The following is a 115,343-nucleotide window of genomic DNA, read 5'->3' as shown; positions in this document are numbered from 1 at the left end:
TCGCAGGTGTGAAGCCCGTGGAGTACGGTGCCCACTCCTTCTACATCGAGCGCTACCCCGAAGGCCGGGAAGCCACCGTCGCCTGGGGCACCCTCGATCTGCGCTGGGTGAACGACTCCGGCCACGCCCTCTACGTCCAGGCCCGGGCCGACGACACCTCCGTGACGATCACCCTCCTCGGCACGAAGAAGTACGAGATCCAGGCCACCCAGGGCCCGCGCACGAAGATCAAGCCGCCCGAGAAGCGGAACGACAGCGGGCCGCAGTGCGAGGTCCAGACCCCGCTGGAGGGCTTCGACGTCACCGTCGGCCGGATCTTCCTCCAGGACGGCCGCGAGGTGAAGCGGGAGAACTTCACCACCCACTACACGCCCCGCGACGAGGTCACCTGCGAGCCGGAGGAGACCGCCGCGGCGGACAGGACCACCGCGCCGGACGGGACGGCCACGCCCGAGGCGCCGGTTCCGCCCGCCTCCTGACGGAACCGGAGCCCCTGCGAGGGTGTCCCGCCGATCAGGACCGGTCGGCGGGACACCCCCTGTTTCAGCCGCGCTCCGGCAGGTCCGCCTCCGCCGGGGCCACCGCGAAGCCGCGCGCCGTGCCCGCCTTGGGAGCCGGCTTGTCCGGCTTGCCGCAGAACGCCGCCTCCAGGGTCCCGCCGAGGGCCGTGTTGGCCGTCCCCCGGTTCGAGGTGTTCGCCATGGCGGCCAGACTGCGGCTGCCGTCGCGGGTCGTGAAGGCGTACGTGTAGAAGCCCTGCACGGTGCCCGTGTGGCCGTAGACCTTGGTGCCGCAGGACAGGTCGTAGCGGCGCAGCCCCAGCCCGTAGAACCGGGTGTTGGTGGCGTCCGTCGGGGTCACCGTCGTCATCGCGTCCAGCATCTTCGGCGACAGCAGCCTGCCGCCGAGCAGCTTGGACATGAAGGTGTTCAGATCGGCCGGGTTCGAGATGACCGCCCCGGCGGACTGCGCCCAGGACACGGTCTGCTCGGTGGAGTCGACCAGCGGCGCACCGGCTTCGTCGGGGTGCAGGTAGCCGCGCGCGTGCGTGCCCTTGATGCGGACGTCGGGGTGCACGTAGGAGGTGTTCTTCAGGCCCAGCGGCTTGATGATGCGGCGCTCGTACTCCTTGGCCACCGACCGGCCGGAAGCCTTCTCGATGAGCATCCCCACGACCACGAAGTTGGTGTTGGAGTACTTGTACGCCGCTCCGGGCTCCGTCGTCCGCGGCTCCTTCAGGGAGAGGTCCACCAGCTCCCGGTAGCTGAACGTCCGGTTCCGTACGGCCTCGAAGCCGGGCACGGTCTGGTTGAACATCGCCTCCGTGTAGTCCGCCAGCCCGCTGCGGTGGCTCAGCAGATGACGCACCGTGATCCGGTCGTCGGGCAGCAGGCCCGGCAGGTGCTTGTTGACCGGGTCGTCCAGGTTCAGCTTGCCCTCGTCCACCAACTGGAGCAGCACCACGGTGGAGAAGGTCTTCGTGACGCTGCCGATGCGGAAGCGGGCCTTGGTGGTCATGGTCGCGCCGGTGGTCCGGTCGCGGACGCCCTCCGTCCGGGTCTTGACCCAGCCGGGACCGGTGAGCCGGGCCATCGCGCCCGGGGCCCCGTTCGTCATGGCGTTGCGCAACGCCTGGCTCACCCCGTCGAGATCGGGCGCGGTCTGCCCGGCGGGGGAGCCGGCCGCAGGGGCGGCTGCGGGGGCGAGCGCGGGGGCGGGCGTCGCAGGTGCGGGCGCCGGCGCGGCGTGCGCGGTGGCGGCCGGTGCGAGACCGGCCACCAGGGCGGCGGCGAGCAGGGTGGCGCTGACGGCCGGGTGTCGATGCGGCGACAGGGGCACGTGTATGTCCTCGGATCGGTCGGAACGGTTTGCAACGATCATGTCGCCTCGGCGCCTGGAATGGTTCCGTCCGAACCGCCCGATTCTCACTGTTCTTCCGGAGGCTTGCCCTCCGCCGCGGAGACTTCGACGAACTCGGCCCGGCCCTTGGCGTTCAGCCGGAGGATCGGGACCGCCTTGTTGCGGGGATTGCCGTTGTTCTGGAAGGAGATGAAGCCGCTGGCGCCGGCCACCTGCTGGCTGCCGTCCATCTGGTGGAACATCCGGGCCACGGCGTCACCGACGACCTCGCCCTTCCAGCGGGCGGCCATCTGGATGCCGTGGGCCGCGGTGAGGACCGCGTCGTGGCCCATGAGGGCCCCGCCGTCGTCGCGGGGGTCGTGCGGGAACCACTGGTCGAGCAGCCCGCCCGGCTGGAAGTTCTTCGCGGACGGGGCGGACACCGCCTGGGGCGAACTCCGGTACATGTCGGGGTGGGACAGGCCGGTGTAGAGGACCTCGAGCCCCGTCTCGGCGGCCTTGGCGAGCTGTTCCGCGGTCAGATTGGTCGTGTCGTCACCGGCGAAGACGGTGAACTTCTGTTCGGGGCAGCTGCGGTTGGAGAGGGCGTCCAGGAAGTGGGTGAGGTGCCGGCCGCGGCCCGCGAAGTAGACGAGCTGGGGCTTCTGCAGGCACAGCTGCCCGGGCAGGTAGCGGAGTTCGTTCTGCCAGGCGCTGCTGACGGAGGAGTCGTAGGTCATGCGTTCGGCGACCAGCTTGTGCTTGGTGCCGTCGTGGAAGGCCTGGGTGAAGGCCGTGCCGAGGGTGGAGGCGTACAGGTTGCCCTTGGCCACGTCCTGGATGACGACGGCGGTGCGGACGTCCCGCCGCTTGAGGAAGCCGGCCGCCGCGTACGCCTCGTCGACGTTGGTGGGTGCCACCCGTACGAAGCCGTTGATGTTCTGTATGTTCGTGGCGGTCATGGTGGCGCCGACCATGGCGATGCCGTTCTCGGACAGCCGCCGTATGGCCGCCAGGTTCTCGTCCGTGCTGGGGCCGAGGCCGGCCACCGCGACCAGCCGGTCCGGGGAGTCCTTGCGGGCGATCAGCTCGTCGACGGTGTGCTGCCAGTGCTTGGACCCGCTGCCCGAGTTGGCGATCAGCAGCCGGATCTTGGGCGTGGCGGACAGGTCGCCGCGATTGTGCCGGTGCTGGGCGAGGTAGGCGCCCTGCAGCTCGCGCCGGACGCCTTCCGCGGAGTTGCTGTCGTCGGCGGTCACGGTGAACGAGGTCAGGTAGGCGACGCTGACGTACGGTTCCTTGTCGGCGTTGTCGAGGACGCGGGCGTTCTCCTCCTGGATCTTCTTCCGGACCGCCTCGAGGTGCGGGGCGAACGAGTAGGAGCCGTCGGTCACTCCGACGCATTCATCGGCAGGACCCCGCTCGACCACCCCGTCGGCGCATCGGGACTGGCGTTCCTGGAGCCAGCCGATGCCCGTCCAGGCGCCCGCCGCGAGGACGACGGCCAGTACGGCGGCGAGGGCGACGCGGCGCACGATGTGCAGCGGCCATTCGACTCTGACCACGGGCTCAGCCCTCTCCGCCGGCCGTCAGGGGATCGCGCCAGTGGCGGTGCCGCTCCGCCTCGTTGAACAGGGCCACGATGTCGTTCCTCCGCAGTTGTGACAGCTGGGTGAAGCCGTCGGCGATCATGTCGTTGAGTCGCATGGCGGGGTCGGCGAGCGGGTCGCTCCACACCCAGCGGGCGGTGACCAGCGTGTGGATCACGGATGCGACGTCCATCACCCGCTCCGGCCGGCGCGGGGCGAGCGCCGCCAGCAGCTCCAGCGGGCCGCCCTCCGGCGGAAGGCGGTTGGGTGCGGCGGTGACCGCGTCGAACTCGGCGATCCACTGCAGGGCGGGCACTTCGGTGAAGCGCCGGGTCAGATGGGCGGTGACCTCCTCGGTCCGGCCCAGGGCGAGCCGGTGGTACATCTCCTGCACCGGTTTCGCCTCCCCCCGGTAGTACTCCGCGAGGAGTTCGTGCGCGGCGTCCCAGGCGTCGGGGGTCCGCGCCAGCCGCCACAGCAGCAGCCGGCGCAGCCACGGGTGGAGTACGGGGACCACGGCGAGCGGCCCCGACAGCAGCCAGCGGGACCTGATCTCGCCGAACAGGGCATCCCCCGGGCTGAGCAGCCGGGTGCCGACGGAGAAGTCCCGGGCCGCGGCGCATTCGGCGAGGGTCGCGCGTTCGGAGTCGTCGAAGTCGCGGAGGAAGTGGCCGAGGGCGGTGTCGGCGAGCGTGGCGGTGCGCTCACCGGAGCGCAGCGGCCGGTCGGGGAGGGTGCGCAGCCAACGGTCCTGCTGCGGGCCCGAGTCCGAGGGCGGCCCGGACTGGCGGAGTACGTCGAGCACCTGGTGGACGGCGCGCGGCAGTCCGCCGGTGAGCCGGTGCACGAACGGGGTGAGGCGGGTCAGCGGGGCCAGGTCGCTGTGCCCGCCGAGCTGTAGCTCGATGCGGATGCGCACCTCGTCCAGGTTGAGGTCGCGCAGGCGTAACGGGTACCACCAGGTGTCCTCGCTGTCGCGGGTCGGCCGGTGGGTGTTCCAGTCCTGCAGGGAGGCCCGGTCGGGGCCGCGCAGCTGCCAGGGCCAGGAGTCCCCGGTGGCCGGGCCCCAGCGGGGCAGCCAGCGGTTCGAGCTGGCGACGACGGTCAGCGGGTCGCTGTCGAGGCCGGCCACCACCGTGTTGTCGTGCCGGGCCCGCACCAGCAGGTCCAGGAAGCGGCGCCCGTACTCGGTGTGGGAGTTGTCGAGGAGCAGCAGGTAGGAGCGGGGCATGAAGCTGCGGGCGGTGTTGCGTCTCAGGTCCTCCAGGAACGCCGAGAACAGGACGAGGTCGAGCCGCTCCTGCTCGCTCTCGTCGCCCTCGTGGCGCCACAGGTTGAGCTCGACGAGGGCCTCCATGGGGTCCCCGCTGCGGATCATGGGATGCCGGCCGTACCAGTGGGCGCCCGCGGTGAGCCTGTTGCCGAACCGGCCGCCGAGCAGCCCCGGCACCCTGCGGCGGCCGCGGCGCAGGGCGTCCTGGAACACGGCGAGGGCGGCGGTGGAGGCGCCTTCGGGCATGCCGACCGCGCCCATGCCCACTTCGAAGAAGGCGGCCAGGTAGTCGCCGTGCCGGGCCTCGTTCTCCTCCTGGAACCGGTCGAGCTGCCGCTGCACCGCCCGCGTGCCCTCGGACAGGCTGCGCATCCGCAGTTCCTGGTCGGAGGCGAGCAGGCCGAGACTGAGCAGCGGGAACTGGGAGCGGCCGTAGCGGGGCAGCTTGCGTTCGAGCTGCCGGGCGAGCAGACCGAGGGCGTAGCGCGGCAGGAGCGACTGGGTCCCGCCGAAGTTGACGAAGGCGAAGGGGTACTGGGGCCCGAAGTGTTCCATGAGGGCGCTGTGCGCCTCGCTGGCGCCGCTGCCGGGCGGGCCGAGCAGCATGGTGAGGGGCCGTTCGGCCGCGGGGCTCTCCTTCAGGCACGCGTCGACCAGGGACAGGATCCCGCTGCGGCCGCGCAGGCCCATGCCCGTACCCGGCTCCATCAAGTGCCCGCCCCCCAGGGTGCCGCTTCCGAGGACACGAGAGTGCCATTGGAACGGGCTCACGGCCAGTGACTTCGGCCTAGCCGTCCGAGTCGGAAGTCAGCCGGAGGTCGGTGGGAGGCCGGTGGGAGGTCGGTTGGGGGTCGGGTTGGGGGTCAGTTGGAGGGCACGCTGGGAGTCCATCCGTGCTCCCGGGTGCCCGGGATCCGGGTGCAGAGCAGCACATGCCGCTCGGGGCTGAACCCGACCAGGTCCTGTTCCGGCCGGCAGCGGCTGTAGGCGCTGGGCCCGCCGGGTCCGGCAGTGCGGTGGCGGCGTTCGACGGCACCACCCGGGCGGGGGTGCCGCCCGCCGGCGACGGCACTGTCCGGGCGGGGGTGCTGCCGGCCGACGCCCCGTCACCCGGCGTCAGGTCAGTGCGTTGCCTGCGGCCCGGGGGTGGTCACCGGTGCCGGTGCGGGGGCAGCACCCGCAGGCGCGGCCGGTGCGGCCGCGCCGGCCTGACGTACGTCCCCGAACCGGTCCGGAACCAGGAAGGGTTGCCGCCGCGGTCACCGCCTGCTCGGCGGCCCTCGAAGCCGCCGGATACGGTGACCCGCGACGCGGGCGGAGCCGCGGCCCGGAAGCCCGGTGTCGACGTGTGCGTCAACCACCACGACCCCGGACACCCTCCAGGTCGCGATCGTCGCGCAATGACCCCCGCTCGCCGCGGGGGCACAGGGCCTACATGGGGTCCATGCCCCCGCGGCCCTGGCGGGCGACCTTCTCGCTCTCCTCCTCCAGGTGGCGCGCCTTGTCCCGGAGCCGCTGGCGCTCGACCGGATCGGCCGCCCGCTCGGAGGCCTCCTTCAGCTGCTGGGCCTTTTCGCGCAGCTGCTGGGCCCGGGCGCCGGGTTCGCCTGCAACACTCATGATCACTCCTCGGTCCTGGGTGGGTCGGACCTCACCCAGGCAACCAGCGTCCGCGCCCCCGCGCATCCCGAGCGGCCACGCTCCGCCATCCCCGCAGGTGGGCCCTGCGCCCGGCCGTCCGTCAGAGCAGGTCGTGATCGCGTGCGTAGATCGCGGCCTGGGTACGGTCCCGCAGCCCGAGCCGGCCCAGGATCCGCGAGATGTGGTTCTTGACCGTGCCCTCGCTCAGGAAGAGGCGCGCCGCGATCTCGCGGTTGGTCGCACCGCGCGCCACCAGGCGGAGCACCTCCGCCTCGCGCGAGGTCAGCGCCCCGCCGGCCGCCCCGCCCGTCGTCCCGGCGGGCCGGTCGAGCGCCGCCACCAGCCGGGCCGCCGCGGCCGGGTCGAGCTGGGTGACGCCGGCGTGGGACAGCCGTACGGCGTCGGCGAGCTCCGCCGGGGGCAGGTCCTTGAGCAGGTAGCCGCTCGCGCCCGAGCGCAGCGCCTGGACCACGTACTGCTCGTCGTCGAAGGTCGTGAGCATCACGACCCGGCAGGCCGGGGCGCGCCGGCGTACCGCGGCCACGGCCTCCATGCCGTCCATCCCGGGCATCCGTACGTCCATCAGGATCACGTCCGGAGCCAGCGCAACAGCCAGGTCCACCGCCTCCCGGCCGTCGGCCGCCGTGCCCACCACCTCGATGCCCGGCTGGATGCCCAGCAGCGAGGCGATGCCCTCGCGGATGAGCCGCTGGTCGTCGACGACCAGCACCCGGACCGGGGGCGCGCCGGTCACGAGACACTCCGCGGAGGCTGGGGCTGGGGCTGGGGCTGGGGCTGCGGCTGCGGCTGGGGCCGGCGCTCGGGCTGGGACTGGGGCTGCGGGTGGGGCACGGTCACCGTCAGCCGGGTGCCGGTTCCGGGCCCGCTGCGGACGGCGATCCGCCCGCCCGCGGCCTCGACCCGCTCCCGCATGCCGCGCAGCCCGAACCCACCTTCGCGGCGCGTGAACCCGCGCCCGTCGTCGCTGACGGTTAGCCGGGCCCCGGCACCGTCGAGGTCGACCGTCACCTCGATGCGGGAGGCGCAGGCGTGCCGGCGGGCGTTGGTGACGCCCTCCTGGGCGGCCCGGTACAGGGCCGTCAGCGCCTCCTGGCTGTGCCCGCCCTCCTCGCCCGTCACCCGCAGGGTGACATCGTCCTGACCCGCCATCAGGCCGGCCAGTGCCGGCCGCAGCCGGAACGGTTCGGCGCGCAGCGCGCCGACGGAGGTGCGTACGTCGGCCAGTGCCTGCCGGGCGGAGCGGCGGGCGTCCTCGACCGCCTGGCGGGCGGTCTCCGGATCGCGCGTGTGGAACGCGGCCGCCTTTTCCAACTGCACCACCACGGCGGTCAGATGGTGTCCGAGGCCGTCGTGGATGTCCCGGGCCACCCGGTTCCGCTCCGCGGCCGCCGACAGGTCCGCCACCTGGTCGCGGGACTTCTCCAGCCGCACCCGCAGCCGCCGCTCCTCGACGGCGACCGCCGCCACGGAGAGGGTCAGGGCCAGGCCGACCGCGAACATCAGCAGGTCCGACAGTCGTTCCACATCCGCGTACCAGCGCGGTGTGGTGAGGACGGCGAGCCCCACGCAGGCCAGGGCGAGCCCGAGCGCGGCCCGCCGTCCGAAGGCGAAGTACGCCGCGAACGGCACGAGTACGAACAGGGCCCGCGACAGCCCCGACCCGTCAGCGGCGGCGACGGCCGCGAACAGTCCCACGCGCAGGCACAGCAGGGCGACGGCCGGCCGGACCGGGGTCCGGGCGGGATAGCGGCGGTACTCGATCAGGTCGAGCGCGACCAGCAGCGCCAGACCTGTGGTGAACACCGGCAGCCTGGTCGAGCCCAGGCCCGAGGCGGCGGCGTACCAGCCCGCCACCAGCACCGCGGCATAGAGAAGCGGTGCCGTCCACGGCGCAGGTCGTGAGGAGTACACCCGCACCACGGTAGTGGGCATGTCAGCGGGCCGTGTCGCGCTTCGGCCAGACCGCCAGGGACAGCCGGACGAGGGAGGCCGCCGCCAGCACGTGCAGGACGCCGGTCCACGGGCTGTCGGGCAGCCGGGCGGCGAAGGCGAGCAGGGTGAGGAAGACCCCGTACCCCCAGGCGGCCGCCCGCGGGAAGACCCGCGCCCGCACCATGGACGCGCTGAACAGCACGGTCCCCAGTACGAAGACCAGCGCGCTGCCCAGGAACGCGGCCCGGGTCGGGCCGGGCAGGGTTTCCTCGTCCAGGAAGAAGACGACCAGGTTCAGGGCGAAGGCCACGCCGGTGAACAGCCCCAGCCCGACGAGGTTCAGCCCGTAGCCCAGCACCCCCAACCGACCGGCGGCCGCGCCCTGATGGAAGTGGAAGGCCGTCACGGCGGGCGCACCGAAGGCCGTGCCGAGGCCGATGACGATGCTCGTCGCCGCGGTTTCCCCGGTGAAGGCCTCGACGACCCCCGGCACACCGAGGCAGAGCGCGAGCAAGACGCCGGACACCGCCCCGACCAGCTGGAACGAGCGCGACGGGCGGGTGTCAGCCGCGGACGCGGACGCGGGCACTGGCATGGGCATGGGCGTGGCTGCGGACACCGGAAGCAACTCCTCAGGTGAATGGACGAGCGGGAACGCCCCGACCGTACGAGCGCCCCGCCCCGCCCGGGCAGTGCCCGGCGGCCACCCCTTCGGCCACAGGTCACGGTGCCCGGCGGCCGATGTGCACGTGCCGTACGATCGCCCGGTGCCGCCCGAACCCGAACACAATTCCGAACGCGGGCCCGAACGCGGGCCCGAACACGGACCCCGACCCGGCCCCTGGTCCCCGTATCCGAAGATTCCGGCTGGCCGCCGGCTCGGCGAGGCCCGGGGACGGCACTGGGTGGCCCACGAGAAGGTGCACGGCGCCAACTTCGCCATCGTGTGCGACGCGTCGGGCGCACACCCCGCCAAGCGGCGCGAACTGCTCGGGGACGCGGGCCTGGACGAGTTCTTCGGCGTCGGCCGGATCTGGCCCGGCCTGGCCGTGGCGGCGAGCCGCTGCGCGCAGGCCCTGCGGCAGCGGTACGGGGCCGCACCCGCGGCGCCCGTGACCGTGTACGGCGAACTCGCGGGCGGGCGCTACCCCCACCCGGACGTGCCGCCGTCGCAAGGCGTCGCACCGGTGCAGACGGGCGTCTGGTACGCCCCGGAGCTGCTCTGGCTCCCCTTCGACGCCACCGTCGCCACGCCCGGCGGACTGTGCTGGGCCGCCGACCGGGACCTGCGGGACGCGGCGGAGTCGGCGGGCCTGCACTGCGTCCCCCTGCTGGGCCAGGGCAGTCTCGCCCGGGTCCAGGAGCTGCCGGAGCTGTTCCCCACCCAGGTGCCCGCGATGCTGGGGCTGCCCGCCCTCCCCGGCAACCTGGCCGAAGGGCTGGTGGTCAAACCCGCCGGGGAATCCTGGGGAGCGGCTCGGCCCATGGCCAAGGTCAAGCAGCCGGCCTTCGCCGAGGACGAGCGGTTCGCCGGCGCCCGCCCCTACCAGGCGCCCCCGGAGGGCGCGGCCGGCGTGCCCGGCTGGCTGCTCGCCCACGGCACGGCCCTGCTCACCCCGGCCCGGGCCGCCTCGGCCGTGAGCAAGCTGGGACCTTCGGCGCCGGCGGGGGAGGTGGCCGCCGAGATCGCCCGTGACGCGGCCGAGGAGGTCTCCGAGACGGTGGGCGGGCTCGACGCGGCGGCACTCCACGCCCTGGCCGGCTCCCTCCACACCGGAGCCCTCCACCTGGCCCACTTCGACGCCACCGACCGCCGCACCTGACCCTCCCGCCCCCGCCCGGCCCGACCCTCGGCCCTGCGGTGCCCCCTGGCCTCGGCGCCTGCCGGTCCCGGCCCGGCCGGGCGGGCTCTCGCCCCCAACCACCGGCGGCCGCGGGGCTGGCGGTGCCACCCCCTGGCCTCGGCGCCTGCCGGTCCCGGCCCAGGCCGGACTGGCCTTTCGCCCGGCAACTGGCGGACGTGGCTTCGGCCGCCTGCCCTCCGTGAGCACGCCTGCGGGGCGTCAACCCGGGCCGCCTATGGGGTGCGGGGTGCCTGGGGGCCCGCTGCGCGGGGCTTTTCCCCCTCCCCGCCCCTTCCCGAAACTGGGGGCAAGCCCCCAGACCCCCGTACGTGCGCTCAAACGCCGCGCGGGCTGAATTCAGCCTCGCCGGCGTTTGAGGCGCGGGGTCTGGGGCGGAGCCCCCCACGCGGCGGAGCCGCATATCCGGCACAGCGGGAAGGGGCGGGGAGGGGAAGAGCCCCGCGCAGCGGGCCCCCAGGGCCCCCCGCACCCCGCCGGCGTGTGAGGCGCGGGTCCCGGGCCGGCTCAGGCGCCGGCCAGGACGTCCCGCAGGCGGCGGGCCTCGCGGGTTGACTGGCCCGAACCCGGGCGCTGCGCGAGGGCGGTGACCTCCGGGAGGGAGCCGCGGGCCGTGCAGGCCTGGGCGCAGTCCGCGGCGAGGGTGAGCAGGGCCGGGTGCGGCCGGGAGAGGGCGCCCGTGCGGAGCGCCGCCAGGAGCGGCGGCAGGGCCGCGGCCAGCACCGGCCACACCGCGGCCGCTCCGCCCCGCGCACCGGCCACCGCGCCCGCTCCGCCCCGCGCACCGGCCGCCGCGCCCAGGGAGGACGTCACCACCGGCAGCTTGAGCGTGCCCAGTTGCACCAGCGCGGCCAGCTCACGCCCCAGCAGCGCCCCGTCCAGCCGGTCCCGCGCCGCCAGCATCAGCAGCGCCCGTACCGCCGCCTCCCGGTCGGCCTCGTGGCCGGCGGCCAGCCCGTAGGCGAGGGCCAGGTGCACCGCGGGCCCGGTCGGGCCCTCGCTCCCGGCCAGGGCGGGCAGGAACTGCGGGCCGCCCGTGCCGTCCTGGTCGGCGGTGGCCGCCACTTCGGTCAGCAGCCGGGCCGCCACGATCTCCGGATGCCAGGGCAGCACCGCCGCCGCATGCCGTTCCCGGTGGCCGAGCAGCAGATGGTTGCAGCCGATCAGCGGCTCGAACCGGCGGAACAGCGGCCAGAACGTCCGCGGGAACTCCCCCCGCCCGTCGAGCGCTTCGGTACCCACCAGCACCCGGCGCCCCACCCGGGCCCCGCGCCGCCGGCTCGGCCGCTCCGGCATCCCGGGCTCCTGCTCCCGGGTGCCTCCGGGCTGGGGCAGCCCGCCCGCGCGCAGCCACTCGGCCACCCTCGCCCCCTCCGGGATCGTCAACTCGGCCGCCGCGCGCACCACATCGGGATCGGCCGGACCGCCACCGCCACCGCCGCCACCACCACAGCGCAGCAGCGCCTGCCCCAGATCGGCGGGCCCCGGCCGGACCCCGGACTGCTCGTACTCGGTCAGCCGCATGACCAGGTCGTACGGGTCCACCGCGCCGCTCGCCCGGCTGGGCGCCGCCAGCAGCATCGGCAGCCGCTCTCCCGCCCGCAGCCGCACGCAGAGCTCTCCGGTGCGGCTCCCCAGGACCAGGTGCACCGCCTCGTGCTGACAGGTCTCCAGCCAGCGCCGGCCACCGTCCCCCGCCGGCCGCTCCGCCTCGACCGGGCCCGCGGCGCTGCGCATCACGGCCAGCAGCCGCCGCCCGGCCTCCGAGCGGGGCCGGAAGTGCCCGTACGGCTCCAGGACCGGCCGCAGCGCCGCGCCGAGCGCCGCCCGGTCCCGGCCGCACCAGCGGACAACCGCGTCGAGCAGCCCCTCGTACGCCGGCACGCTCCCGCCGTCCCCGCCGAGCAGCTCTGCGGCCGCCTCCGCGACCGCCCCGAGCGCGGGCAGGGCGCCCTCCCCGTCCATCCGGACCGTGTCCCCTCTCCAAGGCGGCTGTCCGCCGCCCGAACGGGCGGCGTGCGAGGTTAACAGAGGCCCGTGCCTGCGCCGATCGGCCGCTGGGGTCTGTAATCCTGCACCCAGACAAGGCACCGTCAGCAGCGTGGCGAGGAGCGGAGCGGACATGGCAGGAGAGTTCGAGGCGACCGTCGAGATCGACCGGCCCGTCGAGGAGGTGTTCGCCTACCTCGCCGACGGCCGCAACGACCCCGAGTTCAGCCCCCGCGTGCAGCGGATCGAGAAGACCCCGGCAGGCCCGACGGGCGTCGGTACGGTCTTCCGGAGCACGGTGAAGGACGCCGGGATGACCACCCGGCGCGAGTTCCGCATCACTGCGTTCGTGCCGCCCACTCTGATCCGTTGGGGCGAGGTCTCCAAGAACCTGGTGACCGCCACGGAGGGCGGATACGACCTCGAGGCGCTCCCGGGCGGCCGGACCCGCGTCCGGATCCACAACGTGCTCGAAGGGCACGGCATCGGCAAGCTCCTCGTCGGCCTGGCCCTCGGCGCCGCCCGCAAGGACGCGCCCGCGTTCGGCGCCCGCATCAAGGCCGCGGTCGAGGCCTCCTGACGGACACCCGGCACCCCGTGACCCGCCCCGCCCCGCGCCCCGTGACCCGCCCCGCGCCCCACCCCGAGTTCCGCCTCGCCCCGCCGGCTCCGGTGCCGTCCCGGCGGGCGCTCGTGGCCGGATCGGTCGGCAACTTCGTCGAGTGGTACGAGTTCGGCGTGTACGGCTACTTCGCCACCGTCATCGCCGACCTCTTCTTCACCCCCGACGGCGGCGGCCGCGCCGAGGCCCTGGTCGGCGCGTACGCCGCCTTCGCCGTGGCGTTCTTCTTCCGGCCGGTCGGCGCCGTGCTCTTCGGCCGGCTCGGGGACCGGTTCGGGCGCCGCCCCGTGCTCATCGCCGTCGTCGGGCTCATGACCGCGGCCACCACCCTCATCGGGCTGCTGCCCACCCACGCCACGGCGGGCGCGGCCGCCCCCTGGCTGCTGACCGCACTCCGCGCGGTCCAAGGCCTCTCCGCGGGCGGCGAGTTCGGCGGCGCGGTCACCCTCATGACGGAGTTCGCGCCGCCGGGGCGCCGTGGCCGCTACGGAGCCTGGCAGTCCTTCACCGTGGCCCTCGGCCTCCTCGCGGGCGCGGCCGTCGCCGCGGCGCTGGCCACCGTACTGCCGGAGGACGCGCTGTACGCCTGGGGCTGGCGGGTGCCGTTCCTGCTCACCCTGCCGCTCGGCCTCGCCGCCCTCCACCTGCGCCTGACCCTGCCGGAAACCCCCGCCTTCCGCCACGCAGCCGCCACCCCGGCGGAGCCGCCACCCGACGGTGCACCCGCCGCCACCACTGACGCGGCACTTGGCGGCCCACCCGGCGCCGCACCCGCCGCCACGGCCGAGGCGCCACCCGGCGGCTCACCCGACGCCGCCGCGACCGCAGCGACCCCAGCGACCGCCGCGACGCCAGCGACGGCCGCGACCGCCACGGCCGCCGCGGCGCGAGCCGCCGCGAACTCCCCGCGCCCCACCGCCCATACCCTGCTGCTCGGCATCGGGCGGATCATGGGCTGGTCGGCGGCCGGGTACACCTTTCTCGTCGTCCTGCCCTCGTACCTCCAGGCCACCCTGAACGCCTCGTTCCGCCAGGCCCTGATCGCCACCGCCCTCGCCAATCTGGGCTTCGCCGCCTCGATCCTGCCCGCCGGCGCGCTCAGCGACCGGATCGGCCGCCGCCCGGTCATGGTCTGCGGCGCCGCCCTCGTCGTCCTGCTCGCCCTCCCGCTCCTGCACCTGCTCCGGGACCCGGCCGCTTCCACCCCCGCCAAGGCCGCCGCCCTGCTGCTCGCCGGTGCGGTCATCGGTCTGCTCGCCGGCCCCGGCCCGGCCATGCTCGCCGAGATGTTCCCGACCGGCGTCCGCTGCACCGGCCTGGGCACCGCCTACGCGCTCTCCAACGCCGTCTTCTCCGGCTGCGCCGGCCTCATCGTGACGGAACTCGTTCGCCGTACCGGCAACCCCGACGTCCCCGCCCTGTACGCGGCCACCGTCTGCGCCCTCGGGCTCCCCGCCCTGCTCAGCCTGCGGCCCGACGACCACCGCAAGGCGCTGCGATGAGGGTGGTCGGCCTGATGTCCGGAACCTCGTACGACGCGGTCGACGCCGCGGCCGCCGATCTGGCCGTCGAGGGAAGCACCCTGCGCCTCACCCCACTGGGCCTGGTCAGCGAGCCGTACGACGGGGAGCTGGCGGCCGCCCTGGGCGCCGCGCTCCCGCCGGCCCCCACCACCCTCGCGGACGTCTGCCGGCTGGACACCCGGATCGGCCAGGCCTTCGCCCGGCTCGCCGCGCGCGCCGACCGCGAACTGTGCGGCGGACGAGCCGACCTGTTCGCCTCGCACGGCCAGACCGTCTACCACTGGGCCGACGGCGGCCGCGTCCACGGCACCCTCCAGCTCGGCGAACCCGCCTGGATCGCGGAGGCGACCGGCCGGCCCGTGGTCTCCGGATTCCGGCCCCGCGACATCACCGCCGGCGGGCAGGGCGCGCCGCTGGTGAGCCTGATCGACCGGATGTGGCTGCGCGGCCGTCCGGGCGTCCCGGCGGCCCTCAACATCGGCGGCATCGCCAACCTCACCGTGCTGCCCGCAGCCGGCGACGCCGTCGCCTTCGACACCGGGCCGGGCAACGCCCTGCTGGACGCCGCCGTCCTCGAACTCACCGCCGGACGGCTCGGCTACGACGCGGACGGCGCACTCGCGGCCGCCGGCACCGTCCGGGAACCGCTCCTCGCCCGCCTCCTCGACGAGCCGTACTACGCGCTGCCCGCCCCCAAGACCACCGGCAAGGAGCTCTTCCACCGGGGCTACCTGCGCACCGCACTCGCCGCCTGCGGCCCCCTCCCGGCGCCGGACCTGCTCGCCACCCTGACCCGCCTGACGGCGCGTACGGTCGCGGACGCGCTGCGCCCGCTGGGCGCGACCGAGGTCATCGCCTCCGGCGGCGGCACCCGCAACCCCGTCCTGATGGACATGCTCCGCGCGGAACTCGGACCGGCCACCGCCCTGCGCACCTCGGACGGGCTCGGCCTGCCCGCGGCGGCCAAGGAGGCGTACGCGTTCGCGGTGCTCGGCTTCCTCACCCTGCACGGACTCCCGGGCAACGCGCCCGCCTGCACCGGCGCGGCGGGCCCGCGCATCCTCGGCTCGATCACCCCGGGCCGCACCGCGCTGCGGCTGCCCGCCCGGCCGGCCGCCGCGCCGGACACCCTGGTGGTGGACCGGCCCGCCGTCCCCGGCCGTTGACGTACACCGGCGGATCCTTCACGCGGACGGACCCACATCGCCCGGCACGATCCCGACCGCCCACCGCCTCGGCGGGTCAGGGTGCATGGTGGTGCCCATGAAGGCGACGGAGGTACTGGCCGACGGATTCGGGCGCATCCGGGAGGTGGTCCACGAGGTGGTCGAAGGCCTCTCGGCGGAGGAGCTCAATGCCCGCACCGACGCGGAGGCGAACTCGATCGCGTGGCTGGTGTGGCATCTGACCCGGATCCAGGACGACCACGTGGCCGACGCCGCGGACCGCGACCAGGTGTGGCTGTCGGAGGGCTGGGCCACCCAGTTCGACCTGCCGCTGCCCGCGCGCTCGACCGGCTACGGGCACACCGCCCGCCAGGCCGGCGCCGTCCGGGTCGAATCGGGCGAGCTGCTGCTCGGCTACCTGGACGCGGTCCACGAACAGACCACCGCCTTCGTCCGGGGCCTCGCCGCCACCGACCTGGGCCGGGTGATCGACGACAGCTGGGATCCGCCCGTCACCCTGGGCGTACGTCTGGTCAGCGTGCTGTCCGACGACCTCCAGCACGCCGGCCAGGCGGCCTTCGTCCGGGGCGTTCTGGAGCGCCGGCCCCGGTGACCCCCGCGGGTGACCGACACCTTTCCGAAGGTCCGGCGACCACCACCACCCGCAGGCTGCGCCGGCGGCTCGCGCCGCTGTACGCGGCGGCCTTCCTGCAGAACCTCGCGCTGTGGGTGCCGGTGGAGAAGCTGTTCATGACCGGGATCGGCTTCGACGCGGCCGGGGTGGGCGTCATGGCGGCCGTGTACTCGGTGGTGGTTCCGATCTTCGAGGTGCCGTCCGGCCTGCTCGCCGACCGGTGGAGCCGTCGCGGCGTGCTGGTCCTCGCCTGCGTGGCGGCCGTGGCCAGCGTCGTGATCGGCGGGTTGAGCCGGAGCGTTCCGATGTACATGGTGGCGGCGTTCTTCCTCGGGGTCTTCTTCGCCATGCAGTCCGGGACGTTCGAGTCGGTCGTCTACGACACGGTGCTCGAGGAGACCGGGTCGAGCGATGCCTTCGAACGGGTCATCGGACGGGTGCGGGTGATGGAAAGCGTCGCCCTCGTCGCGAGCGCACTGGCCGGCGGCGCCCTCGCGGAACTCCTCTCCCTGCGGGACACGTACTTCCTGACCGTGCCGCCGCTGGTCGCGGCGGGCCTCGCGCTGTACGTCTTCCGCGAACCACGGCTGCACAAGGCCGAGGAGGCCGAACCGCTCCGCCACCAGGTCGCGGCCACGTACCGCGTGCTCCTCCGGCGCGGCCGGCTCCGTGCGGTGATCGCACTGACCGTCGCCGGTGCCCTGCTGATGCAGGGCATGCTGGAGTTCGGCCCGCTGTGGCTGGTCGCCTTGGCCGTTCCGGCGTTCTGGTACGGGCCGCACTGGGCGGGCCTCACCTCCGCACTCGGCATCGGCGGGCTGCTCGGATCGCACGGCTGGATGAGGCGGAGAGTGCCGGTGGTGCTGCTGGCCGCCCTGATGGTGGGCTGCAGCTGCGTGCTGGCCACGAGCACCACCGTGGCACTGGTGATCGTCGCCCAGGTGCTCCTCACGCTCGCGGTCGTCGCGGTGAGCATTCCGGTGATGCACCAGCTGCACGACGCGGTGCCGTCGACGATCCGCGCCGGAGTCGCGTCCGGCGTCAGCACCCTCACCTGGCTCGCCTTCGTACCGTTCGCGTTGATCGTCGGGTTCGTCAGCGAGAGGGCGGGTGTCGGGGACGCGGGCCGGCTGTTCGTCGGGGTCGCGGTCGTGTCCGGAATCCTGATGATCGTGGTGCTGCCGGCGGCGCCGGTCACCCCGGCGGCCGTGCCGGTCGAGAGGGAACCGGAGCCCGCCTTCCCCGAGGACCGGTTCCTCCCCGACGACCATCCGCAATGGCCGGGCCATTGGGCGGCCCCGCCGGTCGCCTGGGAGGCGTACGGCCTCGACCCGGGCAGCGACGAGGCGCTCGCGGAAGTGCGTGCGGCAATCCTGGAGATGCCGGCCGAACTGCGGCGGGTCATCGTGCTGCGTGACGTCCAGGGGCGGTCGCCCTCCGAGGCCGCCGAGCTCATCGGCATCAGCGCCGCGGAGGAGAGCCGTCGTCTGCACCAGGCCCGCGGGCTGGTACGGGCCCGGCTGGAGCGGTACGCCGAAGGAAGGGTGCCCTGATGGCCGAGGGCGAGGGCGAGGGCGAGGCCGAGGGCGTCCCGCAGGGCGGTGCCGCCGGGGGCGACCAGCGCTGCATCGACTTCGTCGAACTGATCACCGCCTACCTGGACGGCACCCTTCCGACCCGGTCCCGCCGGCGCATCGACGCGCACCTCGAGCAGTGCGAAGGCTGCCGGACGGCGCTCGCCCAGTGGCGCACCGTGGCCGCGCTCGCCGGACGGCTGAGCCCCGCGGAGGTCGCCGATCTCGACCCCTATGTGCGCGATCGGCTCATGGCGACCTTCCGCGAGGTACGCCGACGCTAAAAGCACGTGCGGACCGGGAATCCGGTCGACAGGCTGAGCCCATGAACCACCGCCACGACTGGACCACCACGCCCGTCACCGCGGACCTGCTGCGCGGCGCGCTCGACCTGGAGCGCACCGAGCACGGGCTGCTGCCGCACCGGCTGCCCGCCCGCGCCCGAGCCCAGTGCGCCGACGGGCAGCTGGCCATGGCGGAGGCTCAGCCCTCCGGCGTACGGCTGGTGTTCCGCACCCGGGCCACTGCCGTCGAGCTGGACGCCCTCCGCACCAAGGCGGCGTACCAGGGCGCCCCGCCCCGCCCGGACGGCGTGTACGACCTGCTCGTCGACGGCCGCCTGGCCGGGCAGGCCGGTGTGACCGGTGGCAACGTCCTGATGGTGGACATGGCCACCGGGTCTGCGGAAACCCGGCCCGGCCCGGTCGGCACCGTCCGGTTCTCCGGCCTGCCCGACCGGGTGAAGGACGTCGAGATCTGGCTGCCGTACAACGAGATCACCCAGCTGGTCGCCCTGCGCACCGACGCTCCCGTCGAGGCCGTGCCGGCAGACGGCCGTAGGGTGTGGCTGCACCACGGCAGTTCGATCAGCCACGGCTCCGACGCCGCCGGCCCCAGCAGGACCTGGCCGGCGCTGGCCGCCTCGCTCGGCGGGGTGGAGCTGATCAACCTCGGTCTGGGCGGCAACGCCCTGCTCGACCCGTTCACCGCCCGCGCCCTGCGCGACACCCCCGCGGACCTGATCAGCGTCAAGATCGGCATCAACCTCGTCAACACCGACCTCATGCGCCTGCGCGCGTTCGGCCCCGCCGTACACGGCTTCCTCGACACCGTCCGCGACGGCCACCCCACCACTCCGCTGCTGGTCGTCTCGCCCATCCTGTGCCCCATCCACGAGGACACGCCCGGCCCCAGCGCCCCGGACTTCGCCGAACTCGGCCGGGGAAGGCTCCGGTTCCGGGCGGCGGGCGACCCCGCGGAACGGGCCGCCGGGAAGCTGACGCTCAACGTCATCAGGGACGAGCTGGCCCGCGTGGTGAAGCAGCGGGCCACCGAGGACCCGAACCTGCACCACCTCGACGGCCGTGAGCTGTACGGGGAGTCGGACTTCGCCGAACTCCCGCTGCCCGACCGGCTCCACCCGGACGCCGCCACCCACCACCGCATGGGCGAACGCTTCGCCGCCCTGGCCTTCGGCACCGGCGGCCCCTTCGCCACCGCGCGCACCGGAGACGTCGGCTAGGGGGTGGCCGGCGGCGGGGCTGCGGCGCTCGGCTGTGCGGCGCACGCCCGCCGAGTCCGACTTCGCGCTCCGGCGAATGGCCCAAGCGTCGTTGGGGCCGCCCTCACCTTGATCAATAACCTGACGCCGGGCGCGTGACCTCGCGCCCGTCCGACAGGGAAGGCGAGCGGCCCCGATGAAGCTCCCGACGTTGCAGCGTCGACTACGCGCCGCTGCCGGCGATCGGCGAGGCCGACGACTTCGAGAGCTTCGCACTCGTCGGCCGGAACGGGAAGCTGGCCGCCCTGTGGGCGGACCGGGGCGCCGGCGCAGACCGCCCCGCCACGCTATACGCGGCGCCCCTGACGTTCGCCTCGTGGGGGCAGCCGCTGTTCGGCACGGTCTCGCGCCGGGCCTACCGGGCGCCGTACCCGACCGGCGAGGGCACCCGGCACATCTCCGACATCTCGGTGACCGGCTCCGGCCGGATCATCGTGAGTTCGGCGGCGGACGCCGGTGACGACGGCCCGTTCGACTCCGCGGTGAGCGACGCGGGCCGGGTGACCGTGTCGGCAGCGGGCCGGGTACGGGTCACCCTCGCGGCCGCCCCGACCGCACTCGGGACCTTCCCGGGGTACAAGGCCGAGGCGGTGGAGTGCCTGCCCGGCTCCGCCGACGCCCTCCTGGGCACCGACGACGAGAACCTCGGCGGATACGTGCGCACCCTGCCGTTCTGCGGAACCTGACCCCGGCCGCGTACGCGGCCGTTCAGCGCGCTCCGCGCGGAACGGCCATGTCCGTCAGCAGGGTGGTGCCGGGGGCGAGGTCCGACCAGGTGCCGGTCCAGGTCAGTACGGCGATCGCGGAGGTCGGGAACTTGGTCCGTACCTCCTGCAGGGCGTCCCCGAGAGCCTCCCCGGCGAGCAGCAGGACCAGGTCCTCCAGGCCCGGGTTGTGCCCGACCAGCAACAACGTGCCGACCTCGGCCGGCACTTCGCGTACGACATCGAGCAGGTCCCGGCAGTCCGCCGCGTAGATGCGCCCGTCGTGGCGGACCGGTGCCGTGCTGCCCGCTTCCGCGGCGGCCAGCTCCCAGGTCTGCCGGGTACGGCGGGCGGGGGAGCACAGGACGAGGTCGGGCAGCCAGTGGGACTCCGCCAGCCGGCGGCCGGCGGCCGGGGCGTCCCGCAGGCCGCGCGGGCCGAGCGGCCGCTCGCGATCGGGCACGCCCTCCGGCCAGGCACTCTTGGCGTGCCGCAGCACGACCAGCCGCCGCAGCGGACCTCCGGCGCCCGGATCCCGCTCTTCGCCTTCCCCAAGGATGCGCACGCCCCCAGCCTAGGGGTCCTTCCGCCGATCCGGCCGGATCAGCCCATCTGCCGCCGCACCAGGTCGTGAAGATGCCCCCCGGCCACGGCCAGCAGTGCGGCCGGCGGCCCCTGTTCGACGATCCGGCCGTCCTGCATGACGATCACCCGGTCGGCGTCCATGACCGTGGACAGCCGGTGGGCGATCACGACACGGCTGGCGTTCAGCCTGCGCGTGCTGTCGATCACGATGCGCTGGGTTTCGTTGTCCAGCGCGCTGGTGGCCTCGTCGAAGAACAGCACGCGCGGACGCCGGATCAGGGCCTGCGCGATCATCAGGCGCTGCCGCTGTCCTCCCGAGACGGCGCCCCCGCCGGAGATCACGGTGTGCAGCCCCATCGGCATCCGCCGGATGTCCTCGGCCAGGCCCGCCATCTCGGCGGCCTCCCACACCTCCTCCTCGGAGAAGGCCTCGGCACCGCGGATGCAGTCCCGGATCGAACCGGTCAGCGGCTGCGCGTTCTGCAGGACGACCCCGCACTGCCGGCGCACGGCCGCCTGGTCGAGGGCGGCCAGGTCCTGGCCGTCGTAGAGCACGCTGCCGGAAGCCGGCGGATCGAAACCGATCAGCAGGCGCAGCAGCGTCGATTTGCCGCAGCCGCTCGGCCCGACGACCGCCACGAACTCGCCCGGCCGCACCTGGAGGGACACGTCGTCGAGGACCAGCGGGCCGTCGTCGGCATAACGGAAGGAGACGTTCCTGGCCTCGATCCCGCCGGCCAGCGTGCCGGGCAGCGCACCGCCGCCCCGGACCTCCGGTGCCGCGTCCAGGACCGGCTTGAGCTGCTCGAACATGGGCATCACGGCGGCGGCCGACACCAGCGCACCGGTGAGCTGGGTGACGGACGCCAGCAGCATGGTCATGGCCGTGCTGAAGGTGAGGAACGCGCCCGCCGACATACTGCCCCGGGCCGGTCCGGCCAGCAGCATGAACATGATGATCGAACAGAGCGGCAGGCAGGCCGCGTCGAGGACCGTCGTCAGGTTCCTGACCCGGCCCGCCCGCTGCTGGAGTTCGCGGGAGCGGGCGAACTCCTTGGCCCAGGCCGCGTACGCGAAGTTCTCCGCCGCCGCCACCCGCAGTTTCGGCAGCCCGCGCAGGGCCTGGAACGCCTGGTTGTTCAGCTTGTTGCCGAGCTCGACGAGCTGCCGCTGCCACCGCAGCTGCCACAGCCCCATCCCGAGGAACACCGCTCCCACGGCCGCCAGCAGAGCGAGCGCCACCAGGGCGAGCGGCACGCTGTAGCAGAACAGCAGGACGACGTTCATCACGCCGACCGTGCACGCCTGGACCACCACCGGGCCCAGCCCGGACAGCACCCGGCGGATGGCGCTGACCCCCATCGCCGCGCTCGCCAGCTCCCCGGTGGACCGCTCCGCGAAGAACGCCGTGGGCAGCCGCAGCAGCCGGTCCCACACGGCGGGCTGCAACGTGCTCTCGATACGCCCCTCCATCCGGAGGATGGTGAGGTTCTGCAGCAGCATGAAGGCCGCGGTCACCAGGCTGGTGACCATGACGGCGATCGAGATGTGGACGATCAGGCTGCGCTCGGCGTTCGGGACGTAGACGCCGAGCACCTGTCCGGTGGCGATCGGCACCAGCCCGCCGAGACCCACCGTCACCAGCCCGGCCAGGAACAGGTTCCGCAGATCCGCCCGGGTGCCGCGCAGGCTGAACCGGAGCAGCCGCCAGAGGGTCATCGGCCGCTCGGGCAGCGGGCGGTAGAACATCACCGCACGCGCCTCGAACTCCCCGGCGTTGTCCTTCCCGATGCGCAGCCGCGCCCCGGTGGCCGGGTTGACGGCCTCGTACCGCCCGCGCCGCCACAGCAGCGCCACCGGCGCCCCCGACTTGGCCCGGTGCCCCACCAGGGGGCCGCTGTCCACCCGCCACCACGGCCCGTCGAGCCGGACCGCCCGGGTGCGGATCCGCGAGCTCGACGCGATGCGTTCGACCGCGGTGACGCGATCGTCCGCCGGGCCGCCCTTCGGGGGCTCCGAGAGCGTGATGCCGGCCGCTTCGGCCACCCGGCGGCAGACGGCGTACGTCGCATCGTCCCCGGAAGCGCCGGCTCCGGCCTCGCTCCGCCCGGCCCGGTCGGGCCTGCCGATCGAGGCCAGCAGGGCCGCGTCCGCGCGGGCACGGACGGCCGCGCCCGCCCTGATGCCCGCTGCCGCACGGTCCTCGTGGGCGCGTTCGAGGCGTTCGATCCAGCGGTCCACGGCGGACAGCAGCCGGTGCTGCTGGTTCACCATGCGCTGCCACATCGCGCCGTCGACCAGCAGGTCGGCAGCCGCTTCCGCGCCGAAGGCCGCGCCGTACTGCACGCTGCCCGGGTCGACCGGCATCCACAGGACGTCCTCGTCGGCGCCGTATTCGTCACCCGGCCCGGCGCCGTGCTCGTCGGCGGACGGGCGCCCGTCCAGCGGGCCCTCGAAGAGCACCCCCAGGCCGCGGCCGATCCCGAGCGCGACGGCGTGCTCCAGCGCCGTCGGCACCGGCGGCGTCGGCGGTACGCCGTACGCCCAGGGCTCCCCGTACTGCCCGTACTGCCCTGGCTCCCCGTACTGCCCGTACTGCCCCGACTCGGCGTACTCGGGCCGGTACAGCTCCCGCAGTGCGATCCGCCGCAGCAGACAGCCCTGCGAGGGCCGGCCGACCAGCGTGTGCTGGGTGCCCTCGACCGGGCCGAGCAACAGGGTCCCCGGTTCCGAACGGCCGAGGAAGTGCCACTGCCCCTGCTGGACGGGGTCGACGGCGAACAGGTCCAGGGCCCCCGCCACGACCAGCCACAGCACCTGCGGCCCCTCCAGCGCCAGGCTCCGCAGGCCCCCGCAGTCGACGGGCGCGCCGAGGCCGCCCAGGGCGTGGATCACCGCGTCCGTCTCCTGGACGGGCGGATGCACGAAGGACACGTCAGTGCTCCCTGACCAGTTCGGCATACGCGCCCCCGGCGGCCAGCAGGTCCTCGTGACGGCCGCGCTCGACGACCGAGCCGTGGTCGAGCACCAGGATCTCGTCGCTGTCGCGGACCGTGCTCAGCCGGTGGGCGATGACCACGCACGCGCAGCCGCGCCGCCGCAGGTTGTCGATGATGGTCCGTTCGGTCTCCGCGTCCAGGGCGCTCGTCACCTCGTCGAGGACCAGGACGCTCGGCCGGCGCACCAGCGCCCGGGCGATCTCCAGCCGCTGCCGCTGGCCGCCGGAGAAGTTGTGGCCGTCCTGCTCGACCCGGCTGTGGATGCCCTCCGGACGTCGCATGACCACCTCGTGCAGCGCGGCGTCCTTGAGAGCGGCGACGACGGCCTCGTCCGGTATCGAAGGGTCCCAGAGCGCGACGTTGTCCCGGACCGTGCCTTCGAAGAGGAACACGTCCTGGTCGACGAAGGAGACCGAGGCGGCCAGGGTGCTGCGGGGGATGTCCTCCAGCCGCCGGCCGTCGATCCGGATGGTCCCCTCCCACGGCCTGTAGAGCCCGGAGATCAGCCGGGAGACGGTGGACTTGCCACTGCCGGATCCGCCGACGAGCGCGATCTGCCGGCCCGGACCGACCGTCAGCGAGAAGCCGCTGAGCAGCGGTTTGTCCAGCGGGCTGTACCCGAAGGTGATGTTCTCCAGCGCCACGTGGCCCTTGAGCCTGCGGGTACTGCCCTCCGTGCCCGTGGTGCCGGGGCCGGGGCCGCGGAACACCGCGTCGACGGGGAAGTTCTCGACGTCCTTCAGCCTGGCCACGTCCGCGGCGAAGTCCTGGATCCTGCCCGCCACCCCGTTCAGCCGGGTGATGGGCGCGGTGAAGCGCGTCACCAGTGCCTGGAAGGCGACGAGCAGACCGATCGAGATGTGGCCCTCCACCGCCCGCAGCCCGCCGATCCACAGGATCAGCCCGCTGTTGACCGTCGCGAGGGTCGGCGCGACCACGGCCAGGACCGCGCTCGGGACCCCCAGCCGCTGCTGCACCTCCAGCGTGGTGGCGTGCTGCCCCGCCCAGCGGCGGAAGAAGCCGTTCTCACCGCCGGTGGCCTTCATCGTCTCGATCAGCTGGAGGCCGGTGTACGAGGTCGTGGTCAGCCGGGCGCTGTCCGCGCGCAGCTTCTGGGTGCCGGTGGCCCGCAGCCGGATCACGATCCGCATCGCCACCACGTTGAGCAGCGCCACCAGCACGCCGATGACGGCGAGTTGGGGGTCGTACGTCCACAGCAGCACGGCGTAGAGGACCACCACCACCCCGTCCACCCCCGCCGCGGCGAGGTCCCGGGCCAGGGTCTCGGCCACGGTGTCGTTGGACTGGAGGCGCTGCACCAGATCGGCCGGGCTGCGCTGGGCGAAGAACGTGACGGGCAGCCTCATCAGGTGCCGCAGGAACCGGGCGCTGCTCAGCGTGGAGGAGATGATGCGCCCGCGCAGCAGATTGGCCTGCTGAAGGCCGGTCAGTACGGCGGTGAGCGCCACCAGGGTGGCCATCGAGGCGAACAGGGGCCCCAGCACCGACGTCTGGTTCCCGACCAGGAACAGGTCGATGTACGTCCGGCTCAGGGCGGGCAGCGCGGCGCCCACGGCGACGAGCAGGAGGCTGGCGAGCAGGGTGGCCAGCAGGGTGCCCGTGGTGCCGCGCAGCCGCGCCGGCAGGGCGCGGGTGATCCCCGGCTTGCGGCCGCCCCGGCGGAAGGCCCCGGTGGGTTCGAAGACCAGGGCGACACCGGTGAAACTGGCGTCGAACTCCTCCGCCGTCACGAAGCGGCGGCCCTTGTCCGGGTCGTTGATGTGCACACCGCGGCGGCCGAGCCTGCGGCCCCTGCCGTCGTAGACGACGTAGTGGTTGAACTCCCAGAACAGGATGGCGGGCGGCTGTACTTCGGCCAGGGCGGCCGGTTCCATCTGCATGCCCTTGGCCTGGAGTCCGTAACTGCGGGCCGCCTTCAGCAGGTTGCCGGCCCGGGAGCCGTCACGGGACACCCCGCACGCGATGCGCAGCTCCTCCAGGGGCACGTGCCGGCCGTGGTGGGCGAGCACCATGGCCAGGGCGGCGGCCCCGCACTCCACGGCCTCCATCTGGAGCACGGTGGGTGTGCGGACGGCCCTCCATCGCTTGGCCTTGGGGGCGGGGGTGGCCGCGCGGCGTCGCGTACCGCGGCCGGGCGCCGGAGCGGTGCCCGCGCGCCGCCGGGTGGTGGTCATGGAAGCAGCCAATCGATCGGATGCTGCTCGGCGAGGCGCACGGCGCCGGTGGCGAGCGTCATGGACTCGACCGGGTGCGGCGGGCCCGGTACGGAGGACCAGGTGTAGCCGGAGGCGGTGTCCGGCGAGCGGTCGAGCCGCACCAGGACGGCGAGGGGCCGGCCCGGCCGCGAGAAGTGCCCGCCCAGCTGGGAGCTGCCCAGGAAGGCCGTGATGCGCTGGGGCGACTGGCCGGTACGGCCGACGGACTCGACCCGGCCGCGCAGCACCCCGTACCGCTGCGCGGGCACGGACTGGACGGTCAGGTCCACGCGCGCACCCACGGGCACCGCCGGACCGCTGTCGGCCGGCACGTACAGCACGGCCATCAGGGGATCGTCGGCGTTGTCGATCCGCTCCACCGCCGCCACGTCGGCACCCGTGGTGACCACGGAGCCGATGCCGGCGACCAGGGCCGTCAGCCGTCCCGCGGCGAGGGTGCGTACGACGCTGGTGCCCTGCGCGGTACGGACCTTGAGCAGGGGGGCGTCGGCGGGAACCCGGCGGCCTTCCTCGGCGAGCAGCTCGGTGACCTGGCCGGCGACGGGGCTCTGCAGGACGTAGCTGCCCTGCCCGTGGGTCAGGATGCCGGGTGCGGTGAGCGTGGACGACACGGTGCCGGTCACGGCCCAGACCGATGCGGCGATGACGACGGCGAACGTGACGGTCAGGACCAGCCAGCCCTGGGGCCGGGCGAAGCGCACCGGCAGGTCGATGTCGTCGGACGACTGCAGCTTGGAAAGGGCCTGTTGGCGAAACTGCACGACACTTTCCTCAACAGACTCACGGTGGTGGAGGGGCGGCCGCGCGCCCCGGAACCGGGCAGGCTCCGGGGCGCGCGGCAGTGCCGCTACCCCTCAGCGGCACACGGACCGACTCAGACGCCGCCGACCGTGGCGGTGGCGATGCCGGCGATCGGCGCGGTGTTCAGACCGGTGAGACCCTCGACGGTGCCGATGACCGAGCCGGCCAGGGGGCCCGCGGCGGGGAAGATGCCGTCGACGGCGGCGGTGGTGTGGCTGACCACGCCACCGAAGAGACCGCCGGACACGTTGTCCAGGTCGGCGTCGGAGAGTTCCTGGGTCTGGACCTGCGGGACGAAGTTCATGAGCGGACTTCCTTTCACATGCTGATACGAAGACGGCCGCGAACGCCTCGTGGGGGACAGGCATTCGCCCCCGATGGGGACTGCCGCGGTGCGCCGGATCAAAACACGCCGCCGCGTCCGGCAGCCAATCGAACAGCGGCCCGTCAGGGCGCTGAACTGCCGTGACGTGTACGCCCGTCCACGGGTTTGCGGCAACTTCTTCACAAGATCACCCGACCCGGTGGCCGGCGCTCCCCGCCAGGCCGTAACGGAATGCGACATTCCGGTACAGACGGCCGCCCGGCCGGTGCGGGAGGTTGGGAGAGGATGTGACGTCTGCGCATTCGGTGTGCAGATTGCGCGGGCCCGGCAGTGCGTCCCATTCGCCCGGAATGCTCCTGCGGGCATACCGTCGAGGTATGAGCGGGATCGTGGTGGTGTACGAGCTCGACAAGCCGGACGGCTCGCCGGCCGGCGAGGACGGGCCCGTCCTGCGCGTGCATGCGGCGCCCGCCGCCCCGGGCATGACCTCCGTGCCCGGCCCGCGGACCTTCTGCGGCAAGGACACGTTCGCCATGAAGACGGCCTCGTGGACCCCTCCGGAGGAGCCCGACGCCCCCTGGTTCCCGCCACAGCACGCAAGCCGGGTCTGCGCCGCCTGCGAGGACGCGGCGGGCAACGGCTGAACGTGCCGGGGCGTGCGAACCGAAATACGATGGTGATGCCGAGCCACCCTGATACCGAGGTGTGTGAGGTGTGTGATGAGCCACGACTCCCGGGTGGACATCGATCGGTTGCCGGCCATGTCGCGGCCCGAGCTCGACCGACTGTTCCGCACCAGCGCCCTCGGGGAGGTACCTCGAGGCGAGGGGCGGGGCACGGTGCTCCTGGGCCGCGGCGGTGCGAGGGTGTCCAGGGCGGCGGCCGCGCTCGCGCGCGTCCTCGCATGGCAGGGCAAGGTCTTCGACTCCGAGCGCGAGGAACTGCGCAACAGGGTGTCGCCCTTCGGCGTGCGCGCGATACGGGCGAAGGTCTACCGGGGCGATAGCTGGGTCGACGGCGGCGAATGCACCGTGCTCGACTACTCCCGCACGTCCTTCCTCGCGCAGCGGATACGTGACGAGATACGCGAGATCGGGCCGGGCCGGTATCTCGGCGTCGTCTTCTGGGGACGCCGTAAAATCCTCAACTTCTCGCTGCAGTTCGGCCATCACGAGACGGGACCGGAGGACGCGGCGCACCAGTCGGCCGTCACCATCCGGGCCACCGTGCCCGCCGAACGGGTCGGCGAAGTGCGTGAGGCACTGAAGGCGGCCGGCCGGAACGGGACTCCCGGGCTTTTCCGGTTCGCCGACATGAAGGGGACCCATTTCGCGCGGCTCGTTCTGGTTCCCGCAGGCTCCGATGAGCCCGGCGGCCCGGGCGGCTCGAGCACCTCCGGCGGCGCCGGCGCGGGGATGCCGGCGAGCGTCGTCTACATGAGCGAGGTGGACGCGCCGTTGCAGGCGCACCTGGCCGATCTCGTCGGCAGCGCCCGGGACGGCCTGGACAGGGTGTTCGGATGCTGCGAGGGCTACCCGGCGGGCAACGCCCCGGACGACCTGCGGATCGCCTGGCTCAGATCCCACTGCATCCCCAGCGCGGCCTTCTACGTGAACACCGTCGGCCGAGGACTTCAGCAGATCCGGCGGGAAGCCCGGCTGCGCGAGGCGATCGAGGAGTTCCTCGACCGGCGCGGCGCCGCACTCGCGGATGAGAGCCCCGCCCGCATACGTGCCGCCGTACAGGAATACGTCACCGGCCGCGCGGACCTGGCCTGGGCGCGGTCGCGGCCCGCGCCGCCCGGCCTGCCGTGGAGGGCGAGGCAGGCAGCCCATTTCATCGGGGTCCCACTGGCCGCGCTGGTACTGCTGCCGTTCCTCGTGTTCGCGCTGCCCGTCTGGGCCGTGCTGCTGTGGTGGCACGAACACCGCGACGTGCCCAGCCGGACCCGCCCGGACCGCGAGCACGTGCGCGAGCTGGCCGCGTACGAGGACTTCGTCACGCAGAACCCCTTCACCGCCGTCGGCTGGGTCAAACCCGGCCGGTTCAGGCGGGCCACCCTGACCGCGATCCTGTTCGCCGTGGACTACGGCGCCCGCCATCTCTTCAAGCGCGGGAACCTCGCCGGGGTCAAAACCATCCACTTCGCCCGGTGGATGTTCATCGACGACAAACGGCGGGTCGTCTTCGCGAGCAACTACGACGGCAGCCTGGAAAGCTACATGGACGACTTCATCGACAAGGTCGCCTGGGGCCTCAACGCCGTCTTCAGCAACGGCCTGGGCTATCCGCGCACACGGTGGCTCGTGCGGGGCGGCGCCCGGGACGAGCTGGCCTTCAAGCACTACCTGCGCTCCCACCAGCTGCCCACGCAGGTCTGGTACTCCGCCTACGACAACCTGACCACGCACCATCTCGAGACCAACGCCCGTATCCGTGCCGGTCTGTTCGGAACCCTCAGCCCAGCCGAGACCGAGGCCTGGCTCGCCCTGCTCTGAAGGAGGGGGTGAAGTGACGGTGGCGACTCTGGAGCTCGACGACATCCAGGGCCTCATCCCCCGTGGCTACAGCACCTTGAAGGCGGCCGGCTTCCTGGTGCTCGCGATCACCGACCCGGCGACCGCGCGGCCCGCCCTGGCCCAGCTGTCGCGACGGGTGGAGAACGGCCGCTCGGAGCCCTCCGGCACCGCGGTGAACCTCGCCTTCACCTCGGACGGCCTGCGGCAGCTGGGGCTGGAGACGGCTGATCTCGGAGGCTTCTCCGAGGAATTCGTCTCCGGAATGACCGACCCCAACCGCAGCCGCTTCCTCGGCGATGTGGGGGAGGACGCACCCCAGAAATGGCGGTGGGGCGGCCCCACGACCCCGCCGGTGCACGCACTTGCCCTGCTCTACGCCCGGGACCCGCAGGCACTGGACCGGCTGGAGGCGGAAGTGCGGCAGGACGTCCTCGCCCGCGGCCTCATGGAGGTCGTCCGGCTGGGAACCACCGAACTGACCGACCGCGAACCGTTCGGCTTCCGGGACGGCATCTCCCAGCCGCTCATCGAGGGGCTGCCCAAAGCCAAGGCGGTGCGCGCCCGGGGAACGGTCGGCACGGTCGGCGAGGAAGTGGTCAAGGCCGGGGAGTTCGTCCTCGGCTACCCCAACGAGTACGGCCTGCTGACCGACCGGCCGCAATGCGGGCACAACGGGAGCTACCTGGTCTTCCGGCAGCTCCATCAGGACGTCGAGGCGTTCTGGAACTACCTCGACGAGGAGACCCGGCGCCCGGACGGTACCGCCGACCCCGCCGCCCGCGAGGCGCTCGCCGCCCGCATGGTGGGACGCTGGCCCAGCGGAGCACCACTGGTCCACGCGCCGACACAGGACGCCCCCGGCCTTGCCTCCGACAACGCCTTCGGGTACTTCGCCACCGATCCGGACGGGCTGAGCTGCCCGCTCGGGGCCCACATCCGCCGCGCCAACCCGCGGGACTCCCTGGACCCGCGCCCCGGGTCGGCCGAGTCGATCGCGATCGGCAGACGCCACCGGATCCTCCGCCGCGGACGCACCTACGGGCCGGTCGAGCCGGTCGGGCCGGTCGGGGCGAGCGAGCCGGGCGGGCCGGGCGGGCCCGGAGGGTCGGGGGACGGGAGCGAACGCGGGCTGCACTTCCTCTGCCTCAACGCGAACATCTCCCGCCAGTTCGAATTCGTACAGCACACCTGGTTGAACAATCCGGCCTTCAACGGGCTCTACGACGCCCCCGACCCCGTCGTCGCCCCACGCCAGAACCACCGCGCCACCTTCACCGAACAGGCAAGGCCCCTCCGGATCCGCCACACCGGCCTGCCGCAGTTCGTCTCCGTACAGGGGGGCGCCTACTTCTTCCTCCCCGGACTCCGGGCACTGCGCTCCCTCTGTACGGACACACGAACGGGCGAACACCGGTGACCGGCCCGCAACGCGTCAACAACGCGATCCTGGCGTGCATCCAGCTGGAACGGCACATCGACCCCTACCTCCGGCCGCTGTTCGACCGGACGCTCCACGGGCCCGTGCAGTCCCTCGTCCAGTGGTGCATCAACGTCCGCCGCCGCAACGAACATCTGCACCTCGCCGAGGAGACGCTGCTGCCGGACGAAGCGGCGACCGCAGAGGCCGTCGCACGGCAGATGGCCCGCTTCATGGAACGCACCTACACACCGGGGACCGCTCAGCGGGCCGGGAACACCAAGACCTACGGGGTCGTGCGCGGCGAGTTCACCGTGCTCGACGGCCTGCCCGACCGGCTGCGCCACGGCGTGTTCAGCCACCCCGGTGCCGGCTTCCCGGCCTGGGTGCGCTTCGCCGGACCGGGCCCCCTCTCGCCCCCCGACATCAAGGACAACGGCGTCCTCAGCATCGGCGTCAAACTGCTGGGCGTCGAAGGCGAGAAGCTGCTCGACGACGAGCGGGGAACCCAGGACTTCACCGGCATCAGCGCCCCGACCTTCACCACCCCCGACGTCGTCGAGAACCTCAGACTCCAGCAGCACGTCTTCGCCGGCACCCCGGTCCTGTACTTCATCGGACCGCGCCACCCGCACCTGTGCGACATGGTCATGCAGGGCCTGTACGCCAGGACCCACTCCAGCCCGCTGGAGTCCCGGTACTGGAGCTGTACGCCGTACCTGCTCGGCGAGGGCCAGGCCGTGCAGTACTCCGTGATCCCGCGCAACGGGTCCCACAGCCGCGTGCCGTGGAACCCGCCCGACGACTACCTCCAGCAGGCCCTGGCCAGGACCTTGCGCGAGCGTGACGTCGTCTTCGACTTCCTCGTCCAACTGCAGACCGATCCGCACCGGATGCCGATCGAGAACGCCTCCGTGGTCTGGCCCGAACGCCTCTCCCCGTTCGTCCCCGTGGCCACACTGCGCCTGCCGCGGCAGGAGTTCGATCCGGCGGAACAGTTCGCCCTCGCCGACCGGCTGTCCTTCAACCCCTGGCACGCACTGCCCGCGCACCGGCCGCTCGGAAACCAGAACCGCGCCCGCCGGACCATCTACCTGCAGCTCTCCCGGCTCAGACGAACCATGAACGGCACACCGCACGAGGAGCCTGGGCGCGCGGACCGGCCACAGATGGAATAGCGTCGTCAATAGGATGCAATTCCCCCTTGGGAAGGGCGCTGACCATGGATGCGCAAACGGGTGCGCGATACACCCTGGCGGGGATCCGGCTGGTGAACGGCGTTGCGGCACTCCTGGCCCCGCAGATGATGGCCCGCCGGCTCGGGGCCGACCCCACGCGGCCGGCACTGATCTACGCCCTCCGGATGTTCGGGGTCCGCACGGTGGTCCTCGGCGCCGAACTGCTGCTCCTCAAGGACGCGGACGCACTCCGGCGGGCGCTGCGCGTCGGCACCCTCATCCATGCGAGCGACGCGCTGTCAGCCGCCCAGGCCGGCCGCGCGGGGACCCTCCCGCCCGGGCCGGCGATGGCCGCCACGGCGATCTCGACGGTCAACGTCGCCCTCACGCTCGTGGCCCAGTGGCCCTGCTGCCGACCGTCGGCCAGGCGTCACTGACACCGCCTTCGGAAGGAACTCCACGATGCGTAGCGCTCCCGACGGCTCCGCGGGCCGCAACACGCGGCAGGACACCGGTGGCACCGGCACCCCCACCGGCACCTCGGGGTTCGTGCAGCTGCACAACAAGCTGGCGCTGGCCGCCGACCGCAGGATCGGCTGGCAGAACCTGCCGACACCGCTCGGCCTGCTGGCCCTCATCGGCCTCCGCAACAACCTGCGCCGGAAGAACCTCTTCGACACCACCGCCTACCCGGCGCAGAACCTGCCGCCGGTCGAGCCGCCCGACCCCCGGCAGCTCACCGAACGCACAGCCGACGGCACGTACAACGACCTGGCGAACCCGCGGATGGGCATGGCCGGTTCGCGCTTCGGCCGCAACGTCCCACCGGACCGGAACTTCCCCGAGCCCGAGCCCCGGATCCTGTCGCCGAACCCGCGTGAGGTGAGTCGTACCCTCCTCACCAGGACGGAGTTCATCCCCGCCGAATCCGTCAACGCCCTGGTGGCCGCATGGCTGCAGTTCATGATCCGGGACTGGGTCAACCACGGCGAGGGCAGCGCGGACCACGCCTGGAAGATCGAGCTCCTCGACGACGACCCCTGGCCCGCCCGGCCGATGCTCGTGCCGCGAACCGTCCCCGACCCGACCCGTCCCGAGGGCGCGGACGGCCTTCCGCCGACGTACATCAACGAGAAGTCGCACTGGTGGGACGCCTCCCAGCTCTACGGCGACGACCTGGCGGCCCAGCGCGAGCTGCGCGCGGGCGAGGGCGGCAAACTCCGGACCCCCCGCAACGGTGCGCTGTTCTCGGACGACCCCGAACGGGACCCGGCGAACATCCCCGGCTTCTGGGTGGGCCTCGCCCTGATGCACACCCTGTTCATCCTGGAACACAACGCCATCTGCGACCGGCTGCACGACGAATACCCGGCATGGTCGGACGAGGAACTCTTCCAGCGGGCCCGCCTGATCAACGCGGCGCTCATCGCCAAGATCCACACCATCGAGTGGACGCCCGCCGTCATCAGCCACCCGACCACCGCCACCGGAATGCGCGCCAACTGGTACGGGCTGCTGGGCCGGCGGGTGCACAGGCTCTTCGGCCGGGTCGCCGCGAGCGAGGTACTCAGCGGCATCGCGGGCGGGCGCACCGACCACTTCGGTGTCCCGTACGCCCTCACCGAGGAGTTCGTGGCCGTCTACCGGATGCATCCCCTGGTCCCCGACGACTGGAGCTTCCGCTCGGCCGCGGACGACTCCCTGCTACAGGAGACCACCTTCCGGGAGCTGACGGGCCGGCACGCCTACGAGATCATCGGCAAGCACACCCTGCCCGACCTCTTCTACTCCTTCGGCACCTCCCACCCCGGCCTGGTCACCCTGCACAACTACCCCAGGTTCCTCCAGGAGTTCCAGCGCCCGGACGGCAAGCTCATGGACCTCGGGGCCGTCGACGTCCTGCGGATCCGCGAGCTCGGCGTCCCCCGGTACAACGAGTTCAGGCGCCAACTCCACCTCGCCCCGGCGAAGGACTTCGGCTCGCTCACGGACAACCCGGTCTGGGCCGAGGAACTGCGCCGGGTGTACGAGGACGACATCGAACGCGTCGACCTCATGGTCGGGCTGTTCGCCGAACCCCGGCCGAAGGGCTTCGCCTTCAGCGACACGGCCTTCCGGATCTTCGTCCTCATGGCGTCCCGCCGGCTCAACAGCGACCGGTTCCTGACCAGGGACTACACACCCCAGGTGTACACGCAGACCGGTCTCGACTGGATCGAGAACAACAGCATGGCCAGCGTGCTGCTGCGCCACTTCCCGGAACTGCGCCCGTCCATGAAGTCGGTGGACAACGCCTTCACCCCCTGGAAGACGACCGGCCCCTCGCGCTGACCTTCCCGACGGCACAGGCGGTCAGGACGGCACAGGCGTGGTCAGGACGGCACAGGCGGTCAGGCGGCCTTCTTGGCCACGAACCGGCGCAGCCGCGTCAGCGGCCACGCGTTGATGACGTCGTCCGCCGTCAGCCAGCCGCGCTGCGCCGTCGCCACCCCGTAGCGCATGAACGGCAGGTGCGTGGTGGCGTGCGCGTCGGAGTTCACGGCGAACTTCACCCCGTACCGTTTCGCGCGCAGGATGTCCTCGTCGCACAGGTCGAGCCGTTCGGGATGCGCGTTGATCTCCAGGGCGGTGCCCGACCGTGCGCAGGCCTGGAAGACGGCGTCGAAGTCGGCATCGATGCCCGGGCGTTTGCCGATCCGGCGGGTCGTGGGATGGCCGATGACGGCGACGTGCGGGTTCTCGCAGGCGCGGATGAGCCGGCGGGTGAGGTCCCGCCTGCTCTGGTTGAAGTGGGAGTGGACCGAGGCCACGCAGATGTCGAAGTCCGCGAGGAACTCGTCGGGCCAGTCCAGGGAGCCGTCCGGGCCGATGTTGAGTTCCGTGCCGTGCAGCAGCCGCATCCTGTGGTGCGTCCCGTCGAGTGCGCGTACCCGCTCGCGCTGGGCGAGGATCTTCTCGCTGGTCATCCGCTGCATGTACAGGTTCGGGGCGTGGTCGGTGACGGCGTAGTAGGCGTATCCGCGGGCGGCAGCGGCGGCGATCATGTCCTCCAGCGGGGCCAGCCCGTCGGTGAGGTCGGTGTGGGTGTGCAGATCGCCGCGGATGTCCTTCTCCGTCAGCAGCTCGGGGAGTTCACCGCGCAGCCCGGCCGCGATCTCGCCGCGGTCCTCGCGCAGCGTCGGCGGGATCCAGGGCAGCCCGAGCCTGGCGTAGATCGCCTCTTCCGTCTCGGAAGTGATGCTCTCGCCGCTCTCCGCGTCGAAGAGCCCGTACTCGGACAGCTTGAGGCCTTGGCGCACCGCGAGTTCGCGCGTGCGGATGTTGTGCGCCTTGGAGCCGGTGAAGTACTGGAGCCCCGCGCCCCAGGAGGCCGGCGGAAGGACCCTCAGATCCACCTGGAAACCCGTGACCGTCCGTACCGAGGTCTTCTTCTCCCCGTGCGCGATGACCTCGGCCGTGTGCGGGTGGGCGGTGAGGGCGTCCATGAACGGGGCCGACCGGCGGGCCGCCACCAGGATGTCGACATCGCCGATGGTCTCCTTCATCCGGCGCAGGGACCCCGCGTACGTACACCGGACGCAGCCGCGGATGTCCGACAGCTCGGCGACGAGCTGTTCGGCGATGTCCATGGCGGCGCTGACGAGGATCCGGCCCTCACCGGCCTTCTGCAGGGCGGAGATGCCGTGCAGGATGTTGTCCTCGGTCCGCTCTCCGAAGCCCTTCAGGTCGCGCAGCCGTTCCTGGTGGATGGCGTCGAGCAGCTGGTCGACGGAGGAGATGCCCAGCTCCCCGTACAGGACCATGGCCTTGCGGGGCCCGAGCCCCGGAATCGCGATCAGCTCGCGCACTCCGGCCGGCACGGACGCCCTGGCCTCGTCGACGACGGACATGCGGCCGGTGTGCAGGTATTCCAGGATCTTGTCGGCGACCGAGGCACCGACGTTCGGGATCTCGCGCAGCTTCTTGGCGTCGAGCTTCGAGACGTCCTCCGGGTGGCCCCCCACGGCCCGGGCGGCCTTCTCGTAGGCGCGCGCCTTGAAGGCCTCCCCGCCCCGGAGCGCGATGAGGTCGGCGTACTCCTGGAGCAGCGCCTCGACCTGGTCGTTGGCTCGAGCCATATCTCCAGGGTGCCCCCAACCGCCCGGGGCATCCACTTCTCACCGACGTGCCGCGCCGACCTCCGGTGCAGGGTCCCCGGCCCCTCCCCGGCCGGGAATCCCGGCGTTGGCGATCAGCATGTCCAGGAGCGACACCAGGACGTTGCGGACGGCACCGCGGTCGCGGGCGTCGAGCATCAGGACGGGCGTGTCCGGATCGCGGAGACGCAGCGCCGCCGCGATCTCCCCGGCGGTGTAGGGCTGTTCCCCGTGGAAGCAGTTCGCGCCGACCACGAACGGCAGGCCGCGGCTCTCGAAGAAGTCGACGGCCGGGAAGCTGCGGTCCAGGCGCCGGGTGTCGACCAGCACGATCGCCCCGAGCGCCCCGTTCAACAGGTCGTCCCACATGAACCAGAACCGCTCCTGGCCCGGCGTGCCGAACAGGTACAGAACCACCCCGGCGTCGGTGAGGGTGAGGCGGCCGAAGTCCATCGCCACGGTGGTGACCGCTTTGGACTCGATGCCGTCGAGGTCGTCGACGCCCACTCCCGCGGCCGTCAGCCGCTCCTCCGTACGCAGCGGCTCGATCTCGGAGATCGTCTCGACCAGGGTGGTCTTGCCGACTCCGAACCCCCCGGCGACGAGGATCTTGACGGGGGCCGCCTGGGGGGCGGAGGTGTCATATCCGGGCAAGGTTGTCCCTGATTCTCATGAGCAGGTGGACGTTGGTGGTCTCGGCCCCCTCCAGGGGCGGCCTGTGGTGGATCAGCCCACGGTCCGCGAGTTCACCGAGGAGCAGCGTCATCGGGGTGAGGCGGATGTGCATGCGCGCCGCGATCTCGGCGACCGCCCGCCCGTCCGGTGGCGAGCACATCGCGAGGATGGCCCGCCACTCGGTGGGCAGCCCGCTGTCGGCATCCGCGTCGACCGCCGCCGTGATCGTGGTGTCCATGGTGAGGACGGTGCACGGCGCGGCGGTACGGCCGTCGGTGAGGGCGTACAGCCGCGTCCGGCGGGGCCCCCGGGGCTGCGGCTGCGGCGGATGCGGCTGTGGCTGCGACTGCGGCTCGTCGTCCGGCATCAGGAGGTGGGTGCCTGGACGCGCTCCGGGGTGCCCAGCCATTCGCCGAGCGCCTGGGCGGTCCGTACGGCCTCGCCGCCCAGCTCCCCGAGGCGGGCCTTGCGGGAGGTCACGACGATGAGCGTGCTGCCCTCCCCGCACCCGACGATGCAGAGGTACCGGTCGTCCATCTCGACCAGCTGGCGGATGACCCGGCCGCCGCCGACCTCCCTGGATATCGCCTTCATCGTCGCCGCGACTCCGGAGGACGCGGCGGCCATGCGCTCCGCCTGGTCCCGGTCGAGCAGGTAGGCGCTGAGCCTGATCCCGTCGTTGGACAGCAGCACGGCTCCCTGGATGCCGGCGATCCGGCTGAGGTTGTTGTCCAGGACGCTGTAGATCACGTCGTTGGATGCCGCGGTGTTGGGTGTCGTCGTCATGGCTGATCCTGTCGCAGTTCTTCTTCCACCGTCTGGGTCCCCTGCTCGTAGTCCGCCCAGGCGTCGGCCACCTCTTCGGGTGTCGCGGTGTCCGGGGCAGGGGCCGGCTCCGGCGCCCGGGGCCCGCGGAGCTGTTGTGTCATATGGGTCTGCGGGACGCGCTCGGGGAGGGCCGGCCGCGTTGCGCCGCCGTCCCGGCTCACGGGCCGCAGGGCAAGCGCAGGCGCAGGCGTACGCTCCCCGTCCCCCTCTGCCGCCGCCGCCGGCTCGGGCCTGCGGCGGCTCGGCAGCCCGGAGCCGGTGTGCAGCACCAGGTCGGCCGCCCGCGGTTCGGGAACGGGAACGGGGACGGGGACGGGGACCGGCACGTCCACGGGTGTGGCGGCCGGCGACGGCTCGCGGACGGGCTCGCGCTCCGGCTCCTGCGTCCCTGCCGCCGCCAGCAGCTCGCCGGGCAGGATCACCACCGCCGAGGTCCCCCCGTACACCGAGCGGCGCAGCGTGACCGTAGCCCCGAGCTGGTCGGCGAGGTGGCCGACCACGAAGAGGCCGAGCCGGTGCGCGTTCTCGGCGAGGACCGCGTACGGCGGGGCCGTGTGCAGGCGCCGGTTCATCTCTTCGTAGCTGGCGGCGGTCACCCGCGGCCCGCGGTCCTCGATCTCGACCGACAGCCCGTTCGCCACCAGTTCGGCACGGATCACCACCTTCGACCTCGGCGGGGAGAACCGGGTGGCGTTGTCCAGCAGCTCCGCGAGCAGGTGGCTGACCTGGCTGATCACCTGCGGTGCCACGCTCGCCTCGTCCAGGGCCTGCCGCTCGATCCGCCGGAAGTCCTCCACCTCCGCGGCCGCTTCGCGCAGCAGGTCGGCGACCCGCATGGGCTCGGTGTGCGGGTCGGGGACCTCGCCGCCCGACAGGATGAGCAGGTTCTCGATCTGGCGCCGCATGCCCACGGTCAGCTGGTCGGACCGCATCAACTGGGCCAGCAGCGCCTCGTTGTGTCCGAAGGCGTCCTGCAGGTCCTCGGTCAGGCTCAGCTGGCGGCTGACCAGGTTGCCGGTGCGTGCGGCGATGCCCGAGGCGAACATGCCGAAGCCGTGGCGCTCCGCCGCGAGCTGCCGGTGCCCGTCGACGGACACGGCGACGACCCGGGCGAAGGCGTCGCTGATCCGCCCGACCTCGTCCCGCTCGCCGGCCACCGCCGGGAGCGCCCCGTCGTCCACCGGGAGCCCGCGCTGGAGCCGGGCCACCACGTCGGGGAGGGTTTTCTCGGCGACGGTCACGGTGCGTTCGTGGAGGGCGTGCAGACGGCGGAGCACCGAACGCGTGGTGAACACGACCATGACCGCGACGATGAGCAGCGCGCCGCTGCTGCCGGCGATCAGCCAGGTGACTTCGGTCTGCAGCTCCGCGGCCTTGGCCTCGCCGCGCACGAGCACGGCCCGCGCCCGGTCGACGTTGAGCGTGGCCGTCTGCCGGGAGAAGTTGTCGTGCGCCGCCCGCCAGCCGCTGACCTCGGCGGGCAGTTTGATGCCGGATCCGGTGTCCTTGTGGTCGGAGACGATCGCGTTCTCGATGCGGACCTTCGTCTGCCAGTCCGGCGAAGCGACGATCCGCTCGTGGAACTGCCGGTCCCCTTCGGGCAGGTAGGGCACGATCCAGGTCTCGTACAGGTACCGCTGGGCTCCCACGGCACTGATGAACCGGTCGAAGGAGGCGGAGTCCAGTTCCCTGGACGGCCCGGCCAGGGCCAGGATCGTGTCCTCGCGCGCCACCATCTCGGTGGCGGAGAGCATGGCCACCACGGGCCGGCTCTCCTGGGTCAGCTCGGCGTCCTCGGCGTGGCTGAACTCCTCCTGGTACACCTGGATGATCTCGCCGACCGCGCCGGTGTAGTAGTTGAGGGTGGCGTCGGCGGTGCCGCTGCGGGCGTCCGCGCGCTGGCGGTACGCGGCCAGGTCGCCCAGCCGCCGCACGATGGTCCCGACGGATTCGGACGAATGGTCCGCCAGCCGGCGGAACTCGGCCGCGGCCCGGTCCGTGGCCTGCCGCCGGATCCGCAGCTCCTCCTCGGCCCCGGCGGTGCCCGCCCACCGCGAGGCGGTCGCGGTCCGCTCGGCCTGCAGGTCGACCATGAGCGTGTACAGCGGTGCGCCGACCCGCTCGGCGGCCGCGACATCGGCCCGCAGGTGCTCCGACTGGGCCAGCAACCGTTCCGCGGTCACCGCCACTTGGGCACCCATCGCCACGGTGGGAACGACCGCCAGCCAGATCAGCAGCGTACGCAGGCGCACGGTCCGCCGCAGCCGGTTCGTCAAGGGCGCTGGTGCACCTTGGTGTTCAGTGGGAGACATCGGTCCTCAGGGCGGCGGGGAACGGGCTGGCAGGGACCCGAGCAGGCGCGTGCAGGCGCGAGCGGGGGCGTACGGACAAGCGGGAGGCGCCGATCATAACCAGCCAAACCGAAGAATCGGGGAGATTGATTCCGATGCTGCTCCGTGGTACAGGCGCGGGAGTTGTTGCCAACCGGAGTCCGGATCGCAACGCAACCGCGACGCCGCGCCCCGACGCACCCCGCCGGGGCCGCCACGCCGGCCACCGACAGGCGGGCCACCTTCTCGGCTCCCACGGTGGGCGGCGGCATGGCCTGCTTGCGGACCGCGCCGGGACTCAGCCGGCCTGGACCGTGATCGTGCGGCCCGGGGCCACGACCGGGGTCACGTAGGTGTACGTCACCCCGTCCACCACCTTGGTGCGGGCCGGCCGGGGCACTCCGTTGACCTTGATCGTGGAGTACGTGCCGGGGAAGCGGGCCTCCCAGGTGTAGGGGGAGCTGCCCGAGCCGAGGGTGAGCGACGACTTCTTCGCCCCGTCGTGGCGCAGGGAGAAGACCGAGTCTCCGACCCGGAGGTCATCGATCCGCAGCCAGTCCATGCCCGACGGCAGCCGGGACTGGGTGCTCAGGGCGCGCGCGGGCGCATTGGGGACGACTCCCATCAGGCCTTCGACGGTCTGGCCGAGCAGAGTGAAGGAGACCTCGGGGTAGTCCCCGTTGCTGCCCTGCCTGGTGTTGACGTGCTGGACGTCCTTGCGGTCGTAGACGTGCTTCATCCACTTCCAGGCGGTGTCGTTGCGGTTGTTCCGGAAGAAGGTGTCCGGCAGGTAGGTGAGGGCCTCGATGTTGGTGGGCCGGTCGGCGCCCGAGGCCTGTTCGTCGATGTAGTCGAGGTAGGCGTCCCGGCGGCTGGCGCTGGAAGTCGGCCGGAGCGTGCTGGCGCTGGTCGGCAACCGTGACGTACCGGCGGGGGAGCTGCTGTTCGACCCCGAACTGGTCATCCGGGCGACCACCGGCCCGGTTCCCGCAGGGCCCGGCACCGAAGCCTGAGCCGGGCGCCCGACCCACCGCCCGACGCGGGCGCCCGACCCACCGCCCGACGCGGGCGCCCGACCCACCGCCCGACGCGGGCGCCCGACGTGCACCTGACGCGGGCGCCTCACCCGGGCGGCCGAGCTCGGCGCTCCTCGCCGGCGAAGAGGAGTGCGCCACCGGGTCCTGTCGATCCGGGGCACGGCCCGTCCGTGCCCATGTCCACCCCCAAGCCCCTCGGAGGCACACCGTGAGAAGATCCCTGCCCGCTGCCTTATGCGCCGCGGCGCTCCTGCTCGGAGCGCTCGGCGCCTCCCCGGCCGGCGCGTCCACGACGACCGGGAGCGAGGTGACGGCCGCGCACAACAGGACGGCCGGCGCACCGGCCGTCCTGTCCGACTCCTGGCGTCCGCCCCTCAGCACCCGGGGCCGCTACGTCGTCGATGCCGACGGCAACCGCTTCAAGCTCAAGTCCGCGAACTGGCACGGAGCCCAGGGCTCGTGGAACGGCTCCGGCGACATAAACGACCCGGCCAATCACCACGACGGCGAGAAGGCCGACCAGATGCCGCTCGGCCTGGACCGCGCGCCGATACCGCGGATCCTCGCCGGATTCCACGAACTCGGCATCAACAGCATCCGGCTGCCGTTCTCGAACGAGATGCTGCACGACCAGCGCCCGGTTTCCGACGCCTCGGTCGCCGCCAACCCGCACCTGCGAGGCAAGACCCCGCTCCAGGTGTTCGACGCCGTCATCGCCGCCACCACTGCCGAGGGCTTCACGGTGATCCTCAACAACCACACCATCACCTCACGCTTCTGCTGCGGTCTGGACGGCAACGAACGCTGGAACACCAGCCAGTCCACCGCACAGTGGGAGAACGACTGGATCAACCTCGCCCGCCGTTACAAGGACAACAAGCGCGTCGTCGGCGCCGACCTGTACAACGAGGTCCGCCGCACCGTCACCGACGACGCCAACTGGAACTGGGGCAACGACCACGACTGGTGGGCCGCTTCCCAGCGGCTCGGCGACCGGCTCCTCACCGAGGCCAATCCCGATCTGCTGGTGATCGTCGAAGGGATCAACTGGCAAGGCATCCCCGCCGACGGGCTGCCCCACTGGCGTCCCACGCTCGAACCGGTCCGTACCCTCTCGCACACCCTCGTCGCCTCCGACAAGCTGGTGTACGCGGCCCACTTCTACGGCTACACCGGGCCGAACCACACCGGCGCGACCGGCATGGGCGAGACGCGCGACCCGCGCTACCAGGAACTCTCCCGCGAGGACCTGTTCGCGACCCTGCAGCGCCAGGCGTTCCACGTCTCCGCCGAATCGGGCCGCCACTTCACCGCACCCCTGTGGATCAGCGAGTTCGGCATCGGAAGCGACGAGACCAACCCGCAGGCCCGCGCCTGGTTCGGCAACCTCGTGGACCATCTGATCGCCAACGACACCGATTTCGCCTACTGGCCCTTGGTCGGATGGGCCGGACACGGCATCTGGTCGATCCTCAACTTCGATGCTGCGGGCCGCCGTTCCGGCATCCTGGACGGCGGAGACTGGCGCGCCGCCGACTGGAACCGGCTGGTCACCTCGCCGCAGAAGAGCGGCCGGGTCGCAGTCTCCGGCACCTGGGACATGCTCAACCTCGATCATGCCGATGCGGTCCAGTCGGCACGCGCACGGGCCCTCGGGGACTGGGACCCGGGAGCCCGCAAGGGGGCGTGTCCCGACGGACAGCGGCTCGTCGGCCTGGCGCACCGGGACGGGCGCGGACTGTGCACCGATTCCGGGGCTGCCGGCCTGGCTGCCATCGGCCCGGTGCCGGCCGTCGTGAACGACGAACGCCACGTACAGCAGGGCGACTGGGCGAGCGGCTACACCAAGTACCAGTGCGCGCCCGACCAGTTCGTCATCGGGTACAGCGTGCGGGGCCGGGCGGTCTCCGCAGTCCTGTGCGCCAAGGCCGGCAGGACACTCGGGACGAACGGCCGTACCGTCTGGTTCGACCGGGGCGACAACCGGCCGGCCGGAGGCCCGGGGGGAGAGTTCGCGCACGGCAACTACAAGGGGCAGTGCGGAACGGACGAGTACGCCGCGGGCATCGCCTTCACCGACGCCTGGGCCAAGGGCAGGACGCCGGACGCCCTGCTGTGCCGCAAGCTGTGACGACCGACGCCCACCGGCCCGCCGGCCGGGGCCCGTCACAAGGGGCCCCGGCCGGCGGGCGGCCGCTCGCCTTCCTTCTCAGGGAGCGGCGGGACCGGACCCGGAAGTCTCCCAGAAGCCGCACTGGTGGTCTGCGGCGAAGCCGGTGGACGGGGTGAGGGCCTCCGGGCCGAGGGTGAGCGAGGTGTACGGGGCGCCGGTCGCCGGCCAGGGGGTCTGGCCCGGAACGCCGGGGTTCCCGGCGCGCGCGAAGGCGCCCCAGTACCGCTTCATCCGGTTCCCCAGGGCCAGCTGTGGGGCCGTCAGGGGACGGTCTCCCATGGTGAACTCGTACAGATAGGCCAGCTCGGCGCTGTGGCCGTTGGACTGGTCAAGCCCCGGCACCTGCGCGCCGTACAGGGTCGGTGAGTTCGGGTCGTCGAACTCATAGGCATACGTGGGTGCATGCGGCGCGAAGAGCCGGGCCGTCCAGTAGGTGTGGCAAGCGAAGGTGGAGTCGGTGAGGACGGCCGAGAGCGCGAGGTAGGGGGAGGGGAACCCGTCCACCGGATAGCGGGCGAGCACCTCCTCGGCCGCGGGCCCGTACGAGGCGCGGATCTGCTCCGTGTACTCCTGTGCGGTCAGCCGCGGCTGGGTCAGCGCGACGAAGAACCGCGCCTCGGACCGCGTGCTGCCGATCAGGACCGGCACCTTGTTCCAGGCCCCCGAGGCGATGGCCGCGACGGGCTCCAGCGGCAGCAGCCCGTCGCCGTACGCCGGCCCCTGGACCGGCAGCGTCCGTGCCGCGTTCACCAGGTCGGCGCCCCGGGCGCCGCGCAGGCAGTCCGCCGCGCGCAGCGGATCGGTGCAGCCCAGCTGCGCGGCGTAGGCGCGGGCCTGCTCCTCGGCCCGTGCCCGGTCGGGCGCACGCAGCAGGGTGCACGGCCCGCTCTGCAGCACGGCGCGCGTGAACATGCCTCCGGCCTGCGGGGACGCGAGCATGGCGCAGACCGAACCGCTGCCGGCGGACTGGCCGGCGAGGGTGATGTTGCCCGGGTCGCCGCCGAAGCCGGCGATGTTCTCCCGGGTCCACTTCAGTGCCGCGATCTGGTCCATGAGCCCGAACGAGCCGGACCGCGGCGCCTGCGCGCCGGTCACCTCCGGCAGGGCCAGATAACCCAGCTGCCCCAGCCGGTAGTTGATGCCGACCACGACGCTGCCGGTCAGGCCCGCCATGGTCCGGCCGCCGAACTGGGTTCCCGTGCCCTGGCTGTACGCGCCGCCGTGGATCCACAGGATCACCGGCAGCCGGGCTCCCGGGTGCGCGGTCCGCGGCCGATAGACGTCCAGGTAGAGGCAGTCCTCGCTGACCGCCTCCGGGTCGCGCAGCCCGTACGGCGAGAACTGCAGACATGCGGGCGCCGCGACGCTCGCATCCCGGGGCCCGCTCCACGCGGCCGGTTTCTGGGGCGGCCGGAAGCGCAACGCTCCGACCGGGGGTGCCGCATAGGGCACCCCCAGGAACTCCTGGGCCCGGTCGTGGGTCCGTCCGATCAGCGTGCCCTGAGTGGTCCGGACGGCAGGGCGCGGCTCGCTCCCGTGGGCGCCGGCCGCCGGGGCGGTGCCGAGCAGGGTCGTAGCGAGCAGTGCCGTCAGCGCGAGCAGACGGGCCACCCCGACCCGGGGTCTCGCCGTGCACAGGATTTTCATGCCTTTCCTCCCGATTTGAGTTACACGTGTTATCTTCGAGGTGAGGGCTGTGAGGCGGTGCCGCGCAGGTCGCAGGGGGGTTTCCCGGGGGCGATACTGAAGATCACGGTGCTGGAGGCGACATGCGCGAACCGGAGTCTCGCGGCCCGAGCCCGGCCTCGGCGTCCGTCAGTGGCGGAGCAGCGGTCGTGCTGGACGGCCAGGGTGTGGTCGTCGCCCGCACGGCGATGGCTGCGGCGCTGCTGGACTGCCTGCCCGGCCACGTGTGTGATCCCTTGCTGGCGCTGCTTCCGCGCAGCGGAAGCGAACCCGGCCCGGCCGGGGCTTCGGCAACCGTGTCCGGAAGGGATCAGGCAGGGCGGAAGGTCTCCCTGGCCTGCGAGGTCGTCCGGCTCGCGGCGCGCGCTCCGGGCGATGCCGATGCCAATGCCGATGCCGATGTGCCGACCGGACGGCAGTGGCTCGTGCTGCTCACGCCGGTCGAAGGCCCGGCGGGAACCGCGGCCGGAACCGCGGGCGGAGCGGGCGAGCGCGAGTGGGACGCGGAGCGCAGCCGGAGGGCGCTGGCCCAGGCCGCCGCGGCGAGCATCGGCGCCTCCCTGGACGTGGCCGAGACGGCCGAGATGCTGGTGAACCTGCTCGTCCCCGACTTCGCCGACCTGGCGACCGTGGACCTCGCCGACCCGGTACTGGTGGGTGACGAGCCGGCGCACCTCGACGTCAGCAGCGACGTCCGCCTGCGCCGGGCCGCGGCCGCGCAGAGTCCGGACATCTCCGCGGAGGACCTCCTGCCCGTGGGAGAGGTGCTCCCCCCGGTACCGGAGAGCGGGCTGATGCGCCCCCTCATGGAGGGACGGCCCGTCCTCGCGTCCGACGCTTCCGTTCTGGGCGCGACCCTCGGCGTGGATCCGGGGCAGGTGCCCCTGTTCGTCCCGCGCGGGGCACACTCGTCCGTGGCGGTGCCGCTGTTCGCGCGGGGTCTGATCCTCGGCTGCGTCACGGTCTGGCGCAGCCGGCTGCCCTCCCCGTACGGCGAGGAGGACGCCGCTCTCCTGGGGGACGTCGTCTCCCGCGCCGCGCTCGGCGTGGACAACGCCCGGCGCTACACCAGGGAACACCGGTCGGCGGTGGCCTTGCAGCGGAGTCTGCTGCCGCGCTCCGCCCTGGACATGACGGCCGCGCAAACGGTGGGGGTCTACCGGCCGGCGGGCGGCGGCGTGGGGGTCGGCGGTGACTGGTTCGACGTGATACCCCTGCCGTCGTCGCGCGTGGCGTTCGTCGTCGGCGACGTCGTCGGCCATGGACTCGATGCGACCGCCGCCATGGCACGACTGCGGACAGCGGTACGGACCCTGGCCGACCTCGACCTGGATCCCGGGGAACTCCTCACTCACCTCGACGACTTGGTGCTCGGCCTCTCCGGCGAGCAGATGGCCGGCGACTCCCGCTCGGAGCCGGCGGTGCTCGGAGCGACCTGCCTGTACGCCGTTTACGACCCGGTGACGAGGAAGTGCGCCGTGGCCAGCGCGGGACATCCGCCGCCCGTCGTCGTGCCGCCGGGCGAGGAGCCGGCCTTCGTCAACGTGGTGCCGGGTCCGCCGCTGGGAGTCGGCGGAATGCCCTTCGAGGTGACCGAGTTCGGCGTGCAGCCCGCGAGCATGCTGGCGTTCTTCACGGACGGCCTCGTGGGAGGCCGAGGGGGCGACATCGAAGAGGGGATGGAGAAACTGAGGAGCTCGCTCGCCGAAGCCGAAGCCGAAGCCGAAGCCGAAACCAAGGCCGAAGCCGAGGCCGGGCCCGACGCAGGCTCCGGCTCCGGCCGGAGCCTCGACGAGATCAGCCGCAGCCTCATCGACACCCTGTTGCCCCGGGAGCCGGCCGACGACGTGGCCTTGCTGCTCGCCCGCACCCACGCCATACCCTCCGATCGTGTCGCCGAGTGGGAATTCGAAGCCGATCTGTCGCTGGTCGGCCGTGCCCGCGAGCTGGTGGTCGGCCGGCTGTCCGAGTGGGAGCTGGACGAACTGGGCTTCGTGACGGAACTCGTGGCCAGCGAACTCGTCACGAACGCCATCCGCTATGCCGGCGGCCCGGTCCGGCTCCGGCTCATCCGCGACCGGGTGCTCGTCCTCGAGGTCTCCGACCCCAGCAGCACGCAGCCGCGCCTGCGCCGTGCACGCGAGACGGACGAGGGAGGCCGCGGCCTCTTCCTCGTCGCCCAGCTCGCCGACCGCTGGGGCAGCCGGTTCACCGGTACGGGGAAGACCATCTGGACGGAGCAGGCCATGGACGGCCCTGCCCTCGGCAACCTGTGAGCACGGCGGAGCAGCGCCCGCGGGAGGGGGCGGAGCGCAGGTGCGCTCCGCCCCTGCAGCTCGGCTGCGTGCCCGGGAGGGCAGGGGTCACGGGCGCAGCCCGGCCAGCAGGGCGCTCGTCGCGGCGAAGTGGGCCGGTCCGGTGTTCCAGTTGGCGGACATGGGGCTGATCGCGATCTTGCCGGCGCTCACGGCCTCCACGTCGCTGCCCTTGGCGGCGGGCTGCGGCTTGAACTTCACCGCGACCTTCCACGTACCGTCGCCGGAATCCGTGAAGTCCGGCTGAAGCGGCTGCTGGGGGTCCTGGATGGTGGTGGCGACGCCGGCGGCGGTCCCCTTGCCGTCCGCCCCGACGACCGGGTGGTTGATGTTCAGGCCGACACCTTCGGGCAGCAGCGGGACGGACTTCGCCTTCGCCCGGTCCTGTAGCCGGTCGATGAGCCTGACCGCGAACTCGACGGTCGGACGCATGGCGTTGACGGTGGCGACCGGGTCGGGAGCGGCGAAGCCGCCCGTGCTGAGGGCGATCGCCGGCACGCCGTATTCGAGGGCTGCGACGGCGCCGCCCACCGTGCCGGAGTGGTTCGCGAGGCCGGCGACGTTCGGCCCGAAGTTGGTGCCGGAGACGACCAGGTCGGGAGCCCGGCCCTCGAAGACCTCGGCGAGGCCGAAGGCCACCGAGTCGCCCGGAGTGCCGTCGACGGCCCAGACCTTGGGCTCGGGGTGCTCGACGTTCACGGTGGAGCCGCTGAGCATCTTGGTTCCCGTGCCGCTCTGGTTGGTGAGCGGCGCGACGATGGTGACGTCGTGCCCGGCGGCGGTCAGGAGCTGGAACGCCGTACGGATTCCCGGTGCGTTGTAGCCGTCGTCGTTGGTGAGCAGGATCCGCAGCGGGCCGGCGGGCCCGCCCTGCGGTGCCGCCGCCGCGGGTGCCGTACCGGCGAGGAGGGGCGTACACAGCAGCAGGGCAGCCATCGGCAGAACTCGCTTGCGTCTCACGGTGTGCTCCTTCGAGAGGGGAGGGTGAACGGAGGGAAACCGGCGGGCGTACGACCCTCGGCATACGCCCGCCGGAGCTGGGGCCGGACCGCAGCAGCCGCCCGGGAGGCGGCCGGGGGCGGTCAGCGCACGGTGCGGATGGGCAGGATGGCCAGTGCGCCGATCAGCGAGAGCGCGCCGCCGACCAGGAAGAGCGGGGTGTACCCGCCGAAGGCGGTGACGACCGCCGAGGCGACGAACGGGGCGATGATCTGCGGCCCGGCGTTGGCGATGTTGAGCACGCCCATGTCGCGCGCGGCATCCTCGGCGCTGGGCAGGACCAGGGTGACCAGCGCGGTGTCGACGGCCATGAAGCAGCCGAAGGCAAGGCCGTTGAGCGCGTTGAAGACGAGCATGCCGGTCCACGTGGGGCTGATCACCGGGACCGCCATGACGAGCCCGGCGAGGGCGGCCGAGACACCGACGAACACCTTCCGGCGGTTCCACCGGTCGGACAGCAGCCCGCCCACCACGGTGGACACGGCCATCGCGACCATCGTCACCGGGGTGAGTATCGCCATCGCGGCGGGCGGGGTCAGCCCGGCGGGCAGCGTGATGTGGTCGTCGAGGATGTAGAGCTGGTAGCCGATCACCGAGAAGTAGCCGAGCACCATGAGCGCGCGCCCGATGAAGGCCCAGCGGAAGTCGTGGTTGGCCAGGGCCGAGAGGAACGCGGCCATCTTCTGCCGGGCGGGAACGGCGGCGGCGGGGGTGGGGGCGGACCGGGGCACGTCCCGGAAGCAGGCGCTGAGCAGGAGCGCCGAACCGGCTGCCAGGGCGCCCAGGACGAGGTATCCCGTACGCAGCTGTCCTGCGGTCTGCGAGGCGATCAGTACGCCCACGGTGCCGCCGATCGGCAGCGCCAGGCCGACGACCGCGGATGCCGTGCCGCGCTTGGCCACGGGGATCCGGTCGGGCACGACGGCGGTGACGGCGGCCTGGTAGACGTTCATCGTGGCCTGGATCAGGCACCAGGCGATGCCGACGAGGAGTGCGGTCCGGAGGGTGCCGAGGAGGGCCAGGAGCGCCAGGGCGGCCAGGGCGCCGCCCAGCATCCAGGGATTGCGGCGGCCGGACCGGTCGGACAGGGCGCCGGCGATCGGGTTGAACGCGGTCGCGAAGACCGCGCTGATGCCGCCGATCAGCCCCAGGAGGGCGACCTTGTTCGCCGGGTCGATCGCGGCGATCTGCGTGGGCAGCAGCACCGAGCCGACACCCATGTAGACCGCCAGCATGGATGCGTTGGCGAGGAGCAGGAGCAGGAGGAGTCCGCGCTGTCGCGGGGCTCTCGGCACCGTGATCGTGGCGCAGCTGCTGGTGGGGACGGACATGCCAACTCCTGGGAGGGGGAGCGGAGAGGAGAGGGGGAGGGGAGTCGCGGGGCGGGGGAGGCGCGCGACCGGGACGCTCCCGTCAACGGGACGCATCCTTGTGGTTACACGTGTTAATCGACGTGTGAAGACTGTGTAGCACGCGGCCCGGCCGTTCGGCTAGGCCTGGAATCGATGGAGTCGCCGATCCGGTGGGCGGGTGCCGGTGGCGCCTGCCCTCGTCGCCACCTCGTGCGAATCGAGCGGCCGAGCGGACTGCGTCATACCTGTTACACGTGTAATCTGCGCCTCGGGCGGCCCGTGCGCCCGGTAAATCCGAAGGAGAATCCGATGCCACACATCCCGGCAACCCGGCCGCGCATCCTGGCCGCTCCCGACGGCACGCCGTTCCGCGATCTCAACGGCAACGGTGTGATGGAACCCTACGAAGACCCGCGGCTTCCGGTCGCCGAGCGCGTCGCGGACCTCCTGGGCCGCATGACGCTGGCAGAGAAGGCCGGCCTCCTCTTCCACACCATGGTCGCCGTCAACGCCGACGGCTCCCTGGTGGAACCGGAGCCGGGAGAGCCGGACGACGACCCCATGCGTGCCTCCACCGCCGCGATGGTCACCGGCAAGCTCATGAACCACTTCAATCTCTTCGGAGCGGCGGCGCCGCGCCGCATGGCCGAGTGGAACAACCGCCTCCAGGATCTCGCCGCCACGACGCGCCTGGGGATCCCGGTGACCCTCTCGACCGACCCCCGCAACGGATTCGTCGACAATCCGGCCGCGAGCGTGCACACGGAGGGGTTCTCCCTGTGGCCGGAACCGCCCGGCCTGGCCGCCGTCAACGACGAGGAACTCGTGCGCCGGCACGCCGACATCGTCCGGCAGGAGTACCTCGCGGTCGGCATCCGGCTCGCCCTGCACCCCACGGCCGACCTGGCCACCGAGCCCCGCTGGCCGCGCGTGCTGGGCACGTTCGGCTCCGACGCCGACGTGGCCGCCCGCATGGTCGGTGCGTACGTCCGAGGACTGCAGGGCGAGTTCCTCGGCCCCGGCAGCGTCTCGACGATGACCAAGCACTTCCCCGGTGCCGGACCGCAGCTGAACGGCGAGGACGCGCACTTCCCCTACGGGCGCGAACAGGTCTACCCCGGCGGCAACTTCGACTACCACCTGATCCCCTTCGAGGCCGCCTTCGCCGCCGGGACCTCGCAGATCATGCCGTACTACGCCATCCCCGTCGGCACTCCCTACGAAGAGGTCGGATTCGGCTTCAACAAGGGAGTCATCACCGGCCTGCTGCGCGAGAAGTACGGCTTCGACGGCATCGTCTGCACCGACTGGGGCCTGGTCACCGACACGCAGATCTTCGGGGCTCCCTTCCCGGCACGCGCCTGGGGAGTGGAGGAGCTGGACCGGCTCACCCGGGTGGAACGCATCCTCGACGCCGGAGCCGACCAGCTCGGCGGCGAGGCCGCCCCCGACCTCATCGTGGAACTCGTCCGCACCGGCAGGGTGACGCCCGAGCGCATCGATGCATCGGTCAGGCGCCTGCTGCGGGAGAAGTTCGTCCTCGGTCTCTTCGACAACCCCTACGTGGACCCCGAGGAGGCCGCCCGGATCTGCGGGAACCCCGAGTTCGCCGCGGCCGGTCTCGCCGCCCAGAGCCGCTCGATCACCATCCTCAAGGACCGCCCCCACGAGGCCGCGGAGCCTCTGCTGCCGCTCGGCCCGGACGTCCGGATCTACACGGAGGGCATCGACCCCGCCATCGCCGCGCGGTACGCGACCGTCGTGGCGGCACCCGAAGAGGCCGACGTCGCGGTGCTGCGCATCGCGGCCCCGTACGACAAGCGGCGCACCACGGGTTTCGAGTCCTTCTTCCGGGCGGGCCGCCTCGACTTCAACGAAGAAGAACTCCGGCCCGTACTGGAGGTCGCCGCCGCCGTCCCGACCGTCGTCGACATCTTCCTGGACCGAGCGGCGGTCATACCCGAGATCGCGGACCGGGCGGCAGCGCTCGTGGGGAACTTCGGCGCCTCGGACACCGCGCTCCTGGACGTGCTCTTCGGCCGGGTGCGGGCCGAAGGGCGGCTGCCCTTCGAACTGCCCCGCTCGATGGAGAGCGTCGTCGCCGGGCACGAAGACGTGCCCAACGACTCCGGGGACCCGCTGTTCCCCTACGGGCACGGTCTCCGGCTCGGCTGATCCACGGCCGCGCCGGAGGTGCGCCCGCGGCGCCGGGCCGACCCCCGCGCCGCTGCTCCTCCCCGCGGGACGGGTCGGCTCCTCCGGACGGGTCGGTCCCTACGGACGGGACCGGTCCCGTGGAGCGGGTCGGTTCCGCGGTCCGCGGGAGGGGTCAGGTCCCGCAGGACGGGTTCGGCCCCGCGGGACGGGTTCGGCCCCGCGGGGCGGGTTGGTCCCTCGGGACGGGTTCGGCCCCGCGGGGCGGGTTGGTCCCGCGGGACGGGTCCGGTCCCGCGGGACGGCTCACCAGCCGTTCATCGAGTTCCACCAGCCCCACCGCTGCGGCGCCGGGCCGCCGTCGCCCGCCCGCTCGCCCCGCCGCTTCTCCGGTACGCCCATCACCACGCGGGACGCCGGCGGGGCGGCCGCGGTGCCGGGTGCCGGTCCGAACGGGTTGAACACGACCGGCAGTTCGTCCGGGGTGCCGCACCACAGCGAAGGCCGCCGGCGCAGCGCGGTGTCGGGAACGGCGGGCCGGAGCGCGTTCAGCCGCTCGACCACCACCTCCACCGCCGTCTCGACGATCGACCGGGCCACGTCCTTGGCGGGGCACCCGTGCGAACCGGCTCCCCACGCCACATGGGCACGGCTGCCGAGGTCCTGCGCGCCGTGCCGCAAGAGCTCGCTGTTGGCGGCCGCCAGGCAGGGGATCAGCAGCTCGCCGGCGGCCACCCGGCACCCCGCGAAGAGGACATCGCTGCGGGCCCAGCGTCCGGCGATGTTGGGGACCGGTGAGCCGTCCCACAGTGCGCGGTCGGCGGCGTCCGTGACGGTCAGCCGACCGGTGGCCACGGCGGCGTGCAGGCGGGCATCGCCCAGCAGCAGGCGCAAGGTGGCGGTGATCCAGCTCATGGTGGACCGCCCTCCCGACAGCAGGACCGCCGCCAGGTTGTGGGCCACCTCTGCCTCCGTCAGGTGGGCGGAGTGGGCCAGCAGCCAGGAGGTGAGATCCGGGCCGGGCACCTCCCGCTTCCGGGCGACCAGACGGTGCAGAACCCGCATCAGTTCCGCCTCGGCGCGGGCCGCGTCGTGGGTGCCCCCGGCAAGCGCACCGAGCAGCGCGGCCGGCTCGCCCTGCGCGGACTCGGGAAGGCCGATGAGCACCGTGAAGGCATACCACGCCAAGGGGTCCCCGTACTGGGCGACGAGATCCGCAGCACCGTCCGCCGCCCACGCGTGCACCAGCGCCCCGGCCCGAGCCCTGACGGCGCTGCCCAGCCGGCGCAGGTCGATGCCGTTCAGGGTCTCGGTCACGGCGTGGCGCGCCCGTCGGTGGTCCTGGTCGTCGAGCCGGTTCAGGGCCGGACGCCAGCCCAGCACCGCAAGCAGGGGCGAGTCCTCGGGAAGCAGGCCCTCGGTGATCGCGTTCCAGCGCCGTGCGTCGCTGGAGAACGCCCGCTCGTTCCGGACGAGCTCGAGCACTTCCCGGTGCCCCATCACGAGCCACGCCGCGACCCCCGGACCGAGCTCGACGGGAGCGATCGCTCCCCAGCGCCGGTGCAGCACGTCGTAGAGGTGGCGCGGATCGCGGGCGAGGAGCCCGCCGTACAGGGGGACCGGGCTTTCCCGGAGCGGGCATGCGGCCGGGGTCTGACCGGTGCGGTCCATGAGCACCTTCCGTGCGGATCCAGAGGTATGGGGCGGACGTCGGAACACCACGGGCATCGGGTAGATCGGTAACGCGTGTAACCTGGAAGGTGCAGCGGTCAGCCGGCCGGAAATTCGAGCGGAGAAGGACGTCATGGCCAAAGAAACTTCCGGCGCCGTCTCGATCACCAGTGCGGATGTGGCCCGCCTGGCGGGCGTGTCCCGGGCCACCGTGTCCTTCGTACTCAACGACACCCAGGGCCACCGGGTCAGCGACACCACCCGAGCTCGGGTGCTGGCCGCCGCCAAGGACCTCGGGTACGTGCCGCACGCTGCCGCCCGCTCGCTGCGCGCCGGGCGCAGCAACCTGGTCCTGCTGCCCGCGTCGGTCTCCGCCATCGGCAGCCTGGTCAGCAGCTGGGTGGACGACCTGCAGAGCGAACTCGACCGGCACGGGTACACGACGGTCCTCCACACCGGCCGCTTCCCCGACGCGGCGACGGCCGCGCGCTCCTGGGCGGAACTGCGGCCCGCGGCCGTGCTCGCGATGAACGGCGACCGGCTCACCGGCGAGGCCGCCGGCATCCTGCGCCGCGCCGGTGTGCGCGGGCTCCTCGCCGTCGCCGCCCGTCCCGTGGAAGGGATCCACACGGTGGTGTTCGACCACGGGCGCATCGGCGAGGTCGCCACCGAACACCTCATCGCCCGCGGGCGGACCAGGATCGGCGTGGTCCTGCCGCAGGAGCGGGGCCTGGACGTTTTCGGACAGCCGAGGCTGGCCGGCGCCCAGCGGGTCGCCTCCCGGCACACGGCGACGGTGACGCCCGTGGAACTCGCCTACACCCGCGAGTCCGCCACGGCCCTGGCCGGGAACTGGGCGGCCCTCGGCCTGGACGGGGTCTTCGCCTTCAACGACGAGTACGCCTCGCTCCTCATGCACGCGCTGCGGAGCGAGGGCATCGGCATCCCGGACGACGTGGCCGTCGTCGGCTCCGACGACCTCGTGCTGTCCGCTCTGCAGCAGCCGCCGCTGACCACCGTCCGGCTGCGCCTGCCCGCGCCGGCGGTGATCGCCGAAACCCTCCACGCGCTGATCGAGCGGGCAACTGCAGCGCCGGTGCCGGAGGTCGAACCCGAGCTGGTTCACCGGCTGAGCTCCTGAGGCTCCTGAGCCGGCGCCCCGGCGGCGGGCGCGAAGGCGTGGGGCACCGGGCGACAGGTGGCGCCCCACGCCGCGGCGGGACCGTCGGGAACGCCGTCAGGCGCCCAGGTGCCGGGCCAGGAAGGCGACGCTCCCGGTGACGATCGGAGTGATGTCGGCGACGCCGAGGAAGATGTGGTCGGCTCCCTCCACCCGTTCGAGGGTGACCTCGCCGCCGGCGCCCTTCAGCGCCTCGGCGAGCAACTCGCTCTGGCTGTAGGGCACGAGCTGGTCCCCGGTGCCGTGGACCAGCAGGAACGGCGGGGGCTTCGCCCCGGCGGCGTAGGTGACGGGGCTGGCCGTGCGGGCCAGTTCCGGGTGCCGGTCGGGGGTGCCGCCCAGCAGCGTGGTGAACGGGTCGGGGAACTCGGCCCCGGGCATCTGCGGCAGGGGGTGCCCGAGCAGCGAGGCGATCTCGGACACGCCGTACCAGTCCACGACGGCCTGCACCCCGGTGTGCCCGCCGCGTACCCCTTCGGTGCCCTCCAGCTCCTGGCCGGCCGGGCCGTCGGGGCGGGTCAGCCCGGCGAGCGCGGCCAGATGGCCACCCGCCGATTCGCCCCAGACCCCGAGCCGCTCCGGGTCGATGCGGAAGGCGTCGGCGAACTGCCGGACGTAGCGGATGGCGGCCTTCACGTCGTGCAGCTGGGCGGGGAAGGGGGCTTCGAGGCTGTGCCGGTAGTCGATGCAGACCAGGGCCATCCCGGCCCGTAGGACCGAACGGTGGAGCAGTTCGACGGGGACCGTCGGCGGGGGATAGCGCCGGTCGCCTTCCAGCCATCCGCCGCCGTGGATCCAGATGACCGCGGGGACGGGTTCGTCGCCCGCGGGCACGTGCACGTCGAGCAGCCGGGGCCGGTAGCCGGGGGTGGTCGCGTAGGTGATCCCGTCGAAGTGACGAACGCCGTCCTCGGTCAGGACGGCGGGCACCGGAGCACGGAAGGGAGGCGGGGGCCACCCCAAGTCGAGCTCGGCCGGAAGCGATTGCGGCATGGAAGCGATCTCCCATCGGAGTCGATCGAAACTGGGCATTCGTGACGTTTGTCCGAAAGCTGGCACGTCTGCGCGCGAGATGCCTAGCATGTTACACGTGTAACAAGGCCGTCCAAGAGGTTGTTGCGCATTATTGACGATCGCAAGTTTTGCGAGATACTTGCTCCACTCCCCCCGCTGCCCCGAGATTGAGGTGCCGCCCCATGGAGCTCTCCCCGTCTGCTCATGTGGACTCGTTCTGTCGTGACCGACTGCCACCCTTCGCGCTGTGGCCCGAACTGCACTTCGATCTCCCGGAGTTGCGCTACCCCGACCGCCTCAACTGCGCCGAGCGGCTGCTCGACGACGCCGTGGGACGCTGGGGGGCCGACCGGCCCTGTCTGCTGACTCCCGCGGGCCAGTGGACCTACGGTGAGCTGCTCGAACGCGCCAACCAGGTCGCCCAGGTGCTCACCGAGGACTTCGGCCTCGTCCCCGGTAACCGGGTCCTGCTGCGCGGCCCCAACAACCCCTGGCTGGTGGCCGCTTGGTTCGGCGTCCTCAAGGCCGGCGGTGTGTGCGTCACCACCATGCCGCTGCTGCGGGCCGGCGAGCTCGCGGAGCTGTGCGAGATCAGCCGGCCGGCCGTCGCGGTGTGCGACCACCGCCATCTCGACGAGCTCACGGCCGCCGATGCGCCTGGCGTGGCCGTGCTGGCCTACGGCGGCTCCGGCGAGAAGGACCTCGTCGCGCGCTGCGCCGCCAAGGACGGGCGGATCTCCAACGTCGCCACCGCGGCCGACGACGTGGCCCTGATCGGCTTCACCTCGGGAACGACCGGCCGCCCGAAGGCGACCCTGCACTTCCACCGCGACGTCCTGGCCATCGCCGACACCTTCTCCCGCCACGTCCTGGGGCCCCGCCCGGACGACGTGTTCACCGGAACCCCGCCGCTGGCCTTCACCTTCGGGCTCGGCGGGCTGGTGGTCTTCCCCCTGCACGCGGGTGCGGCGACCTTGCTGATCGAGCAGGCCGGTCCGGAGCAACTGGCCGAGCTGGTGGCGGAGCACGGCGTCACCGTGCTCTTCACGGCCCCCACCGCCTACCGGGCGATCATGGCGGCCGGTGCGGCACGGAAACTGTCCGGGCTGCGCCGCTGCGTGTCCGCCGGCGAGGCGCTGCCGGCGGCCGTGTGGGAAGAGTTCCGTGCCGCCACCGGGCTGCGCATCATCGACGGCATCGGCGCCACCGAGATGCTCCACGTGTTCATTTCGGCGGCGGACGACGCGATGCGTCCCGGCGCCACGGGCCGGCCCGTCCCCGGGTACCGGGCCCGCGTGGTCGACGAGGCGGGCGAGCCGGTTCCCGACGGGCGGCCCGGCCTCCTCGCCGTCACGGGCCCCACGGGCTGCCGGTACATGGACGATCCGCGTCAGAGCGCGTACGTCAGGGACGGCTGGAACATCACCGGCGACACCTACATCAGGGACTCCGACGGCTACTTCTGGTATGTGGCCCGCAGTGACGACATGATCGTCTCCTCCGGGTACAACATCGCCGGCCCCGAGGTCGAGAAGGCCCTCGGCACCCACCCTTCCGTCGAGGAATGCGGTGTGGTCGGCGCCCCGGACGAGAAGCGCGGAATGCTCGTCAAGGCGTACGTGGTCCTGCGCCCCGGTGTCGCCGCCGACGGGGCCACCGTCAAGGAGCTCCAGGACCACGTCAAGCGGACCGTCGCTCCCTACAAGTACCCCCGTGCCGTCGAGTTCGTCACCGAACTGCCGCGCACGGGCACCGGGAAGCTCCGGCGCGCCGAGCTGCGCAGGCTCGCCCGCTCCGCCCCGGCCTCCCGGCCGGCCGCCGACGCGAAAGGCCCGACCGTGGACACCGCCGGCCTGCGGCGGGCGGCCCCCGCGCCCACGGACAGCTGTGCCGCCGGAAGCCCCGGGGATTGTGCCCGGAACCTGCCCAGCGTCGTCGTGGAGCGGCGCGTCGAATGGCCCGACACGGACGCGGCCGGCCACTATCACCACTCCACCGTGGTGCGCTGGGTCGAGGCGGCCGAGGCCGTCCTGCTGCGGCGGCTGGGGCTCGCGCATCTCTTCGGCAGTACGCCGCGGGTCCACTTCGAGGCCGACTACCGGGCCCGGCTCTGGTTCGGCGAGACCGTCCGTACCGAACTGAAGGTCACCAAGGTCGGGGCCAGTTCCCTCCACTACGCCTTCACCGTCCACGGCGAGGGGGAGGAGGCGGCCGCCAGCGGCCGCATGGTCGTCGCCCACTCGGCCGCCCGCGCCACCGCGACCACGGCCTGGCCCGACGACGTGCGGGAGGTCCTCACCAAGGCCGGCCCCCAGGCCCCCGAACTCTTCGCGTGACCGGGCGCGGAAGCGCCCCCTGCATGATGTGTCGCATTATTGATGATCGCCAAATCTGCGACATAGTCTGCTTCCGGAACCACTAGGAGGAACACCGTGCGTGTAGCAGTCATCGGAGGAGGGCCCGGCGGGCTGTACTTCGCGGCCCTGGCCCAGCAGCTCTCACCGGAGTGGGAGATCACGGTCTGGGAGCGCAACGCCCGCGACGACGCGTTCGGCTTCGGCGTCGTCTTCTCCGACGAGACGCTGGACGGGATCGCACAGGCCGATCCCGCCGTCTTCGCCGCCATGTCCGCGGAGTTCGCCCGGTGGAGCGACATCGACGTCCGCTACGGCGGCGAGGTCCACGTCTCCGGCGGGCACGGCTTCGCCGCCCTGGACCGCAACCGGCTGCGGGAAATCCTCCAGGAGCGCTGCGCGGAGCTAGGAGTGGACGTGCGCTACAGCACCCAGGCGCCGCCCGTCGAGGAACTCTCCGCCGACTACGACCTGGTCGTCGCCGCCGACGGGATCCGCTCGGCGACCCGCGAGACCCATGCCGCCAGCTTCCGCCCGGACCTGGACGAACGGCACTGCCGCTACATGTGGCTGTCCACCGACCGCGTCTTCGAGGCGTTCACCTTCATCGTCGAGAAGCGGGACTTCGGCAGCATCCAGGTGCACGCCTACCCGTACAACGACACGTGCAGCACGTTCATCGTGGAGATCGCCGAGGCCGACTGGCGGCGGGCGGGCTTCGCCGCCTTCGCCGACCGGGAGTTCGCACGCGGCGAGAGCGACGAGGAGAGCGTGCGGCGGTGCGAGGAGATCCTCGCCGACCACCTCGACGGCCACCGCCTGATCCCCAACCAGTCCCGCTGGATCCGCTTCACCACCGTGCGCAACGCCTCCTGGCACCACGGCAACGTCGTCCTGCTCGGGGACGCCGCGCACACCGCCCACTTCTCCATCGGCTCCGGCACCAAGCTGGCCATGGAGGACGCCCTGGCGCTGGCCGCCTGCCTGCACGAGAACCCGGACGTGCCCGCCGCCCTCGCCGCGTACGAGAGCGAGCGCAGACCGGTCGTCGAATCCACCCAGCGCGCGGCCCAGGCAAGCCTCGAATGGTTCGAGAACATCGGCCTCTACACCGCCCAGCAGCCCCCTCAGTTCGCCTTCAACCTCCTCACCCGCAGCCGCCGCGTCACCTACGACAACCTGCGGGTGCGCGACGAGCGGTTCACCACCGCGGTCGACTCCTGGCATGCCGTCGACAGCGCTCTCGCCGCCCCCCGGCCCGGCGCCGGCGCGGCGGCCGCCCCGCCCATGTTCCGCCCGTTCCGGCTGGGCGGTCTGCGCCTGCGCAACCGCGTGGTCGCACCGCCCACCGCGCTGTACACCGCTCGGGACGGGCTCCCCGGCGACTTCGAACTCGTCCACCTGAGCACCCGGGCCATGGGCGGCTCCGGCCTGGTCCTCGCCGGAATGACCGCGGTCAGTGCGGACGGCCGGGCCACCCCCGGCTGCCCCGGCCTGTACACGGACGGGCAGGAGGCCGCCTGGCGGCGGATCACCGACTTCGTCCACGGCCAGTCGGACGCCTGCCTGGGCATCCAGCTCACCCACGCCGGCCGCCGCGCGGCCACCGGCATACCGAGGCCCGACGGCAGGTCCGTACCGCTGGACATCGGCGCATGGCCGCTGGTCGCCGCCTCCCCGATCGCCTGGGGCGAGGGCTCCGCCGTCCCGAGGGAGGCGGACCGCCGGGACATGGACGACATCGCGAGCGACTTCGTCGCCGCGGCCGAGCGCGCCCACCGGGCCGGCTTCGACGTACTGGAACTCCAGTACGGCCACGGCCACCTGATGTCCGGTTTCCTGTCGCCGCTGACCAATGTACGGACCGACGCCTACGGCGGAAGCCTGGCCGGCCGGCTGCGCTTCCCGCTGGAAGTGCTGCGGGCGGTCCGGGCCGTCTGGCCCGGGGGAAAGGCGCTCGTGGTCCGCATCTCGGCCGCGGACTGGGCCGAGGGCGGAACCGGCGAAGCCGACGCGGTGGAGATCGCCCGCGCCCTCGCCGAGGCCGGTGCCGACGCGGTCGACGTCTCCACCGGCGAGGTCGTCGCCCATGAACGGCCCCGCTACGGGCGCAGCTACCAGACGCCGTACGCCGACCTCATCCGCAACGCCACCGGCATCCCCGTGATCGCCGTCGGCGCCATATCGACGTACGACGACGTGAACTCGATCATCCTGGCCGGCCGGGCCGACCTCGTCGCCGTCGGCCGGGCCCAGCTCCACGACCCCCTGTGGACCCTGCACGCCGCGGCCGCACAGGGCTACAGCGGCCCGGCGGCGCCGTGGCCGGCCTCCTGGAAGGCGGGCAGCCGTCGCCCCCCGGGCGCGCGCACCGACCGGGTCCCGCCCCGCCTCCACCTGCTCCGCCGGCCCGCCGCACCCGTGCACCAGCGCTGGCTCCCGCACGACCGGGCCCGTGCCGCCGCATCGTCCCGCTGATCTGGAGAACCGATGGACCATCTGCCACGCTTCACCGCCGCGGCCGTGCAGGCCGCCCCCGTGTACCTGGACGCCGCGGCGACCGTCGACAAGGCGATCGGGCTGATCGCACAGGCATCGGCGGGCGGTGCCGAACTGGTCGTCTTCCCCGAGGTGTTCGTCGCCGGCTACCCCTACTGGAACTGGACGATGAACCCCGTCCAGGGCTCACCCTGGTTCGAGCGCCTCCACCGCGCGTCCATCGACGTACCGGGCCCCCACGTGGACGCGCTGCGCGCCGCCGCCCGCCAGTACGGCGTCGTCCTCGTCATGGGCGTCAACGAACGCGCCCCGCACAGTCTCGGCGTCCTCTACAACACCCTGCTCACCATCGGCGCGGACGGGGAACTCCTGGGAGTCCACCGCAAGCTGGTCCCCACATGGGCGGAGAAGCTCACCTGGACCGGCGGTGACGGCAGCTCCCTGAAGGTCCACCACACGCCCGTGGGACCGCTCGGTGTGCTCGCCTGCGGCGAGAACACCAACACGCTGGCCCGCTTCACCCTGCTCGCCCAGGGCGAGCTGGTGCACGCCTCCGCCTACATCGCCCTGCCGGTGGCGCCGGCGGACTACGACATGGCCGACGCCATCGCCCTGCGCACCGCCGCCCACAGCTTCGAGGGCAAGGTCTTCTCCGTGGTGGCCTGTTCGACGATCTCACCCGAGATGGTGGACACCATCGCCGGCGAGGACGAGGACGTACGGCGCATGCTCGCCCGCCCCCGCAGCGCCCTCTCCGGGATCTTCGGCCCCGACGGGCGGCCCGTCACCGAGCCGCTGATCGACGACGAGGGCATCGTCCTCGCCGAGATCGACCTGGCGCGCTGCATCCAGCCCAAGCAGATGCACGACATCGTCGGCCACTACAACCGCTTCGACGTCTTCCGGCTCCACGTCGACAACCGCCCCCGCACACCGGTCACCTTCACCGCTCCCGTGCACCCGGCCACTCCTGCCACCCCCGCCACCCCCGCCACCCCCGAGGAGGACTCATGACCACCGAGCACGACGACAGCCGACTGGGCCGTGCACGGGTCACCGACAGCCCCGAACTCACCGCCTACTACGGGGAACTCGCCGAGCTCGAAGCAGGCGCCCTGTGGACCGTGGCCAACGACATCGAGCCCTGGTACCCGCAGCCCAGGTCCGTACCCGTGCTGTGGCGCTACGAGGAACTGCGCCCGCTGGTCCGCAAGGCCCTCGACCTCGTCAAGGCCGACGACGCCGGCCGTCGCGTCGTGATGCTCGTCAACCCCGGCCGCAAGGACGTCAGCGCCGCCGCCGGGCTCCTCTACACCGGCCTGCAGATCATGGGCCCCGGCGAGGCCATGACCGCCCACCGCCACCAGGCCGCCGCGCTGCGCTTCGTCCAGGAGGGCACCGGCGCCTGGACCATCGTCGACGGCCAGAAGCTGAAGGTGGGCCCCGGCGACTTCGCCATCACCCCGAACGGCACCTGGCACGAGCACGGCAACGAATCCGACGACGCCCCCGTCATCTGGCAGGACGGCCTCGACATACCCCTGGTCAACGCACTGGACGCCGGGTTCTACGAGGTCCACCCCGAGCTGTACCAGACCCCCGGCAAGGTGATCAACTCCTCGCTGCTGACCTACGGGGCGAACCTCCTGCCCCACGGCGTCGAGAAGTGGACGCGGCCCTATTCGCCGCTGCTGGCCTTCCCGTGGGAGCCCACCTACGAGGCCCTGCAGAACCTGGCCGAGGCCACGGACGGATCCCCGTACGACGGCGTGATCGCCGAATACACCAACCCGGTCACCGGCGGCTCGGTCATGCCCACCATGGGCGCCCACATGCAGCTCCTGCGCCCCGGACAGGCCACCCTGGCGCACCGCCACACCGGCTCGGTCATCTACACCGCCGCCAAGGGGCGGGGTGTCTCCGTGATCGCCGGGCAGCGCTTCGAGTGGCAGAAGGGCGACATCTTCTGCGTCCCCTCCTGGGCCTGGCACGAGCACCGCAACCTCGACGGGACCGAGGACGCCTGCCTGTTCTCCTTCAACGACTTCCCCGTGATGCGCTCCCTCGGCTTCCACCGCGAAGAGGCGTACACCGACAACGGCGGGCACCAGCCCACCGCTTAGCGGTTGTCCGGCCCTGATCCGCCGGACACCCCCCGAACCGCTCCGCCGGGCCGGCGGCCGCCGGCCCTGACACCGGCGCCGGCCCGGCGGAGTGCCACACCGTTTCCGGAAGAGCCCCACCCCCATCCCCACCCAAGGAGCACCCATGCGACTGGTCACCTACACGCGCGGCGACTCGCCCCACCGCCTCGCGGCACAGGACGGGGACCACGTGGTCGACCTCGCCGTCCTCGCCGACCGGGCGGGCACCCACCTGCCCCCGGACCTGATGTCGTTCATCCGGGCGGGCGCGGCCGCCCGGACCACTGCCGCCCGCCTGCTGGCCGGCGGTCCCGCGGCCCGGCCCGCCGAAGCCGTGCACCACATTGACGACGTGTCCCTGCGGGCCCCGCTGCGCCCCGGCAAGATCATCGGTGTCGGGCTGAACTACGTCGAGCACGTGGAGGAATCCAGCCGCAGCCTCGACACCGACAAGGAGCGGCCCACCCGCCCGGTCCTCTTCAGCAAGCCCGCCACCGCGGTCACCGGCCCCGGCGCGCCGATCCTGCACAACGCGGACCTGACGGCCCAGCTGGACTGGGAGTGCGAACTCGCCGTCGTCATCGGCCGCACCGCCTTCCGGGTCAGGGAGGAGGACGCGTACGACCACGTCTTCGGCTACAGCATCGTCAACGACATCAGCGCCCGCGACCAGCGCCGCTCCGGCCAGTGGTTCTTCTCCAAGGGCCAGGACTCGTACGCGCCCTTCGGCCCCGCCGTCGTCACCGCGGACGAGATCGCCGACCCCATGGCACTCGACCTCTCGCTGCGCGTCAACGGGGTCACCAAGCAGAAGTCCAACACCCGGCACATGCTCTTCCCCATCGCCCGTCTCATCTCCGACATCTCCTCCGGTGTCACACTGGAACCGGGAGACGTCATCGCGACCGGATCGCCCGCCGGTGTCGGAGCCGGCATGGTCCCGCCGGAGTTCCTCCGGCCCGGCGACACCGTCGAGGCGACCGTCGAAGGCATCGGCACGCTGGCCAACCCCGTCGTCGACGCCCGCTGAGGAGCGACCATGTCCGACCGCACCCACCGCACCTACCGCATCGGCCAGATCGTTCCGAGCTCCAACGTCACCATGGAGACCGAGGTGCCGGCGATCCTGCGCGCCCGCGAGGCCATCGCGCCGGAACGCTTCACCTTCCACTCCAGCCGGATGCGCATGACCCACGTCACCCCCGAGCAACTCAAGGCCATGGACGCGGACTCCGACCGCTGCGCCGTCGAACTCTCCGACGCGCACGTGGACGTACTCGGCTACGCCTGCCTGGTGGCCATCATGAGCATGGGGCTCGGCTACCACCGCACCTCGGAGGAACGGCTGCACGCGCGCACCGTGGAAAACGGAGCTCCCGCCCCCGTCGTGACCAGCGCCGGCGCCCTCGTCCACGGCCTGAACACCCTCGGCGCGAAGAAGATCGCCCTGATCGCCCCCTACATGCGCCCGCTGACCGAGACGGTCGTCGACTACCTCACCCACGAGGGCATCGAGGTCCTCGACTACACGGCCCTGGAGATCCCCGACAACCTCGACGTCGCGGCCCACGACCCCGCGCGCCTCCCCGGGCTCGCCAAGGCCCTGGACCACAGCGGCGCCGAGGCCGTGGTGCTCTCCGCCTGCGTCCAGATGCCCTCCCTGGGCGCCATCGGGGAAGCGGAACAGCTCCTCGGCAAGCCCGTCGTCTCGGCAGCCGTGTGCACGGCCCACCAGATGCTGCGCACGCTGGACCTCCCGGCGGTGGCCCCCGGGGCGGGCCACCTCCTGTCCGGCGCCTACGCGTGACCCGGGCACGACCCTGAGCCGGGAGGACCCCCCGTCCGCGCCGCTGGGTAGGATCGCGACCGCATCCGACGGAAGGCGATCATGGCGGACACTCCCACCCGGCCCAGTTCTTTGATCAACACGGTCTACGGAGCGTTCCTGCGACGCCTCGGCGGATGGATCTCCGTCGCCGACCTGATCACCCTGATGTCCGAACTGGACGTCGACGGCCCGGCGGCGCGCTCTGCGATCTCCCGGCTCAAGAAGAAGGGCGTGCTCGAACCGGAGCGCCGGGACGCCACCGGCTACCGGCTCGGCGAAGCCGCGCAACCCGTCTTCGACGAGGGCGACCGGCGCATCTTCGGCAGCCTGGAACCCGCGAAGTTGAGCGACGGCTGGGCGATGGCGGTCTTCTCCGTACCGGAGTCCGAGCGGTCGTACCGCTACCAGCTGCGCACCCGGCTGGCCTGGATGGGATTCGGGAACATCGCCCCGGGGGTGTGGCTGGCGCCGGGCCGCCTCCTCGGTGACGCCCGCGACATGCTCGTCCGCCGCGGACTGAGCGACTACGTGCATCTCTTCGCCGCGGACTACGCGGCCTTCAGCGACCTGCCCGGAACGGTCAGTTCCTGGTGGGACTTCCCGGCGATCCAGGAGCAGTACGCCGCGTTCACCCGTGAGTACGGCCCCCTCGCCGCGGAATGTGCCGGGCAGCGGGAGACGGACGGCAGCGAAGCGTTCCGCCGTTACGTCCCGATGCTCACCCAGTGGCGCCGGCTGCCCTACCTGGACCCCGGCCTGCCCACCGAGCTGCTGCCCGCCGACTGGAACGCGGTCGCCGCGCGCCAGACCTTCCAGCAGCTCCACGAGGTGCTCGCCCTGCCGAGCCTGCGGCACGTACAGCAGGTCACCGGCCTGGCAGAGGCGGCGCCGGACGCGTAGAACCGCCCTTCGTCCCCGGGGGTCCCGGGGACGAAGGGCGGTTCCGTGTGGTGTCAGGGACGGGCGGTCCGTGCAGGCGAGGTCATATGCGGTGCAGGCGGCGCCAGTGGCCGGCGAGGTCGTCGGTGGCGGTGGTGACGGAATCCAGGCTCATCGTCGTACGGGAGTCCCGGTCGTAGCGGTCCCAGCGCGGCATGGCGTGGTGGTTGGGGTCGCCGGTGCGGATGAAGGAGATCCAGGAGGCGTGCACGGTCGCGGCGAGACCGTCACGGATCCGGGGGTCGAGCCCCGTCAGGAACGGCGCCCGGGACCACTTGTCGAAGTTGTCGAACGTGAACGGCAGCTCCAGGCAGTGGGCCGCACCCAGCCGGCCGTTGTGCGCGGGCGTGGGGAGGTCGAACTGGTACGCCCAGACGGGACGCCCGCGCACCGCCCGCCGCTCGGCCAGGGCCAGGGCCGGCATGCGGAACAGGTCGTCCGAGATGATGTCCATCAGCACGTCGGCCGGCCGGGCGCCCGGCCGGGCCCCTTCGTACGCGGCGTAGACCTCGGCCGCCCGGTTCCCGAAGGTGTCCCGTGCCCGTGCGAGCACCTGGTCCTTGGTCGCCGCGGCGTACGCCTCGTCGAGTCCGAAGGCGAAGTTGGCCTCTTCCCTGGTCCAGCCGATCAGGACGTCGATGTCGGCTCCGGGGCCGCTGAGCAGCAGGTCCGCGGGGTTGCGGTCCAGCGTGACCTCGTCGAGGACCGGCAGGAACGGGGTCGACCAGTAACCCCAGCGGGCGGTGCGTCCGAACATCTGGAAGGTGGCGGCGATCAGGCGCGGCCAGGGGACGGCCCGCAGCTCCGCGACGTCCTCGGCCCCGACGATCTCCAGGAAGGCGGCGGTGCGCTGGAGTGATTCGGCGCGGGTGGGGATCCGCAGACCCAGCGGCGGGCTCTGCAGGATGGCGCGCTTGAACAGCGGGCGGCCCTTGCTGCGGGCGCCGGCGAGGGCGGCCGTCGAGAACGCGCCGCCGGACTGGCCGGCCACGGTGATGTCGTCCGGATCCCCGCCGAACGCGGTGATGTTGTCCCGTACCCAGCGCAGCGCTGCGAGCTGGTCGGTCAGCCAGAAGTTTCCGTCGGCGCCGTCCTCTCCGAAGTAGAGGTAACCCAACGGTCCGAGGCGGTAGTTGACGGTCACGACGACGAGGTCGCCGTTGCGTGCGAAGGTTTCGCCGGAGTAGTTGGGCAGCGAGCCCGAACCGGAGATGAAGCCGCCGCCGTGGATCCACACCATCACCGGCCGCTTGGCCGCGTCGGGTGCCGGCGTCCAGACGTTGAGCGTGAGGCAGTCCTCGTCGAAGGGTGGCGAGCCGTGCGTTCCGAGCACCTGGTCGCCGCCTTCCCGGTAGGGCTGGGGCGCGCTCGGCCCGAATGCGGTGGCCTCGCGCGTGCCCTGCCAGCCGGGGTGGGGCTCGGCCGGCCGCCAGCGGAGGGGGCCGACCGGAGGCGCCGCGTAGGGGATGCCCTTGAACACGGCGAGCCCGCCCTCCGTGACCCCGCGCAGCCTGCCCGCGCGCAGTTCCACCACGGGTGCGGTGCCGTCCCCCTGCGGGACCGCCCGCGCGGCCGCCTGCGCCACGTGGTCGCCCGCCATACCGGCGAGGAACGCGGCACCGGCCAGCCCCCCGCCGTTCTTGAGGACTTTGCGCCGCGTCGGATCGTTCGTCATGGTGCTTCACTCCCTGACTGGTCAAGTGGCCGTCGTCCGTACGGCATCGCGTGAATTTGACGAGCGCTAGTGAAGCTCTATATTTCACCCGGGGTCAAGGGGTGAGGGGCTCGCTCTCCCGATTTTGTTGCGAACTATTGACGAGCGTCGAAACTGCGCGATAGACACGTGTCATCACCGAGCCGGCCCGCACGCGGCCAGGAGCTCGACGACGCGGTCGGCGGTCGGCGGACCCCCCTCCATGCAACCCCCATCAGCGAGATCCGGCCCTCCCGGCCGGCTGACACCGTACGGAGTCCCCATGGCAGGTCGGTTTCGTCCCGTTGGTCTGATCACCGTCACAACGGCCCTCGTGTTCGCCACCGCATGCGGTGGCGCCAGCCTCGGGACCGGCGACGGCAACCGGCAGAGCGGGCCCTTGAAGATCGGGCTCCTCGTCCCGCAGTCCGGGAGCTACAAGGCGCTCGGCGACGACCTGAAGCAGGGCTTCGAGCTCTACGTCGAACAGCACGGCGGCCGGCTCGGCGGCCGCGAGGTGCAGATCGTGGTCGCCGACGAGGGGGAGACGGCCGACTCCGGCAAGGCGGCGGCGGAGAAGCTGGTCAAGCAGGACCGGGTGCTGGCGGTGAGCGGGGTGGTGAGCTCGGCGACCATCAACGGGGTCAAGGACCTCTTCGAGACCAGCAAGGTCCCGCTCGTCGGATCGAACGCCTCGCCGACGACCCTGACCGGCTCCACGTACGTGTGGCGGACCTCGTACGTCAACGACGAACCGGGCAAGGCGCTGGGCCGGCACGTCGCCGCCGAGGCCGGCGGCCCGGTCTTCCTGATCGCCGCCGGCTACCAGGCGGGCAAGGACGAGATCGAAGGCTTCAAGTCCACCTTCCTCCCCGCGGGAGGCAAGATCGCGGGGAAGGAGGTCTACACGCCGTTCCCCGGCACCAAGAACTTCCAGCCCTACCTCGCGCAGATCCAGCGGTCCGGAGCGAAGGCCGTCTTCTGCTTCTACGCCGGCGGCGCGGCCGTCGACTTCGTCAAGCAGTACCGGGACTTCGGACTGGCCGGCAAGGTCCCGCTCTACGCGCCCGGCTTCCTCACCGAGGGCGGCGTGCTCAAGGGGCAGGGCGAGGCCGCCGACGGCATCCTCACCGCGCTCAACTACAGCGCCGACCTGGACAACCCGGCCAACAAGGCGTTCGCGCCGGCGTACCGCTCGGCCTACGGAACGGACCCGACCACCTATGCGATGGCCTCATGGGACGCGGCGCAGGTCCTCGACAAGGCGATCAAGGCGGCCGGCACGGAGGTGACCGCGGAATCGGTCAACGCCGCCATCGCCGAGGTGGGGAACATCGACAGCCCGCGTGGCAGCTGGCGGTTCAACGACGAGGGCACCCCGGTCCAGCCCTGGTACCTGCGCGAGGTCAAGCAGGGGGCCAACACCGTCACCTCCGAGCTCGGCCGGCTGGGAGGCTGAGATGACCGGATGGTTGGACGGCAACCTCGTCAGCGTCATCGACGGGATCGCCTTCGGTCTGCTGCTGTTCACGATCGCCGTCGGCCTCTCCCTGGTCTTCGGCATGATGGACGTGCTCAACCTGGCCCACGGCAGCCTCTACCTCGGCGGCGCCTACCTCGCCTACGCGCTGTCCGACGGAAGCCTGCCCGGCCTGCTTCTCGCCCTGGCGGCCGGGGCCCTGGTGGGCACCCTGGGCGGAGCGGCACTGACGTTCCTCACCCAGCCCCTGGCCCGGCGCGGACACCTCGACCAGGCCGTGCTGACGCTCGGCATCTCGTTCATCGTCGCCGACCTCCTCGCCGCGGCATTCGGCGGCGAGGTGCTGCCCACCGACCCGCCGGCCTCCCTCCGCGGCACGGCGAACCTCCTGGGCCACGCGTATCCGGTGTACCGGCTGGTGTTCATCGCCGTCGCGGCCGGCCTCGCGATCCTCGTGTACCTCGTGTTCGAACGCAGCCCGCTCGGGGCGCTGGTACGGGCCACCGTCGCGGACCGGGACATGGTCCGGGCCCAGGGCGTCGACGTCCGCAAGGTGCTCTACGGAGTCTTCGCGGCCGGCGCCGCCCTGGCCGCGGTCGGCGGAGTCCTCGGGGCCCCGATCCTGGGCCCCGGGCCCGGCGTCGACGAGACCGTGCTCGTCCTCTCGCTCGTCGTCGTGGTCGTCGGCGGCCTCGGATCGGTGCGCGGCGCGCTCGCCGGAGCGCTGCTCATCGGCCAGGTGCAGACACTCGGGGTGGCCCTGCTCCCCGACTACGCCCCCTTCCTCCTCTTCGGCGCCATGCTGGCCGTACTCGTCATCCGCCCCCACGGCCTGGTCGCGACGGGGGTGCGCACATGAGCCCCGCACGATCCACCGCACGCCGGTCCCTGACCGCTGCTGCCGTCCTCGGGCTCGCCCTGGCGCCGTTCGTCCTCGGCCCGTACGCGGTCGGCACCCTGTCTCGGATCCTGGTCTTCGCCCTCCTCGCCGTCAGCGTGCACCTGCTCACCGGCCTGACCGGCCTCCCGACCCTCGGCCAGTCGGCCTACTTCGGCGTCGGCGCGTACACGGCGGCGATCACGGCGACACGGCTCACCGACATCGGGATACTGCAACTCCTCGTCGCCGCGGGCGTCTCCGCGCTGGTGGCCCTGCCCACCGGATGGCTGGCCGTCAGGGCCCGGGGCGTGGTGTTCCTGATGCTGACCCTGGCCATCGGCGAGATCGTCTACAGCGCCGCCGTCAACTGGAAGACCCTGACCAACGGCACCGACGGCCTCTCCGGCATCCCACCCGTCGTACCGCTGCCCGGCATGCCCGCGCTGGAGCTCGACGGACTGGTCCACTTCTACGTCCTGGCCGTGTTCCTGCTGCTCTTCGCGGCCGTCGCCCGTCTGGAATCGACACCGTTCGCCCTCGCCCTGCGCGGGATCCGCGACAACGAGGACCGCATGCGGGCCATCGGATACCCGACCCGGAGATACGCCCTGACCGTCTACTGCGGCGCGGGCGCGGTGGCCGGTGCCGCCGGTGCCCTGTGGGTGTCGGTGCAGCGGTTCGTCTCACCCGGCGACGCCGGCTTCGAGATGGCCGCCCTGGCGTTGCTGGCCGTCGTCATCGGCGGATCCGGCTCGATGAAGGGAGCCTGCACCGGCGCCGCGCTCGTCTGGCTCACCCGCGACTACCTCGGCAACCTCGAAGCCGTCGCCGGCCGCGGGCCGCTCCTGCTCGGCCTGCTCTTCGTCATCGCCGTCTACACACTGCCCCGCGGACTGGCCGGCATCCGGCTCCGCATCCGGCTCCCGCTCAGACCGATCCGAAGGAGCGCCTCGTGACCTGTCCGGACCTCCTGGAACTGCGCGGGCTTTCCCGGCAGTTCGGATCCTTCAAGGCCCTGGACGGGGTCTCCCTGTCCGTGCGGGCAGGCTCACGGCACGCGGTCATCGGCCCGAACGGGGCCGGCAAGTCGACCCTCTTCGGTCTGATCTCCGGAACCGTGCCGGCCACAGGCGGAACCATCCTCGTCGACGGGCGGGACGTCACCCGGCTGCCCGTGAACCGACGCGTCGGACTCGGAGTCGCCGCCACCTTCCAGCACTCCAGCCTCTTCCTGCGCGCATCCGTACTGGAGAACGTGCTGCTCGCCGCCCTGCGCCCGGCCGGTGCCGGCCTCGGCGGATGGCGGAAGGTGAGCGCCCGGGGCTCCGCGATCGGCCGGGCACACACCCTGCTGGAGCAGGTGGGACTGCCCGACCGGTACGAGGTCCCCGCGGCCGAACTCTCCCACGGCGAACGGCGGCAGCTCGAGGTGGCCGTCGCACTGGCCACCGAACCCCGGCTGCTGCTCCTGGACGAGCCGGCCGCCGGCATGTCCCCGGCGGAGACGGCGCGACTGACCGGACTGCTCGCCGCCCTGCCCGGCGACGTGACCGTACTCCTGATCGAACACGATCTCGACATGGTCTTCGAACTCGCCGACACGGTGACGGTCATGCACCTCGGCAGACACCTCAAGACCGGCTCCCCGGACGAGGTGCGGGCGTCCCCCGAAGTCCAGACCGCCTACCTCGGCACCATGGAGGTCTCCTCGTGAAGCCGTATCTCAGCGTGCGCGACCTGTCCTCCGGCTACGCGGGCGGAGTCGTCCTGGGCGGCGTGGACCTCGACCTCGAAGAGGGCGGCATCCTCGCACTCCTCGGCCGCAACGGGGTCGGGAAGACCACCCTCGTCTCGACCGTCATGGGATTCGTCCGGCCCTACGGAGGCAGCGTCACCGTGGGCGGCCGGGAGCTCGCCGGAGCCCGCGTCGACGTGGTCGCCCGGGCCGGGGTGGGCATCGTCCCGCAGGGCCGCCGGGTCTTCGCACCGCTCACGGTGGCCGAGCACCTGGCGATCGCCTCCCGCCGCCCGGCGGGAGCCGGTCCATGGACCCGGGACCGCGTCCTCAGCCTGCTGCCGCGGCTGGGGGAACGGCTCGGCCACCGCGGTGACCAGCTCTCCGGCGGGGAGCAGCAGATGCTCGCGATCGCCCGGGCCCTGCTGGGCAACCCGCGCCTGCTGCTCCTGGACGAACCGACCGACGGCCTCGCCCCCTCCGTCGTCGACCAGGTCGGTGAGGTGATCCGCGAGGTCGGCGCGGAAGGCATGACCGTCCTGCTCGTCGAGCAGAACCTCCGCCTGGCACTCTCCGTAGCCCAGAGCGTGGCCGTCATGCAGAAGGGCCGCGTGGTCCACCAGGCGGACGCCGTGGAATTCGCATCCAGCCCCGAAGACCGACGGCGTCTGCTGGGCGTCGACTGACCGGCGCCCTGCCGGGCGCCCAGCGCCGTGCGAAGGCGGCATCACGCCGACGGGCAGACGATGGATTCGTGGAGACACGGTTCCCGGACGGTCCGCCCGAGCGACTCGGGGCCCGACGGTGACCGCAAAACGCACGGCAAGGACGCTGCGGCGTTGGGTACAGGTGCCAGATGAACGAGCACATTCCGGTCGACGAGCTGATCAGCGGCGCCGCACAGGCTGCCGGCGGATGGCTGGGCGCGCTGCCGGTCGCCCTGGTGGCCACCAGCGCCGACGGGACGATCGTGCGCTGGAACCAGGTCGCCCAGGAATTGCTGGGCTATGCCCCGCCGCAGATACTGGGCCGCAACATCGCAGACCTGCTCCATCCGGGAGCCGACCGCAGCCTGGGGCGCTCCCTCTGGGAAGCCGCGGCCACGGGGCGGGGCGTGATGGGCACGGTCACCGCCTGGCACCGCGACGGGCACCCGCTGGAGGTGGAGATCTGGGCCTCTCCGGTGTCCGACCGCCAGCACGGCCCGGCCACGGTGCTGGTCTTCGCCGCCGACGCCCACGCCGCACGGCGCATCCGGGGGTCCTCGGCGGTATGGGACGGCCTGTTCGCCCGATCCCCGGTCGGCATCGCCATCCTCGACACGCAGCTGCGGTTCCTCCAGGTCAACGCCGCGCTCGAAGCCATGAACGGCCTGCCGGAGTCGGCGCACGTGGGACGCCGCCTGGCCGAGCTCCTCCCGGAGGTCAACGCCCACGAGATGGAGGAGGCCATGCGGCAGGTACTGGAGACCGGCCGGCCGCTCCTGGACCGTCGGCGGGTCGGACGGACACCGGCCGAACCGGACCACGACCGGGTGTGGTCGTGCTCCTACGTCCGGGTGGAGGATCCCGCCCGGATGCCGATCGGTGTCATCGCCTCGCTCGTCGACATCACCGAGCAGCAGCGCGACCACGTGGAAGCCGAAGCGGGCCGGCGCAGGCTCGCCATGCTCAGCGAGGCCAGCATCCGCGTCGGCTCCAGTCTCGACCTGGAGCGCACCGCGCAGGAACTCGCCGATCTCGCCGTGCCGCGCCTCGCCGATGCCGTCACCGTGGACGTGCTGGACGCGCTGGCGCGCGGGGACGAGCCCGGCATGGGGCTGACCGGCGGGGTCGCCCTGCGGCGCCTCGGCAAGGCCCCGCTGTCCGGATCCAAGGTGACCGACATCCTCGCCCCCCTCGGCCGGACGCTCACCTTCCCCGCAACCGCCCCCTACACCCAGGCCCTCGCGGCCCGGCAGCCCTTCCTGATCGCCCGCCTCGACGACCAGACCATCGCCCCCGCCGCCCGGCACTCGGTCAAACCCGCCCAACTGGTCGAGGTGGGAGTGCACTCGTTCGTCATGGCACCCCTGGTGGCCCGGGACACGGTGCTCGGCGTCGCCACCTTCTACCGCACCCGCCCCATGGCACCCTTCGGCTCCGAAGACGTCACCCTCGCCGCCGAACTCACCGCCCGCGCCGCGCTCAGCATCGACAACGCCCGGCTCTACCACCACGAGCACGAGACCGCGGTCATCCTCCAGCGCAGCATGCTCCCCCAGCACATCCCCCTGCCCTCGGGCATCGAGATCAGTCACCGCTACCTCCCCGCGAGCGACGTCAACGAAGTCGGCGGCGACTGGTACGACGTCCTCCCCCTGGCCGGCCGCAAGGCGGCCCTGCTCATCGGCGACGTCATGGGGCACGGCATCGCCGCGGCCGCGGTCATGGGCCGGCTGTCCGCCTCCGTACGGGCCCTCGCACGCCTGGACCTTTCGCCCGTGCGGCTGTTGCACCAGCTGGAAGCCGCCCTCACCGATCTCGCCGAGCCGATGCTGGCCACCTTCCTGTACATCGTCTGCGAGCCGGCCACCGGACGCTGCACCGTCACCCGGGCCGGGCACCCGCCGCCCGCACTCGTGCTCCCCGACGGCACGGTCCGGCTCCTGGACACCCCGCCCGGCGTCCCCCTGGGGGTCGGGGGCATCGCCTTCACTCCCACCGAGTTCGCGGTGCCTCCCGGCAGCCTCCTCGTGCTCTACACCGACGGCCTGATCGAAGCCCGCGGCTCCGACCTCGACGAGCGGCTGGCCGAACTGACGCGACTGCTCGCGGATCCGCAGCGGCAGCTGGACCACCTGTGCGACTCGCTGATCACCCACCTCGTTCCGGCGGCGGCCGACGACGACGTCGCGCTCCTGGTCGCCCGCATCGGCGGCTAGGCAGTCTTGGTGTCTTGGCTACGAAACGCCGGGAGCGTGCAGCTCACCCGTCCGCGCCAGCCGCGCGTACCAGTGCGCGCTCGACTTGGGCGTGCGCTTCAGGGTGGCGTAGTCGACGTGGATCGCGCCGAACCGCTTGGCGTAGCCGTACGCCCACTCGAAATTGTCGAGCAGCGACCAGAGGAAGTAGCCGCGCACGTCCACCCCGGCGGCGATCGCCCGGTGCACGGCTTCGAGGTGCGCGTGGACGTACGCGGCGCGCTCCGGGTCGTGGACCGTGCCGTCCGGGCCGATCTCGTCCTCGTACGCCGCACCGTTCTCGCTGATGAGGAGAGGCAGGCCGGGATACCGGGCGGCGGTCCGGGTCAGCAGGTCGTACAGCGCGCTCGGGTCCACCGGCCAGCCCATCGCCGTACGTTCGCCCGGAGCCCGGTGGAAGGCGACGCGGTCCGCGCCGGGCCAGGGCGAGTGCTCGCTGTTGCCGTGGCCGTCGTCCTGCGGCTTCTGCGCGCCCTCCGCGACGTGCGAGACGACCGTCGGGGTGTAGTAGTTGACGGCCAGCAGGTCCAGGGGCTGGTGGATGGCGGCGGTGTCGCCGCCCCGGACGAAGGACCAGTCGGTCACGTGGGCGGTGTCCGCGAAGAGATCCTCGGGGTAGGCGCCCTCCAGCATCGGGCCGAGCCAGACCCGGTTGCCGACGGCGTCGATGCGGCGGGCCGCTTCCCGGTCCTCGGGCGAGGGCGTCAGGGGGCGGACCTCGTGGAGGTTGAGGGAGACCGCGAGCTGACCGTCCCGGGGCAGCGCGGCCCGCAGGGCCTGGACGGCGAGGCCGTGACCGAGGTTGAGGTGGTGGGCAGCGCGCAGGGCGGCGACCGGGTCGGTGCGGCCCGGGGCGTGGACCCCGGAACCGTAGCCGAGGAACGCACTGCACCAGGGCTCGTTGAGCGTGATCCAGCGCTTCACCCGGTCTCCCAGGGCGTCCGCGACGATTCCCGCGTACTCGGCGAACCGCCCGGCGGTCGGGCGCTCCGGCCAGCCGCCCGCGTCCTCCAGTTCCTGGGGCAGGTCCCAGTGGTAGAGGGTGAGGGCGGGCTCGATGCCGGCGGCGAGCAGCTCGTCGACGAGCCGGCGGTAGAAGTCCAGTCCCTGCTGGACGGCCGGACCCCGGCCGGTCGGCTGGACGCGGGACCAGGACACGGAGAACCGGTAGGCGCCCAGGCCGAGTTCGGACATCAGCCGGACGTCCTCGCGGAACCGGTGGTAGTGGTCCACCGCCACATCGCCGGTGTGGCCTTCGAAGACCTTCCCCGGGGTGTGCGAGAAGGTGTCCCAGATGGACGGGGTCCGGCCGCCCTCACGGGCGGCTCCCTCGATCTGGTACGCGGCGGTGGCCGTGCCCCACAGGAAGCCGGGCGGGAAAGAGCGGACGGCGGTGAGCGGCCGGGTCTCGGACGCGGTCATAGGAGAGCGCTCCCAACGCGAAGTGCGGATGCGGTGCGGACAGGGGGGTGAGCCGGTCAGTTCTTGACGGCGCCGGCCGTGATGCCGCCGACGATGTGCTTGCCGAGCACGGCGAAGACCAGCAGCAGCGGCAGCGTGGAGATGAGCGCGCCGGTCAGCACGACGGCCTGGTCGACGGTGTGATTGCCGGCGCCGAGGCCGGCCAGGGCGACCTGGAGGGTCGGGTTCCCGTCGGGGGTCAGCGCGATGAACGGCCAGAAGAAGTCGTTCCAGGCCTGGACGAAGACGAGCATCCCGAGGACCGCCATCGCGGGCCGGGCCACCGGGAACACCACGTGCCAGATGATGCGCAGACTGTGCGCGCCGTCCATGCGGGCCGCCTCCACCAGCTCCACCGGCAGTGCCTCGATGAGGTACTGGCGCATGAAGAACACGCCGAAGGCCGCGACCAGCGAGGGCAGGACGACCGACTGGAGCTGGTCGACCCAGCCGAGGCCGGTGATGATCTGGTAGAGCGGGATCACGCTGAGCTGCGGCGGGATCGTCATGGTCGCCACCACCAGCGCCAGCATGGCGCTCCGCCCCTTGAAGGGCAGCTTGGCGAAGGCGAAGCCGGCCAGGGTGGAGAACAGGACGGTGGACAGGGCCACGAGCCCGGCCACGATCGTGGTGTTGACCAGTGCCTCGCCCATGTCGACCTGGTTCCAGGCGAAGGACAGGTTGTCGAAGAGCCGGGGGCCGGGCAGCAGCGGGGCCGGGGCCTCGACCACGCGCTCGCCCGAATGGGAGGCGGCGACGAGGTTCCAGTACAGCGGGAAGAGCGAGACCAGCGCGGCCAGGACCAGCAGGACGTAGGTCAGCGGTCCCGCGTGGTGCTGACGGCCTGCCGCCGGGCGGAGCCGCCCGGCGCGCGGCACCCTGGCGGTGGTCGTGTCGAGTGTGCGGGCCATGAGGTCAGCTCCCCGGCTTCTTGCGGTTCCGGTTGCGGCCCCGGTCGCCGTTTCGGTTGCGGCTGCGGTTGCGGCCGCGGGAGATCAACGCCTGGACGCCGCCGATGAGCAGAAGGAGCAGCAGCATGACCCAGGCGATGGCGGAGGCCTGGCCCAGCGCGCCGGTGACCCACCCCTTCTCGTACATCAGCAGGCTCAGCGTCTGGAACTGGTTGCCGCTGCCACCGCTGATGCCGACGCTGCCGCCGAACAGCATCGGCTCGCCGAACAGCTGGGTGGCACCGATGGTGGAGACGACGATCGTGAAGAGGATCGTCGGCCGGATGGAGGGGATGGTGACGCTGAGGAACTGGCGCCAACGTGATGCCCCGTCCAGCGCCGCGGCCTCGTAGAGGTCCTGCGGTACGGCCTGCATCGCCGCCAGGTAGATGAGCGCGTTGTAGCCCGTCCAGCGCCACGTCACGATCGTCGAAATCGCGATCTGCGCGGGCCACTTGGAGGACTCCCAGGCGACCGGCTCGAAGCCGGACCAGCCCAGGGCCGTGTTGATCAGGCCGTAGTCCGTGTTGAACAGCTGGGCGAAGACGAGCGTCGCCGCCGCGATGGAGGTGGCGTACGGGGCGAGGACCGCGACCCGGAAGAACCCCCGGCCGCGGAGCTTGTAATTGAGCAGGTGCGCCAGGCCCAGGGCCATCAGCAGCTGGGGAACGGTCGAGATCACACCGATGGTGAAGGTGTTGGCGAGGGCGTTCCAGAAGAACTCGCTGGTCGCCAGGGAGCCGTAGTTCTCCAGCCCCTTCCACTGCGCGCTGCCGCCGAGCTCGACCCGGTGGAGGGAGAGCCAGCCCGTGTAGATCAGCGGGAAGAGGCCGAAGGCCGCGAAGGTGAGGAAGAAGGGGGCGATGAAGACGTACGGGACCGCCTTCAGGTCCAGGCGGTACAGCGCGCTGCGCCGGCTGCCGCCGCGGCCGGAAGGGTGCTTGCGGGAGCCGGGGGTGGAGGGCGGTGCGGTGGGCGGCGGGGGGCCGCCACCGGTCGCCCGTACGGAGGTGGCCACGGGGGCGGTCCTTCCGGGTCGATGCGTGACGTGGTGCGGACGGTGACGGCCCGCCACCCGAAGGCGGCGACGGGCCGGCACGGGCCCCCGCTACTGATCGATCTTGTCGTCGACCAGCTTCCTGACGTTCTCCCAGGCCTTTGCCGGGTCGGTGCCGCGCTGCTCGATGTCGAGGATGCCGTTGTCGGTGAGGAAGGTCTTCACCTGCCCGTCCCAGCGGCTGATCGGGGCGGGCGTGATGCCGGCCGCCGCCTCCGAGTAGATCCTGCCGACCGGGGTGTCGCCGAAGAACGGAAGCTTGGCGTCCTGCACCGCCGGGGAGGTGAGGGTGTCCTTGGAGGACGGGATGTTGCCGTTCACGCCGAAGACCTTGGCGTGCTGCGCCGGTGCGGTCAGCCAGGCGGCGAGCTCGGCCGCCTCCTTGGCGTGCTTGCCGGACTTCGGTACGGCGAGGAACGCGCCGCCCCAGTTCCCGGCCACGGGCGGCGCGGCGATGTCCCACTTCCCCTGGTTCTCGGCGCCCGCCTGGTCCTTGATGATGCCCGTCATCCAGCTCGGGCAGGCGACCGTGGCGAACGTCGAGTTCTTGAAGGCCGCGTTCCAGCTGCCCTTCTCGTCGAACTGCCGGAGCTTCGCGGTCAGTCCGCCCGTCGTCGCCGCCACGGCGGTAGCCCACGCCTTCTTCACACCGGGGCTGTTCTCGTAGTCCAGCTCGCCCTTGGCGTTGGCGTACTGCACCGGCTCGCTGGAGACCACGGCGTTGAACAGTCCGCTGGCCGAGTCGTGGAAGGCGGTCCCGGCCGGAGCGTTCTCCTTGTACGTCTCGCCGGCCTGCAGGAACTTCGCCCAGTCGCCCGCCCAGAGCTTGGCGACCTCGGTGCGATCGGTCGGCAGGCCGGCCTTGGCGAACAGGTCCTTGTTGTAGCAGATGGCCATCGGGCCGATGTCCGTGCCGAGGCCGATGACCTTGCCGTCGTCCGTGGTGGCCTGCTTGACCTTCCAGTCGAGGAACGCGCCGAGGTCGGCACCGCCCGTGGTGCCGAGGTCGACCCACTTGCCCGCCATGGCCGGCCCGGTCGCCTCCGCGATGTAGCCCACCTCCAGGGCCTGGATGTCCGCCAGGCCGCTGTTGCGGGAGAGGCGCAGTTTGAGCGTGTCCCAGTACTTCTGGCCGTCGGCGACGTTCGACTCTTCGATCTTGATGTGGGGGTGGGTCTTCTCGTATTCGGCGTAGAGCTTGGCCCCGGTCGTGTTGTCGTAGCCGAAGGAACCGAAGGTTCCGATCCGCAGCGTGATCTTCTCGCCGCCGGCCGCGTCGCCGGCCGCGCCGTCGTCGCCGTCACCGCCGCAGCCGGTGAGCAGGGCCGTACCGGTCGCGAAGACGGCGACCACGGCGATCGCGGTGCGGCGACTGCGTCTGCTGCTGGAAGTGCGCATTCCACTCTCCTCGTCCAAGGTGCGATGGGAGCGCTCCCACGTCGTTGCCGGAAGGTTGCTGCCTGGCGGGTGCGAGTGTCAAGAGATGAACGCGGATTCATTACGGGAAGGAGTTCGGCGGATATCGAGTCCCCGCTTTCCCGGGACTCCCGTCAGGTTCTGAAGGCGGCCATGGCATCGGGAGGCGGTCACGAGTAGTGTGGGAGCGCTCCCACTCCTCGGATCGGCGTACCGTAGTTCCGCGTGGGCCGGGGAGCGGATCCTCTGTCTTACCTGATCAGCCGCGACCTGGACCGGCGCGGAGCGCGATGTCGCACGAGGGGAGTTCGAGAGTCGTGACCGGACGGCACAACGGCAGACCCACCCTGGAAGAGGTCGCGGCCCTGGCCGGCGTCGGCCGGGGCACGGTCTCCCGGGTGATCAACGGTTCGCCACGGGTGAGTGAGCAGGCCAGAGACGCCGTCGCCCGCGCCGTCGCCGAGCTGGGATACGTACCCAATCAGGCGGCCAGGGCGCTGGCCGGCAGCCGTACCGACGCGGTCGCCCTCGTCATCCCGGAGACCGAGGCCCGGCTGTTCGCGGAGCCGTACTTCCTCGACCTCATCCGCGGGGTGAGCGCCGAGCTCGCCGAAGCGGACAAGCAGTTGCTGCTCACCCTGGTACGGACCGAGCCGGAGCGGCGGCGGTTCGAACAGTACCTGGCCACCCAGCGGGTCGACGGCGTGCTGCTGGCATCCGTCCACGGCGACGATCCGCTGCCCGACCGGATACGGGAGCTGGGGCTGCCGGTCGTCATGAACGGGCGGCGCTCGGAGGCCGAACCCATTGCGTACGTGGACTCCGACAACATCGGCGCGGGGCGGGCGGCCGTCGCCCACCTCGGGGGGCGCGGCCGGAGCAGGATCGCGACCATCAGCGGGCCGCTGGACATGTACGTGGCCCGCGCGCGGCTGGGCGGGTACCGCGCGGGCCTCACCGAGGCCGGACTCGTCCCCGACGAGTCGCTCGTGGCGACCGGGGACTTCACCGAGGACGGCGGCAGACGGGCGATGCGCGAGCTCCTGGAGCGCAGCCCCGACCTGGACGCGGTCTTCGCCGCCTCCGACGTGATGGCGGCCGGCGCCCGCGGTGTGCTGCGCGAGGCCGGGCGACGGGTCCCCGAGGACGTCGCCCTCGTCGGCGTCGACGACTCGGCGGTGGCCCGGCTGATGGATCCGCCCCTGACGAGCGTGCGCCAGCCGATCGAGGAGATGGGCCGCACGATGACCCGGCTGCTGCTCCAGAAGATCGCGGACACGTCCGGGGCCGGTTCCGCGGTGGCGGAGGAGCCGCGCCGGGTCCTTCCGACGGAGCTGGTCGTACGGGAATCCTCCTGAGGCACACGGCCGGAGCCGTACGGAACCCGCAGGCTCCGTACGGCTCACGTCCTCAAGCGCGGTGCGTCACAGTGCCGGGTGGGCGTTCTTCAGGAGTTCCTGGAACTGGGCCGGGAACCACTGGCCGGACAGGGGTGCGTTCGGGAGGGAGCCCGACATGCTGTTGCCGTTGCGGGGGTTCCCGGTGTAGGTCGGGTCGCACATCCGGTCGAAGCCCTTGCCCTCGTCGTTCGGGATCTCCCTGCTGGAGCCGTCGGACTCGCCCGGCGGCTTCATCCACACGTAGGCGTCGATGCCCGCGGCCGGAGCGGCCTGGGGCCGTTCGCCGAGACCGGCGCCGGACTGGTTGCACCAGTTGCCGAGGTGGATGCGCCGGTCGTAGCGGCCGCCGTTGACGTACGTGTCGACGTTGGTCGGCGCGCCGGGTCCGGTCGGCCGGGCCGTGCCGCCCCAGCCGTTGCGGGAGGTGTCGATCAGCATGCCGAGGCTCGGGTCGAAGCCCAGTGAGACCAGCTTGGCCCGCATGGCCCGGGCGTACGACAGTTCGTCCGTGTACCGGTTCCAGTCGACCCACTTCGACTGGCGTACGGACGTGCCGTTGACGGAGTCCTCGATCTTGAAGTGGTCCTCCTTGAGCGCGCTGTAGTTGGCGGTGTTGACGATGAAGCCGTGGACCTTGGAGACCGTGGAGCCCTCGGCGGTGGCGGCCTGCTTGAACAGCTCGGCGGATGCGCCGAAGTTGTCGTCCCAGCCGAGCCAGCCGTGGTGGCCGGCGTCCACGTAGTTGTAGACGTTGCCGATCGAGCCGAGCTTGTTCAGCGCGTAGCCGACGCCGGTGATGTAGTTGCCGTTCGCCTTCATCACGTCGCAGTCGGCGGTGGCCGTGGGGCGGCCGGAGACGTTGGTGACCAGGTTGGGGAGCGAGTCGATCTCGACGGTGGTGACGATCCTGAGTCCGGCGTACTTGGGGTCGGCGAGGATCGCGGCGATGGGGTCGATGTACTCGGTCTTGTAGCGGCCGATCTCGGTCGGGCCGAGTTCGCCGTTGGAGGCGAGCGCGGCACAGTCCCGCCCCGGCAGGTTGTAGATCACCAGCTGTACGACGAGCTCGCCGCTGCCCTTCTGTGCCAGGGCCGCGTCGAGGTGGGCGCGCAGACCCATGCCGCCGTTCACGCCCCGGATGGCGGCGATGCGGTCCAGCCAGACGCCGGTGGGCTGGTTCGACACCTTGGTGCCGCCCGCCTCGGCGGCGGCCTTCGCGGACCACTCGGGGTTCACGTACACCTTGGCGCCGGCGTACGGGTTGTCGGCCTTGCTGCCGGACGGCGGCGGGGTCGTCGGTGGCGTGGTGGGCGGTGTCGTCGGGGGAGTGGTCGGCGGATCGGTCGGCTGGGTGGCACCGTTGCAGGTGACGCCGTTGAGCTTGAAGGTCGCGGGGACGGCGTTCGTTCCGCTGTACGAGCCGTTGAAGCCGAAGGACGTCGAACCGCCCGTGGCCAGCGACCCGTTGTAGGACACGTTCCTGGCGGTGACGGCCGTACCGGACTGGGTGATGGCGGCGTTCCAGCCCTGGGTGACCTTCTGGTCGCCCCCGTAGGACCACTCCAGGGCCCAGGAGGCCACGGGGTCACCGGTGTTGGTGACGGTCACATTGGCACCGAACCCGGTGCTCCACTGGCTGGTGACCCGGTACTCGACTGTGCAGCCGGCGGTTGCGGCACCGGCGGCGGTGCCGAACACGGTGGCGGTGGCGCCGGCGGCCGTGACGAGACCGAGGGCCGCCAGCAGGGCCGTGCGGCTGGTGGTGCGGCTGGTGTTGCGGTTGGTCGTGCGGGGGATTGCGCGGGGAGTTGTGCGGCTCATTTCGTGGGGCCTTTCAGTTCAGGGCGCGCAGGTGGTCGCGCAGCCCGACGCCGAATGAGGTGGGGGTGCCGTCGTAGGAGGTGATCAGAGCCGGACCGGAGTTGCAGTTCCAGGTGTTCCAGGTCCAGCCCAGATACGAGAGGGCGCGGGCGTCGAACCACGCCATGACGCGGTCGATGAACGCGTGTCCGCAGGTGTTCTCGCCGATCTCGCCCGCCACCAGCGGGACCCGGGCGGCGACCGGTGCGAGGGTCGAGTCCCAACACGCCTCGTTGGAACAGGTGTTGAAGTTGTAGACGTGCCAGGCCGCGGCCAGATTGCCCGTCGGGTCGGTGGGGGAGTGGGTGAGCCACTGGCTCAGGTCGTTGGAGTACGCGATGCCTGGGACGAGTACGAGATTGCGGGCGCCGGTCGCACGGACGGCGTCCAGCAGGTCCTGCATGCCGGCGACCTCGTAGCCGATGCCGGGGCACGTGCCGCCGTCGCGCCAGCAGGTCCACGCCTGCGCGGTGGTGGGGGTCGCCCGGTCCGGATAGGGCTCGTTGAACAGGTCGAAGACGACCCGACGGTCGTTCTTGAAGGTGTTCGCCACCGAGGTCCAGAACGCCGGGGTGTACCGGGCGTTCGGCATCGGCTTCTGGCAGGACGCGTGGACATCGGCGCAACCCGAGGAGTTGCCGGTGTACTGGCCGTACGTCCAGTGCAGTTCGACGACCGGGGTCATGCCGTGCGCGAGAACCCGGTCGACCAGGCCCTTGACCGCGTGGACGTAGTTCGCGCCCCGGTACTCGGGTTTGATGTTGTCGAGGCCGAGCCAGCACTCCTCGTTGAGGGGGACGCGGACGGTGTTGGCCTTCCAGTCGGCGATGGCGCGCACCGAGGCGTCGTCGACGGGACCGTCGAAGATGCCGTGGCCCTGGACGCACATGAACTCGCCCCCGGAGCGGTTGACGCCGAGGAGGCGCCGGGTGGCGCCCTTTTGGTCGGTCAGACGGTTGCCGATGACGCTCAGTTCGGGCGCCCCGGAGACGGGGTCGGGGGGACCGGTCGGGTCGGTGGGTGTGGGCGTGGGTGTGGGCGTCGGGGTCGAGGTCGGATTGGTGGGACCCGGCTCCTGGTTGCAGGCCGCGCCGTTGAGCGTGAAGGTGCTGGGGGTGCTGTTGCTGCCCGACCAGGACGCGAGGAAGCCGGCGGTGACGCTCGCACCCGTGCCGACCGACCCGTTCCAGTTCTCGTTCACCGCCGTGGCGGTCGTCCCGGACTGGGACCACTTGGCGCCCCAGCCCTGACTGATCTTCTGGCCGTCGGGTAAGTCGAAGCCCAGGCTCCAACCACTCAACGCGGCACTGTTGTTGGTGACGGTGACGGACCCCTGGAAGCCGCCGGCCCAGGAGCCGACGACGGAGTACTGCACGGTGCAGACGGGTGCGGCCGCGGATCCTGAGGCCGTACCGACCACGGCGAGAGCGGTGCTCGCAAAGGTGAGCGCTGCTCCGGCGAGCAGCGCGGACAGGCGTGGGGGATGTCGCATGAGCGACTCCTTGCAGCGAGGGCGCGCTCTGACGGCGCGCCGACTGACGGAATCGCTCCCACTGGTTGGGCCAGACCGTAGCGGCAACCGACGCCAAGCAAAAGAGGAGTTGGCCAAATTGGCCACGGGAATGCCTTCGACTCTTCGCGCACTTGACGCCGTTGGATCCCGTCTGCACAGTGGGAGCGCTCCCACTGGTTCAGAGCTTGTGCTCACGCCCTTCGCACGCCCCACCTCCCCGAGCCGCGAGGAGAACCATCGGCATGCCGGAACGCCCACCACCGGATCGATCCGCGAGGGCCTTCACCGGGCCGGTCCGTGGACCTCCTCCGGTGGCGCCGCCGTGCGTGTAGCCGCCAGGAGGCGGGGAGTCGCCCCGCCCGGAGCCGGTGGAGGCGACGGTTGGGAGCGGTGAACACCGGGCAGTCGCCGACCATGAGCGTTGCAGAGGCCGCCGTGGAACGCGGGAGGATGCCCGGACAGGACGCGCTGGCCGACCCGGCGCATGGGGTGGGCGTCGCGTCCGTATCGTCCGACGCGGACCGGGCGGATGACGTACGACGGTCCGCCCGGTGGCTGGCGGACACCCTGCGCCGGACCGGCTTCCCGCGGGCGGAGGTCTGGGAAACGGATGGCCTTCCGGCCGTCTTCGGCTGTTGGCCGGCCGCCGATCCGGGCGCACCGGTCCTGCTCGTCTCCAGCCACCACGACGTGCATGCGGCCGATCCCTGACCCGCCCTTCCGTCGAGGTCGCCCGGCTCACGTCCGGCCGTACCGATGCTCCCGCGCTCGGCGGGGCCGCCCCCGCCGCGCAACTCGCCCGGGCTTGCGACGCGCCCGTGCTCTTCTTCGGGACGGGACTCCCCGGGGACCGCTGGCACGGCCCCGAGGAGAGGACGGAGATCCGAGCCCTTCGCCTCGGTGTCCGTGTGCTGGCCCGGTTCCTCGGGGAACTGGCATCGGAGCCCGGCCGCTGACGGGGCGTCGGTGCCCTCGCCGAGTGCCTGAAGCCGGGGGACCGGGTCCCCACCACCGCCGCGGAGACGGGTGAGAAACACCCGGGCTCCGTTTGAGAACGGAGGCCGCCCGGTCATGGCTGAAGCGTTCAACAGACCGTCCCCTGGGAGAGAAGATGACCACGAAGCACACCACCCCGGCCCCGGAGCCGGGCGAAGGCGGCCTGCCGGGCAAGCCGGGCCCGGTGTCCCCGCCCGTGGCCGAGCCGACACAGCCCGCGGAGCCCCTCCCGCCGAAGGCGGACCAGGAAGGGCCGGAGACCGTGAGTCCCACCGGTCAGGCCACCGGGGCGGAGCAGGCGCGCATGGCGCAGAGCGGCGCGCACCTCACCACCGCCCAGGGGGCACGGCTCTACGACAGCGACCACTCCCTCAAGGCGGGGGCCCGGGGGCCGGTCCTGCTCCAGGACCACCATTTGCGCGAGAAGATCACCCACTTCGACCACGAACGGATCCCGGAGCGGGTGGTCCACGCCCGCGGTGCGGCGGCCCACGGCATCTTCCAGGGTTACGGCACCGCCGGAGAGGTGACGCGGGCCGCCTTCCTCGCGAAGGACGTGGAGACGCCCGTCTTCGTGCGGTTCTCCACCGTCCTCGGCTCGCGCGGTTCGTCGGACACGGTGCGCGACACACGGGGCTTCGCGACGAAGTTCTACACCGACGAGGGCACCTTCGACCTGGTGGGGAACAACATCCCGGTGTTCTTCATCCAGGACGCGATCAAGTTCCCCGACATCATCCACGCCGGCAAGCCGCACCCCGACCGGGAGGTGCCCCAGGCCCAGAGCGCGCACGACACGTTCTGGGACTTCGTGTCCCTGCACACCGAGGCCACCCACCACACCCTCTGGAACATGTCCGACCGCGGGATCCCCCGCTCCTACCGGATGATGGAGGGCTTCGGCGTCCACACCTTCCGCCTGGTCAACACGGCCGGTGACACCACTCTGGTGAAGTTCCACTGGAAGCCGAAGCTGGGCGTGCACTCCCTGGTCTGGGAGGAGGCCCAGCTGATCAACGGGATGGACCCCGACTTCCACCGACGGGACCTCTACGACGCCATCGAATCCGGCGCGTACCCGCAGTGGGAACTGGGCATCCAGGTCTTCCCCGACACCGCCGACCAGACGTTCGAGGGCATCGACCTCCTCGACCCGACGAAGATCGTCCCGGAGGAGCTCGCTCCCGTGCAGCCCATCGGGCTCATGACCCTGAACGCGAACACCAAGAACTACTTCGCCGAAACGGAACAGGTCGCCTTCCACCCCGGCCACCTCGTGCCCGGCATCGACGTCACCGACGACCCGCTCCTCGCCGGCCGGCTCTTCTCCTACCTCGACACCCAGATCAGCCGGCTGGGCGGCCCGAACTTCGCCCAGATTCCCATCAACCGGCCGCACGCCCCCGTCAACGACATGTTCCGCGACGGCATGCACCAGACCGCCGTACACACCGGCGTGTCTCCCTACCGGCCCAACAGCCTCGACGGAGGCTGCCCCTTCCTCGCCGGCGCCGACACGAGCGCCTTCATCGAGACACCCGTGAAGGTCCCGGCGGCGAGCAAGGTCCGTGAGGCGCCCACCTCGTTCTCGGACCACTTCACTCAGCCCCGGCTGTTCTGGCTCAGCCTGACCCCGCCGGAGCGCGAGCACGTCATCGCGGCCTATACCTTCGAACTGGGCAAGTGCTACGAGCAGGCCATCAAGGAACGCACCCTGAAGGTCCTGGCCAACATCGACCCGCAGCTGTGCGAAAAGGTCGCCGAAGGCCTCGGCCTGCCGGCACCGGCCCCCACCGTCCCCCTCGACGCGGTCGATCCCAGCCCTGCCCTCTCGCAGCTGGGGCAGACCTGGCCCGTCGACGGACGGGTGGTCGGCATCGTCGCCGATGCCGCAGCCGACCTGGACGGCGTCCGGAACGTGCGACAAGCCGTCCTGGACGCGGGCATGGTGCCGCTCGTCATCGCCCCGACCGGCGGCACCCTGAGTCCCGACGGTGACCCGATCCCCGTCCAGCGGACCTTCGCCACCGCCCGCTCCGTCGAATTCGACGCCCTCCTGTTCGCCGGCGCGCCCGGGCCGGGCTCCGACGCCAACGGCGCCCGGGACGCGAAAGCCGGCGTGCCCGCGCCGCAGGGACCCGATCCCCGCGTCGTGCTCCTGCTGACCGAGGCCTACCGCCATGGCAAGGCCCTCGGCGGCTGGAACGGCGCGGACCGGCTGTTGGGGGTCGTCGGCGTCGGCGCGGACGGCCCTGGCATCGCCCTCGGCGAGGACGGTACGACGGTCGTGGGGGCCGTCGCCGCCGCCCTGGCCGAGCACCGGGCCTGGGACAGGTTCCCGCCCGGCGCCTGATCCCGGCAAGGACGCCGGGAAACGGGCCCACCCCGACCGTGGCGGTGGGCCCGGTCGCCCTGCTGCGCCGGGCGCCGGGACCGCCCCCGGTGCTCAGCCCGAGACGGCCTCGGCCCAGCCGCGGTTGACGGTCCCTCGCGCCTTCTCCGTCTGCGCCTCCGTCGGAAACGTCGGAGTGCCCTCGACCGTCGGCAGTTTCTCCGCGGCGGCCTTGTCGAGGGTGCCGTCCTTCTCCATGGCGTCCATGAGGACGGGGCGGGCGTAGGCGCCGAGCCGGATGTTCTGGCCTTCCGGGCTGAAGAGGTACTCCTGCCACAGGCGTGCCGCCGCGGGGTGCGGGGCGTCCTTGTTCACCGCGCTCGCGTAGTACTGGGCGAAGCTGCCGTCGAAGGGGATGGCGGTCCGCCAGTCGACGTCCGTGCCCTTCGCGCGGAATTCGTCGGCGTATCCGAGGTTGAGGAAGTCCCAGTCGATGCTGATCGGCGTCCGGCCCTCCGCGATCGTGGCCGGGGTGGATTCGACCGGGATGAAGTTGCCGTTCCTGCTGAGCTCGGCGAAGAAGTCGATGCCGGGCTGGATGTCGTCGAAGGAACCCCCGTTCGCCAGGGCCGCCGCGTACACCCCGGCGAAGGCGGAGCCGGACTTGGTGGGGTTGCCGTTGAGCGCGACCTTGCCCTTGTACTCGGGTTTGCGCAGGTCGGCGAAGGTCGCGGGGCAGGGCCTGACGCGCTTGGCGTCACAGCCGATCGAGATGTAACCGCCGTAGTTGTTGTACCAGCGGGCCCGGTGGTCCTTCTGCTCCTCGGGGATCTCGTCGTACGCGGCGACCTCGTACGGAGCGAGCAGGCCCTGCCGGGCAGCGGACTGCGCGAACGAGCCCCCCACGTCGATCACGTCGGGGGCCCGGCCTCCGCCCCGGTGCTCCTTCAGGGCGTTGATCTCGTCCTGGCTGGTGCCTTCCGGGTTCTCCACCACGACCTTGATCCCGTACTTCTTCTCGAATCCGTCGATCAGTGCGCCGTAGTTGGCCCAGTCGCGCGGGAGCGCGATCGTGTTGAGCGTGCCCTCCTCCTTCGCCGCCGTGGTCAGTGCCGCCATGCCGCCGGCGTCCGCGGCGGAGGTGGCCACCGCGGGTGCTCTGGGGGCGGCGGTGGGCTTGTCTCCGCAGGCGCCGAGGGGCGCCGCCGCGAGGGCCAGGCAGGCGGCGACGGAGGCTGTCCGGAGACGGGGTACGGGCACAAAGGCTCCATAACGGGCGGTCGCGTACTGATCGAGGCCAGCGTACGTTCGGCGGCCTCGGCGGCGCAGTCCCAGACACGGTGGTGTCCGCGGTCTTCCCCGCGGCTGCCGTACCGGCGCGTTCTCAGAACCCCTCGTCGTCCCACCCGGCCAGGAGTGCCTCCCCGAGATCCATCGCGGGCGGTGCGGCCCCGTCGTGGAGGGCCTGCTCACTCCAGATGATCTTGCCGCGGGCGGTGTAGCGGGTGCCCCAGCGCTCGGCGAACTGCGCGACGAGGAACAGGCCGCGGCCGCCCTCGTCGGTGGCCTCGGCCCGGCGCATGTGCGGGGAGGTGCTGGACCCGTCGGAGACCTCGCAGATCAGGCTGCGGTCGTACAGCAGCCTCACCCGGATGGGCTCGGTGCCGTAGCGGATGGCGTTGGTTATCAGCTCGCTGAGGATGAGTTCCGTGGTGAAGGCGATGTCCTCCAGGCCCCAGTCCGCCAGCCGGCGGGCGCAGGCGTTGCGCACCGGGGACACCGCCGCAGGGTCGGGGGGCACGTCCCACTCGGCGATCCGAGAGGGGTCCAGTCGGCGGGTGCGCGCCACCAGCAGCGCGACGTCGTCGCCGGGCCTGGTGGGCAGCATCGCGTCGATCACCACGGTGCAGGTTTCCTCCGGGGTGCGGGCGGGCCCGGTCAGGGCGGCGCGCAGCGTTGCCAGGCCCGTGTCCGGATCGCGGTCGCGGCTCTCGATCAGCCCGTCGGTGAAGAGTGCCAGCCGGGAGCCTTCGGGCAGGGTGACCGTCATGGTCTCCATGGGCAGGCCCTCGCCCAGGCCCAGCGGCGGGGAGACCGGCACTTCGGGGAAGGACACCGTTCCGTCGGGGAGGATCAGAGCGGGGCCCGGATGCCCGGCGGTGGCGGCCGTCACCTGCCCCGAGACGGGATCGTAGATGGCGCACAGGCAGGTGGCCCCGGTGATCCCCTGCCACTCCTGCTCGTCGGTGTCGATGTGGGCGACCAGCTCGTCCAGGTGGCTCAGGAGTTCGTCCGGGGGCAGGTCGAGGGTGGAGAAGTTGTACACGGCGGTGCGCAGGCGGCCCATGGTGGCGGCGGCGTGGAGACCGTGGCCGACGACGTCGCCGACCACCAGGGCCACCCGGGCGCCGGGCAGCGGGATGACATCGAACCAGTCACCGCCCACCCCGGCCTGGGCGGCCAGGTAGCGGTGCGCGACCTCGACGGCGGACTGCTCCGGTACGCCCCGGGGCAGCAGGCTGCGCTGCAGGGTGACGGCCATGGTGTGCTCGCGGGTGTAGCGGCGGGCGTTGTCGACGGACAGTGCCGCCCGGGCGGTCAGCTCCTCGGCGAAAGACACGTCTTCCTCGTCGAACGGCGGGGAGTCCTGCCCCCGCCAGTAGCCGGCCATCCCCAGCACCACGCCACGGGCCCGCAGGGGCACGACGATCAGGGAGTGGATGCCGCGGTCCAGGATCTGCAGGGCGTTGGCCTGGTCCTGGGCCCGCCAGCGGTGGGTGGCGTGCAGGTCGGCCTCCAGGACCGCATGGCCGCCGGCCAGCCCGGCGGCCATGGGACCGGTGGGGGCGAACCGGATCAGCTCGCCGACGGGGGTGAGCGGGTGGTCGCCCTGGAGGCCGACGACGGCGGTGCGTCGCATCTCGGTGCTCGTTTCGGGCGGCTCCTCGCCGCGGAGCACCGGGTCCAGCAGGTCGATCGTGACCACGTCGGCGAATCGTGGGACCGCCACCTCCGCCAGTTCCTCCGCGGTGCGCTCCACGTTCAGCGTGGTTCCGACCTGCACCCCCGCGTCGTAGAGCAATTTCAGCCGCTCGCGGGCCACCTCGGCCCGGCCGGAGAGTGCCCGCAGCTCGGTGGTGTCCCGCAGCGTGACGACGGTCCCGGCCTGCCCGTAGGGGGCGGTGGGCCGGATGTTCACCGCCAGCAGCCGGTCGCCTGCCATGTGCAGCTCGTCGGTCGCGGAACGGCCCGATGCGATCGGGTCGGCGATCCCCTCCTCCAGTCCCAGGTCCGTGACGGGGAGCCCTTCCGCGTCCACCGGCAGATCCAGCAGCCGCCGCGCCTCGTCATTGGCCAGCAGCAGCCGTCCGCCGCCGCCGACGATCAGTACGCCCTCTCGCACCGCGTGCAGCACCGCGTCGTGGTGCTCGTACATCCTCGTCATCTCGGCCGGTCCCAGGCCGTGGGTCCGGCGCAGCAGCCGACGGCTCACCAGAGCCGTCCCGCCCGCGGACACGGCCAGCACCGCGGCCGCGCTGCCGAGGACGACCGGCAGCTGCCGGTTCACCATGCTCTGGACGTTCTGGACCGTGACCGGGGCCGAGACGACGGCGATGACGGAGCCGTCGGAGTCCTTGACCGGGACCACCGAGACCACGGACCGCCCCAGGGACCCTTCGAACGTCTCGGTGAAGGACTTGCCGGCCGCCGCCCCGGCGAACGGACCGACCACGTGTTTCCCGATCTGCTCCGGGTCGCTGTGGGTGAGGGTGACCCCGTCGAGGGTGTACACGTTGATGCCGTCGACCCCGGCGATCTTCCGGGCCGCCTCGGCGCTCGGCTGGAGCACCGCGCTCGGATCGGGGCTGCGCAGGGCCGCGACGATTCCCGGGGATTGCGCGAACGTTCCGGCGGCGGCGAGCGTACGGTGCCGGGCGTCCAGCATGCCGGCGCTCCGCGCCTGCACCACGAGGGCCACCACCGCTGCGGCGACGAGAAGCACCACGACGGCCAGCTGAAGGAGGAACACCTCGCCGGCCACGCTGCGCACGCTCAGCAGGGAGGACAGACGCTGGGGCCGCCGTCCACGGAGGTCGCCCATACCTCATTTTCTAACGTCCGTGGGCCGTCGGCAGCGGGGAGCGACGGTCGCCGGGCAGTGGCGGTCACCGGTGCCGGCAGCGACCGGACGCCCGCGGGAGCGGTGACCGCAGTGGCGGCCAGGCGTCCGGGCGAGGCAGGCTGTACTCATGAGAGCGCCTTGGCGCTCGCCCCCGGGACCGGGAGCCGGCGGCCACCACCAGGTCCTTTTCACCCTCGCGGAGTGCCTGCCCTTCGCGGTCGCCCTGCTGGTGCTCCTCGTCGAGCTCACGCCGGCGCACGTCGTGTACACCGGCCCCCTGCTGGTTGCGACACCCGCTCTGGCAGCGGTGACGATGGGTCCCGGCGGCACGCTCGCGGCGACGGGAGTGGCCGTCGGAGTCAGCGTGATCACCGCCACCCACAACCAGGCCTGGGGAGGTCAGCAGGTCTACACGAACTTCCTCGCCCTGTTCCTGGTCTCGGTGGCGAGCTTCGTGATGAGCCGCACCGCGCGCACGCGCCGGGAGAACGAGCTCAACCAGGTCCGCCGGATCGCCACGGCCGCCCAGGAGGTCCTGCTGCGGCCCGTGCCCGCCCGGCTGGGCCCCGTAAGCGCGGCCAGCATGTACCTGGCGGCCGAGACGGGAGCGCAGATCGGCGGCGATCTGTACGACGCGGTCCAGACCCGGTACGGGGTCCGGATGATCGTCGGGGATGTCCGGGGCAAGGGACTGCCGGCCGTACGGGCCGCCGCGGTCGTGCTGGGCGCATTCCGGGAGTCCGTGCACTACGAGGACGACCTGGTGGAGGTCGTCAGCCACTGCGAAGCGGCCCTGCGGCGGGACGCCGCCGTCGCGGGCGCGGGCGCGGGCGTGGGAGTGGGAGTGGCCGGCGGTGACGACGCCCTCCTGGAGGGATTCGTCACCGCGCTCGTGGCCCAGATCCCCGACAGCCACCACATCGAGGTGATCAACCGGGGCCACCCGCCCCCGCTGCTGCTGCGCAACCGCACGGTCCGGTCCCTCTCGCCCACCGCCCCCTTGCCGCCGCTCGGTCTCGGGGAATTCATCAGCGGCCCTCCCGGGCGGACGGACAGCTATCCGTTCGCACCGGGGGACCGGCTGCTGTTGTGCACCGACGGCGTCGTCGAGGCCCGCGACCGGGACAGCACCTTCTTCGACCTGCCCGAGGCCATGCTGACCATGCGCGACCACACCCGGCAGGCGTTCCTGGAGGGCCTGCGCCGGGCATTGGTCCGCCACACCCAGGGCCGCCTGGCGGACGATGTGGCGGTGATCCTTCTCGACCGGCGCGAAGACGAGGGACACGGGCGTTGACCAGCACGGAGCCGTTGTCCTCGCCGGCGGCGACCGACCGCTGTTGCGGTACGAAACATGCACCGGTCCTTCACCGGCAGTGGCAATCAGCAGTCGTGAAGCCCTTTCAGCAGATGCGCACGCACACGCAGGTTGAGTTGGAGGACAGCCGGAAGTGGCCGTCAACACGCGCCGCCGCCATGGCCGTTGTCAGCGAAGGCCGGCCGGCGCGGTCGCCGTCATCCTGCCGCCGCCGAGAGGGGCGGGGTGTGCCGGTGGCCGCCGCCCGTCCGTGTGCGGGTCGCCGGACCGACTGGTAGCGTCGATTGCGTGCGTTCCACCCATACCGCTGCGGCGTAGCACTGCGGGGCAGCCGTTGATCGGCAGAGGAACGGGATCACATGGCAAAGCCCAGCTTCCGTATCGGGGCAGCAGCGGCCGGGATCGCTCTGGGCCTCCTGACAACACCAGCCCCGAGTGCGGCGGGCGCCGCACCACCCCACACCGGTACCACCGAAATCACCGGGCCCGACAAGGTCGCCGCGTCACGCTTCGTGCCGGGTCCCTGCCCCAGGACGCCTGAGCCGATCGAAGCGCTGGCCACCGCCCGGTGCGGATTCCTGGAGGTCCCGGAGAACCGCACCCGTCCCGACGGCCGGACCATCCGGCTGGCCGCGGCGGTCATCCCGGCCACCTCGGCGAAGCCGGCCCGGGACCCCGTGGTGTTCATGTCGGGCGGCCCCGGTGGCGAGACCTTCGACGACATCCCGTTCCTGGTCTCCTCCGGCCTGAACCGGGACCGCGAACTGATCATCATGGCCCAGCGCGGCAATCTCTACGACGAACCCAACCTCGCCTGTCCGGAGCTGGACCGCTTCTACGCCACGTCCGTGGGCCTCCCCTCCTACGCACCGCAGACGGAACGGCTCATGCTCGACGCGGTGAAGCGGTGCCGGGACCGCCTGACGGCCGACGGGACCGACCTCGGCGCCTACAACAGCACCGAGAACGCCGCCGACTTCGCCGACCTGCGCACGGCGCTCGGCATCAAGCAGTGGAACGTCTACGGCCACTCCTACGGCAGCAACCTGGCCATGACCTACCTGCGCCTGCACCCCCAGGGGATCCGCGCGGTGGCGCTCGACTCCTTCACCCCTCCGCAGTCCGTCTCCCTGCCGTTCGCCTGGGCCGGCGCCCGGGAGGGCCTCGACCACCTCTACAAGGCCTGCGCGGCGGAGCCCCGCTGCAAGAGCCGCTACCCGGACCTCGCGCGCACCCTGAACGAGCAGGTGCACAAGCTGGAGGCCCAGCCGCTGACGCTGAACGCCCGGCCGCCGCAGGGCGGAGACCCGGTGAAGGTCGTCCTCGACGGCGGCGCACTGCTGAACGTGCTGGTCGCCAAGGCAATCCCGTTCGTCGACGTCCCGGCGGCCATCGAGGAACTCGGCCGCGGACGTCCGGAGCGCTTCGCCCGGGCCCGCGCCGCCGGCTCGGTCCAGGTCACCGGTCAGACCGCCCACGGTCTGACGAATTCGGTGGTCTGCAGCGAGTGGGTGCCGGGTCACTCGGCGTCCGACGTACTGAAGGCGGGCCGCGCAGCGTTCCCCGACTGGCCGGAATCGGTCCAGGCCCAGGCGCCTCAACTGGCGTTCCAGGACCGGGTGTGCCACATCTGGAACGTCCCGGACCGCACCGCCACGCAGCGGGTGGCCCCCGTCAGCTCGGTGCCGACGCTCTTCCTCAACGGGACGTTCGACATGAAGACCGGGGCGAGCTGGGCGCAGAAGACGGCCCGTACGCTGCCCCACTCGACCACCGTGCAGATCCCGGGCATCGGGCACTGGGCGGTCCCGCAGTCGCCCTGCGCCCAGAAGGTGCTGGTGTCCTTCCTCACCCGTCCGACCGCGCCCGACACCGGCTGCGTGGCGAGCCTCAGGTGGGAACCGTTCACGATCACCCCGAAGTGAGCGGGAGGGCAGTTTCAAGAAAGAAGGTGGTGTCCGTGAAACGGATGGTGTCGTCGTGCACCGCCGGGGGCGCCATGGTTGCGGTGGTTCTGGCCGGTGTCGCACACCCGCAGGCCTACGCGACCGGCGACGACCGCGAGAAGCGCAGCGCAGCCGTTCTCCAGGAGCTGGTGGCTTCTCCTGATGGCCCGGGCTGTGCGGCAGCCGTCGGCATACGGGGAAGCGTCGTCTGGGAGGCGGGGAGAGGGAAAGCCGATCTGACGACCGGGCGCGCCATCACCTCGAAGACGGTCTTCGACATGGCGTCCAACTCCAAGCAATTCACCGCAGACGCCGTTCTCTTGCTGGCCGGACGGCACCGACTCGCCCTGGACGACCCCCTGTCCGATTTCCTCGACAACCCGCCCGCCTGGACGCGGGACGTCACACTGGGCGACCTGATGCGTCACACCAGCGGCATTGCCGACTACCAGGATCTGCTGGAGGCCAAGGGCATCGAACTGACGGATCCGGCCGGCCAGAAGGAAGCGATCGCGGCCATCCTCGCCTCACAGCCGGAAGATCCGCCGGGCAAGCGCTTCTCCTACTCCAACTCCAACTACGTCCTCCTGGCACACGTCGTCGAGAGGGTCACCGGCAAGCCGTTCCCGACCTTCCTCCAACAGGAATTCTTCACCCCACTGCACCTGCGCATGACGTTGTCCCCGGCGGTGGACGTTCCCGGCAAGGCGAAGTCGTACGACGAGGAGGACGGCTCCTTCACTCCCAATTCCTCCCCCTGGAAACAGTACGGAGACGGCTCCGTCCAAACCACCACCGGGGAATTCGTCCGCTGGGCCGACAATTACCGCACCGGTCGCATCGGTGGAACGCAACTGCTCACCGGAGTCACGGAGGGAGCGGTGAGTGTGGGCGACGTCCTGCGCCAGCGCGGCATCGAAGAAGGGAGGTACGGGGCCGGAATCCTCGTTCTCCCCGACAAGAGCCTGGTGCATCGCGGCGACTGGGAGGGATTTCACAGCACCTTCAAGGTGAGCCCGGACCGCGACACTGCGGTAACCGTCGCGTGCAACGTGGATTCACCCGACAATTTCCGTGCGGCCAATCAACTGTTGGACATATGGGGCAAATAGGTCAGGTGGCCGCAGTCCCGTGTCGGTCGGCCGCGGAGTTCGGTGTGCGACGTTGTGGGTAGTCAACAAGGCGCGATGTTGAAGTCGCCGCGGTCGCGCCGAACAGGGATCCACCCCTGGCCTGGGTGTCTAGCAGGCGCCCACGCCAAGGATCGGTGCCCGGGATGGTCGGTACGCCCGTGTGGCAGCTCGGCCTACCGGCCGCCGAGCCCGGTCGACCGTCTATGAGGGTGAGCTGCCCGCGGGCAAGGGGCTGGCGCAGTCCTTCTACGGCAGCACACCGGTCCAGACGTTCGAGGATCTGTGCTTCGAGACCTTCATCCTCGGCTGTTGCAGCATTGACGTGGCCCAAGGTGCCACCGCGTACAACGTGGACGACGTCCCGGTGAAGCGGGCGGCCGTGGCCGCCGCGTCATCCTTGTGGCAACGGCCGAGAAGCTGGGCCGGACAGTGAGGGCGTCGTCGGGCTGTTCCGTTCCACCGACGACGGCTCGGCCTGGGTCCGGATCAACGACGACCAGCACCAGTTCGGTGGGAGCGCGTCAACGTCAGCAGCGGGGACCCCGACGTGTACGGGCGGGTCTACCTGGCGCAACGGCCGTGGCGTGGTGTACGGCGACCTGTCCTGATCCTCTTGGTCCGTGGCGGGCGGCGGTCCGCGCCGTCCACCCACGGGCCAGGGAAGCGGGGCCACACGGGCTCGGCGAGGGTGAGGCAGGCGGCCGCGCAGGTGCGTGGGTGGCTTCGACCCGGCTACGGGCATGGCCTCATCGTGTCGGGGTGAAGCCGCCCCAGACCGAGAGTGCGCCGCGGGGACCGTTGGCGTCGACGCGGTAGCCGTCGTGCTTGGCCTCGCGCTCGCCGGCGGCGTGGTTGTACTGGCCGGCGAAGACATGCTGTCCGGCCGGGACCGTGCGGCCCGGCTTGAGAGTCCAGCGGTAGACCACTGCTCCGCCCTCGTGCTGCACGGTGACGGTGAAGTCGTCGGCGGGCAGCGTCCGCCAGCTGCCGGTGCTCTGCACTCCGCCGGTCTGCGTGATGCGCAGTTCCATGGTGAGTGCGGTGAGCGGTTGGGTGGTCTTGAGGGTGATGTTGCTCTGGGCCCAGTAGGTGTTGCTGTTCGCGCCCAAGGAGCCGGCCGACCACAGGGGCCCGTCCTGGACGTGCGCGCTGCCGGGCCGAGTCGAGCCCGCGCCGCCTGACGCCGCAGGGCTGGGGCTGGTCGAGGGCGTAGTCGAGGGCGAGCGGTCCGGCGCGGTCGGGCCGCCGGTGGTGGGCGCCGACGGCGTCGAGTGGGGAGTCCCGGGCGCGGTCGGCGCGGCGGGGGTGGCCGGCGCGCCGGGGGTGGCCGGAATGTCCGGCCGGGCCGGCGGGGACTGGACGATGGCGGCGACGGCGAAACCACCGACCGCCAGAACGCCGGCCGTGGCGAGGGAGGCGAGCGCGACCCTGGGCCAGGGCCTCGCGCCTGACGACTCGCGGGGGCCGGCGGGGGCGCCGGACATGCCGCGTTCCACGCGTGCCAGGATCCGGGCGCGGTCGGGCTGGTGGGCCTCGGCGGCTGCGCGCAGCCGCCCGGTGAGCTCCTCGTTCAACGGCTCCTCCTCCCCGCCAACAGTTCCCCGGCTGCTCCTGTGCTGCCCAGCATCCGTTCCAGGTCGGCCATCCCCTTCGAGGTCTGGCTCTTCACCGTACCGACCGATATTCCGAGCGCCAGAGCGGTGTCCTTCTCCGACAGGTCGAAGGCGTGCCGCAGGACCACGCATGCCCGCTTCCGGAACGGCAACCGGTCGAGAGCAGTACGCACGTCCACCACGGCGGCCACGTCCGGACCGTCCAACGCCTCAGCGCCGCGGGACCAGAACAGGGCGATCCGGCGGCGCTCGCGAACCGCGCTGCGGATCCGTGACCGTGCCAGGTTGGCGACCACGCCACGCGCGTAGGCGAGTGGGTACTCGGCCTGGCGCAGCCGGTCCCAGCGTTGCCACAGTGCGATCAGGGCGTCCGCGGCCAGATCGTCGGCACCGTCCGCCTCGCCCGTCAGGAGATGGGCGAACCGGGCGAGTTCGGCGTAGTGGCGTTCGAAGAAGTCGTGGAACTCCGCGGACGCGTCATCGAGGACCACGCTGTCGGTCGCCCCTTCCGCAAATGTGTGCGTTAACATCCGGGCGGCAGCGTATCAGCGCCCGGTACGACCCAGGGCGCTCCAGTGCGGCCGTACCCCGGATCCGCCACCGGCCGCGGTGTGGTTTCAGTGCGGGGCGAACTGGACTCGGGTCGGTTGTGCGACGTTCGGCAGCAGCGCGCTCCCGTCGACCGTCAGCTGCTCTCCGTAGATGTCGGTGATCCTCATCGCGCCGCCGCACCCGCTGCCGTCGGTGGAGAGGAAGTAGTTGTAGTCGGTACGAGGCAGCCTCCGCCAGCCCTTGGTGGTGCGTACCTCCAGCTGTGCGACCGGATTGCGGTGGTCGATCACCTGGATGCCGCACCAGTGGGGGCTGGAACCAGTCTTGTACCGGACGGAGATCGTGCCGGACGTCTGGGGGCTCAGCAGGCTCCAGGTGATCGGGATACGGCCGAGCTTTGGATCGGCCAGTTTCGCGAAGGCCTGTTCGCTGAGGTCCAGTTGGCCGGGTGCGCAGGGCAGTGGGCACTCGTTGGTGATCCGGACCGTGATCGAGGCGCCGCTCGCGGCGCGGACGCGCACGTAAGCGCCGCACGCCCTGGACGACTCGTAGTCGGTGGTGTTCATCGCCGCGATCATGAGGTCGTCGCTCGGGCCGAACAGGCAGGCGCCGTTGCCGTCGCCGGCGGCGTAGGCGGTGGCGACGCCCTTGTAGGTAGTCCCGGGCTGGATGCGGCCTGCCGACGGTGCCGCGCTGGACGCCGCCTGCGGGGTTGCCTTCGCCGAAGGCTGTGGCGCCGCGGTGGTCGTACCGACGGCCGCGGTCGCGGTTGCCGCGGTATGCGAGCTGTCCGTCGGGGGCGCGGGGCTCGTCGGGGCCGAGGGCGTGGCTTCCGCCTGGGTGGCGGCGGGGGCGGCCACTTCGGCCCCGACCTCGGCCTTGGGACCGGGGAGCATGGCCGTCACCAGGCAGAGGAGGACGCCCGCGGCGGTCAGCGCCGTCGTTCCCGTCATCAGCCTGTGTCTATGCCTGCGCTGCCGCGCGGCCTGCCGTGCAGTCTGCATGTCCGTCCGTTCGAAGATTCGAGTCGAGGTGCACTGCTTGGTCGCCGCAGGATGCGTAAAGGTTGCCGACGGGGAGGAAGCGCGCGCGACGGGTGCTCCGGGGCGGCCGGGCAGCTGCGTCCCGTACCGGCCCGCTCACTGGGCGGGGGAGTGCGGGGAAATGGGCTGGGCGGCACGGATGCCGCGCGGCGTCGGACGTTTCCGCGCGACCGTGGACGAGCTGCAGACGCCCTACGTGCGCCACAGGAGAACGGCAACCGTGCGGACACCAGAGTCCTGGTGCGCCGGGTCGCTCCGTGCTCACCGTCCTGCTCGGCACTGCGGCCTCGGACTCCACCGCACGCCGCGCCTGGCCGGGCTGGACGAGCCGCAGTTGGACCGGATCGCCAAGGCCCGGTGTCCGTGGTGGCGTCGTAGTGCCTCGGTCCGTACCCGCGATGAAAGTCCACAAAAGAGAGGAACCCCAGCCGACGCACGGCTGGGGTTCCTCGAGGCGGTGAATATCGATCAGCAGGTGGAGTTGCCCGTGCCGTAAACCGCTCGTCTCCGCGCTGGCAGGCCGCCCCGAATCGCGATCACCGTGGATCGGGCAGGTTAGCGCTGCAGGGTGAGGACACCCGGCCGGTACGGCAGTTGGTCGTAGGGGCCGCCCGCGGTGGGGGACTTGCCCTGGTAGAGGAACTGCAGGTTGCAGGGGTCGATGGTCATGGTCTGGTCGGGGTTGTTGCGGACCAGGTCACCGTGGCTGATGTCGTTGGTCCAGGTGGCACCGCTGTTGGCCTTGCCGGCGAAGGGGTTGCTCTCGGTGGCGGCCTGCGGGGTCCACGAACCGCTCAGGCTGGAGGCCGTGAACGAGCGGAAGTATCGCCCGTTCGCACCCTTCGCCTCAACGATCATGAGGTACTGCTGTCGGCCCTGGACCTTGTAGACCTGGGGGGCCTCGAACAGGTTGGCCTCCGTATCGCTCATGACCGTCGTGTACGACGAGCCGAAGTTGCCCGGGAAGTTCCCGATCGGCATGCTCGCCCGGTAGATCTTGCCGTTGTCACCGGCGAAGAACAGGTACATGTTCTGGTCGTCGGCGATCAGGGTCTGGTCGATCGGGCCGGTGGGGGAGTCGGTGCGGGGGATGCTGCCGGTGAACAGCGGCTGCGGCGCGGACCAGCCGTTGGGGTCGGTGGGGTCGCTCGACGTGCGGTAGATGAAGGGCCACTGGCCCCACTGGTACGCCAGCACCCAGATCTTCTTGGGCGCGAAGTAGAACAGCGTGGGCGCGACCGCGGGCTGGCTCATCGCCTTCTGCCCGGCGGACGCCATGTCCGACCAGTTGGTGAAGGGGCTGAACGTCATCGAGCCGTACTTCGATCCGTTGAAGTTCGACCCGTAGACCAGGTGCTTGCCGTTGTGCACCACGTTGGTGAAGTCCTTCAGCGAGGCCCACCCGTTCGCAGGCTGCGCCAGGGCACCCGTCGAATTCCACTTGTACGTCGATGGAAGAGCACACGTGCCGCCGCCAGACCCGGACGGGGCGATCCACTTCTGGTTGCTGCCGGACCAGCAGGAGTGCAACTGGATCTTGGTGCCGTTGGCGGTGGCCGCGCCGACGGCGTCGAGACACAGCCTGGACTGGACACCGGCGATCGTGCCGTCGGTGTTGATGTTCCACTGCTGGTTGGTGCCGCCGTTGCAGTCCCAGATGACCACCGCGGTGCCGTTGGTGGTGCCCTTGTTCTTGGCGTCCAGGCACTTGTTGCCGTGGATCTTCAGCTGCTTGCCGTCGGTGTAGGTCCAACGCTGGTTGGCCTGTCCGCTGCAGGTCCACAGCTGGACCTGGGTGCCGTTGGCGGTGGTGGAGACGGGGACGTCGATACAGCGGCCGGAGGCCACGCCCTTGATCTCCCCCGTACCGGTACCGTCGGCCGGCTTGCTCGGGGTGGTACCCGAGCCGGAGCTGAGGGCGTTCACGACGGCGGTGTAGGCGGCCTTGGGTTTGCCGTTGTTGTCGAACAGCAGGGGGCTGTCGCCGCTGCGCCAGGAGTCGCTGTCACGGATGCCCCATACCGTGATGCCGGTGCACCGGGCCACGGACAGGCAGGCTTTGACCGTGTTGGCGTAGTGGGTGGACGACGCCCGGGCGATGTCCAGTTCGGTGATCTGGACGTCAACGCCCAGGGCGGCGAAGTTGGACAAGGTGGTCCGGAAGCTGGACGGCGGGCCGCCGACGCCGAAGTGGCTCTGGAACCCGACGCAGTCGATCGGCACGCCGCGGGACTTGAAGTCCTTGACCATGCTGTAGACGCCTTGGGTCTTGGCGTCCGACCAGTTCTCGATGTTGTAGTCGTTGTAGCAGAGCTTGGCCGAGGAGTCGGCCGCCCGGGCGGTGCGGAACGCTTCCTCGATGAAGCCGTTGCCCAGCACGTTCTGGAACACCGAGCTGCGGTGCTGGGTGGAGCCGTCGGCGAACGCCTCGTTGACCACGTCCCAGGCGTAGATCTTGCCCTTGTAGTGGGTCATCTGGGTGGTGATGTGGTTGTTCATCACGCTGCGCAGCGTGGCGGCGTCGGTGATGCCGCTGACCCACGTGGGCAACTGGGAGTGCCACACCAGAGTGTGCCCGCGCAGCCGCTGCCCGTGGGAGGTCGCGTGGCCGACGATCCGGTCGGCGGGGCCGAAGTTGAAATTGCCGCGGGACGGTTCGATGGCGTCCCACTTCATTTCGTTCTCCGGGGTGATCATGTTGAATTCCCGGTCCAGGATCGTGGCGTACGTCGAGTCGCCGAGCCTGCCAGCGGCCACAGCGGTGCCGAAGTACCTGCCCGAGGGGGCCGCCTGCGTACCCAGGGTTGTGGCTCCGGCGGAGCTGGGGAGGAGCGTCACGACACCGGCCAGCAGCGCCGCGGCCGACAGTCCTACCGTCAATGTTCGGCGACGCCGGCCGAGCCGGTGCAGGCCCTTCATGATTCTCCTCGGGGGTCGCGGGTCACCCTGGGTGCCGTGATCGTGCGCGCATCGGCCGGTACGGCCTGATCTGCCGCGGGGTGGGTGCGGTGCAGGACGTGGGGCCGTTCCTGCGTACCGGTCGCCCGGGGTTCGTAGGTGTGTCGCGTCATTGGAGAGGCTTTCTTCAGGGGATACGTCAAGGGGGGAAGTCGGGGAACCTGCCACGCCGGCACGTCATGGTGCGCGGCGGGAAGGGCACCCCACGAAGTGGAGGCCTCCCAACCCGGGGTCTCGTAACAGAAAAGTCGCGCCGTCCGGACGATTGCTCAGTGATGCATCTCGCAGGCAAAAAGCGTTATGCCAAGCCCCGCGGTCTGGTCGTCTCTGTGGAAGGGGAGCGCCGCCCTGATCATCAGTGAAGGTTTTTGGAGTGGTATCGGTGGCGGTTGCGGTGATCAGCCTTCAGGCCGGTCACGGCGAGGCAGCCGTCGATGAATGCGGATCGAAGCTGGATTCGGCGCAGCACTCGGCTCACTGCCGGGTTGAGAACGGCGTGGTGGAGGATCGTGGTGCAGGATCACCAGCTGTCACTGCGCGACTCGCTCCAAAACGCTCAAAGAGCGGTTCTCAAGACCAGGCCCTGCGCATGATGAAGGAAGCCTGGCCGGCGAAGGCCCGAGTGCCGTCGGAGCCATCGAGCCAGATGCCACCGTCGCGGTGGCGGATGACCGATCCGGGATAGTTGTGCGCGTGCAGGGTCACCGACCCGGCGACCGCCCCGGGTTGCGGACAGAAGGTGGCGTCTTCACGGAACAGTTCACTGCCGTCGTCGGTGCTCAGCCGCAGCCGCAGGTCACGATGGCGCAGATAGCGGCCGTCGGCGGCGCGGAAGGTGACGCACCGTGTGTCGGCCAGCCCCCGGACAACCGTGAAGGTGACCCGCTGCCGTGTCTGCGCGCTGCTGGACGCGGAGACTCGGCCGAGCGTCGCGAAGTCGCCGGCATACGTGAGGTACAGGGCGGGCTCGTCCACGGACTCCAGCGACTGTGCGCCCAGCGGAACAGTGCCTGCGACGGCGGACGGACTCACCGGGGACGGTCCGGCCGACGTGGTGGTGCGCGACGGGATCGGCGTGGGATTGCCGACCGTGGGAGCGGCGATGACGCCGGGCACCCGGTGCGCCGGTTCGGGCCAGGTCGCGTAGGTGGCGGTCCCGGCGATGAGCACCGCGCCGGTGGCGAGGCTCGCCACCGGATGAGCGGTGACCGCGAAGAGCTTGCCGATCAGTGAGCTGTGCAGACCGCCTCCCCCCGTCGCCGTGCCGACGGCGACGTGTGCCGTGGCCAGCCCGGCGGCGCTCGCGGCCGTACCCGACAGCAGGCCCTTGGCGGCCAGCGCGGCGATGAGTCCGGCCGGGACGGCCAGCGACGCGAGGCTGATGAGCAGTAGTTCGGCCGGAACCCGTTGTGTCGTCGTCGCCATGCAGACCGGGCAGTCGCGGGTGTGCCGCGCGATCCGCTTGCGCCACACCGATGCACGGAGACCGTCCCAGCCGACGACGGTCTCGTCCAACTGCGGACAGCGCGGGTCGGCCTCCAGCGCGGCGACGATCGTGCGGCTCAGTTCCAGCTGCTCGCGCATGCGTTGCAGGCGTACTCCGACGTGGGCGACAGTGAGCCCCGTCGCGGCGGCGATGTCGTCACGGCTCAGCGAGCCGGCGCATTCCTGCCACCACAGCGACAGCAGCACCCGATGGTCCGGGTCGAGCCACTGGCCGGCTTCGACGACTTGACGGCGCTCGTCCGACACATGCAGACGCAGGATCGTCACGTCCTCAGGTTCGGCGCCGGCGTCCGGTATCTGGAGTGCCTCGTCGATGACCGTGGTCCGGCCGGCGAAGGCGCGTTGCCGGTGCCAGTGGGTATTGATCTGGCGGAGCGTGATCGACACCAGCCAGGACCGGAAGCTCTCCGGGGCACGCAGGGCAGGCAGGTCCCGCACCACGCGCAGCAGGGTTTCCTGGACGACGTCGTCGACGTCGGCATGTCCGCTCAGCGCTCGCCCGACGATGTTGTAGAGCAACGGCAGGTACGCGGCGATCAGCTCCTCGCGCGCCCGATCGTCACCGGCCTGCGCCGCGGTAACCAGCCCTGCGTGGTCCGCATCCATGAGCCCCATTCCAACCTCCCTCAGGGAAGCGATCCGCCGAGTACGGCGCCGCACCTTAGCGTCGGCAAGGGTATGCGGCCAAAGCTGGATCACTGGACCGGCCCGCGCCGACTTGGAGGGCCCTGGCCGTTCCGACCCCCGTCCCACGCGTTTCGGCGCTGTGGACGTGGCCACGGCCTTTGCACGGCACGCCATCTCCAAGGCCGGAGCTGTCTCCCTCCGAGATCGTCGGTCTTGAATGGGCCGTCGGCGAGTTGGCCGCCGGCTACCCGAACGCACCCAGATGATCTGTGGGAGTCGGCCATGGAGGACACCAAGGGCACCAGTGTCACCCGGCCACTGATCAACGCCTACCGCACCACGAGGTGACCTGAAAAGTTCCCGGCTCAAGGCAACCCTTTGCGGGGCCTGTGACCACAAGGAGTCGGATCCGGCCGTTTCGGTAGCTGGATCCACTTTCCTCTGGTGGCATGCAAGGAGAACACCCCCCATGAAGAACCCCACGAACGGCGGGCGCCGCGGGCGTCATCGCCGTCGCTGGACCGCGACCAGTCTGCTGCTCGGCGTGCCCGCCATCGTCGTGCCGTATCTCCTGTTCGTGCAGGAGGGCTCGCAGGCCGCGACGGTCGACGGCGATGCCTACTACCGGCTGGTTTCCGTACGCAGCGGCAAGGCGCTTGACGTCAACGCCTTCTCCACCGCCGACGGCACCCGCATCCAGCAGTGGACCGACCAGAACACCGCCAACCAGCAGTGGAGGCTGAGACCCACCGGGGACGGCTACTACGAGCTGGTGAACCGCAACAGCGGCAAAGTGCTGGGCATAGCGGGCGATTCGACCGCTCAGGCGGCCGCCGCTGAGCAGCAGACCGACAGCTCCTCCACCTCCCAGGAGTGGCGGATCGACGATGTGGGTGGTTCCGGCGCCGTCACCTTCACCTCCCGCAGGAGCGGCCAGGTCCTGGATGTCTCCGGAGGCTCCACGGCCGAGGGCGCGGCAGTCATCCAGTATCCCGGCAAGGGCAGCACCAACCAGCAGTGGAAGCTGGTGAAAACGGCCGCGACCCAGGCGGCCGGACCGTATGTGTGGAACAACGCCCAGGTGGTGGGCGGCGGTTACGTCACCGGGCTGGTGTTCAACCCGCGCGAGAAGGGTCTGCTGTACGCCCGCACCGACATGGGCGGCGCCTACCGCTGGGACACCGCGGCCGAGCAGTGGCTCCCGCTCACCGACTGGGTCGGCGAGAAGGACTGGAACCTGCTGGGCATCGATTCGCTGGCCACCGACCCCGTCGACCCCAACCGGTTCTACGCCGCCGCGGGCACCTACACCAACGGCTGGGCGGGCAACGCCGAGCTCCTGCGCTCCACGGACCGGGGCCGCACCTTCAAGCGCACCGCTCTGCCTTTCAAGCTGGGCGCCAACGAGCACGGCCGCGGGGCGGGCGAGCGGCTGGCGATCAACCCCGCAGACAACCGCACCCTGCTGCTGGGCACCCGCAAGAACGGCCTGTGGCGCAGCACCGACCACGGCGTGACATGGAGTCAGGTCGCCTCGTTCCCCGTCAAGGACGGGGCGAGCAGCGGCGCGGGCATCGCCTTCGTGACGTACGGCCCGGCCGGCAGCAAGACGGTCTATGTCGGCGTCGCCGACAAGTCCACCTCCCTGTACCGCTCCACCGACGGCGGCAGCACCTGGCAGGCCGTCTCCGGGCAGCCCACCGGCCAGATGCCGCAGCACGGTGTGCTCTCCGGTGACGGCTCGCTCTACCTGACGTACACCAACGCCCTCGGGCCCAACGGCGTGACGGCGGGTTCGGTGTGGAAGTACACGCCGGCCGGCGGGGCGTGGAAGAACGTCTCCCCGTCCCAGGGCAGCTACGGGTTCTCCGGTCTGGCCGTCGACCCGCAGAAGCCGTCCACGGTGATGGTCACCACCCTCAACCGCTGGTGGCCCGAGGACGAGATCTACCGGACCACCGACGGCGGTACGACCTGGAAGGCACTGGCCGAGAAATCGGTGCGGGACGCCTCCGGCGCGCCTTACGTCGGTACCGGCACAGGGCACTGGATGACCGCCCTGGCCATCGACCCCTTCAGCTCCGGGCACGTGCTGTACGGCACCGGCAACGGCATCTGGCGCAGCAAGGACGCCAACGCCTCCGACAGCGGCGGCACCAGCCACTGGAGCGCGGGGGCCCGAGGGCTGGAGGAGACCGCGCTGCTGGACGCGGTCGCCCCGCCCGGCGGCGCCCAAGTCGTCACCGCCATGGGCGACCAAGGCGGTTTCCGCCACGACTCCCTGACCAAGGTGCCCGCCGGGCGACTGAAGAACCCGATGATGACCAACAGCACCGACATCGATTTCGCCCAGTCCAACCCCGCGCTGATGGTCCGCGTCGGCCTTGGCGGCGACAAGGACGGCGCCTACTCCACCGACGGCGGCACCAGCTGGACCGGCTTCACGACAGAGCCGGTGGACAGCGCCGACACCGGACATGTCGCGCTCGCGGCGGACGGCTCCACCATCGTCTGGACCCAGGCCGGTCAGGCCCCGTACCGCTCGACCGATAAGGGGTCGAGCTGGTCGAGGGTCAGCGGCCTGGGCACCGACGCCGTGGTCGTCGCCGACCGCTCCTCGGCCAAGACCTTCTACTCGCTGGCCGGCGGCACGCTCTACGCCAGCACCGACGGCGGCGCGACCTTCACCGCCCGCGCCGTCAACCTGCCTGGCGGCGAGCTCACGGCCGTCCCCGGCATCGCGGGGGACCTGTGGATCTCCGGTGGCGGCAAGGGGCTGCTGCGCTCCACGGATGGCGGCCGGACCTTCACCGCACTCACCACGGTGAAGTCCGCCTCTGCCCTCGGCTTCGGCAAGGCGGCGCCGGGCGCCGACTACCAGGCCCTGTACCTGATCGGTACCGTCAAGGACGTCACCGGAGTCTTCCGCTCCACCGACAAGGGCGCCACCTGGCTCCGCGTCAACGACGACGCCCACCAGTGGGGCAGCATCGGCGGTGTCGGCGTCATCACCGGCGACCCCGACACCTTCGGGCGCGTCTATGTCGGAACCAACGGACGCGGCCTCCAGTACGGCGACCCGTCCTGACCCCAACGCCCGAGCGGTGCCGCAGACACACAACGGCCTGCGGCACCGCCGTGGCTGAGGGACCTCGCCTCGTGCTGCACGACCGAGGACGAACTCCGAGAAACGGCATCCATGTGCATTCGCGACGGCGCCATTCAGCCGGCAAGAGGAGTCCAGGCATCCAGCACATGAAAGCGACAGCAGAGAGCCGTGTCTCGACCGCGCTGCGGCTCCGTGCCCTTGGCGTGCCCATACGGGCGGTCAACCTCGGTCAACAGGGGCGCGATCCGACCGAAGCCCTTTCCGCACAGTGCATGTCCGCGGGTCAGAGCCAGAGGGGCCAGTCAAGCACCGTCGCTTCCCGAGCCTATAGCGCGGGTTTGATCCCCGTCATCCGCTCTTGAGAGAAGGCCCAGGTCAGCGACCTGGGCCTTCTTCATTGTCTAGACGCATTCTGCTGTGGCGGGTGCTGACCGGCGACGACGACTTCGACCTCGACCACTGGGTAACCAGTATCTCCAACCGCCCTGCGGAGGCACAGGCATGACGACCGAAGCGATCCTCCCCGAGCAGGAGGAAGGCGCCGCGCCGGTGCTGCGGCAGCAGGTGCTGGTCCTGTACTCGGCCACCTCGGCGCTGGACTCCCATGCCGTGGGCTGGTCGCTGTACGACGGCACGGGCCGCACCTCGCCCACCACGGACGACAGCGACGAGCCGCCGTACGAGTCGGGGGTGGCGGCGCTCCGGGCGGGATGGCGGCTGATCCAGGCCGCTCAGCTGATCCCGCCGTACCCGGGTCATGAGTACGACGTCTCCTTCCTCAAGCACGAGTTCTTCTTCGAGCGGATCGAAGACGCGCGAGCGGAGCCGCAGGAGGAGGACCCCCGTTAGGCGGGGCACCCCTCCTCGGGCGGGCGGTGCCGCCGAGCCGAGGAGGGGCGGGGTCAGGCTCCGGCCTTGCGCTTGTTGTAGACGTCGAAGCCGACGGCCGCCAGCAGTACCAGGCCCTTGATCACCTGCTGGTAGTCGGTACCCACACCAACCAGCGACATGCCGTTGTTCAGCACGCCCAGCACCAGACCGCCGATGATCGCACCAAGGACGGTGCCCACACCGCCGCTCGCGGAGGCGCCGCCGATGAAGGCGGCGGCGATCGCCTCCAACTCGAAGTTGATGCCGGCCTGGGGGGTACCGGCGTTGAGTCGCGCAGCGAAGACCAGCCCGGCCAGGGCCGCGAGGACGCCCATGTTCACGAAGGCCAGGAAGACGACCCGCTTGCTCTTCACCCCGGACAGCCTCGCCGCCGCCTCGTTGCCGCCGATGGCGTAGGTGTGCCGGCCGAGGATCGAGTTGCGCATCACGTATCCGAAGCCCACCAGCAGGACGCCGAGGATCAGCAGAACGGTCGGCACCCCGTGGTAGCTGGCCAGCAGCAGCGTGAAAGCCACCACGGCCGCGCTGATCGCGCCGAGCTTCACCAGGAACAGCCCGGCCGGGAGCGGTTCCAGCCCGTACGAGGCGGCCCGCCGCCGTCCGCGCACCTCCTGCAGGATCGCGACGGCCAACACCGTGAGGCCCAGCAGCAGGGTGAGGTTGTGGTAATCGGTGTCGGGGCCGACCGCGGGGAGGAAGCCGCTGCTGATGTTCTGGAAGCCCTTGGGGAACGGAGCCACCGACTGGCCCTGCAGGAGGATCTGGGTCCCACCGCGGAACAGCAGCATGCCGGCCAGCGTGACGATGAACGAGGGGATCCCGAGATAGGCGATCCAGAACCCCTGCCAGGCTCCGGCGAGAGCCCCGATCAGCAGCGCGACCACCAGCGCCACGGGCCACGGCACCTTGTGCCCGACCACCATCACCGCCGCGGCCGCCCCGACGAAGGCGGCGAGCGACCCAACCGACAGGTCGATGTGCCCGGCGATGATGACGATCATCATGCCGATGGCCAGGATGAGGATGTAGCCGTTCTGCTGGATCAGATTGGTGATGTTGAGCGGCTGGAGCAGGATGCCGTCCGTCCAGAACTGGAACAGCAGCACGATCAGCGCCAGCGCAAGCAGCATCCCGTACTGGCGCAGGTTGCCGCGTAGCGCTCGGGCCAGTACGGCACCGGCCGACCGACGTTGGCCGGTCTCCGGTGTGCCGGGCGTGGTGTCTGGGGTGGTCTCGGTCTGGGCCATGCCTCACACCTGCTTGTCGGGGTATGCCGCGCTCGTGGTCATGAGCCGCATGAGGGATTCCTGGGTGGCGTCCGCGCGGGTCACCTCACCGGTGATCCGGCCTTCGGCCATGGTGTAGATCCGGTCGCACAGGCCCAGGAGTTCGGGGAGTTCGGAGGAGATGACGAGTACCGTCTTGCCCTGGGCGGCGAGTTCGGCGATGACGGTGTAGATCTCCGCCTTGGCGCCGATGTCGATGCCCCGGGTCGGTTCGTCGAGGATCAGTACCTGCGGCTCGGCGAAGATCCACTTGCTGAGGACGACCTTCTGCTGGTTGCCGCCGCTGAGCTTGCCGGTCTCCGCGAACACCGAGGGGGCCTTGATGTTCATAATCCGCCGGAACGATTCGGCGATCCGGGCCTCCTCGTGCCGGTTGACCCAGCCTCGCCGGGCGACCTTGCCGAGGGCGCTCAGCGAGATGTTCCGGCTGATGTCGTCGTTGAGGTTGAGGCCGAGCTGCTTGCGGTCCTCTGTCACGTACGCGATGCCGTGCCCGATCGCCTCCGGCACCGTCCGGGTACGGATCTCCCGGCCGTGCAGCCGCACCCGGCCGCCGGTCCACCGTCCGTACGAGCGGCCGAAGACGCTCATGGCCAGTTCGGTGCGGCCGGCGCCCATGAGGCCGGCGATGCCGACGATCTCGCCTCGACGGACGTTCAGCGAGACGCCGTCGACCACCCTCCGCCGGTGGTCGATCGGGTGTTGGACGCTCCAGTCCTCGATTTCGAAGGCGATCTCGCCGATCTCCGCGGCGCGCTCGGGGTAGCGGTGTTCCAGGTCGCGGCCGACCATGCCACGGATGATCCGCTCCTCGGAGATGCCCTCGGAACCGATCGCGATGGTCTCGATGGTCCGCCCGTCGCGCAGGATGGTGACGGCGTCGGCGACCCGGGCGATCTCGTTCAGCTTGTGCGAGATGAGGATGCAGGAGATGCCCTGAGCCTTGAGTTCGAGGATCAGGTCGAGCAGCTTGCGGCTGTCCTCGTCGTTCAGGGCGGCCGTCGGCTCGTCCAGGATGAGCAGCTTGACCTTCTTGGCGAGCGCCTTGGCGATCTCGACCAACTGCTGTTTGCCCACGCCGAGATCGGCGATCCTGGTGTGCGGGTTCTCGTCGAGTCCGACCTGCCGGATCAGTGCGGCGGCGTGGGTCAGCGTCCGGTGCCAGCTGATGACGCCCCGAGTGGCGTGCTCGTTGCCGAGGAAGATGTTCTCGGCGATGGACAGGTAGGGCACCAGTGCGAGTTCCTGGTGGATGATCACGATGCCGCGCTGCTCGCTGGCTCGGATGTCCCGGAACCGGCAGGGATCGCCCTCGAAGTAGATCTCGCCCTGGTAGCCGCCATGAGGGTGGACCCCGCTGAGTACCTTCATCAGTGTGGACTTGCCGGCGCCGTTCTCACCGCAGATCGCGTGCACCTCACCCGCGGCGACGGTCAGGTTGACCTCGGAGAGAGCCTTGACACCGGGAAACGTCTTGCTGATCGACCGCATCTCGAGAACGGGTCGGGCCATGGTGGTGCATCCGTATCGTCGGGGCGGTGCGGTGCCGGGCGGCTCCCGGGCTCCGCACCGCCGGTTCGGCGTCGCCGGACCCGTCTGTCCGGCCCCGTGGGCTACTTGAGCTGGTCCGCGGTGTACTGGCCGCTGTCCACCAGGACCTTCTGGTAGTTCTCCTTGTCGACGCTGACCGGCTGGAGCAGCTGCGCCGGTACGGTCTTGACGCCGTTGTCGTACTGGCCGGTGTCGTTGACCTCGGGCTTGCCGCCGGTCAGTAGCGCGTTGCCCATCTGGACTGCGGCCTTGGCCAGTTGGCGGGTGTCCTTGTAGACGGTCTGGGTCTGCTCGCCCGCGGTGATCGACTTCACCGAGGCCAGCTCGGCGTCCTGGCCCGTTACGACGGGCAGTGACTGGCCGGTGCCGTAGCCGACGCCCTTCAGCGACGAGATGATGCCGATCGAGATGCCGTCGTACGGCGAGAGCACGGCGTCGACGCGGGCGGCGGTGTACGACTTGCTCAGCAGGTTGTCCATCCGGGACTGGGCGAGACCGCCATCCCAGCGCAGTGTGGCGATCTGGTTGAAGGAGGTTTGGCCACTCTGCACGACCAGCTTCTTGTCGTCTACGTACGGCTTGAGGACGCTCATCGCACCGTTGAAGAAGAACGTGGCGTTGTTGTCGTCCGGTGAGCCGGCGAACAGCTCGATGTTGAAGGGGCCCTTGCCGTCCTTGAGGCCGAGCTTGTCGACGATGTAACTGCCCTGGAGGACACCGACCTTGTAGTTGTCGAAGGTCGCGTAGTAGTCGACGTTCTTCGTGCCACGGATCAGTCGGTCGTAGGAGATGACGGGGATGTGGGCGTCGGCGGCCTTCTGCAGCACGTTGGTGAGCGAGGAACCGTCGATGGCGGCGATCACCAGCAGCTTGGCCCCCTTGGTGATCATGTTCTCCACCTGGGAGACCTGGTTCTCCACGACGTTGTCGCCGTACTGGAGGTCGGTCTTGTAACCCTTGGCCTGGAACTCCTTGACCATGTTGTTGCCGTCGTTGATCCAGCGCTCCGACGACTTGGTCGGCATCGCGATGCCGATGAGGCCCCCTTTGGCGTCTCCGCCGGCCCCGCCGTCGCCCGCTCCGTTGGCGCTCTGGCCGCAGGCTGCCAGCGACAGCGTGAGACCCACGGCGACAAGGCCCGCTGAAAGCTTCCGCACAGTTCCTCCAGTGATGTTCCGCGACCGGCCCAGTGCGACCCGGCTGGGCGACCGGAAGCGGTCGAGCGGGGTCGGCCGGGAGTCGTTTTCTCGCGCTGTGCGAAGTCCGGGTTGCAGCGGCTCCGGCCTGGCGATACCTGAGTGTTAACGCTCACAAGTGTGCCGTCAAGGGTCTGTTCGGATCACCGTCGGGTTCACAACGGCGCTGGCGATCAGCCACTGTGTCCCTGGCCCCCGGGCTGGGCAGTGGGCGGCTCTCCGAGTGGCCGGCTGCACGCCGCAGTGTCCCTGCCGCTGGATGGTGGTAACCCGCCGCATCCGCTTGTCCGTCACCGCTCGCACAGCCTTCGTCGGCGGTCGGTGGCGTACCGTAGCCCGGAATCGAGGAGGGAAGTGCGAGTGGGAAACGACAGTGCCGGGACCGAGCGGCGCCACCCTGTGATGGCGGACGTGGCGAAATTGGCCGGCGTGTCCCACCAGACGGTGTCCCGGGTGCTCAACGGCGCCCCGCATGTGCGGCCCGGCACCCGGGAGCGCGTGCTCGCCGCCATCCGGGAGCTGGACTACCGGCCCAACTCCGCTGCCCGCGCCCTGGTCACCCGCCGCTCGCAAACCCTCGGCGTCGTCAGCTTCGAATCCACCCTGTACGGTCCCGCCTCGATGCTGCACGGCATCGAGCAGGCTGCGCGCAGTGCGGGGTACTTCGTCAGCGTGACGAGTCTGCACTCCCTGGACGGCCGCTCGGTTCAGGAGGCCGTCGACCGGCTGCGCGCCCAGGGCGTGGAGGGCGTGGTCGTGATCGCGCCCCAGATCTCCGCCGTCAGCGCGGTGGCCAGGCTCTCCAGCTCCGTGCCGGTGGTCGCGGTCGGACCGGGCAGCCAGTCGCGGGTTCCCATGGTCTCGGTGGACAACCGGTCCGGCGCCGAAGCGGCCACCAGGCACCTGCTCGATCTGGGCCACCGTACCGTGCACCACCTGGCCGGCCCGGCCGGCTGGATGGAGAGCCAGGACCGCCAGGAGGGCTGGCGCGGCGCGCTGGAGGCCGCCGGAGCCCCCGTGCCGCGTGTCGAGCCCGGCGACTGGAGTGCGCGCGCCGGCTACCAGGCGGGCTTGCGGATCGCCGAACTGGACGACGTCACCGCCGTCTTCTGCGCCAACGACCACATGGCGCTCGGCCTGCTGCGCGCCCTGCACGAGGCCGGACGCTCGATCCCGGGCGACATCAGCGTGGTCGGCTTCGACGACATTCCCGAGGCCGCCTACTTCACCCCGCCCCTGGCCACGGTGCGCCAGGACTTCGGCGAGCTCGGCCGCAGGGCCCTGGAACTGCTCGTCGAGGAGCTGGAGGGCGTCGCGCACACCCGCACTCACGTGCGGATCCCGCCCGAGATGGTGCTGCGTCGCAGCGCGGGTCCCGTCACCCGCCGTTGAGCCGGCACCGTCGGACCCGGGGCTGACCGCCCCGGCGGCCCACGCTCTCCGCCGCGTCGGCCGCACTCGGTCGAGGGCTCCATTGATCCCTTGACAGGGTGATTGTGAACGCTAACACTGTCGCCCATCGAGAGAGACGCCCCCATCAACTCGGCAGGAAGCAATGCCGGTTTCCCGTGCGAAGGATGAGAAAGTGACCGTGATCCCTGCCGCCCGGGGCTCGGACAGGTACGTCGTCGGCGTCGACTTCGGCACCCTCTCCGGTCGTGCCGTGGTGGTCCGCGTGCATGACGGACAGGAGCTCGCGACCGTCGTCCACGAGTACCCGCACGCCGTCATCGAGCGCGAGTTACCCGGCACCGGGCACCCACTGCCGCCTGGCTGGGCCCTGCAGCACTCCGAGGACTGGCGTGAGGTACTGCGCACCGTCGTTCCCGCTGCGCTCGCCGTCTCCGGCGTCGATCCCGCTCACGTCATCGGCATCGCCACCGACTTCACCGCCAGCACGGTCCTGCCGGTGCTCGCCGACGGCACCCCGCTCGCCGAGACCACCGAGTGGGCCGCTCACCCGCACGCCTGGCCCAAGCTCTGGAAGCACCACGCGGCCCAGGACCAGGCCGACCGCATCAACGCCCTCGCCCACGCACGCGGAGAGAAGTGGATCTCCCGCTACGGCGGAAGGATCTCCGCCGAGTGGCAGTACGCCAAGGCGCTCCAGGTCCTGGAGGAGGACCCGGCCGTCTATGCCGCCTGCGCGCGGTGGATCGAGGCAGCCGACTGGATCGTCTGGCAGCTCACCGGCGTCGAGAGCCGCAACGCCTGCACGGCCGGATACAGCGGCATGTTCCAGGACGGCGGTTACCCGAGCGAGGAGTACCTCGCCGCCCTGCACCCCGGGTTCGCCGACTTCGCCCGAACCCGTCTGGAGCACCCCCTCGCCCCGCCCGGCTCCCGGGTCGGCTCGCTCACCGCCCTGGCGGCGGAGTGGACGGGTTTGCCCGCGGGCATCGCGGTGGCCGCCGGCAATGTCGACGCGCACGTGGCCCCACCGGCCGCTCGGGCCGTCGAGAACGGCCAACTCCTCGCCCTCATGGGCACCTCCACCTGCCACGTCGTCAACGGCGCCGCCCTCGCAGACGTCCCTGGCGTCTGCGGCGTGGTCGAGGACGGCGTCGTCACCGGCTCCTATCGCTACGAGGCGGGTCAGAGTGCCGTCGGCGACATCTTCGCCTGGTGGCTGCGTCAGGGCCTCCCGGCCCACTACCTCGCCGAGGCCGAGGCGGTCGGTGAAGACCGGCACGAGCTCCTCAGCCGCAAGGCCGCCGCCCAGCCCGTCGGTGGGCACGGCCTGGTGGCTCTCGACTGGATGAACGGCAACCGCTCCACCCTGGTCGACCACAACCTCTCCGGCGTGATCGTCGGCCTCGGACTCGACACCCGCCCCGAGGAGATCTACCGCGCCCTGCTGGAGGCCACCGCCTTCGGTACCCGCGTCATCGTCGAGGCCCTGGAGCAGGGCGGTGTCCCCGTCACCGAGTTCATCGTCACCGGTGGCCTGAAGAAGAACGCCCTGCTGATGCAGATCTACGCCGACGTACTACGCCGTCCCGTCTCGCTCGCCCAGTCGGATCAGGGTCCGGCCCTCGGCTCGGCGATCCACGCCGCCGTCGCCGCCGGGTCGCACCCGGATGTGCGCTCGGCGGCGGCGGCCATGGGCCGGGTGCTCCGGGGGGCGTACCAGCCCGACCCCGGCCGAGCCGACGCCTACGACGCGCTGTACGCCGAGTACCGCGCCCTGCACGACCACTTCGGCACCGGGCCGGACAAGCTGCTCCACCGACTGAGCCGCATCCGCAACGCCGCCCTGACCACGCCTACCACCCCGACCACGGCCCCGACCGACCCGAGCGAGGTACGGTGAACGCGACCATCGACCTGGTCCGTCGCCAGGTCAGCGGCCTCCACCAGGAACTCGTCCGTTACGGCCCGGTGGTCTGGACGGCGGGCAATGTCCCCGCCCGCGTTCCCGGCGAGGACCTGTTGGTCATCAAGCCGAGCG

The 115,343-nt window shown here is 71.6% G+C and carries 84 protein-coding genes and 3 pseudogenes (2 of these 87 only partly in view); 46 read left to right on the top strand and 41 right to left on the bottom strand.

Annotation, left to right across the window (positions count from 1 at the left end; translation table 11 throughout):
* Window positions 1-479, top strand: the end of a protein-coding gene (locus AB0447_RS06035) for a VanW family protein (RefSeq protein WP_366475267.1). It extends 1,357 nt beyond the left edge of the window; only the last 479 of its 1,836 coding nucleotides appear in the window; its start codon lies beyond the left edge, outside the window; the stop codon is at window positions 477-479.
* Between the two features lie 64 nt (window positions 480-543).
* Here AB0447_RS06035 and AB0447_RS06030 read toward each other — a convergent pair whose 3' ends face one another.
* The 7 genes from AB0447_RS06030 to AB0447_RS06000 all read right to left on the bottom strand — a co-directional run bounded on the left by AB0447_RS06030 (window position 544) and on the right by AB0447_RS06000 (window position 8,890).
* Entirely contained in the window at window positions 544-1,839 is a 1,296-nt protein-coding gene (locus tag AB0447_RS06030; RefSeq protein ID WP_366475266.1) for a serine hydrolase domain-containing protein, read from the bottom strand.
* A gap of 86 nt (window positions 1,840-1,925) precedes the next feature.
* Complete coding sequence (locus AB0447_RS06025) at window positions 1,926-3,404, bottom strand: branched-chain amino acid ABC transporter substrate-binding protein (protein WP_366475265.1); 1,479 nt, start codon at window positions 3,402-3,404, stop codon at window positions 1,926-1,928.
* 4 nt (window positions 3,405-3,408) lie between these two features.
* On the bottom strand, window positions 3,409-5,409 hold the full coding sequence (locus tag AB0447_RS06020) for a hypothetical protein (RefSeq protein ID WP_366475264.1): 2,001 nt from the start codon (window positions 5,407-5,409) through the stop codon (window positions 3,409-3,411).
* Between the two features lie 723 nt (window positions 5,410-6,132).
* Window positions 6,133-6,321 (bottom strand): DUF6381 family protein, encoded by a 189-nt coding sequence (locus AB0447_RS06015; RefSeq protein ID WP_366475263.1) that lies wholly within the window; start codon window positions 6,319-6,321, stop codon window positions 6,133-6,135.
* Between the two features lie 121 nt (window positions 6,322-6,442).
* Window positions 6,443-7,096, bottom strand: a complete 654-nt coding sequence (locus tag AB0447_RS06010; RefSeq protein ID WP_366475262.1) for a response regulator transcription factor — start codon at window positions 7,094-7,096, stop codon at window positions 6,443-6,445.
* The gene (locus AB0447_RS06005) at window positions 7,093-8,295 is read right to left on the bottom strand and encodes a sensor histidine kinase (protein ID WP_366475261.1); all 1,203 of its coding nucleotides are present in this window, start codon (window positions 8,293-8,295) and stop codon (window positions 7,093-7,095) included. Before AB0447_RS06005 ends, AB0447_RS06010 begins: the two co-directional genes overlap by 4 nt.
* Before the next feature lies 1 nt (window position 8,296).
* Window positions 8,297-8,890 carry a hypothetical protein gene (locus tag AB0447_RS06000; RefSeq protein WP_366475259.1) on the bottom strand — a complete coding sequence of 198 codons (594 nt, stop codon included), beginning with the start codon at window positions 8,888-8,890 and terminating at the stop codon, window positions 8,297-8,299.
* Window positions 8,891-9,200: 310 nt separating this feature from the next.
* Between AB0447_RS06000 and AB0447_RS05995 the strand changes: the two genes are divergently transcribed.
* The gene (locus AB0447_RS05995; RefSeq protein ID WP_366475257.1) at window positions 9,201-10,118 is read left to right on the top strand and encodes an RNA ligase family protein; all 918 of its coding nucleotides are present in this window, start codon (window positions 9,201-9,203) and stop codon (window positions 10,116-10,118) included.
* A 546-nt stretch (window positions 10,119-10,664) separates the two neighbouring features.
* Here the strand turns inward: AB0447_RS05995 and AB0447_RS05990 are convergent.
* Window positions 10,665-12,122 carry a hypothetical protein gene (locus tag AB0447_RS05990; RefSeq protein WP_366475256.1) on the bottom strand — a complete coding sequence of 486 codons (1,458 nt, stop codon included), beginning with the start codon at window positions 12,120-12,122 and terminating at the stop codon, window positions 10,665-10,667.
* Between the two features lie 157 nt (window positions 12,123-12,279).
* On the opposite strand from AB0447_RS05990, the gene AB0447_RS05985 reads away from it, so the two are divergent.
* The 8 genes from AB0447_RS05985 to AB0447_RS05950 all read left to right on the top strand — a co-directional run bounded on the left by AB0447_RS05985 (window position 12,280) and on the right by AB0447_RS05950 (window position 19,912).
* Entirely contained in the window at window positions 12,280-12,726 is a 447-nt protein-coding gene (locus AB0447_RS05985; RefSeq protein WP_366475255.1) for an SRPBCC family protein, read from the top strand.
* A 92-nt stretch (window positions 12,727-12,818) separates the two neighbouring features.
* Window positions 12,819-14,270 carry an MFS transporter gene (locus tag AB0447_RS05980; protein ID WP_366475338.1) on the top strand — a complete coding sequence of 484 codons (1,452 nt, stop codon included), beginning with the start codon at window positions 12,819-12,821 and terminating at the stop codon, window positions 14,268-14,270.
* On the top strand, window positions 14,267-15,457 hold the full coding sequence (locus AB0447_RS05975) for an anhydro-N-acetylmuramic acid kinase (protein WP_366475254.1): 1,191 nt from the start codon (window positions 14,267-14,269) through the stop codon (window positions 15,455-15,457). Before AB0447_RS05980 ends, AB0447_RS05975 begins: the two co-directional genes overlap by 4 nt.
* Window positions 15,458-15,554: 97 nt before the next feature.
* Window positions 15,555-16,070 carry a DUF664 domain-containing protein gene (locus tag AB0447_RS05970; protein WP_366475253.1) on the top strand — a complete coding sequence of 172 codons (516 nt, stop codon included), beginning with the start codon at window positions 15,555-15,557 and terminating at the stop codon, window positions 16,068-16,070.
* Entirely contained in the window at window positions 16,067-17,644 is a 1,578-nt protein-coding gene (locus AB0447_RS05965) for an MFS transporter (RefSeq protein ID WP_366475252.1), read from the top strand. Before AB0447_RS05970 ends, AB0447_RS05965 begins: the two co-directional genes overlap by 4 nt.
* The gene (locus AB0447_RS05960; RefSeq protein WP_366475251.1) at window positions 17,644-17,949 is read left to right on the top strand and encodes an anti-sigma factor; all 306 of its coding nucleotides are present in this window, start codon (window positions 17,644-17,646) and stop codon (window positions 17,947-17,949) included. Before AB0447_RS05965 ends, AB0447_RS05960 begins: the two co-directional genes overlap by 1 nt.
* A gap of 41 nt (window positions 17,950-17,990) precedes the next feature.
* Window positions 17,991-19,187 carry a GDSL-type esterase/lipase family protein gene (locus AB0447_RS05955; protein ID WP_366475250.1) on the top strand — a complete coding sequence of 399 codons (1,197 nt, stop codon included), beginning with the start codon at window positions 17,991-17,993 and terminating at the stop codon, window positions 19,185-19,187.
* Window positions 19,188-19,636: 449 nt separating this feature from the next.
* Complete coding sequence (locus AB0447_RS05950; protein WP_366475249.1) at window positions 19,637-19,912, top strand: hypothetical protein; 276 nt, start codon at window positions 19,637-19,639, stop codon at window positions 19,910-19,912.
* 22 nt (window positions 19,913-19,934) lie between these two features.
* Here AB0447_RS05950 and AB0447_RS05945 read toward each other — a convergent pair whose 3' ends face one another.
* From AB0447_RS05945 to AB0447_RS05925, 5 genes are all read right to left on the bottom strand, one after another.
* On the bottom strand, window positions 19,935-20,495 hold the full coding sequence (locus tag AB0447_RS05945; RefSeq protein WP_366475248.1) for a histidine phosphatase family protein: 561 nt from the start codon (window positions 20,493-20,495) through the stop codon (window positions 19,935-19,937).
* Window positions 20,496-20,533: 38 nt separating this feature from the next.
* On the bottom strand, window positions 20,534-23,449 hold the full coding sequence (locus tag AB0447_RS05940) for an NHLP bacteriocin export ABC transporter permease/ATPase subunit (protein WP_366475247.1): 2,916 nt from the start codon (window positions 23,447-23,449) through the stop codon (window positions 20,534-20,536).
* Between the two features lies 1 nt (window position 23,450).
* Complete coding sequence (locus tag AB0447_RS05935; RefSeq protein ID WP_366475246.1) at window positions 23,451-25,709, bottom strand: NHLP family bacteriocin export ABC transporter peptidase/permease/ATPase subunit; 2,259 nt, start codon at window positions 25,707-25,709, stop codon at window positions 23,451-23,453.
* Entirely contained in the window at window positions 25,706-26,512 is an 807-nt protein-coding gene (locus AB0447_RS05930) for an HlyD family efflux transporter periplasmic adaptor subunit (RefSeq protein ID WP_366475245.1), read from the bottom strand. Before AB0447_RS05930 ends, AB0447_RS05935 begins: the two co-directional genes overlap by 4 nt.
* Before the next feature lie 113 nt (window positions 26,513-26,625).
* Window positions 26,626-26,856, bottom strand: a complete 231-nt coding sequence (locus tag AB0447_RS05925; protein ID WP_366475243.1) for a type A2 lantipeptide — start codon at window positions 26,854-26,856, stop codon at window positions 26,626-26,628.
* 398 nt (window positions 26,857-27,254) lie between these two features.
* Here AB0447_RS05925 and AB0447_RS05920 point away from each other — a divergent pair, with 398 nt between their 5' ends.
* The 6 genes from AB0447_RS05920 to AB0447_RS05895 all read left to right on the top strand — a co-directional run bounded on the left by AB0447_RS05920 (window position 27,255) and on the right by AB0447_RS05895 (window position 34,322).
* Complete coding sequence (locus AB0447_RS05920; protein ID WP_366475242.1) at window positions 27,255-27,521, top strand: hypothetical protein; 267 nt, start codon at window positions 27,255-27,257, stop codon at window positions 27,519-27,521.
* 75 nt (window positions 27,522-27,596) lie between these two features.
* On the top strand, window positions 27,597-29,375 hold the full coding sequence (locus tag AB0447_RS05915) for a hypothetical protein (protein WP_366475241.1): 1,779 nt from the start codon (window positions 27,597-27,599) through the stop codon (window positions 29,373-29,375).
* Window positions 29,376-29,388: 13 nt separating this feature from the next.
* A complete protein-coding gene (locus tag AB0447_RS05910) occupies window positions 29,389-30,813 on the top strand; it encodes a Dyp-type peroxidase (RefSeq protein ID WP_366475240.1) in 1,425 nt (474 codons plus the stop codon).
* A complete protein-coding gene (locus tag AB0447_RS05905) occupies window positions 30,810-31,991 on the top strand; it encodes a catalase family protein (RefSeq protein WP_366475239.1) in 1,182 nt (393 codons plus the stop codon). Before AB0447_RS05910 ends, AB0447_RS05905 begins: the two co-directional genes overlap by 4 nt.
* A 44-nt stretch (window positions 31,992-32,035) precedes the next feature.
* Window positions 32,036-32,428: a hypothetical protein gene (locus AB0447_RS05900; protein ID WP_366475238.1), complete on the top strand. Its 393-nt coding sequence runs from the start codon at window positions 32,036-32,038 to the stop codon at window positions 32,426-32,428.
* Window positions 32,429-32,453: 25 nt separating this feature from the next.
* Complete coding sequence (locus AB0447_RS05895; RefSeq protein ID WP_366475237.1) at window positions 32,454-34,322, top strand: peroxidase family protein; 1,869 nt, start codon at window positions 32,454-32,456, stop codon at window positions 34,320-34,322.
* A 59-nt stretch (window positions 34,323-34,381) separates the two neighbouring features.
* Here the strand turns inward: AB0447_RS05895 and polX are convergent, their stop codons facing one another.
* From polX to AB0447_RS05865, 6 genes are all read right to left on the bottom strand, one after another.
* On the bottom strand, window positions 34,382-36,109 hold the full coding sequence (polX, locus tag AB0447_RS05890) for a DNA polymerase/3'-5' exonuclease PolX (RefSeq protein WP_366475235.1): 1,728 nt from the start codon (window positions 36,107-36,109) through the stop codon (window positions 34,382-34,384).
* 39 nt (window positions 36,110-36,148) lie between these two features.
* Window positions 36,149-36,781, bottom strand: a complete 633-nt coding sequence (locus AB0447_RS05885) for an ATP/GTP-binding protein (protein WP_366475234.1) — start codon at window positions 36,779-36,781, stop codon at window positions 36,149-36,151.
* A complete protein-coding gene (locus tag AB0447_RS05880; protein WP_366475233.1) occupies window positions 36,768-37,169 on the bottom strand; it encodes a DUF742 domain-containing protein in 402 nt (133 codons plus the stop codon). Before AB0447_RS05880 ends, AB0447_RS05885 begins: the two co-directional genes overlap by 14 nt.
* Window positions 37,169-37,588, bottom strand: a complete 420-nt coding sequence (locus AB0447_RS05875) for a roadblock/LC7 domain-containing protein (protein WP_366475232.1) — start codon at window positions 37,586-37,588, stop codon at window positions 37,169-37,171. The genes AB0447_RS05880 and AB0447_RS05875 overlap by 1 nt, the downstream gene beginning before the upstream one ends.
* On the bottom strand, window positions 37,585-39,906 hold the full coding sequence (locus AB0447_RS05870; RefSeq protein WP_366475231.1) for a nitrate- and nitrite sensing domain-containing protein: 2,322 nt from the start codon (window positions 39,904-39,906) through the stop codon (window positions 37,585-37,587). Before AB0447_RS05870 ends, AB0447_RS05875 begins: the two co-directional genes overlap by 4 nt.
* A 352-nt stretch (window positions 39,907-40,258) precedes the next feature.
* Window positions 40,259-40,876 (bottom strand): hypothetical protein, encoded by a 618-nt coding sequence (locus AB0447_RS05865; RefSeq protein WP_366475230.1) that lies wholly within the window; start codon window positions 40,874-40,876, stop codon window positions 40,259-40,261.
* Between the two features lie 329 nt (window positions 40,877-41,205).
* Here AB0447_RS05865 and AB0447_RS05860 point away from each other — a divergent pair, with 329 nt between their 5' ends.
* Window positions 41,206-43,128 (top strand): cellulase family glycosylhydrolase, encoded by a 1,923-nt coding sequence (locus tag AB0447_RS05860; RefSeq protein ID WP_366475228.1) that lies wholly within the window; start codon window positions 41,206-41,208, stop codon window positions 43,126-43,128.
* 78 nt (window positions 43,129-43,206) lie between these two features.
* Here the strand turns inward: AB0447_RS05860 and AB0447_RS05855 are convergent, their stop codons facing one another.
* On the bottom strand, window positions 43,207-44,817 hold the full coding sequence (locus AB0447_RS05855) for a carboxylesterase family protein (RefSeq protein ID WP_366475227.1): 1,611 nt from the start codon (window positions 44,815-44,817) through the stop codon (window positions 43,207-43,209).
* A 122-nt stretch (window positions 44,818-44,939) separates the two neighbouring features.
* Between AB0447_RS05855 and AB0447_RS05850 the strand changes: the two genes are divergently transcribed.
* Window positions 44,940-47,132 carry a SpoIIE family protein phosphatase gene (locus AB0447_RS05850; RefSeq protein WP_366475226.1) on the top strand — a complete coding sequence of 731 codons (2,193 nt, stop codon included), beginning with the start codon at window positions 44,940-44,942 and terminating at the stop codon, window positions 47,130-47,132.
* Window positions 47,133-47,219: 87 nt separating this feature from the next.
* Here the strand turns inward: AB0447_RS05850 and surE are convergent, their stop codons facing one another.
* Entirely contained in the window at window positions 47,220-48,131 is a 912-nt protein-coding gene (surE, locus tag AB0447_RS05845; RefSeq protein WP_366475225.1) for a 5'/3'-nucleotidase SurE, read from the bottom strand.
* 122 nt (window positions 48,132-48,253) lie between these two features.
* On the bottom strand, window positions 48,254-49,501 hold the full coding sequence (locus tag AB0447_RS05840) for an MFS transporter (RefSeq protein WP_366475224.1): 1,248 nt from the start codon (window positions 49,499-49,501) through the stop codon (window positions 48,254-48,256).
* Between the two features lie 330 nt (window positions 49,502-49,831).
* Between AB0447_RS05840 and AB0447_RS05835 the strand changes: the two genes are divergently transcribed.
* Window positions 49,832-51,697 carry a glycoside hydrolase family 3 N-terminal domain-containing protein gene (locus tag AB0447_RS05835; protein WP_366475223.1) on the top strand — a complete coding sequence of 622 codons (1,866 nt, stop codon included), beginning with the start codon at window positions 49,832-49,834 and terminating at the stop codon, window positions 51,695-51,697.
* Window positions 51,698-51,982: 285 nt separating this feature from the next.
* Here the strand turns inward: AB0447_RS05835 and AB0447_RS05830 are convergent, their stop codons facing one another.
* The gene (locus tag AB0447_RS05830; protein ID WP_366475222.1) at window positions 51,983-53,347 is read right to left on the bottom strand and encodes a cytochrome P450; all 1,365 of its coding nucleotides are present in this window, start codon (window positions 53,345-53,347) and stop codon (window positions 51,983-51,985) included.
* A 133-nt stretch (window positions 53,348-53,480) separates the two neighbouring features.
* Here AB0447_RS05830 and AB0447_RS05825 point away from each other — a divergent pair, with 133 nt between their 5' ends.
* Window positions 53,481-54,488 carry a LacI family DNA-binding transcriptional regulator gene (locus tag AB0447_RS05825; protein WP_366475221.1) on the top strand — a complete coding sequence of 336 codons (1,008 nt, stop codon included), beginning with the start codon at window positions 53,481-53,483 and terminating at the stop codon, window positions 54,486-54,488.
* Between the two features lie 96 nt (window positions 54,489-54,584).
* Here AB0447_RS05825 and AB0447_RS05820 read toward each other — a convergent pair whose 3' ends face one another.
* The gene (locus tag AB0447_RS05820; protein ID WP_366475220.1) at window positions 54,585-55,457 is read right to left on the bottom strand and encodes an alpha/beta hydrolase; all 873 of its coding nucleotides are present in this window, start codon (window positions 55,455-55,457) and stop codon (window positions 54,585-54,587) included.
* Window positions 55,458-55,723: 266 nt separating this feature from the next.
* Here AB0447_RS05820 and AB0447_RS05815 point away from each other — a divergent pair.
* The 8 genes and pseudogenes from AB0447_RS05815 to AB0447_RS05780 form a co-directional block, all read left to right on the top strand.
* A pseudogene (locus AB0447_RS05815) lies at window positions 55,724-57,322 on the top strand (AMP-binding protein); the annotation flags it as partial.
* Window positions 57,323-57,379: 57 nt separating this feature from the next.
* Window positions 57,380-57,877 carry an acyl-CoA thioesterase gene (locus AB0447_RS05810; protein ID WP_366475337.1) on the top strand — a complete coding sequence of 166 codons (498 nt, stop codon included), beginning with the start codon at window positions 57,380-57,382 and terminating at the stop codon, window positions 57,875-57,877.
* 96 nt (window positions 57,878-57,973) lie between these two features.
* Entirely contained in the window at window positions 57,974-60,373 is a 2,400-nt protein-coding gene (locus AB0447_RS05805) for a bifunctional salicylyl-CoA 5-hydroxylase/oxidoreductase (RefSeq protein ID WP_366475219.1), read from the top strand.
* Between the two features lie 12 nt (window positions 60,374-60,385).
* Window positions 60,386-61,408: a carbon-nitrogen hydrolase family protein gene (locus AB0447_RS05800; protein ID WP_366475217.1), complete on the top strand. Its 1,023-nt coding sequence runs from the start codon at window positions 60,386-60,388 to the stop codon at window positions 61,406-61,408.
* On the top strand, window positions 61,405-62,517 hold the full coding sequence (locus AB0447_RS05795; protein WP_366475216.1) for a cupin domain-containing protein: 1,113 nt from the start codon (window positions 61,405-61,407) through the stop codon (window positions 62,515-62,517). Before AB0447_RS05800 ends, AB0447_RS05795 begins: the two co-directional genes overlap by 4 nt.
* Before the next feature lie 145 nt (window positions 62,518-62,662).
* Window positions 62,663-63,568 (top strand): fumarylacetoacetate hydrolase family protein, encoded by a 906-nt coding sequence (locus AB0447_RS05790; RefSeq protein ID WP_366475215.1) that lies wholly within the window; start codon window positions 62,663-62,665, stop codon window positions 63,566-63,568.
* A 9-nt stretch (window positions 63,569-63,577) separates the two neighbouring features.
* Complete coding sequence (locus AB0447_RS05785; RefSeq protein ID WP_366475214.1) at window positions 63,578-64,345, top strand: Asp/Glu racemase; 768 nt, start codon at window positions 63,578-63,580, stop codon at window positions 64,343-64,345.
* Between the two features lie 81 nt (window positions 64,346-64,426).
* Window positions 64,427-65,266: a PaaX family transcriptional regulator C-terminal domain-containing protein gene (locus AB0447_RS05780; RefSeq protein WP_366475213.1), complete on the top strand. Its 840-nt coding sequence runs from the start codon at window positions 64,427-64,429 to the stop codon at window positions 65,264-65,266.
* An 82-nt stretch (window positions 65,267-65,348) separates the two neighbouring features.
* Here the strand turns inward: AB0447_RS05780 and AB0447_RS05775 are convergent, their stop codons facing one another.
* The gene (locus AB0447_RS05775) at window positions 65,349-66,980 is read right to left on the bottom strand and encodes a carboxylesterase family protein (RefSeq protein ID WP_366475212.1); all 1,632 of its coding nucleotides are present in this window, start codon (window positions 66,978-66,980) and stop codon (window positions 65,349-65,351) included.
* A gap of 352 nt (window positions 66,981-67,332) precedes the next feature.
* Here AB0447_RS05775 and AB0447_RS05770 point away from each other — a divergent pair, with 352 nt between their 5' ends.
* From AB0447_RS05770 to AB0447_RS05745, 6 genes are all read left to right on the top strand, one after another.
* Window positions 67,333-68,457, top strand: coding sequence for an ABC transporter substrate-binding protein (locus tag AB0447_RS05770; RefSeq protein WP_366475211.1), 1,125 nt, complete (start codon window positions 67,333-67,335; stop codon window positions 68,455-68,457).
* A gap of 1 nt (window position 68,458) precedes the next feature.
* Complete coding sequence (locus AB0447_RS05765) at window positions 68,459-69,337, top strand: branched-chain amino acid ABC transporter permease (protein WP_366475210.1); 879 nt, start codon at window positions 68,459-68,461, stop codon at window positions 69,335-69,337.
* Window positions 69,334-70,314, top strand: a complete 981-nt coding sequence (locus AB0447_RS05760) for a branched-chain amino acid ABC transporter permease (RefSeq protein WP_366475209.1) — start codon at window positions 69,334-69,336, stop codon at window positions 70,312-70,314. Before AB0447_RS05765 ends, AB0447_RS05760 begins: the two co-directional genes overlap by 4 nt.
* On the top strand, window positions 70,311-71,072 hold the full coding sequence (locus tag AB0447_RS05755; RefSeq protein WP_366475208.1) for an ABC transporter ATP-binding protein: 762 nt from the start codon (window positions 70,311-70,313) through the stop codon (window positions 71,070-71,072). The genes AB0447_RS05760 and AB0447_RS05755 overlap by 4 nt, the downstream gene beginning before the upstream one ends.
* Window positions 71,069-71,779 carry an ABC transporter ATP-binding protein gene (locus AB0447_RS05750; RefSeq protein ID WP_366475207.1) on the top strand — a complete coding sequence of 237 codons (711 nt, stop codon included), beginning with the start codon at window positions 71,069-71,071 and terminating at the stop codon, window positions 71,777-71,779. Before AB0447_RS05755 ends, AB0447_RS05750 begins: the two co-directional genes overlap by 4 nt.
* Window positions 71,780-71,949: 170 nt before the next feature.
* Window positions 71,950-74,016 carry a SpoIIE family protein phosphatase gene (locus AB0447_RS05745; protein ID WP_366475206.1) on the top strand — a complete coding sequence of 689 codons (2,067 nt, stop codon included), beginning with the start codon at window positions 71,950-71,952 and terminating at the stop codon, window positions 74,014-74,016.
* A gap of 18 nt (window positions 74,017-74,034) precedes the next feature.
* Here the strand turns inward: AB0447_RS05745 and AB0447_RS05740 are convergent, their stop codons facing one another.
* The 4 genes from AB0447_RS05740 to AB0447_RS05725 form a co-directional block, all read right to left on the bottom strand.
* Window positions 74,035-75,477 carry a GH1 family beta-glucosidase gene (locus AB0447_RS05740; protein ID WP_366475205.1) on the bottom strand — a complete coding sequence of 481 codons (1,443 nt, stop codon included), beginning with the start codon at window positions 75,475-75,477 and terminating at the stop codon, window positions 74,035-74,037.
* 56 nt (window positions 75,478-75,533) lie between these two features.
* Entirely contained in the window at window positions 75,534-76,427 is an 894-nt protein-coding gene (locus AB0447_RS05735; protein WP_366475204.1) for a carbohydrate ABC transporter permease, read from the bottom strand.
* Window positions 76,428-76,431: 4 nt separating this feature from the next.
* Entirely contained in the window at window positions 76,432-77,484 is a 1,053-nt protein-coding gene (locus tag AB0447_RS05730) for a sugar ABC transporter permease (RefSeq protein ID WP_366475203.1), read from the bottom strand.
* A gap of 90 nt (window positions 77,485-77,574) precedes the next feature.
* Window positions 77,575-78,921, bottom strand: coding sequence for an ABC transporter substrate-binding protein (locus AB0447_RS05725; RefSeq protein WP_366475202.1), 1,347 nt, complete (start codon window positions 78,919-78,921; stop codon window positions 77,575-77,577).
* A 308-nt stretch (window positions 78,922-79,229) separates the two neighbouring features.
* Here AB0447_RS05725 and AB0447_RS05720 point away from each other — a divergent pair, with 308 nt between their 5' ends.
* Window positions 79,230-80,297 carry a LacI family DNA-binding transcriptional regulator gene (locus AB0447_RS05720; protein WP_366475201.1) on the top strand — a complete coding sequence of 356 codons (1,068 nt, stop codon included), beginning with the start codon at window positions 79,230-79,232 and terminating at the stop codon, window positions 80,295-80,297.
* Window positions 80,298-80,363: 66 nt separating this feature from the next.
* Here AB0447_RS05720 and AB0447_RS05715 read toward each other — a convergent pair whose 3' ends face one another.
* Window positions 80,364-82,160 carry a glycoside hydrolase family 6 protein gene (locus tag AB0447_RS05715; RefSeq protein ID WP_366475200.1) on the bottom strand — a complete coding sequence of 599 codons (1,797 nt, stop codon included), beginning with the start codon at window positions 82,158-82,160 and terminating at the stop codon, window positions 80,364-80,366.
* A gap of 13 nt (window positions 82,161-82,173) precedes the next feature.
* Window positions 82,174-83,691 (bottom strand): cellulase family glycosylhydrolase, encoded by a 1,518-nt coding sequence (locus AB0447_RS05710; RefSeq protein ID WP_366475199.1) that lies wholly within the window; start codon window positions 83,689-83,691, stop codon window positions 82,174-82,176.
* Window positions 83,692-84,162: 471 nt separating this feature from the next.
* Here AB0447_RS05710 and AB0447_RS05705 point away from each other — a divergent pair.
* Both AB0447_RS05705 and AB0447_RS05700 read left to right on the top strand, forming a co-directional pair.
* A pseudogene (locus AB0447_RS05705) lies at window positions 84,163-84,405 on the top strand (peptidase M20); the annotation flags it as partial.
* A gap of 418 nt (window positions 84,406-84,823) precedes the next feature.
* Window positions 84,824-87,061 (top strand): catalase, encoded by a 2,238-nt coding sequence (locus AB0447_RS05700; RefSeq protein ID WP_366475198.1) that lies wholly within the window; start codon window positions 84,824-84,826, stop codon window positions 87,059-87,061.
* Between the two features lie 93 nt (window positions 87,062-87,154).
* Here AB0447_RS05700 and AB0447_RS05695 read toward each other — a convergent pair whose 3' ends face one another.
* Window positions 87,155-88,300, bottom strand: coding sequence for an extracellular solute-binding protein (locus AB0447_RS05695; protein ID WP_366475197.1), 1,146 nt, complete (start codon window positions 88,298-88,300; stop codon window positions 87,155-87,157).
* Between the two features lie 124 nt (window positions 88,301-88,424).
* Complete coding sequence (locus AB0447_RS05690) at window positions 88,425-91,142, bottom strand: SpoIIE family protein phosphatase (protein ID WP_366475196.1); 2,718 nt, start codon at window positions 91,140-91,142, stop codon at window positions 88,425-88,427.
* Window positions 91,143-91,290: 148 nt separating this feature from the next.
* On the opposite strand from AB0447_RS05690, the gene AB0447_RS05685 reads away from it, so the two are divergent.
* The 4 genes from AB0447_RS05685 (at window position 91,291) to AB0447_RS05670 (ending at window position 95,993) form a co-directional block, all read left to right on the top strand.
* Entirely contained in the window at window positions 91,291-92,460 is a 1,170-nt protein-coding gene (locus AB0447_RS05685; protein ID WP_366475195.1) for a PP2C family protein-serine/threonine phosphatase, read from the top strand.
* Window positions 92,461-92,840: 380 nt separating this feature from the next.
* On the top strand, window positions 92,841-94,406 hold the full coding sequence (locus AB0447_RS05680; protein ID WP_366475194.1) for an alpha/beta fold hydrolase: 1,566 nt from the start codon (window positions 92,841-92,843) through the stop codon (window positions 94,404-94,406).
* 44 nt (window positions 94,407-94,450) lie between these two features.
* A complete protein-coding gene (locus AB0447_RS05675; protein WP_366475335.1) occupies window positions 94,451-95,539 on the top strand; it encodes a serine hydrolase domain-containing protein in 1,089 nt (362 codons plus the stop codon).
* A gap of 181 nt (window positions 95,540-95,720) precedes the next feature.
* Window positions 95,721-95,993: a hypothetical protein gene (locus AB0447_RS05670; protein WP_366475193.1), complete on the top strand. Its 273-nt coding sequence runs from the start codon at window positions 95,721-95,723 to the stop codon at window positions 95,991-95,993.
* A gap of 313 nt (window positions 95,994-96,306) precedes the next feature.
* Here the strand turns inward: AB0447_RS05670 and AB0447_RS05665 are convergent, their stop codons facing one another.
* The 5 genes from AB0447_RS05665 to AB0447_RS05645 all read right to left on the bottom strand — a co-directional run bounded on the left by AB0447_RS05665 (window position 96,307) and on the right by AB0447_RS05645 (window position 103,838).
* A complete protein-coding gene (locus tag AB0447_RS05665; protein WP_366475192.1) occupies window positions 96,307-97,134 on the bottom strand; it encodes a hypothetical protein in 828 nt (275 codons plus the stop codon).
* Window positions 97,131-97,703, bottom strand: coding sequence for a SigE family RNA polymerase sigma factor (locus AB0447_RS05660; RefSeq protein ID WP_366475191.1), 573 nt, complete (start codon window positions 97,701-97,703; stop codon window positions 97,131-97,133). The genes AB0447_RS05665 and AB0447_RS05660 overlap by 4 nt, the downstream gene beginning before the upstream one ends.
* Window positions 97,704-97,790: 87 nt before the next feature.
* A complete protein-coding gene (locus tag AB0447_RS05655; RefSeq protein WP_366475190.1) occupies window positions 97,791-98,678 on the bottom strand; it encodes an expansin EXLX1 family cellulose-binding protein in 888 nt (295 codons plus the stop codon).
* 645 nt (window positions 98,679-99,323) lie between these two features.
* Entirely contained in the window at window positions 99,324-101,687 is a 2,364-nt protein-coding gene (locus AB0447_RS05650) for a non-reducing end alpha-L-arabinofuranosidase family hydrolase (RefSeq protein WP_366475189.1), read from the bottom strand.
* Window positions 101,688-102,296: 609 nt separating this feature from the next.
* Window positions 102,297-103,838 carry a sigma-70 family RNA polymerase sigma factor gene (locus AB0447_RS05645; RefSeq protein WP_366475188.1) on the bottom strand — a complete coding sequence of 514 codons (1,542 nt, stop codon included), beginning with the start codon at window positions 103,836-103,838 and terminating at the stop codon, window positions 102,297-102,299.
* A 490-nt stretch (window positions 103,839-104,328) separates the two neighbouring features.
* Between AB0447_RS05645 and AB0447_RS05640 the strand changes: the two genes are divergently transcribed.
* The gene (locus tag AB0447_RS05640) at window positions 104,329-106,947 is read left to right on the top strand and encodes an RICIN domain-containing protein (protein WP_366475187.1); all 2,619 of its coding nucleotides are present in this window, start codon (window positions 104,329-104,331) and stop codon (window positions 106,945-106,947) included.
* Window positions 106,948-107,469: 522 nt separating this feature from the next.
* Window positions 107,470-107,817: a hypothetical protein gene (locus AB0447_RS05635; RefSeq protein ID WP_366475186.1), complete on the top strand. Its 348-nt coding sequence runs from the start codon at window positions 107,470-107,472 to the stop codon at window positions 107,815-107,817.
* Between the two features lie 53 nt (window positions 107,818-107,870).
* On the opposite strand, the gene mmsB is transcribed toward AB0447_RS05635, so the two are convergent.
* From mmsB to chvE, 3 genes are all read right to left on the bottom strand, one after another.
* Window positions 107,871-109,106 carry a multiple monosaccharide ABC transporter permease gene (gene mmsB / locus AB0447_RS05630; RefSeq protein ID WP_366475185.1) on the bottom strand — a complete coding sequence of 412 codons (1,236 nt, stop codon included), beginning with the start codon at window positions 109,104-109,106 and terminating at the stop codon, window positions 107,871-107,873.
* 3 nt (window positions 109,107-109,109) lie between these two features.
* Complete coding sequence (mmsA, locus tag AB0447_RS05625) at window positions 109,110-110,657, bottom strand: multiple monosaccharide ABC transporter ATP-binding protein (RefSeq protein WP_366475183.1); 1,548 nt, start codon at window positions 110,655-110,657, stop codon at window positions 109,110-109,112.
* A gap of 101 nt (window positions 110,658-110,758) precedes the next feature.
* Window positions 110,759-111,823, bottom strand: a complete 1,065-nt coding sequence (gene chvE, locus AB0447_RS05620) for a multiple monosaccharide ABC transporter substrate-binding protein (protein WP_366475182.1) — start codon at window positions 111,821-111,823, stop codon at window positions 110,759-110,761.
* A gap of 429 nt (window positions 111,824-112,252) precedes the next feature.
* Here chvE and AB0447_RS05615 point away from each other — a divergent pair, with 429 nt between their 5' ends.
* The 3 genes and pseudogenes from AB0447_RS05615 to AB0447_RS05605 all read left to right on the top strand — a co-directional run.
* Entirely contained in the window at window positions 112,253-113,284 is a 1,032-nt protein-coding gene (locus tag AB0447_RS05615) for a LacI family DNA-binding transcriptional regulator (protein WP_366475181.1), read from the top strand.
* Window positions 113,285-113,477: 193 nt separating this feature from the next.
* Complete coding sequence (locus tag AB0447_RS05610) at window positions 113,478-115,205, top strand: ribulokinase (RefSeq protein ID WP_366475180.1); 1,728 nt, start codon at window positions 113,478-113,480, stop codon at window positions 115,203-115,205.
* Window positions 115,202-115,343, top strand: a pseudogene (locus AB0447_RS05605) (class II aldolase/adducin family protein); its annotated part runs 113 nt beyond the window's last position; the annotation flags it as partial. The gene AB0447_RS05610 and the pseudogene AB0447_RS05605, both read left to right, overlap by 4 nt.

This window comes from Streptomyces sp. NPDC051211, assembly GCF_040689505.1.
In the GTDB taxonomy this organism is placed as follows: Bacteria; Actinomycetota; Actinomycetes; order Streptomycetales; family Streptomycetaceae; genus Streptomyces.
Note: the sequence above shows the minus strand (reverse complement) of the source record. Positions and strands in the feature narration are given on the sequence as shown.

What these genes read in the sequence shown, in the direction of transcription:
- AB0447_RS06020 (WP_366475264.1), bottom strand. Translation starts at nt 5,409, where the DNA reads ATGGAGCCGGGTACGGGCATGGGCCTGCGCGGCCGCAGCGGGATCCTG.
- AB0447_RS06015 (WP_366475263.1), bottom strand. Translation starts at nt 6,321, where the DNA reads ATGAGTGTTGCAGGCGAACCCGGCGCCCGGGCCCAGCAGCTGCGCGAA.
- AB0447_RS06005 (WP_366475261.1), bottom strand. Translation starts at nt 8,295, where the DNA reads ATGCCCACTACCGTGGTGCGGGTGTACTCCTCACGACCTGCGCCGTGG.
- AB0447_RS06000 (WP_366475259.1), bottom strand. Translation starts at nt 8,890, where the DNA reads ATGCCAGTGCCCGCGTCCGCGTCCGCGGCTGACACCCGCCCGTCGCGC.
- AB0447_RS05990 (WP_366475256.1), bottom strand. Translation starts at nt 12,122, where the DNA reads ATGGACGGGGAGGGCGCCCTGCCCGCGCTCGGGGCGGTCGCGGAGGCG.
- AB0447_RS05985 (WP_366475255.1), top strand. Translation starts at nt 12,280, where the DNA reads ATGGCAGGAGAGTTCGAGGCGACCGTCGAGATCGACCGGCCCGTCGAG.
- AB0447_RS05975 (WP_366475254.1), top strand. Translation starts at nt 14,267, where the DNA reads ATGAGGGTGGTCGGCCTGATGTCCGGAACCTCGTACGACGCGGTCGAC.
- AB0447_RS05970 (WP_366475253.1), top strand. Translation starts at nt 15,555, where the DNA reads ATGAAGGCGACGGAGGTACTGGCCGACGGATTCGGGCGCATCCGGGAG.
- AB0447_RS05960 (WP_366475251.1), top strand. Translation starts at nt 17,644, where the DNA reads ATGGCCGAGGGCGAGGGCGAGGGCGAGGCCGAGGGCGTCCCGCAGGGC.
- AB0447_RS05955 (WP_366475250.1), top strand. Translation starts at nt 17,991, where the DNA reads ATGAACCACCGCCACGACTGGACCACCACGCCCGTCACCGCGGACCTG.
- AB0447_RS05935 (WP_366475246.1), bottom strand. Translation starts at nt 25,709, where the DNA reads ATGACCACCACCCGGCGGCGCGCGGGCACCGCTCCGGCGCCCGGCCGC.
- AB0447_RS05925 (WP_366475243.1), bottom strand. Translation starts at nt 26,856, where the DNA reads ATGAACTTCGTCCCGCAGGTCCAGACCCAGGAACTCTCCGACGCCGAC.
- AB0447_RS05920 (WP_366475242.1), top strand. Translation starts at nt 27,255, where the DNA reads ATGAGCGGGATCGTGGTGGTGTACGAGCTCGACAAGCCGGACGGCTCG.
- AB0447_RS05915 (WP_366475241.1), top strand. Translation starts at nt 27,597, where the DNA reads ATGAGCCACGACTCCCGGGTGGACATCGATCGGTTGCCGGCCATGTCG.
- AB0447_RS05900 (WP_366475238.1), top strand. Translation starts at nt 32,036, where the DNA reads ATGGATGCGCAAACGGGTGCGCGATACACCCTGGCGGGGATCCGGCTG.
- AB0447_RS05895 (WP_366475237.1), top strand. Translation starts at nt 32,454, where the DNA reads ATGCGTAGCGCTCCCGACGGCTCCGCGGGCCGCAACACGCGGCAGGAC.
- polX (WP_366475235.1), bottom strand. Translation starts at nt 36,109, where the DNA reads ATGGCTCGAGCCAACGACCAGGTCGAGGCGCTGCTCCAGGAGTACGCC.
- AB0447_RS05880 (WP_366475233.1), bottom strand. Translation starts at nt 37,169, where the DNA reads ATGCCGGACGACGAGCCGCAGTCGCAGCCACAGCCGCATCCGCCGCAG.
- AB0447_RS05875 (WP_366475232.1), bottom strand. Translation starts at nt 37,588, where the DNA reads ATGACGACGACACCCAACACCGCGGCATCCAACGACGTGATCTACAGC.
- AB0447_RS05855 (WP_366475227.1), bottom strand. Translation starts at nt 44,817, where the DNA reads ATGAAAATCCTGTGCACGGCGAGACCCCGGGTCGGGGTGGCCCGTCTG.
- AB0447_RS05850 (WP_366475226.1), top strand. Translation starts at nt 44,940, where the DNA reads ATGCGCGAACCGGAGTCTCGCGGCCCGAGCCCGGCCTCGGCGTCCGTC.
- AB0447_RS05840 (WP_366475224.1), bottom strand. Translation starts at nt 49,501, where the DNA reads ATGTCCGTCCCCACCAGCAGCTGCGCCACGATCACGGTGCCGAGAGCC.
- AB0447_RS05835 (WP_366475223.1), top strand. Translation starts at nt 49,832, where the DNA reads ATGCCACACATCCCGGCAACCCGGCCGCGCATCCTGGCCGCTCCCGAC.
- AB0447_RS05830 (WP_366475222.1), bottom strand. Translation starts at nt 53,347, where the DNA reads ATGGACCGCACCGGTCAGACCCCGGCCGCATGCCCGCTCCGGGAAAGC.
- AB0447_RS05825 (WP_366475221.1), top strand. Translation starts at nt 53,481, where the DNA reads ATGGCCAAAGAAACTTCCGGCGCCGTCTCGATCACCAGTGCGGATGTG.
- AB0447_RS05800 (WP_366475217.1), top strand. Translation starts at nt 60,386, where the DNA reads ATGGACCATCTGCCACGCTTCACCGCCGCGGCCGTGCAGGCCGCCCCC.
- AB0447_RS05795 (WP_366475216.1), top strand. Translation starts at nt 61,405, where the DNA reads ATGACCACCGAGCACGACGACAGCCGACTGGGCCGTGCACGGGTCACC.
- AB0447_RS05790 (WP_366475215.1), top strand. Translation starts at nt 62,663, where the DNA reads ATGCGACTGGTCACCTACACGCGCGGCGACTCGCCCCACCGCCTCGCG.
- AB0447_RS05785 (WP_366475214.1), top strand. Translation starts at nt 63,578, where the DNA reads ATGTCCGACCGCACCCACCGCACCTACCGCATCGGCCAGATCGTTCCG.
- AB0447_RS05780 (WP_366475213.1), top strand. Translation starts at nt 64,427, where the DNA reads ATGGCGGACACTCCCACCCGGCCCAGTTCTTTGATCAACACGGTCTAC.
- AB0447_RS05775 (WP_366475212.1), bottom strand. Translation starts at nt 66,980, where the DNA reads ATGACGAACGATCCGACGCGGCGCAAAGTCCTCAAGAACGGCGGGGGG.
- AB0447_RS05765 (WP_366475210.1), top strand. Translation starts at nt 68,459, where the DNA reads ATGACCGGATGGTTGGACGGCAACCTCGTCAGCGTCATCGACGGGATC.
- AB0447_RS05760 (WP_366475209.1), top strand. Translation starts at nt 69,334, where the DNA reads ATGAGCCCCGCACGATCCACCGCACGCCGGTCCCTGACCGCTGCTGCC.
- AB0447_RS05745 (WP_366475206.1), top strand. Translation starts at nt 71,950, where the DNA reads ATGAACGAGCACATTCCGGTCGACGAGCTGATCAGCGGCGCCGCACAG.
- AB0447_RS05740 (WP_366475205.1), bottom strand. Translation starts at nt 75,477, where the DNA reads ATGACCGCGTCCGAGACCCGGCCGCTCACCGCCGTCCGCTCTTTCCCG.
- AB0447_RS05735 (WP_366475204.1), bottom strand. Translation starts at nt 76,427, where the DNA reads ATGGCCCGCACACTCGACACGACCACCGCCAGGGTGCCGCGCGCCGGG.
- AB0447_RS05725 (WP_366475202.1), bottom strand. Translation starts at nt 78,921, where the DNA reads ATGCGCACTTCCAGCAGCAGACGCAGTCGCCGCACCGCGATCGCCGTG.
- AB0447_RS05720 (WP_366475201.1), top strand. Translation starts at nt 79,230, where the DNA reads ATGTCGCACGAGGGGAGTTCGAGAGTCGTGACCGGACGGCACAACGGC.
- AB0447_RS05715 (WP_366475200.1), bottom strand. Translation starts at nt 82,160, where the DNA reads ATGAGCCGCACAACTCCCCGCGCAATCCCCCGCACGACCAACCGCAAC.
- AB0447_RS05710 (WP_366475199.1), bottom strand. Translation starts at nt 83,691, where the DNA reads ATGCGACATCCCCCACGCCTGTCCGCGCTGCTCGCCGGAGCAGCGCTC.
- AB0447_RS05700 (WP_366475198.1), top strand. Translation starts at nt 84,824, where the DNA reads ATGACCACGAAGCACACCACCCCGGCCCCGGAGCCGGGCGAAGGCGGC.
- AB0447_RS05690 (WP_366475196.1), bottom strand. Translation starts at nt 91,142, where the DNA reads ATGGGCGACCTCCGTGGACGGCGGCCCCAGCGTCTGTCCTCCCTGCTG.
- AB0447_RS05685 (WP_366475195.1), top strand. Translation starts at nt 91,291, where the DNA reads ATGAGAGCGCCTTGGCGCTCGCCCCCGGGACCGGGAGCCGGCGGCCAC.
- AB0447_RS05680 (WP_366475194.1), top strand. Translation starts at nt 92,841, where the DNA reads ATGGCAAAGCCCAGCTTCCGTATCGGGGCAGCAGCGGCCGGGATCGCT.
- AB0447_RS05675 (WP_366475335.1), top strand. Translation starts at nt 94,451, where the DNA reads ATGGTGTCGTCGTGCACCGCCGGGGGCGCCATGGTTGCGGTGGTTCTG.
- AB0447_RS05660 (WP_366475191.1), bottom strand. Translation starts at nt 97,703, where the DNA reads ATGTTAACGCACACATTTGCGGAAGGGGCGACCGACAGCGTGGTCCTC.
- AB0447_RS05655 (WP_366475190.1), bottom strand. Translation starts at nt 98,678, where the DNA reads ATGACGGGAACGACGGCGCTGACCGCCGCGGGCGTCCTCCTCTGCCTG.
- AB0447_RS05650 (WP_366475189.1), bottom strand. Translation starts at nt 101,687, where the DNA reads ATGAAGGGCCTGCACCGGCTCGGCCGGCGTCGCCGAACATTGACGGTA.
- AB0447_RS05645 (WP_366475188.1), bottom strand. Translation starts at nt 103,838, where the DNA reads ATGGATGCGGACCACGCAGGGCTGGTTACCGCGGCGCAGGCCGGTGAC.
- AB0447_RS05640 (WP_366475187.1), top strand. Translation starts at nt 104,329, where the DNA reads ATGAAGAACCCCACGAACGGCGGGCGCCGCGGGCGTCATCGCCGTCGC.
- AB0447_RS05635 (WP_366475186.1), top strand. Translation starts at nt 107,470, where the DNA reads ATGACGACCGAAGCGATCCTCCCCGAGCAGGAGGAAGGCGCCGCGCCG.
- mmsB (WP_366475185.1), bottom strand. Translation starts at nt 109,106, where the DNA reads ATGGCCCAGACCGAGACCACCCCAGACACCACGCCCGGCACACCGGAG.
- mmsA (WP_366475183.1), bottom strand. Translation starts at nt 110,657, where the DNA reads ATGGCCCGACCCGTTCTCGAGATGCGGTCGATCAGCAAGACGTTTCCC.